Annotated in this window: 107 protein-coding genes, 3 rRNA genes, 2 pseudogenes and 3 riboswitches (2 of these 115 only partly in view); of the genes and pseudogenes, 22 read left to right on the top strand and 90 right to left on the bottom strand. The window is 42.3% G+C overall.

Annotated features, from left to right (window positions below):
- From NYE23_RS19025 to NYE23_RS19035, 3 genes are all read right to left on the bottom strand, one after another.
- Nucleotides 1–204, bottom strand: the 5' portion of a protein-coding gene (locus NYE23_RS19025; protein WP_076258248.1) for a toxic anion resistance protein. The gene continues 963 nt to the left of window position 1, outside the view; 204 of the gene's 1,167 nt are visible here — the first part of the coding sequence; its start codon is at nt 202–204; its stop codon lies off the left edge, out of view.
- Nucleotides 201–857 (bottom strand): 5-bromo-4-chloroindolyl phosphate hydrolysis family protein, encoded by a 657-nt coding sequence (locus tag NYE23_RS19030; protein WP_341079997.1) that lies wholly within the window; start codon nt 855–857, stop codon nt 201–203. Before NYE23_RS19030 ends, NYE23_RS19025 begins: the two co-directional genes overlap by 4 nt.
- A 258-nt stretch (nt 858–1,115) precedes the next feature.
- On the bottom strand, nt 1,116–2,219 hold the full coding sequence (locus tag NYE23_RS19035; protein ID WP_341079999.1) for an SH3 domain-containing protein: 1,104 nt from the start codon (nt 2,217–2,219) through the stop codon (nt 1,116–1,118).
- A 257-nt stretch (nt 2,220–2,476) separates the two neighbouring features.
- On the opposite strand from NYE23_RS19035, the gene NYE23_RS19040 reads away from it, so the two are divergent.
- Nucleotides 2,477–4,390: an alkaline phosphatase family protein gene (locus NYE23_RS19040; RefSeq protein ID WP_341080001.1), complete on the top strand. Its 1,914-nt coding sequence runs from the start codon at nt 2,477–2,479 to the stop codon at nt 4,388–4,390.
- Between the two features lie 78 nt (nt 4,391–4,468).
- On the opposite strand, the gene NYE23_RS19045 is transcribed toward NYE23_RS19040, so the two are convergent.
- The 6 genes from NYE23_RS19045 to NYE23_RS19070 all read right to left on the bottom strand — a co-directional run bounded on the left by NYE23_RS19045 (nt 4,469) and on the right by NYE23_RS19070 (nt 10,315).
- Complete coding sequence (locus tag NYE23_RS19045; protein WP_076258241.1) at nt 4,469–5,932, bottom strand: PAS domain-containing sensor histidine kinase; 1,464 nt, start codon at nt 5,930–5,932, stop codon at nt 4,469–4,471.
- A 109-nt stretch (nt 5,933–6,041) separates the two neighbouring features.
- Nucleotides 6,042–7,421 carry a 23S rRNA (uracil(1939)-C(5))-methyltransferase RlmD gene (rlmD, locus tag NYE23_RS19050; RefSeq protein WP_341080006.1) on the bottom strand — a complete coding sequence of 460 codons (1,380 nt, stop codon included), beginning with the start codon at nt 7,419–7,421 and terminating at the stop codon, nt 6,042–6,044.
- A gap of 301 nt (nt 7,422–7,722) precedes the next feature.
- On the bottom strand, nt 7,723–8,658 hold the full coding sequence (locus tag NYE23_RS19055; protein WP_076258221.1) for a diacylglycerol kinase: 936 nt from the start codon (nt 8,656–8,658) through the stop codon (nt 7,723–7,725).
- 253 nt (nt 8,659–8,911) lie between these two features.
- Nucleotides 8,912–9,529 (bottom strand): TetR/AcrR family transcriptional regulator, encoded by a 618-nt coding sequence (locus NYE23_RS19060; RefSeq protein ID WP_341080008.1) that lies wholly within the window; start codon nt 9,527–9,529, stop codon nt 8,912–8,914.
- A gap of 49 nt (nt 9,530–9,578) precedes the next feature.
- Nucleotides 9,579–9,836, bottom strand: coding sequence for a hypothetical protein (locus NYE23_RS19065; RefSeq protein WP_076258219.1), 258 nt, complete (start codon nt 9,834–9,836; stop codon nt 9,579–9,581).
- A gap of 119 nt (nt 9,837–9,955) precedes the next feature.
- A complete protein-coding gene (locus NYE23_RS19070) occupies nt 9,956–10,315 on the bottom strand; it encodes a hypothetical protein (protein ID WP_076258218.1) in 360 nt (119 codons plus the stop codon).
- Nucleotides 10,316–10,678: 363 nt separating this feature from the next.
- Here NYE23_RS19070 and plsY point away from each other — a divergent pair, with 363 nt between their 5' ends.
- From plsY to NYE23_RS19085, 3 genes are all read left to right on the top strand, one after another.
- The gene (gene plsY / locus NYE23_RS19075; protein WP_341080010.1) at nt 10,679–11,305 is read left to right on the top strand and encodes a glycerol-3-phosphate 1-O-acyltransferase PlsY; all 627 of its coding nucleotides are present in this window, start codon (nt 10,679–10,681) and stop codon (nt 11,303–11,305) included.
- A 102-nt stretch (nt 11,306–11,407) separates the two neighbouring features.
- Nucleotides 11,408–12,067 (top strand): DUF421 domain-containing protein, encoded by a 660-nt coding sequence (locus NYE23_RS19080; RefSeq protein WP_076258214.1) that lies wholly within the window; start codon nt 11,408–11,410, stop codon nt 12,065–12,067.
- A 106-nt stretch (nt 12,068–12,173) separates the two neighbouring features.
- The gene (locus NYE23_RS19085) at nt 12,174–13,199 is read left to right on the top strand and encodes an STAS domain-containing protein (RefSeq protein ID WP_076258211.1); all 1,026 of its coding nucleotides are present in this window, start codon (nt 12,174–12,176) and stop codon (nt 13,197–13,199) included.
- 201 nt (nt 13,200–13,400) lie between these two features.
- On the opposite strand, the gene NYE23_RS19090 is transcribed toward NYE23_RS19085, so the two are convergent.
- Nucleotides 13,401–14,165, bottom strand: a complete 765-nt coding sequence (locus tag NYE23_RS19090) for a metallophosphoesterase family protein (protein ID WP_076258210.1) — start codon at nt 14,163–14,165, stop codon at nt 13,401–13,403.
- A gap of 165 nt (nt 14,166–14,330) precedes the next feature.
- Here NYE23_RS19090 and NYE23_RS19095 point away from each other — a divergent pair, with 165 nt between their 5' ends.
- Complete coding sequence (locus NYE23_RS19095) at nt 14,331–15,263, top strand: manganese-dependent inorganic pyrophosphatase (protein ID WP_341080012.1); 933 nt, start codon at nt 14,331–14,333, stop codon at nt 15,261–15,263.
- A 32-nt stretch (nt 15,264–15,295) separates the two neighbouring features.
- On the opposite strand, the gene NYE23_RS19100 is transcribed toward NYE23_RS19095, so the two are convergent.
- The 5 genes from NYE23_RS19100 to gatC form a co-directional block, all read right to left on the bottom strand.
- Nucleotides 15,296–16,363, bottom strand: coding sequence for an NAD(P)H-dependent flavin oxidoreductase (locus NYE23_RS19100; RefSeq protein WP_341080013.1), 1,068 nt, complete (start codon nt 16,361–16,363; stop codon nt 15,296–15,298).
- Nucleotides 16,364–16,382: 19 nt separating this feature from the next.
- Nucleotides 16,383–16,943: a thioredoxin family protein gene (locus NYE23_RS19105; protein ID WP_341080015.1), complete on the bottom strand. Its 561-nt coding sequence runs from the start codon at nt 16,941–16,943 to the stop codon at nt 16,383–16,385.
- Between the two features lie 163 nt (nt 16,944–17,106).
- Nucleotides 17,107–18,534, bottom strand: a complete 1,428-nt coding sequence (gatB, locus tag NYE23_RS19110) for an Asp-tRNA(Asn)/Glu-tRNA(Gln) amidotransferase subunit GatB (RefSeq protein WP_335449895.1) — start codon at nt 18,532–18,534, stop codon at nt 17,107–17,109.
- Between the two features lie 12 nt (nt 18,535–18,546).
- Nucleotides 18,547–20,004, bottom strand: a complete 1,458-nt coding sequence (gatA, locus tag NYE23_RS19115; protein ID WP_341080815.1) for an Asp-tRNA(Asn)/Glu-tRNA(Gln) amidotransferase subunit GatA — start codon at nt 20,002–20,004, stop codon at nt 18,547–18,549.
- A 13-nt stretch (nt 20,005–20,017) separates the two neighbouring features.
- Nucleotides 20,018–20,308, bottom strand: a complete 291-nt coding sequence (gatC, locus tag NYE23_RS19120; protein ID WP_222499803.1) for an Asp-tRNA(Asn)/Glu-tRNA(Gln) amidotransferase subunit GatC — start codon at nt 20,306–20,308, stop codon at nt 20,018–20,020.
- A 224-nt stretch (nt 20,309–20,532) separates the two neighbouring features.
- Here gatC and NYE23_RS19125 point away from each other — a divergent pair, with 224 nt between their 5' ends.
- The gene (locus NYE23_RS19125) at nt 20,533–20,889 is read left to right on the top strand and encodes a cupin (protein WP_335449897.1); all 357 of its coding nucleotides are present in this window, start codon (nt 20,533–20,535) and stop codon (nt 20,887–20,889) included.
- Nucleotides 20,890–21,047: 158 nt separating this feature from the next.
- Here the strand turns inward: NYE23_RS19125 and NYE23_RS19130 are convergent, their stop codons facing one another.
- Both NYE23_RS19130 and aceA read right to left on the bottom strand, forming a co-directional pair.
- Nucleotides 21,048–21,482 carry a YueI family protein gene (locus tag NYE23_RS19130; protein ID WP_341080024.1) on the bottom strand — a complete coding sequence of 145 codons (435 nt, stop codon included), beginning with the start codon at nt 21,480–21,482 and terminating at the stop codon, nt 21,048–21,050.
- A 206-nt stretch (nt 21,483–21,688) separates the two neighbouring features.
- Nucleotides 21,689–22,978: an isocitrate lyase gene (aceA, locus tag NYE23_RS19135; RefSeq protein WP_335449900.1), complete on the bottom strand. Its 1,290-nt coding sequence runs from the start codon at nt 22,976–22,978 to the stop codon at nt 21,689–21,691.
- 309 nt (nt 22,979–23,287) lie between these two features.
- Here aceA and NYE23_RS19140 point away from each other — a divergent pair, with 309 nt between their 5' ends.
- Nucleotides 23,288–24,127: an STAS domain-containing protein gene (locus tag NYE23_RS19140; protein ID WP_341080027.1), complete on the top strand. Its 840-nt coding sequence runs from the start codon at nt 23,288–23,290 to the stop codon at nt 24,125–24,127.
- 432 nt (nt 24,128–24,559) lie between these two features.
- Entirely contained in the window at nt 24,560–26,029 is a 1,470-nt protein-coding gene (putP, locus tag NYE23_RS19145; protein WP_341080030.1) for a sodium/proline symporter PutP, read from the top strand.
- Nucleotides 26,030–26,142: 113 nt separating this feature from the next.
- Here the strand turns inward: putP and NYE23_RS19150 are convergent, their stop codons facing one another.
- The 9 genes from NYE23_RS19150 to NYE23_RS19190 all read right to left on the bottom strand — a co-directional run bounded on the left by NYE23_RS19150 (nt 26,143) and on the right by NYE23_RS19190 (nt 38,819).
- A complete protein-coding gene (locus NYE23_RS19150) occupies nt 26,143–26,694 on the bottom strand; it encodes a cysteine hydrolase family protein (protein WP_335449906.1) in 552 nt (183 codons plus the stop codon).
- Between the two features lie 115 nt (nt 26,695–26,809).
- Nucleotides 26,810–28,357 carry an L-glutamate gamma-semialdehyde dehydrogenase gene (pruA, locus tag NYE23_RS19155; protein WP_341080032.1) on the bottom strand — a complete coding sequence of 516 codons (1,548 nt, stop codon included), beginning with the start codon at nt 28,355–28,357 and terminating at the stop codon, nt 26,810–26,812.
- Nucleotides 28,358–29,189: 832 nt separating this feature from the next.
- On the bottom strand, nt 29,190–30,359 hold the full coding sequence (locus NYE23_RS19160; protein WP_341080034.1) for a CamS family sex pheromone protein: 1,170 nt from the start codon (nt 30,357–30,359) through the stop codon (nt 29,190–29,192).
- Between the two features lie 15 nt (nt 30,360–30,374).
- Nucleotides 30,375–32,381: an NAD-dependent DNA ligase LigA gene (gene ligA / locus NYE23_RS19165; protein WP_341080036.1), complete on the bottom strand. Its 2,007-nt coding sequence runs from the start codon at nt 32,379–32,381 to the stop codon at nt 30,375–30,377.
- Between the two features lie 41 nt (nt 32,382–32,422).
- Nucleotides 32,423–34,654 (bottom strand): DNA helicase PcrA, encoded by a 2,232-nt coding sequence (gene pcrA, locus NYE23_RS19170; protein ID WP_341080038.1) that lies wholly within the window; start codon nt 34,652–34,654, stop codon nt 32,423–32,425.
- A gap of 77 nt (nt 34,655–34,731) precedes the next feature.
- A complete protein-coding gene (locus NYE23_RS19175; protein WP_341080039.1) occupies nt 34,732–35,418 on the bottom strand; it encodes a heptaprenylglyceryl phosphate synthase in 687 nt (228 codons plus the stop codon).
- 160 nt (nt 35,419–35,578) lie between these two features.
- Nucleotides 35,579–35,887, bottom strand: coding sequence for a YerC/YecD family TrpR-related protein (locus NYE23_RS19180; protein ID WP_035333268.1), 309 nt, complete (start codon nt 35,885–35,887; stop codon nt 35,579–35,581).
- Between the two features lie 40 nt (nt 35,888–35,927).
- On the bottom strand, nt 35,928–36,983 hold the full coding sequence (locus tag NYE23_RS19185; protein WP_341080041.1) for a DUF3048 domain-containing protein: 1,056 nt from the start codon (nt 36,981–36,983) through the stop codon (nt 35,928–35,930).
- Between the two features lie 93 nt (nt 36,984–37,076).
- Nucleotides 37,077–38,819: an adenine deaminase C-terminal domain-containing protein gene (locus tag NYE23_RS19190; RefSeq protein WP_341080043.1), complete on the bottom strand. Its 1,743-nt coding sequence runs from the start codon at nt 38,817–38,819 to the stop codon at nt 37,077–37,079.
- A gap of 194 nt (nt 38,820–39,013) precedes the next feature.
- Between NYE23_RS19190 and NYE23_RS19195 the strand changes: the two genes are divergently transcribed.
- Both NYE23_RS19195 and NYE23_RS19200 read left to right on the top strand, forming a co-directional pair.
- Nucleotides 39,014–39,298: a YgaP family membrane protein gene (locus tag NYE23_RS19195; RefSeq protein WP_341080044.1), complete on the top strand. Its 285-nt coding sequence runs from the start codon at nt 39,014–39,016 to the stop codon at nt 39,296–39,298.
- A gap of 59 nt (nt 39,299–39,357) precedes the next feature.
- Nucleotides 39,358–39,471 carry an EYxxD motif small membrane protein gene (locus NYE23_RS19200; protein ID WP_323805933.1) on the top strand — a complete coding sequence of 38 codons (114 nt, stop codon included), beginning with the start codon at nt 39,358–39,360 and terminating at the stop codon, nt 39,469–39,471.
- Here NYE23_RS19200 and purD read toward each other — a convergent pair.
- From purD to NYE23_RS19415, 42 genes are all read right to left on the bottom strand, one after another.
- Nucleotides 39,449–40,717 carry a phosphoribosylamine--glycine ligase gene (gene purD / locus NYE23_RS19205; protein ID WP_341080046.1) on the bottom strand — a complete coding sequence of 423 codons (1,269 nt, stop codon included), beginning with the start codon at nt 40,715–40,717 and terminating at the stop codon, nt 39,449–39,451. The two genes, NYE23_RS19200 and purD, sit on opposite strands and share 23 nt — an antisense overlap.
- Before the next feature lie 347 nt (nt 40,718–41,064).
- A complete protein-coding gene (gene purH / locus NYE23_RS19210) occupies nt 41,065–42,600 on the bottom strand; it encodes a bifunctional phosphoribosylaminoimidazolecarboxamide formyltransferase/IMP cyclohydrolase (protein ID WP_341080048.1) in 1,536 nt (511 codons plus the stop codon).
- A gap of 30 nt (nt 42,601–42,630) precedes the next feature.
- A complete protein-coding gene (purN, locus tag NYE23_RS19215; RefSeq protein WP_335449929.1) occupies nt 42,631–43,212 on the bottom strand; it encodes a phosphoribosylglycinamide formyltransferase in 582 nt (193 codons plus the stop codon).
- Between the two features lie 13 nt (nt 43,213–43,225).
- Nucleotides 43,226–44,251, bottom strand: a complete 1,026-nt coding sequence (purM, locus tag NYE23_RS19220) for a phosphoribosylformylglycinamidine cyclo-ligase (protein WP_335449931.1) — start codon at nt 44,249–44,251, stop codon at nt 43,226–43,228.
- Nucleotides 44,252–44,400: 149 nt separating this feature from the next.
- Nucleotides 44,401–45,798: an amidophosphoribosyltransferase gene (gene purF, locus NYE23_RS19225; RefSeq protein ID WP_341080051.1), complete on the bottom strand. Its 1,398-nt coding sequence runs from the start codon at nt 45,796–45,798 to the stop codon at nt 44,401–44,403.
- Complete coding sequence (gene purL / locus NYE23_RS19230; RefSeq protein ID WP_341080053.1) at nt 45,783–47,999, bottom strand: phosphoribosylformylglycinamidine synthase subunit PurL; 2,217 nt, start codon at nt 47,997–47,999, stop codon at nt 45,783–45,785. The genes purF and purL overlap by 16 nt, the downstream gene beginning before the upstream one ends.
- Complete coding sequence (purQ, locus tag NYE23_RS19235) at nt 47,983–48,669, bottom strand: phosphoribosylformylglycinamidine synthase subunit PurQ (RefSeq protein ID WP_341080055.1); 687 nt, start codon at nt 48,667–48,669, stop codon at nt 47,983–47,985. The genes purL and purQ overlap by 17 nt, the downstream gene beginning before the upstream one ends.
- Nucleotides 48,666–48,920: a phosphoribosylformylglycinamidine synthase subunit PurS gene (purS, locus tag NYE23_RS19240; RefSeq protein WP_009336741.1), complete on the bottom strand. Its 255-nt coding sequence runs from the start codon at nt 48,918–48,920 to the stop codon at nt 48,666–48,668. Before purS ends, purQ begins: the two co-directional genes overlap by 4 nt.
- Nucleotides 48,908–49,633, bottom strand: a complete 726-nt coding sequence (gene purC / locus NYE23_RS19245; protein WP_341080057.1) for a phosphoribosylaminoimidazolesuccinocarboxamide synthase — start codon at nt 49,631–49,633, stop codon at nt 48,908–48,910. The genes purS and purC overlap by 13 nt, the downstream gene beginning before the upstream one ends.
- 105 nt (nt 49,634–49,738) lie before the next feature.
- Nucleotides 49,739–51,031, bottom strand: coding sequence for an adenylosuccinate lyase (gene purB, locus NYE23_RS19250; RefSeq protein WP_341080059.1), 1,293 nt, complete (start codon nt 51,029–51,031; stop codon nt 49,739–49,741).
- A 3-nt stretch (nt 51,032–51,034) separates the two neighbouring features.
- Nucleotides 51,035–52,189 (bottom strand): 5-(carboxyamino)imidazole ribonucleotide synthase, encoded by a 1,155-nt coding sequence (gene purK / locus NYE23_RS19255; protein WP_445662625.1) that lies wholly within the window; start codon nt 52,187–52,189, stop codon nt 51,035–51,037.
- Entirely contained in the window at nt 52,176–52,664 is a 489-nt protein-coding gene (gene purE, locus NYE23_RS19260; RefSeq protein ID WP_341080063.1) for a 5-(carboxyamino)imidazole ribonucleotide mutase, read from the bottom strand. Before purE ends, purK begins: the two co-directional genes overlap by 14 nt.
- A 138-nt stretch (nt 52,665–52,802) precedes the next feature.
- Nucleotides 52,803–52,904: riboswitch (purine riboswitch) on the bottom strand.
- 88 nt (nt 52,905–52,992) lie between these two features.
- Nucleotides 52,993–53,199, bottom strand: coding sequence for an NETI motif-containing protein (locus tag NYE23_RS19265; RefSeq protein WP_341080064.1), 207 nt, complete (start codon nt 53,197–53,199; stop codon nt 52,993–52,995).
- Nucleotides 53,196–53,738: a DUF2179 domain-containing protein gene (locus NYE23_RS19270; protein WP_035333237.1), complete on the bottom strand. Its 543-nt coding sequence runs from the start codon at nt 53,736–53,738 to the stop codon at nt 53,196–53,198. The genes NYE23_RS19265 and NYE23_RS19270 overlap by 4 nt, the downstream gene beginning before the upstream one ends.
- A 465-nt stretch (nt 53,739–54,203) precedes the next feature.
- A 5S ribosomal RNA gene (gene rrf, locus NYE23_RS19275) occupies nt 54,204–54,320 on the bottom strand.
- Nucleotides 54,321–54,398: 78 nt separating this feature from the next.
- Nucleotides 54,399–57,334 (bottom strand): 23S ribosomal RNA (locus tag NYE23_RS19280).
- A 301-nt stretch (nt 57,335–57,635) separates the two neighbouring features.
- Nucleotides 57,636–59,186: ribosomal RNA gene (locus tag NYE23_RS19285) — 16S ribosomal RNA — on the bottom strand.
- The 16S, 23S and 5S rRNA genes sit together here, the layout of an rRNA operon.
- A 318-nt stretch (nt 59,187–59,504) precedes the next feature.
- Complete coding sequence (gene ptsG / locus NYE23_RS19290; RefSeq protein ID WP_341080066.1) at nt 59,505–61,565, bottom strand: glucose-specific PTS transporter subunit IIBC; 2,061 nt, start codon at nt 61,563–61,565, stop codon at nt 59,505–59,507.
- Nucleotides 61,566–61,781: 216 nt separating this feature from the next.
- Nucleotides 61,782–62,624, bottom strand: coding sequence for a glucose PTS transporter transcription antiterminator GlcT (glcT, locus tag NYE23_RS19295; protein WP_341080068.1), 843 nt, complete (start codon nt 62,622–62,624; stop codon nt 61,782–61,784).
- Between the two features lie 426 nt (nt 62,625–63,050).
- The gene (locus tag NYE23_RS19300) at nt 63,051–64,379 is read right to left on the bottom strand and encodes an NCS2 family permease (RefSeq protein WP_341080071.1); all 1,329 of its coding nucleotides are present in this window, start codon (nt 64,377–64,379) and stop codon (nt 63,051–63,053) included.
- A 126-nt stretch (nt 64,380–64,505) separates the two neighbouring features.
- A riboswitch (purine riboswitch) is annotated at nt 64,506–64,607 on the bottom strand.
- Between the two features lie 85 nt (nt 64,608–64,692).
- Entirely contained in the window at nt 64,693–66,213 is a 1,521-nt protein-coding gene (gene guaA, locus NYE23_RS19305) for a glutamine-hydrolyzing GMP synthase (RefSeq protein ID WP_341080816.1), read from the bottom strand.
- Between the two features lie 217 nt (nt 66,214–66,430).
- Nucleotides 66,431–66,532: riboswitch (purine riboswitch) on the bottom strand.
- A 70-nt stretch (nt 66,533–66,602) separates the two neighbouring features.
- Nucleotides 66,603–68,807: a DUF4129 domain-containing transglutaminase family protein gene (locus NYE23_RS19310; RefSeq protein WP_341080073.1), complete on the bottom strand. Its 2,205-nt coding sequence runs from the start codon at nt 68,805–68,807 to the stop codon at nt 66,603–66,605.
- A complete protein-coding gene (locus NYE23_RS19315) occupies nt 68,807–70,021 on the bottom strand; it encodes a DUF58 domain-containing protein (protein ID WP_341080076.1) in 1,215 nt (404 codons plus the stop codon). The genes NYE23_RS19310 and NYE23_RS19315 overlap by 1 nt, the downstream gene beginning before the upstream one ends.
- Before the next feature lies 1 nt (nt 70,022).
- Nucleotides 70,023–70,979: an AAA family ATPase gene (locus NYE23_RS19320; protein ID WP_341080079.1), complete on the bottom strand. Its 957-nt coding sequence runs from the start codon at nt 70,977–70,979 to the stop codon at nt 70,023–70,025.
- A gap of 183 nt (nt 70,980–71,162) precedes the next feature.
- The gene (locus tag NYE23_RS19325; RefSeq protein WP_335687765.1) at nt 71,163–72,620 is read right to left on the bottom strand and encodes an esterase/lipase family protein; all 1,458 of its coding nucleotides are present in this window, start codon (nt 72,618–72,620) and stop codon (nt 71,163–71,165) included.
- 159 nt (nt 72,621–72,779) lie between these two features.
- Nucleotides 72,780–74,474 (bottom strand): transglutaminase-like domain-containing protein, encoded by a 1,695-nt coding sequence (locus tag NYE23_RS19330; RefSeq protein WP_341080087.1) that lies wholly within the window; start codon nt 74,472–74,474, stop codon nt 72,780–72,782.
- A 323-nt stretch (nt 74,475–74,797) separates the two neighbouring features.
- Nucleotides 74,798–75,169: a hypothetical protein gene (locus NYE23_RS19335; protein WP_335687769.1), complete on the bottom strand. Its 372-nt coding sequence runs from the start codon at nt 75,167–75,169 to the stop codon at nt 74,798–74,800.
- A 129-nt stretch (nt 75,170–75,298) separates the two neighbouring features.
- A complete protein-coding gene (locus NYE23_RS19340; RefSeq protein WP_341080818.1) occupies nt 75,299–75,850 on the bottom strand; it encodes a DUF5381 family protein in 552 nt (183 codons plus the stop codon).
- Nucleotides 75,851–75,908: 58 nt separating this feature from the next.
- Nucleotides 75,909–76,466: a DUF5381 family protein gene (locus tag NYE23_RS19345; protein ID WP_197212881.1), complete on the bottom strand. Its 558-nt coding sequence runs from the start codon at nt 76,464–76,466 to the stop codon at nt 75,909–75,911.
- 15 nt (nt 76,467–76,481) lie between these two features.
- A complete protein-coding gene (locus NYE23_RS19350) occupies nt 76,482–77,276 on the bottom strand; it encodes a hypothetical protein (protein ID WP_197212884.1) in 795 nt (264 codons plus the stop codon).
- 9 nt (nt 77,277–77,285) lie between these two features.
- Nucleotides 77,286–78,536 (bottom strand): hypothetical protein, encoded by a 1,251-nt coding sequence (locus tag NYE23_RS19355; protein WP_341080091.1) that lies wholly within the window; start codon nt 78,534–78,536, stop codon nt 77,286–77,288.
- A gap of 211 nt (nt 78,537–78,747) precedes the next feature.
- Complete coding sequence (locus tag NYE23_RS19360; protein WP_048010869.1) at nt 78,748–79,050, bottom strand: WXG100 family type VII secretion target; 303 nt, start codon at nt 79,048–79,050, stop codon at nt 78,748–78,750.
- A 168-nt stretch (nt 79,051–79,218) separates the two neighbouring features.
- Nucleotides 79,219–79,698 carry a type VII secretion protein EssA gene (gene essA / locus NYE23_RS19365; protein WP_197212888.1) on the bottom strand — a complete coding sequence of 160 codons (480 nt, stop codon included), beginning with the start codon at nt 79,696–79,698 and terminating at the stop codon, nt 79,219–79,221.
- The gene (esaA, locus tag NYE23_RS19370; RefSeq protein WP_341080094.1) at nt 79,688–82,522 is read right to left on the bottom strand and encodes a type VII secretion protein EsaA; all 2,835 of its coding nucleotides are present in this window, start codon (nt 82,520–82,522) and stop codon (nt 79,688–79,690) included. The genes essA and esaA overlap by 11 nt, the downstream gene beginning before the upstream one ends.
- Entirely contained in the window at nt 82,519–86,991 is a 4,473-nt protein-coding gene (essC, locus tag NYE23_RS19375) for a type VII secretion protein EssC (RefSeq protein ID WP_341080096.1), read from the bottom strand. Before essC ends, esaA begins: the two co-directional genes overlap by 4 nt.
- A gap of 20 nt (nt 86,992–87,011) precedes the next feature.
- Nucleotides 87,012–88,355: a type VII secretion protein EssB gene (gene essB, locus NYE23_RS19380; RefSeq protein ID WP_341080098.1), complete on the bottom strand. Its 1,344-nt coding sequence runs from the start codon at nt 88,353–88,355 to the stop codon at nt 87,012–87,014.
- Between the two features lie 14 nt (nt 88,356–88,369).
- Nucleotides 88,370–88,609, bottom strand: a complete 240-nt coding sequence (locus NYE23_RS19385) for an EsaB/YukD family protein (protein ID WP_341080101.1) — start codon at nt 88,607–88,609, stop codon at nt 88,370–88,372.
- Nucleotides 88,610–88,688: 79 nt separating this feature from the next.
- Nucleotides 88,689–88,982 (bottom strand): WXG100 family type VII secretion target, encoded by a 294-nt coding sequence (locus tag NYE23_RS19390; RefSeq protein ID WP_009336200.1) that lies wholly within the window; start codon nt 88,980–88,982, stop codon nt 88,689–88,691.
- A gap of 489 nt (nt 88,983–89,471) precedes the next feature.
- Nucleotides 89,472–90,470 (bottom strand): ABC transporter substrate-binding protein, encoded by a 999-nt coding sequence (locus NYE23_RS19395; protein WP_335687781.1) that lies wholly within the window; start codon nt 90,468–90,470, stop codon nt 89,472–89,474.
- Between the two features lie 158 nt (nt 90,471–90,628).
- Complete coding sequence (locus tag NYE23_RS19400) at nt 90,629–91,819, bottom strand: M14 family zinc carboxypeptidase (protein WP_341080107.1); 1,191 nt, start codon at nt 91,817–91,819, stop codon at nt 90,629–90,631.
- A gap of 803 nt (nt 91,820–92,622) precedes the next feature.
- Nucleotides 92,623–92,910 (bottom strand): SMI1/KNR4 family protein, encoded by a 288-nt coding sequence (locus NYE23_RS19410; RefSeq protein ID WP_341080113.1) that lies wholly within the window; start codon nt 92,908–92,910, stop codon nt 92,623–92,625.
- A gap of 101 nt (nt 92,911–93,011) precedes the next feature.
- Nucleotides 93,012–93,710 carry a hypothetical protein gene (locus NYE23_RS19415; RefSeq protein WP_341080114.1) on the bottom strand — a complete coding sequence of 233 codons (699 nt, stop codon included), beginning with the start codon at nt 93,708–93,710 and terminating at the stop codon, nt 93,012–93,014.
- Here NYE23_RS19415 and NYE23_RS19420 point away from each other — a divergent pair.
- The 5 genes from NYE23_RS19420 (at nt 93,709) to NYE23_RS19440 (ending at nt 97,102) form a co-directional block, all read left to right on the top strand.
- Nucleotides 93,709–93,933: a hypothetical protein gene (locus tag NYE23_RS19420; RefSeq protein ID WP_341080115.1), complete on the top strand. Its 225-nt coding sequence runs from the start codon at nt 93,709–93,711 to the stop codon at nt 93,931–93,933. The two genes, NYE23_RS19415 and NYE23_RS19420, sit on opposite strands and share 2 nt — an antisense overlap.
- A gap of 16 nt (nt 93,934–93,949) precedes the next feature.
- Nucleotides 93,950–94,234 carry a YwqI/YxiC family protein gene (locus tag NYE23_RS19425; protein WP_341080116.1) on the top strand — a complete coding sequence of 95 codons (285 nt, stop codon included), beginning with the start codon at nt 93,950–93,952 and terminating at the stop codon, nt 94,232–94,234.
- Between the two features lie 242 nt (nt 94,235–94,476).
- A complete protein-coding gene (locus tag NYE23_RS19430; protein WP_341080117.1) occupies nt 94,477–95,661 on the top strand; it encodes a DUF4317 domain-containing protein in 1,185 nt (394 codons plus the stop codon).
- A gap of 316 nt (nt 95,662–95,977) precedes the next feature.
- Entirely contained in the window at nt 95,978–96,187 is a 210-nt protein-coding gene (locus tag NYE23_RS19435; RefSeq protein ID WP_341080118.1) for a YuzF family protein, read from the top strand.
- 24 nt (nt 96,188–96,211) lie between these two features.
- On the top strand, nt 96,212–97,102 hold the full coding sequence (locus NYE23_RS19440; RefSeq protein ID WP_197212924.1) for a manganese catalase family protein: 891 nt from the start codon (nt 96,212–96,214) through the stop codon (nt 97,100–97,102).
- Nucleotides 97,103–97,426: 324 nt separating this feature from the next.
- Here the strand turns inward: NYE23_RS19440 and NYE23_RS25300 are convergent.
- From NYE23_RS25300 to hemA, 14 genes and pseudogenes are all read right to left on the bottom strand, one after another.
- A pseudogene (locus NYE23_RS25300) lies at nt 97,427–97,576 on the bottom strand (hypothetical protein); the annotation flags it as partial.
- A gap of 118 nt (nt 97,577–97,694) precedes the next feature.
- Complete coding sequence (locus tag NYE23_RS19445; RefSeq protein WP_341080119.1) at nt 97,695–97,871, bottom strand: PAS domain S-box protein; 177 nt, start codon at nt 97,869–97,871, stop codon at nt 97,695–97,697.
- A 114-nt stretch (nt 97,872–97,985) separates the two neighbouring features.
- A complete protein-coding gene (wrbA, locus tag NYE23_RS19450; protein WP_341080120.1) occupies nt 97,986–98,651 on the bottom strand; it encodes an NAD(P)H:quinone oxidoreductase in 666 nt (221 codons plus the stop codon).
- Between the two features lie 46 nt (nt 98,652–98,697).
- Nucleotides 98,698–99,123 (bottom strand): DoxX family protein, encoded by a 426-nt coding sequence (locus NYE23_RS19455; protein WP_341080121.1) that lies wholly within the window; start codon nt 99,121–99,123, stop codon nt 98,698–98,700.
- 30 nt (nt 99,124–99,153) lie between these two features.
- Nucleotides 99,154–99,756, bottom strand: a complete 603-nt coding sequence (locus NYE23_RS19460; protein ID WP_341080123.1) for an alpha/beta hydrolase — start codon at nt 99,754–99,756, stop codon at nt 99,154–99,156.
- Nucleotides 99,753–100,700, bottom strand: a complete 948-nt coding sequence (locus NYE23_RS19465) for a ring-cleaving dioxygenase (RefSeq protein WP_341080130.1) — start codon at nt 100,698–100,700, stop codon at nt 99,753–99,755. Before NYE23_RS19465 ends, NYE23_RS19460 begins: the two co-directional genes overlap by 4 nt.
- A gap of 38 nt (nt 100,701–100,738) precedes the next feature.
- The gene (locus tag NYE23_RS19470) at nt 100,739–101,347 is read right to left on the bottom strand and encodes a flavin reductase family protein (RefSeq protein ID WP_341080136.1); all 609 of its coding nucleotides are present in this window, start codon (nt 101,345–101,347) and stop codon (nt 100,739–100,741) included.
- A 23-nt stretch (nt 101,348–101,370) separates the two neighbouring features.
- Nucleotides 101,371–102,309 carry a ring-cleaving dioxygenase gene (locus tag NYE23_RS19475; protein ID WP_341080137.1) on the bottom strand — a complete coding sequence of 313 codons (939 nt, stop codon included), beginning with the start codon at nt 102,307–102,309 and terminating at the stop codon, nt 101,371–101,373.
- A 115-nt stretch (nt 102,310–102,424) separates the two neighbouring features.
- Nucleotides 102,425–102,823: a DoxX family protein gene (locus NYE23_RS19480; protein WP_341080138.1), complete on the bottom strand. Its 399-nt coding sequence runs from the start codon at nt 102,821–102,823 to the stop codon at nt 102,425–102,427.
- Nucleotides 102,824–102,883: 60 nt separating this feature from the next.
- On the bottom strand, nt 102,884–103,312 hold the full coding sequence (locus NYE23_RS19485) for a MarR family winged helix-turn-helix transcriptional regulator (protein ID WP_341080139.1): 429 nt from the start codon (nt 103,310–103,312) through the stop codon (nt 102,884–102,886).
- Between the two features lie 216 nt (nt 103,313–103,528).
- The gene (locus tag NYE23_RS19490) at nt 103,529–104,083 is read right to left on the bottom strand and encodes an NADPH-dependent FMN reductase (RefSeq protein WP_341080140.1); all 555 of its coding nucleotides are present in this window, start codon (nt 104,081–104,083) and stop codon (nt 103,529–103,531) included.
- 33 nt (nt 104,084–104,116) lie between these two features.
- The gene (locus tag NYE23_RS19495; RefSeq protein WP_341080141.1) at nt 104,117–104,386 is read right to left on the bottom strand and encodes a hypothetical protein; all 270 of its coding nucleotides are present in this window, start codon (nt 104,384–104,386) and stop codon (nt 104,117–104,119) included.
- A 1-nt stretch (nt 104,387) separates the two neighbouring features.
- Nucleotides 104,388–105,095, bottom strand: a complete 708-nt coding sequence (locus NYE23_RS19500) for a pirin family protein (RefSeq protein WP_341080142.1) — start codon at nt 105,093–105,095, stop codon at nt 104,388–104,390.
- 204 nt (nt 105,096–105,299) lie between these two features.
- The gene (gene hemA, locus NYE23_RS19505; protein WP_341080143.1) at nt 105,300–106,583 is read right to left on the bottom strand and encodes a glutamyl-tRNA reductase; all 1,284 of its coding nucleotides are present in this window, start codon (nt 106,581–106,583) and stop codon (nt 105,300–105,302) included.
- Nucleotides 106,584–106,794: 211 nt separating this feature from the next.
- Between hemA and NYE23_RS19510 the strand changes: the two genes are divergently transcribed.
- The 4 genes and pseudogenes from NYE23_RS19510 to NYE23_RS19525 all read left to right on the top strand — a co-directional run bounded on the left by NYE23_RS19510 (nt 106,795) and on the right by NYE23_RS19525 (nt 108,004).
- Nucleotides 106,795–106,980: an Arm DNA-binding domain-containing protein gene (locus tag NYE23_RS19510; RefSeq protein WP_341080144.1), complete on the top strand. Its 186-nt coding sequence runs from the start codon at nt 106,795–106,797 to the stop codon at nt 106,978–106,980.
- Between the two features lie 62 nt (nt 106,981–107,042).
- Nucleotides 107,043–107,138 (top strand): annotated as a pseudogene (locus NYE23_RS19515) (hypothetical protein); the annotation flags it as partial.
- Between the two features lie 114 nt (nt 107,139–107,252).
- On the top strand, nt 107,253–107,672 hold the full coding sequence (locus NYE23_RS19520) for a tyrosine-type recombinase/integrase (protein ID WP_341080145.1): 420 nt from the start codon (nt 107,253–107,255) through the stop codon (nt 107,670–107,672).
- Nucleotides 107,673–107,791: 119 nt separating this feature from the next.
- A complete protein-coding gene (locus NYE23_RS19525; protein WP_341080146.1) occupies nt 107,792–108,004 on the top strand; it encodes a tyrosine-type recombinase/integrase in 213 nt (70 codons plus the stop codon).
- 277 nt (nt 108,005–108,281) lie between these two features.
- Here the strand turns inward: NYE23_RS19525 and NYE23_RS19530 are convergent, their stop codons facing one another.
- The 5 genes from NYE23_RS19530 to NYE23_RS19550 all read right to left on the bottom strand — a co-directional run bounded on the left by NYE23_RS19530 (nt 108,282) and on the right by NYE23_RS19550 (nt 110,862).
- Complete coding sequence (locus NYE23_RS19530; RefSeq protein ID WP_341080147.1) at nt 108,282–108,863, bottom strand: hypothetical protein; 582 nt, start codon at nt 108,861–108,863, stop codon at nt 108,282–108,284.
- The gene (locus tag NYE23_RS19535; protein WP_341080148.1) at nt 108,860–109,681 is read right to left on the bottom strand and encodes an ImmA/IrrE family metallo-endopeptidase; all 822 of its coding nucleotides are present in this window, start codon (nt 109,679–109,681) and stop codon (nt 108,860–108,862) included. The genes NYE23_RS19530 and NYE23_RS19535 overlap by 4 nt, the downstream gene beginning before the upstream one ends.
- Nucleotides 109,682–109,698: 17 nt before the next feature.
- On the bottom strand, nt 109,699–110,037 hold the full coding sequence (locus NYE23_RS19540) for a helix-turn-helix domain-containing protein (RefSeq protein WP_341080149.1): 339 nt from the start codon (nt 110,035–110,037) through the stop codon (nt 109,699–109,701).
- Nucleotides 110,038–110,205: 168 nt separating this feature from the next.
- Nucleotides 110,206–110,628: an endonuclease domain-containing protein gene (locus NYE23_RS19545; protein WP_341080150.1), complete on the bottom strand. Its 423-nt coding sequence runs from the start codon at nt 110,626–110,628 to the stop codon at nt 110,206–110,208.
- Between the two features lie 6 nt (nt 110,629–110,634).
- Entirely contained in the window at nt 110,635–110,862 is a 228-nt protein-coding gene (locus tag NYE23_RS19550; protein WP_341080151.1) for a helix-turn-helix transcriptional regulator, read from the bottom strand.
- Nucleotides 110,863–111,227: 365 nt separating this feature from the next.
- On the opposite strand from NYE23_RS19550, the gene NYE23_RS19555 reads away from it, so the two are divergent.
- The 3 genes from NYE23_RS19555 to NYE23_RS19565 are packed head-to-tail and all read left to right on the top strand — an operon-like array spanning nt 111,228 to nt 113,223.
- Nucleotides 111,228–111,416, top strand: coding sequence for a hypothetical protein (locus NYE23_RS19555; RefSeq protein ID WP_341080152.1), 189 nt, complete (start codon nt 111,228–111,230; stop codon nt 111,414–111,416).
- A 32-nt stretch (nt 111,417–111,448) separates the two neighbouring features.
- Nucleotides 111,449–112,567, top strand: coding sequence for an FtsK/SpoIIIE domain-containing protein (locus tag NYE23_RS19560; RefSeq protein ID WP_341080153.1), 1,119 nt, complete (start codon nt 111,449–111,451; stop codon nt 112,565–112,567).
- Nucleotides 112,564–113,223 (top strand): replication-relaxation family protein, encoded by a 660-nt coding sequence (locus NYE23_RS19565; RefSeq protein WP_341080154.1) that lies wholly within the window; start codon nt 112,564–112,566, stop codon nt 113,221–113,223. The genes NYE23_RS19560 and NYE23_RS19565 overlap by 4 nt, the downstream gene beginning before the upstream one ends.
- Before the next feature lie 475 nt (nt 113,224–113,698).
- Here NYE23_RS19565 and NYE23_RS19570 read toward each other — a convergent pair whose 3' ends face one another.
- The 3 genes from NYE23_RS19570 to NYE23_RS19580 form a co-directional block, all read right to left on the bottom strand.
- Nucleotides 113,699–114,034: a hypothetical protein gene (locus NYE23_RS19570; protein ID WP_341080156.1), complete on the bottom strand. Its 336-nt coding sequence runs from the start codon at nt 114,032–114,034 to the stop codon at nt 113,699–113,701.
- 25 nt (nt 114,035–114,059) lie between these two features.
- Nucleotides 114,060–114,479 (bottom strand): hypothetical protein, encoded by a 420-nt coding sequence (locus NYE23_RS19575; RefSeq protein ID WP_341080158.1) that lies wholly within the window; start codon nt 114,477–114,479, stop codon nt 114,060–114,062.
- 111 nt (nt 114,480–114,590) lie between these two features.
- Nucleotides 114,591–115,343 carry the 3' portion of a hypothetical protein gene (locus NYE23_RS19580; protein ID WP_341080159.1) on the bottom strand. It continues 6 nt past the right edge of the window, so only the last 753 of its 759 coding nucleotides appear in the window; its start codon lies off the right edge, out of view — the gene reads right to left on this strand; it ends in the stop codon at nt 114,591–114,593.

Genomic DNA, 115,343 nt, shown 5'->3' on the forward strand with positions numbered 1-115,343 from the left:
CGCCTGGTGATTGGCAGGATCGATTTGCTTTGCAAGCTGATAGGCTTTTTCGCGGTTTTCTTCCGGGATTACATCTATCAGCCTTGTCCGCTTTTCCGATTGCAGCGGCGAGGAAACAGGCTGCTGATTCACCCCGAAAGGATCTGCCAGCAAATCATCCATCAAATCAGTGTTTTTTAACAGGGACGGTTTTTCTTCGGTCATTTTAATCTCCTGCTTTCATCATGAATTCTTGATTCTTTTATCTTCTCAATCGAATTCCTGGCAACATCAATTTCAAGATGAAGCTGATCAATATCTTCCGCGATAACCCGGTGAAGATCTTCCTCCACATGATGGGTAAGGGCATCAAGTGTACGTCTCGTCTCCTGGAGGGACTGATCCAGTTCACGCGATTTTCGCGGCTGGGAGGACAGAAAGACATACTTTTCCGCCAGCTCCACAGCAGAATCCAAATGGGAAAAATAAAACTGCTCCGCCTGATAAAACCGTTTCGGCTCACTTCTGGTCAGTCTGTAAATCCTCCTCGTCACCCTCATGAACTCCATGCGCTGCTTCAGCGTCGGGAAATGCCGAATGGAGAACATCGCTTTATGCAGACGGGTTATTTTGCGGCGTGCCTCATCAAGATTTCGCTTTATATATTGGTATTCCCTTTTCGTCAATCCATGTTTTTTCAAAAAGCGGCGGCGCTGAATCAATCCGCCGGCCCAATAAGTGAGCAATCCTGTTCCAGCTCCATAAACCCCTGACAGAAAAAATGTTTGCCCGAAAGCAAAGTAACTGGCCAGCCAGACACTGACAGACATTGGAACAGCCGTCAGCAGGCGAAAAGCAAATGCTAAAAAGGAATTCATATTTATCGACTCCTACTCATAGTCCTACTTAATTTATACGTAATTGATAAACCTAAAGTTTCATCCACAGACATCTTTCAGCAAAAAAGGCATATATCCTTAAATCTATTAAAACACTTTTAAAAAACTTCTCAAGTTATACGATACAAAATAACACGATTGCCCGCCATAGACCACAAAAGTAATCCTTGCTAAGACCTGAGACGTATATTTTGTAAAAAAAAGCACCTGCGGAAATTTTCCGCAGGTGTTTTATGGCTATTTAACCGCCAATGCACGCTTGCCCATGGCATTGTAGATCTTAATGAACTTCTCTTTTGGCATTTTAACATCTTTTTTAACAGCTTCACTGTCATTAAAATAAACATAATCGGCATCCACACCGGTTACAACAATACAGTGCAGAGGTGTCGGTGCACTGATCGTTTTGCCTGCAGGCGTTTTCCAGGTTCTTTTATTCGGCATTTCATGGCTGATTGTAAACCATGCCAGTACAGGGTTACCCTCTGAAACAGCTTTTTCTATTTCCGAGAAATCCTTCCCGGTCAAATTTACACCGCCAGGACGGTATTGATCAAGCAGCTTTTTCAGCGGCCCCGGATTTATCGTGTGTCCGTTGCCAAAAGGTGTTCCAACAAACCCGACATCAGGGTCCCCCCAGGTTTTAATTGATCCGTCTGCATTTCTTACCAGCTTGGTTGAGTCATATGGCATTTTTTTTGCTAGTGTGGTTTTGCTGACATTCACTCCATAAAACTTCAGTGCCATCGCCAGTGAAGTGACTTCACATCCGCTTGGCAGCTCTGGCCGCTGGGCAATGAGCGGCACATTGATCTTGGACAGGCGGGCGTCACTGACTGTCACATAATCACCGCTTACATAACCCGTGCCGCCATTGTAGGAAATTTTATACCAGCCATTGCTTTCCTTATGTATAACATTCAATTCAGATCCGTTTTTCAAGGACCCTATTTTCCCGTAATTTGTACCTGAACCTTTCCGGACATTTAATGAGGTAGCATCCACCCGGTAAAGTTTTTCATTTGTTTTAACATATTGGCCGCTGACATAGCCTGTTTTGCCATTGTACGTTATTTTGTACCAGCCGTTCGCAAGACGGTCAATAGCCTGAATACTGCTGCCTTGGGCCAGGCTGCCAATCCGGCTGTAATTTGTACCTGGACCGGAACGGACATTCAGACTGGTTGCATCCACTGTGTAAGTATAGGAAGCTGCTTCTGCAACTGCCTCGTTTGAAAAGCTCGGAATTGACGGCGACAAGACTCCTCCTGCTAAAATAGCTGCAGCAACAGTCCCTTTTAATATAGCTCTGTTTCCATATGAACCTTTTAAAATTGCCATACACTTTCCTCCATATTCCTCATTTTTTTCTGTCGAACTTTGCGGACTACTCTAAAAATAAAGATTCGCAAACTTCAAGTCTACCTCTTTGGGACTGGAAAAATTTTATTGATTCTATTGAATCAGTTTGAATTAGCTTATTTAGCGGAGTCAGTATATTTGGCATCTGTATATCTTCCTTTTTGAAAATGTTTATTTATAAAAAATGCAGGGAATAAGCTCTTGTACCAATTTACTTACATCTTGGAGGAAACATAATGAATAAGCACTATTTTTATATAGTTATTTTATTAATAGGATCGATTGTATTTCCTTCCTCAGGATATACAGAGGATTCTAAGAAGGAAAACAAGGTTGTACTGATTTCCTTTGATGGAATGAGAAACGACCTGGCAAAAGAGTTTGTAAAGGACGGCAAGCTTCCTCATATTAAGTCACTTATGGAGAACGGAGTAGCCGCCAAGGATTCCAAGACTGTAACCCCCTCTCTGACCGCACCATCACATGCGGCAATTGCTTCAGGTGCAGTTCCATCGGAAACCGGCATGGTCAGCAATAAATGGCAGGACCCCAACAAGGAATTGGCCAATGGAGAAAGCGCTTTTCATCAGCCGCTTGATAAAAGCCCGCTTTGGGCAGAAGCCAAAAAGAATGGCAAAACAACAGCAACCCTGCTGTTTCCCGGGTCAAACCCTGATGCAGGCGAACAGGCTGATTATGCAGTTTATTATGGTGAAACCTGGGCAGAAAGCTCTCTGGATAAGCTTCAGTTCAAAAAAACAGAGAGCTGGGAGCACACCGAAAACAGCTTTAGCCCTGCAAAAGAAGCTGCAGTGAAGCTGCCATTGAAAAAAGCAAAGAATAAAGAGATCTATATATTAGCTTTAGACACTTCGGATGATGGAAAAACCGGCTATAACCGCTTCATTTTTTCGGAAAACCGTTCGGCAGACTCCGAAGATGTTATCGTCAATGCCAATGAATGGGGGTCAATTCCTGTTGAAGCTGACGGTGAATCTGCAGGGTTCTGGTTTAAGCTGAAAACTGATGCCAGCCTTGAGAAAGCGAGCATTTACCGTACTGCCGTTACGTCAGCCCTCATTGAAGGTCCAGAAGGATTTGAAGAGGAGCTTCTATCGGAATTCGGCTTTTTCCCCGTCCAGGATGATACAAAGGCTTTTGAAAAAAAGTGGATTACTCGGGAAGAGTACGAGGAAATCGGTTCGCGTTTTGTCCGCTGGGCAACTGATGTGTCTCTTTATATTAAAGAAAAATACCAGCCCGATCTGCTGATGTTTTATACACCTCAGATTGATTATGAATCACATCATTTTCTGCTGGCAGATCCGCGGCAGCCCGGGTATTCAGAGAAAAATTCCCAAAGACATTCGAAATACATTGAATGGGCCTACAAGCTTGCAGATGATGTCGTGGGAAAGACGATGGACAGCCTTAGCGAAGAAGACCACCTTCTTGTGGTATCTGATCACGGCATGGAGCCAGTCCACACCATTCTGGCTCCAAACACTCTTCTGAAAGAAGCAGGTCTTTTAATGACAGATAAAAAAGGCAGAGTGGATGAGGAGAACTCCAAAGCAATGGCTGTAGCCAGCGGATCAGCTGCCCAAATTTATCTGAATGAAAACCTCTCCAAAAGAGAAAAGGAAAAGGCTGCAGACCAAGTGGTGAAACTCTTTAGCGAATATAAAATCAAATCCGAATTTAAGACAAAAATCCTAAAGGGCTATTTGGGTGAAGCCGGTGATTTCCTCGCCGAAGGAAAGTTCAGCCAATTTAATCAAACGGCAAAGCATTTTTCCAATTACCTCTTTAGGAAAGAAGAAAAGCCTTATCAGATTGCCTATGATAATAAAAAAGAGAATAAGCACCCTAATCAGGGAGACATATTGCTGCTTGGTGCAAGAGGCTATATGATGGGCAGCAGCTTAACAAGCCCCCAAATGCCGGCAATAGAACTCGGCAGCCATGGCGGCAATCCTGATCGGAAAGAACTTAAGGCTGTATTCTTTGCACAAGGCCCTTCTTTTAAAAATGACAGCCGAATTGGCTCGATTACCGCACTGGATATCGCCCCAACCGTTTATAAACTGCTGGAGATACCGGCTCCTGACTTTTTGGAGGGGAAAGTTCTAAAAGATGCTTTAGAATAAAAACACGGCCTTGCTATGTGCTGCAAGGCCGTGTTTCATTTTAAAAAAACCCACCCCTAAAGAGATGGGCAGAACAAACTATATACAATCCAATTCTACAGTCACCGTAGTTCCTTCACCTATAAAACTATCGATAGTCATCAGCCCTTGATGTTCCTGTATAATCTTGTTGCTGACTGTGAGCCCCAGACCGATTCCTTTATCTTTTGTTGTATAAAAAGGTGTCCCAAGATGCTTAAGCATTTCATCATCAATGCCTGCCCCTTCATCTGCAAAAGCAATCCTTACACGCCCGCTCTCTATTTGCTGCGTGCTGACATATACATTTCCTCCGTTTGGCATAGCTTCAATCGCATTTTTTAAAAAGTTCACAAACACTTGCTTCAGCTGAGGAGGTGAACATAACAGCATAATATCATTCTCACTATGTTTGAGATGAATCTGGACATTATGAAGCAGTGCCTGCGGATGAAGCACCTTAATCGTACTTTCCAGAATAGACATTAAGTTTCCTTTCTCAAACTCGATTGCCTGAGGCTTTGCCAAAGACATGAACTCATTGACAATGATATCAATTCGATCAAGCTCTTCCATAATAATGGAAAGATAATTATCCTGTTTTTCCTGATTAATGCTTGATTGGAGCAGTTTTGAAAAACCTTTTAAAGAAGTCAGCGGGTTCCTGATTTCGTGGGCAACCCCTGCAGCAAGCTGTCCGATAATGGAAAGGCGATCCAAATTCCTCAAAACAGCATCATTATTCACCCTGTCAGTTATATTTCTGCCTACTGCCACAAATAATTCAATTTCACCCCTATCGTTGAAAATAGGGGAAATGCTAGCCTCTACGAAAACGACATCACCATTGGCCGTATTCATTTTTGTCTCAAGGAGCTGAGGCTCTCCTGTTTTAAGCAGGTTTTGAGAGACCTTGTTAAACTTTTCCCTCTCTTCCTCTGAATATATGAAAGTGGTGCAAGACTTCCCCACAAGCTGCAGCGGCGAATATCCCAATACTTTTTCATGAGATGGGGATGCATAAATCACCGTTTGTTCCCTTGTGAAGACCTTGATCATATCTGTCGTATTCTTCGTAATTAAGTCATACAGTTCCCTGGTTTTTCTTAATTCCCTCTCCATACTTTTAAACTCTGTCATATCACGGAATATAGCCAGAACAGCTATGATTTTTCCCTTGGAATTTCTGAAAGGAGAATAGGAAACCGATATATCCAGAATCGAACCATCCTGATGATAGCGCTGTGTGATCACATTGCTGTAAACCTTCCCCAGCTTGACCAGTTTTATAATCTTCTTCACTTCTTCCAGATTCTGAAAATCGGTAAATTTCCTGCCGATAACCTGCGCTTCGGTATAGCCAAAAATCACCGTATACATATGATTGACCCTTATAAAACGGTTTTCCATATCAATGATGGCAACCCCATCTGCCGTACAATTCAGGAACAAATCGAGCAATTCATCAGGATTGGAATATATCGATTCACCATCATTACCAAGGATCGGGAAATCATTGACCATTAACCTCACCCCATTTAATAACTCTATAAACTATATTTTACAGAATTATATGAAAAAAAGCATGAGGATTCTTTAGAGCTCAATAAAAAAAAAGCAGCTTTCCCTCAGGTCAGCTGCCCTCTATCCATTCCAATCCCGCGACTGCTTCACAATGCATAGTCTGCGGGAACATGTCCACAGGCTGCACTTCGATGGTTTTATATCCACCATCCTCCAAAATACGCAGATCCCTTGCCAATGTTCCCGGATTGCAGGATACATAGACAACTTTCTTTGGCTTCATACTTAAGATGGTTTTCAAAAGGGCTTCATCACAGCCCTTTCTCGGCGGGTCAACGACCAGCACATCTGCCATGTTCCCCTTTTTATACCATTCAGGAATTACTTCTTCTGCTTTCCCCACTGCGAATGAAGCATTTGTCATCCGGTTCAGTTCCGCATTCCTCTTCGCATCCTCAATGGCTTCCGGCACGATTTCAACACCGAACACTTCTTTTGCTTTCTGTGCCAGGAAAAGAGAGATGGTGCCAATACCGCAGTACGCATCGATAACTTTTTCTTCACCGCTCAAATCCGCATATTCCAATGCCTTATCATATAAAACCTTCGTTTGCTCCGGATTCACCTGATAAAAGGAGCGTGCTGAAATCGCAAATTTGATATCGCCAATAAAATCATAGATCACTTCTTCGCCCCAAAGGACTCGTGTAACATCTCCCATGATCACATTTGTCTTCCGCGAATTCACGTTATGGACGATGGATTTAACACCTTCGATGCTTGATGCAATCTCTTCCGCAATCTTTTGCTTATGCGGAAGCTCGTTCGTCCTGGTAACAAGAACAATCATCACTTCGCCGGACGCAAGCCCATAGCGCGCCATCACGTGGCGGAGCTCGCCTTTATGCCTGCCTTCATCATAAGCGCGAACACCATAGCGGCCGCAAATTTCCTTTACCTTTTGAACAACCTCATCATTTTTTTCCTGCTGAATGAGACATTCCTTCATATCGATGATCTGGTGGGTGCGCTGCTGGTAAAACCCGCCGATCAGACCGCCCTCCTGCTCTCCAATCGGAACCTGCGCTTTATTTCTGTAGCGCCACGGATCCTTCATGCCGAGAACCGGATGCACCTTGACGCCCTCAAGCTTCCCGATTCTTTCCAGAACATCTCTGACCTGTTTTTCCTTGGCGAGAAGCTGGCCTTCATAGCTCAGGTGCTGCAGCTGACATCCGCCGCATTCCTTATAAATCGGGCAGGGTGCTTCTACCCGGTATGGGCTGCTTTCGTATGTCTCGATCAGGCGCCCAAATCCATATCCCTTATTCACCTTAATCACTTTTACCTTTGCTCTCTCACCGGGAAGCCCATCCGGCACAAAAAGCGGATAACCGTCCACCTTTGCCACTCCTGCCCCTTCATGGGTCAAATCCTCAAATGTAACATCTATATAATCATTTTTCTGCACAGGTAATGTTCTGCTCATCATTTTCTTCCTTTTCAGCTTAATTCCGTGACCTTTTTTGACTAGACAGATTGTATCATAAAACAGGGGTAAATACGAAATGGATATCTTTCGGATTCTGAATCTTTGCATAGCCTGAAGCATGCCTATTAGCAGATTCTAACCCTTTATTTGCATATTTTCCGGTCTATTTGCAAGGTTTCCATATCTATTTGCTCTTTCACTCTTCTATTGGCAGGAATACTTTTCTATTTGCATCGTTCACAACTTCATGTGTTTTCGCAAAATTAAAAGCCCGCCCTGTAATAGAGCGGACTTCCTATTATTCGCGGGAGCTTTCCCAATCGGTGGGACGGTCTTCTTCACGAATCTGGTCAATAGGGACAAATACTTCCAAATGTCTGTACAGGTTTACGAATTCGGCAGGAAGCAGCCCGCCAAATTCACCGTCAAGATTGAGCTGTACTTTCTCTTTGGAGTGCACTTTAATGCGATTTGCCTGCGTGTAGATGACGTTCGGATCCTTTACATGCTCACCCCGGACTGCCATTGTCGCGATCCGGATAAAATCGGCGAGGTTGGTTTTCTTTAAAATCAGCAGGGAAAATAGCCCGTCATTAATACAGGAATCCGGCGCAAGCTTCTCAAACCCGCCGACTGAATTTGTCAGACCGACAAGGAAAAGCATGACCTCACCCTCAAAGATTTTGCCATCAAACTCGATGCTCACTTCAGTTGAACGGATTGAAGGCAGCATTTCAATTCCCTTTAGGTAATAGGCAAGCTGGCCAATCATGGTTTTAAGCTTGCTTGGCACCTCGTAAGTCAGCTCTGTCAGCCTTCCTCCACCGGCAATATTAATAAAATATTTATCATTTATGCGGCCAATATCAACAGGAATGGTATCTCCTTTTACAATGATATCTGCTGCCGCTTCCACATCTCTTGGAATATGGAGAGCACGGGCAAAATCATTGGTTGTGCCCGTTGGGATAATGCCGAGGCGAGGACGGTAATCCTGTTCGGCGAGTCCATTTACAACCTCATTAATCGTACCGTCTCCGCCTGCTGCAACGACCAGGTCGAATCGGCGTTCAACAGCTGTCCGGGCAGCTTTAATCGCATCCCCTTCACCTGTGGTGGCGTGGCATGAGGTTTCATAGCCAGCTCTCTCCAATTTTTGCAAAACCTCTGCTAAATGTCTCTTAAAAATTTCCCGGCCTGAAGTCGGATTATAAATAATTCTTGCTCTTTTCATAGCCCATCATCCTATTATTGAAATATCTAAACTTAATCCTCTTTATTCCATCTTTTTACATCATAGCGAATAGTCCACGGCTTAGCAATTATTCACTGCTATCCGTTTCTATTCTATTCACTTCCTGCTATTTTCACAAGTAGTCAGATGCACAAATGAATTATACCCTCATTAGGCAAAAAAGTATCGTAATTAAGTTATATTTCTTGGCCTGTTGATCTAAAATCATCATTAGCCAGGATAAGGCAGAGCATTATTCCTGTTTCAGGTCCTGCAAAACAAGGCTCTTAACATAGTCAATAATGGTTCTATATGGATATTCATCATTGATTACTCTATGAAGCATGGCCCCGTCCATAAAAGTCCAGAACAATCCCGCTACATGATTTGGGTCTGTAGCGGAACGGAATTCCCCGGCATCCTGTCCTTCCTCCATAATATCTGTTATCAGCTTTAAAAAGAACTTCTTTCCCCGTTCATTGAGGATTCGATTCAGGTTCTCATCTCTTGAGGAATGCAGCGTAAATTCCAGCTGCACAGTTATTCTGTCTTTTCGTTCCTCGCTGAATGGGCTCATATCCCTGTACAAGTCAAACAGGTATTCAAGTTTCTCTTCCGCGGAGGAGAACATGGATATTTTCTCTGCAAGTCTTGCATTAGCTGATTCTGTCTGCTCATTCAACAGCTCCAAATAGATTTCTTCCTTGCTTTTAAAATAATTATAGATGGCTCCCTTGCTTATTCCTGAGTAGGCGACTATATCATCTATGGTTGCTGCCTGAAATCCTTTTTTGGCAAAACAGGCCAAGGCGCCAGACAGGATCTCTTTCTTTTTTTTCCGTTTATATTCCTCTGATACAATAGGCGGCAATTCTGTCCCTCCAAGGCAACTGATTTATTCTCTTTCAGTTATGCATTTATCAGCAGCACTTTCGGCTGATTTCACTGTCTTTCAGAACTTCTTCTATATACAGGCTGGCATGTTCACTCGTGATTTCCGTGCTTTCCTCCGCCAATCCCGCTCTTATCAAGTCTTCTTTCATTTTAGCGAGAAATAAATCTCTGATAGCTGCTGAACGGCACGGCTGCAGCTGCGCTGCCAAATCCCAAATCCATTGCTCAAGATGGACACTCTTGCTCTTTTTTTGCATTTCCTGCGGAACCTGCCTTCTTCCCATATCTCCCACTCCCCAGGTATTGTAATTAAAATAAACTGATCGGTCTTTTTTATTGTAAGTATTTTTATATGAATTTTCAAATTTTTTAATGTAAAAAAACTCCTAACTTCGGTTAAGAGTTACTCCTGATCTATTTGATTTTTCTCCCGGTACATGGTTACTAATCCCCCAATAAGCACAAAGCAGGCGAAGGCAAGAGGGAACCAGCGCTCAAACCAGGAGGCTTTAGGAGGAAGCCCACTCTGTTCCTGAGAAGCTTCTTCGGGGGTTCCGCCTGCAATCTGAGCCATAACAAGATTGGTAAAGGCCTCTTCCCCCGGCATTGCGGGCAAGGAGTACTCCTCCTCTTCCATCGCTTCGAGGTATACTTCCAGACATTGATCACATATATAGAGATGATCTTCATAGAGTTCACGCTCAGGTTCAGAAAGCTCATTTTTCGAATATTTCCGCCATTCCTCTAATGAAAAATGCTCCATGAAAATCATCTCCTTCCAATGTTCCTTACAGGGAGTGCTTTGAAGCACAAATAATATCCTGCAGGGTATTATTTTTATCAAACATATCCTTAAAACTATTCGAATAACATGCTTTCTTTTTGAGTGCCGAAACAATCATAATTTAGAGGAAAGAATAATTCAATACCTTTTTTATAATAATCTCTCACTAAAAAAGTTACAGAATTTTCTATTCCGGATAATGATTAATTCTCCCTTTTCACTAAACCATTATATGGTAAACTGTAAGCAATGACTACATGCAGAGGAGGCTAGTAAAAAAATTTCAAATAAAGGACAACTCTAAATAACAATTGAATATATTGATGAAAAAGGATGAATACGATGACTCTTCTTATTTACCTGGCAGCATACTTGATAGGATCAATTCCTACTGCCTTATTGTTTGGCAAATTTGCCTTTGGAATTGACATTCGTGATCATGGCAGCAATAATCCTGGTGCGACTAATACATTAAGGGTTCTTGGCAAGAAAGCGGCTATTGTGGTTCTGCTGGTGGATGTGAGCAAGGGTGCTGCAGCTGCGGCAATTCCTGTGATTCTGAACGCTGAGGCTGATCCGCTAATAGTCGGGATGGTTGCAGTTGCCGGCCACTGCTTTCCGGTCTTTGCAGGATTCCGCGGAGGAAAAGCCATCGCAACCACCGCAGGTGTATTGCTTTCTGTAAATATTTGGATGTTTTTAATCGCCTATATTTCTTTTATAGCTGTCATTTTCCTAACGAAGTATGTATTTTTTGGCTCTTTATCAGTGGGTGGATCCTTGCTTATCTATTCCTTATTTACTGAAGGCACTGAACATGAACTTATCTTTTCTATTTTCCTATTATTTCTGATTTTCCTGCATCGTTCGAACATTAATAACTTTATTGATAATAAGGAGCCTAAAATCAATGATAAGCGCTTAAAAGATGACCGCATCCCTCCAAGAGATGATAAAAAGCGTGCTTAATTGAAACCCGGACCCTGCATTCGGGTTTTTTTATTATTTTTCACATGAAAGCAGCTCTTTAAGCAAAACCTTTGAATAAAGTGCGTTCGAAGGAGCTTGCATATGTTCTTGATCTTAAAAATAGCGAGTCTTTACTTAATCACAATCATGATTATGAGACTGATGGGGAAATCGACGATTATCCAGATGACTCCTTATGACCTTGTCGCTATCATTATCGTTGGCACAGTGGCGTCTGAGCCTCTCATTAGCACAAAATACGGGCCGACATTAGCAGCATTGGCCATTCTGGTAGGCCTTCACATTCTCTTCTCTTATTTGACTTTAAACCAAATTGGCAACCGATTTTTTCTTGGTGAGCCGACGATGCTGATTAAAAATGGTGAAATCCTGGAAGACAATCTGGAAAAGTCCCATCTTTCCATGTCTCAGCTGCTGTCCATTTTAAGAAGCAAAGGCTACCCGAAGATTGCGGATGTTGATTACGCTATTCTCGAGCCAATCGGTGAAGTGAGCATCATACCGAAAGTGGCCAATACGCCTGTCACAGTTGAGCATTTAAAGATCCCCATTCAGGATGAGGGGCTCCCGATTGCAGTGATTGTGGATGGCAGGATTCAGACCCGTAACCTCGAGTTGCTCGGACAGACCAAGGATTGGCTTTTAGATCAGCTTCGTCAAAACGATTTGAATGAGAAAGAGATTATGTACGCTTATGTGAATGAAAAGTCAAAGAAGTTGAATATAAACAGACGCAGATAATTTTACAAAATAGGTTTATTGACTGAAATTAAGGGTATTTAACATTAGTTACATACCAGAAAAATAAGTTGCTTTACTATACATATCAATATCAGGGGGTAATGGTATGAAAGAAGCAGGCCTTGTGCTTGAAACAAAAATTGATGGCTTTAATTTTAATTGGGACCTGGAAAAAGGTCAGTTTAATTTTGAAGGTGAAGACTCAGTCCTCTTTTGGATAAGTTCAGCCATGAAAAGCTTTTTTGATACAATTGAAGAGATTTCAGGCAAAGAAACCTCCAGTCTTGTACTTGAGACCGCCGGTTTCAGGCAGGGAATGGTTGTTGGAAAGTTTTTTAAAGACATGAATCTGCATATAACTGAAGTGGCCAATATCATCCCCAGAATATACGCGTCTGCCGGCTGGGGGAAATTCATCATTACTAATGTAGATCCCGCTGCCAAAACAGCCAGGGTCAGAACTGTTGACAGCTGGGAATATAAGATTAACAGGGAACAAGGGAAAACTGAGTCCGGAACCTTTCTGCCGGGACATTTTGCAGGGATCTTTTCAGCTGTGTTTGGGAGAAGCATTTGGTATAAAAAGGAATCTGACCAGTTAGCCGGCCACGAATATACAGAGCTGGATTTCTTCCCTTCAAGCGTTACGGTTGAGGAAAATATCCATGATTTAACGAGACGGGAAGAATCAAAAAAAATCAGTGAGCTTGAGAAATTAGTGGAAGTGCGCACGTTAGAACTTAAGCAGCTTGTTAAAGAAATCTCTTCACCGGTTATTCCTGTCCTGGATGGAATTGTTGTTGTCCCTCTTTTGGGAAGATATGATGAATTCCGCTCTGAAGAACTCGTCGATAAAACTCTTCATAGCCTTCCGAAGCACCAGGCAGATTGCCTAATCCTGGACCTGACCGGGTTAAATCAGTCCATCAGTGCCTACACGGTGGAATTCTTAAGCAAATTGGCTGCTGCAGCTAATCTGATCGGCACAGAAACCATTCTGGTCGGCATTTCTCCGGAACTTGGCACTAAAATTACGGAAACCAACTTTAATCTCTCTAAATTTAACTGCTTCACAAACCTGCAGCACGGCATTTATTACGCTCTTTCCAAAAAAGGCAGGAAAATCTTTTAATCATACAAAAAGCTGATTCCGCATTGGACGGAAGTCAGCTTTTTTATGTTTTTTATGATGCATCTGCAAATTATGTGCGGATAACCGGAATTTTTGTGCAGATAAAATTTTTTATGTGCGTTTAGCGTTTTTTGTGTGCGAATAAGTTTTTTTATGTGCGCTTAGGTTTTTTTATGTGCTCTCAGAACCCGGGGATGGCTCCTATTTCTCTGCCTGCACTTTCTTCGGCGCCCCCCTATATTTCGCTTCGCGCAGTTCCAGGACGTATGCCTCAAGATTCGGCATTCCCATGTCTTTGGCAATGCTGATTTCTTTTTCAATATCATATGGAATCCGGACAATCTCAATGGAAAAAGGTGCAGCCTCTTTTGATAAGTATTCCCCATGCAAGATTGCATAGGCAGCCTGAGGGATATCAAGGGAGTTCCCGACGCTTCCTGCATTGAATAGTGTCTTTTGCGGATGAATCGGTTCAACCAGGGCTGCGTGAATATCCCCGTACCCGACAACATCCGGAATCCTGCCTTCCTCTCCGGCAGTAATATTCTCCGTATTCTCGAACATAGCCAGCTTTTCGTCATGTGAATCCCTCATGGGCACCACCCGGTGATAAATGCTTTTGGCTGAAGCATGGTAGAGTCTGATATATTTTCCGCTCATATAAAAATCGTAATGGAACGGAAGCGTGCCTAAATAGGATAAGGCCTCTTCCCCCAGCTGTCTCTGATGCCACTGCCCCTCTTCAAAGTCCAGCGGCTTCTGCATAAAGTCATCCCAATTCCCCAGGAGGACCACTTCACAGGTCTCTTTAATCCGTTCAACGGCTTTAAGAGAATTGGGTCCTTTTCCTATTAAGTCACCCAGGCAAAAAATATTCTCTATTCCGCGTTCGCGGATATTGTCCAGAACAGCCTCCAGAGCTGTGATATTTCCATGAATATCAGATATTACGGCTACTTTTCCCATGTTTGTCTCCTCCTTACTTTTTTTATATTTCTCCAAAACACCCAAGCTTCCTCTAACAATTGAAAAAAACAAAATTTGATTTTTCCCTGGACCGCCATTACATTAGAAATATGGTAAAATAACAGCATGCCAAAACCAACATTACATATAGAAGGAGTAAGAATTATGTCAAAAGTATTTGTCTTCGGACACAAAAACCCTGACACTGACTCAATCTGTTCAGCACTTGCTTATGCAGAATTAAAAAACAAATTAGGCGTTGATGCAGAGCCAATCCGCCTGGGCAAGGTAAATGAGGAAACACAATATGCCCTAGATTATTTTAAGACTGAAGCTCCCATGCTTGTTGAGGCAGTATCCAAGGAAGCCAGCGAAGTAATTCTTGTAGACCACAACGAATTCCAGCAAAGCGCTGATGATATCAGAGATGTGAAAATCCTTGAGGTTATTGACCACCACCGCATTGCGAATTTTGAAACAAGCGATCCGCTTTACTACCGTGCAGAGCCTGTTGGCTGTACAGCAACCATTCTGAACAAAATGTACAAGGAAAACGGAGTGGAAATCAGTAAAGAAACAGCTGGCCTTATGCTTTCTGCCATTATTTCCGATTCCCTGCTGTTCAAATCTCCAACATGCACAGATCAGGACGTTGCAGCAGCACGCGAGCTTGCTGAAATCGCGGGAGTAAACCCTGAAGAATATGGTCTCGAAATGCTGAAAGCAGGAGCAGACTTAAGCAAGAAGAGCGTGAAAGAGCTAATCTCCCTTGACGCAAAGGAATTCCAAATGGGAAGCTATAAAACAGAAATCGCTCAGGTTAATGCTGTGGACCTGAATGACGTACTAAGCCGCCAGGAAGAATTGGAGGCTGTCATTACTGAAAACATTAATAGCAAAGAGCTTGACCTTTTTGTTTTTGTTTTAACTGATATCCTTAACAACGACTCAGTTGCCATTTCTCTTGGCAAAGAAGCTGCTGCAGTTGAAAAAGCTTATGATGTAACACTTAAAAACAACAGTGCCGTATTAAAGGGCGTTGTTTCACGCAAAAAGCAGATCGTACCGCCTCTTACAAACGTATTGGCCGGCAAATAATACAGAAGCAGTGCCGCACTTGGCACTGCTTTTTACTTATCCAATAATGCTTCTGTCCCCTTAACAAGCCTGGTCATCAATTCCTTCACTGTCACCTCTTCAGCCATTCCCACTCCCTGACCGGCCCATAATGACATAAACTCCGGCCGCTCCAGCTTCGCTGCATGCTTCCGGATAGGCGCTGTCATATCATTCTGCAATGGATAAGGCAACAGCTGCACACCTTTCATTTCCTCCATGAATCTGTTGCGAATCCCTCTTGCAGGCTTTCCTGAGAATGCTTTCGTCACAGCTGTCTGATCTTCCCTTGCATTTAATAGAGCATGCTTGTAAAGTGAGTGCGCCCCGCTTTCCCTGCATGTAAGAAAGGCCGTTCCAAGCTGGACTCCTTCTGCCCCAAGGATCATGGCTGCAGCGATACCCCGGGCATCCATGATTCCCCCTGCCGCGGCCACAGGACAGCTTACTGCATCTGCCGCCTGCGGTATGAGAGCCATGGAACCGATCATACCGCTTTCTTCCCTGTGAAATGTTCCGCGGTGCCCCCCAGCTTCAAATCCCTGTACAACAATAATATCTGCGCCCGCTTCTTCCCATTCCACTGCCTCATTGACATTTGTTGCGGTTCCAATAATCATCGTACCCTGTTTCTTTAATTCTGAAATAAAGGCCGAATCAGGTATGCCAAACGTAAAGCTGCAAGCAGGCACACGTTCTCCCATCAAAACATCAAGCTGTTTTTTGTATAAAGCAGCATAATCCTTTTTCGGAAGAGTTGACTTTACCTCCATACCCAGCTCACTGCTGTATCGTTCAAGCACATTCCCCATGCTGCTGATATCATCTGAATTCACTGACACATCAAGATCCGGAACAAAGAGATTGACGCCAAATGGCCGATCTGTCAATTTCCGAATTTGTTTTATATCTTCTCTTATCTCATCCGGACTCATATAGCCTGCACCCATATTTCCAAGTCCGCCGCAATTTGATACCTCACTGATTAATTGCGGCGTTGTCATCCCTCCAGCCATGGGAGCCTGAAAAATAGGGTATTTTATATCCAGCATCGCAGTGATGGAATTACGGTTCCAGCCCATTTAAATCACCCTTCCTCCTTTATTTCCCCGAAACAAGAGCATCTATTACACTATCAGCAACCGTATGCCAAATCTTAGAATCCTCCTGATAGGAGGCAGTTAATCTCCTGTACATGCTCATTTGTTTTTCCTTAAAGTCTTCAGCATCCTGTGCAGGAAGCTTCCCTCTTTCATCATCCACCAATTCCTGAATCTGTTTGGCACGCGGTCCCCAAATAGCTTTTTCGTCCCCTTCTTTATCTATAAAAATATAAATCGGTATCGCTCTGGATGTTCCGTTAGTCAAATACTGGTCCATAAGCTCAAGGTTCTGATCCCTCAAAACAAAACGGACGTCCATGCCGGTTTCCTCAGCTATTTTTAGTAGAATCGGATTATTCAGCATGGCATCACCGCACCAGTCCTCAGTAAGGGCAATTACTTTCATGCCGGTACCCTTAAGGTCTGCCAATCTTGTTTTTTCCTCATCAGATAAAGAGAAACGATTATATATTTTATTCATCTCTTCTTTGTTAACTTGCATCGCTTCTATATAATTCTGCGGACATAGACCCTTCGCAAACCAGTTCATTAATTCCATAAACCCACTCCCTTTTTTCGATTTCTTTAGTGTTTATTCTTTACCATCCGCTTTCATTCCTGCATTTGCTGTAGCACTTTGTAAAACTGAATCTTTTCCTGGGAAATAGACTTTATTTTTGTCGAATACAGGAAAAGCTGATGGATTTCCATCAGCTCACCTTTTATCTTTTCTGTATTTCCTGCTGCAATAATTTGTTAACAAGCGGCGGGTTGGCCTGTCCTTTTGTGGCTTTCATAATTTGGCCGACTAGGAAGCCGATTGCTTTTTGCTTACCATTTTTGAAATCCTCGATGGATTGAGGGTTCGCATCGAGCGTTTCACTGATAATTTTAAGAAGTGCCCCTTCGTCCGAAATTTGGACGAGGCCTTTTTCTTTTACGATTGTTTCCGGATCTCCGCCATTTTCAACCAGCTCTTTGAATACTGTTTTGGCAATTTTAGAAGAGATCGTGCCGTTTTCAATCAGCTTAATCATGCCGGCAAGTCCCTCAGGTGTCAAAGCTATATCGGCCAGCTCTTTTTGTTCAGCATTCAAGTAAGCTGACAATTCACCCATTACCCAGTTGGAAGCCTGTTTCGCGTCTGCTCCTTTATTCACAGCTGCCTCAAAGAAATCAGATGTTTCTTTTGTCACTGTCAGGACAGCTGCATCATAGGCCGGCAGCCCAAGTTCCTCGATATAGCGGTTCTTTCTTTGGTCCGGAAGCTCAGGAATCTCGGCACGGATTCGCTCTTTCCACTCTTCATCGATATGAATATCAAGTAAATCAGGTTCAGGGAAATAACGATAATCATCCGAACCTTCTTTTACCCTCATTAGAATAGTTTTATTGGTGGCTTCATCATAGCGCAATGTTTCCTGCTGAATTGTTCCGCCAGAACTTAGAATCTCTTCCTGCCGCTTCTCCTCGTATTCCAGTCCTTTGCGGACAAAGTTAAACGAGTTCAAGTTCTTAAGCTCTGTCTTTGTGCCAAATTCCTCCTGGCCGACAGGACGAAGAGAAATATTCGCATCACAGCGAAGTGAACCCTCCTCCATTTTACAGTCAGAAACGCCAGTATACTGGATGATGGACTTTAGCTTCTCCAGGTATGCATATGCTTCATTTGGCGTGCGGATATCCGGCTCAGATACAATCTCGATCAGAGGAGTACCCTGGCGGTTATAGTCTACAAGAGAATAACCTTTAGCATGAGACAGCTTGCCTGCATCCTCTTCAAGATGAATCCGCGTAATGCCGATCTTTTTCTTATAGCCGTCGACTTCGATCTCAATCCAGCCATGTTCTCCAATGGGCTTGTCGAATTGCGAAATCTGGTAGGCTTTAGGATTATCCGGGTAAAAATAATTCTTCCGGTCAAATTTTGTAACAGGTGCGATTTCACAGTTCAGCGCCATCGCAGCTTTCATTCCGAATTCAACTGCCTTTTTATTAATGACAGGCAGCACTCCAGGGTAGCCGAGATCGACTACTGTTGTGTTGGAGTTTGGCTCCGCCCCAAAATGGTTTGGGCTTGCTGAGAATATTTTAGAATCTGTTTTTAGCTCAACATGTACTTCAAGTCCGATAACCGTTTCGTATTTCATGAATTTCCCCCCTTACAGTCCCGGTTTTTGCTTATGGAATTCTGTAGCCTGCTCAAATGCATGTGCTACACGGTAAACAGTGCTTTCATCAAAATGCTTTCCGATAATCTGAAGGCCTAGCGGCAATCCATCCGCAAATCCGCAAGGAACGCTGATTCCAGGAACCCCGGCAAGGTTAACTGGAATGGTCAGAATATCATTTGCATACATAGTCAGAGGATCAGACGTATTTTCGCCAATCTTAAAGGCAGGAGTTGGTGCTGTCGGTCCAATAATGACATCATACTTTTCAAAAACATTTTCAAAATCCTGTTTTATCAGCGTGCGCACCTTTTGTGCCTTTTTGTAGTATGCATCATAGTAGCCTGAGCTTAAGGCAAATGTTCCAAGCATAATGCGGCGTTTTACTTCATCCCCGAAGCCTTCTGCACGGGTCTTTTTGTATAAATCCATTAAACTCTCAGGATCTGCTGTTCTATAGCCATAGCGTACGCCATCAAAGCGAGCCAGGTTGGCCGATGCCTCGGAGGAGGACAGCAGATAATACGTTGCCAGTGCATATTTCGAGTGCGGCAGGGAAACTTCTTCCCAAGTTGCCCCCAGTTTTTCCAACACCTTCAGGGCATCCAGCACTGACTGGCGCACATCTTCATCTACACCTTCAGCCAAATATTCTTTTGGTACGGCGATTCTCAACCCTTTAACATCGCCAGTTAAGCTTTCTGCATAGCTTGGAACATCTACATTTGCTGAAGTAGAATCCATTTGGTCAACACCTGAAATAGCCTGAAGCAGATAGGCGTTATCTTCAACTGTGCGGGTAATTGGTCCAATCTGGTCCAAAGATGATGCAAATGCAATCAGTCCGAAACGGGATACTCTTCCATAGGTAGGCTTTAACCCAACAACTCCGCAATAAGAAGCGGGCTGTCTGATTGAGCCGCCTGTATCTGATCCAAGAGAAAATAAAACCTCCCCTGCTGCAACAGAAGCAGCAGAGCCGCCGGAAGACCCGCCGGGAACTCTTTCAAGATTCCAGGGATTTCGGGTTACCTGAAAACCTGAGTTCTCATTGGATGATCCCATTGCAAATTCATCCATATTCAGTTTACCGATTGTAATGGTTTCAGCATTATGTAATTTGGAAGCAGCCGTTGCATCATAAATCGGGTCAAAGTTCTCAAGAATTTTACTCGCACTGGTGGTGCGCAGCCCCTTCGTTACGATGTTATCCTTTACTCCGATCGGCATACCGAACAGGAGGCCTTTCGCTTCGTCCGTGCCGATTTTTTCATCCATTTTTTTTGCTGCTTCACGGGCTCTTTCTTCATCAAGCGTCAAGAAAGCCTGTACTTTGTCCTCTACTTCACCGATTCGCTTGTACGATTCACTGACAAGATCGGTAACCGTGATTTCTTTTTTATGTAAAAGCTGATGAAGCTCAGATACCTTATGGTCAAATAAACTCACCATTTTCCCCTCCCTACTCAATAATAGACGGCACTTTTATATAGCCATCCTGATGTTCCGGCGCATTTTTCAAAACTTCTTCCTGTGGAAGCCCTTTTTTCGCCTTATCTTCTCTCAATACATTTTTCATATCAAGAACATGGGATGTTGGTTCAACATGATCTGTATCAAGCTCATTCAAAAGCTCTGCAAATGAAATCATTTTGTCCAGCTGTTCCGTATACGCAACAGCTTCCTCTTCAGTCATCGCAAGTCGCGCCAAATGTGCAACATGCTTAACCTGATCTATAGAAATTCTCGACATTAATGCCACCTCCAAAATTTGAATACTGTCAATGCACAATTATTATGATCATACCAAACTTTCACGCGTTAAAGCAACACGCGAGAACGGGCTGTTTCAGCAATCTTCTGCTTATTTTACCATGAGTTGAGGGGGAAATGTGTGTTTGCGTCTTTCTTAAGAGGATAAATGAAAAGCGAAACCGAATAAATAGGGATGTGATCAAACTGCGAGGAGGCAAGATTATGGAATTTTTCCGATTTGATTTGGATGTCAGCCGGGAAATCAGTCAATTCAGCAGCCACAACGCCAGCATCAGTCCGATTATCAGGAACAAAACGGCTACAGTTGGGTGTATCCATCTTAAGGATAATAGTGTTTTAGGCATGCATCCGGCAGCATGTCCCCAGCTATTTCTCATCGTTGACGGCGAAGGTTGGGTCAAAGCTGCTGGAGGTGAACAAATTGCAGTCAGAAAAGGCACCGCTGTTTACTGGTCTGAAGGCGAGGAACATGAATCAGGCTCTTACCTTGGCATGACTGCAATTGTGATTGAAGGTCCTGATTTGGACCCTCATCAGTACCTGAAGCCTTTGGAATAGAAAGCGAAACCCTGGCATTGGCCAGGAAGCGTTGAAGTTTGGCCGGTATTTTATTCATTTCGGCCGATAAACTCCGCATTTTGGCCCGTAAATATGTAAAATTGGCCGGTATTACGAAGCCTTCCCCCCAAAAAATAGAGCAGCGCGGCAGACGCTGCTCATTTCCGCTTGAAAAGTTTGGCAAACAGGCCGCCTTTTTTCGCCTTTTTGGCTTCTGCTTTGACCGTTTTCCTCTCCACAAAAATTTCTGGTTTGTCAATCGCATAGTCATAGGCAAGTACCAGCCCGATCTCAGAATTATGTTCTTTGTTTGTGACAATTGTATATTCTACTTTATTGGCCGAAGCCAGTTTGATATATTTTGATAAATAGGAGTAGCTCATATTTCCATTCAGATAAAGATGAGCTTTGCTGTTGGCTTTAAGAGCCTCTTCCACCTGCGGATAGATTCCATCTTGCCTCATCTGCGGCTGCTTCAGGGCAATGACCACCCTCTCCCGAAGCGAGCCAAGAAACTTGCGGCGCTCATCAGGCTTGGTCTGTTTTTGTCCATGAATTCCCTGTTGAAGATAATCATCTATATTTTCAGCCAATTGTACATCCTCCATCCTTAAATGACCTCAATGCTTTCATTGTATTCAGTATTATGCCCTATTTCAAATTTCACCTATATAATATGTATGTTTTTGCAGCAGGTACTGTGCTTGCCTGTTAAGCAAAAAATACCTCCCTTCCTAGGAAGAGAGGTGTAAATTAGGAGAATATTCAAGGTAAAATATCAAGTTACTTGGGGTAAAAATTAAGCTTCCTGCTTTTCAGAGAACTGTTCTTCCTCGGTCGATCCCTTCAAAGCAGTTGTAGAGGAAGTACCTCCAGTAATGACCATGGAAACCTGGTCAAAATAGCCTGTGCCTACTTCACGCTGATGTCTTGTCGCCGTGTAGCCATGTGTTTCGCTGGCAAACTCGGCCTGCTGCAGTTCAGAGTACGCAGCCATTCCGCGGTCTTTATATCCGCGAGCCAGTTCAAACATGCTGTGGTTCAGAGCATGGAATCCTGCTAAAGTAACGAACTGGAACTTGTAGCCCATTTTGCCGAGCTCCACCTGGAATTTTGCAATCGTTTCGTCATCGAGCTTTTTCTTCCAGTTAAATGATGGAGAGCAGTTATAAGCCAACAGCTTACCTGGGAATTTTTCATGAATGGCTTCAGCAAAGCGTCTAGCCTCATTAAGATCAGGTTCAGATGTTTCACACCATACCAGATCTGCATAAGGGGCATACGCCAACCCCCGAGCGATCGCTTGGTCAAGTCCTGCTTTTGTCCGGAAGAATCCTTCAGGAGTGCGTTCCCCTGTAATAAAAGGTGCATCATATGGATCTACATCGCTGGTAATCAAGTCAGCTGCGTTAGCATCAGTCCGTGCGACAATGACAGTCGGCACGCCCATAACATCCGCAGCCAGTCTTGCAGATATTAAATTCTTAACAGCAGTCTGCGTTGGGAGCAATACCTTTCCGCCAAGATGGCCGCATTTCTTCTCAGAAGATAGCTGGTCCTCAAAGTGTACTCCGCCGGCACCCGATTCAATCATGCCTTTCATAAGTTCAAATACATTTAGCTGGCCGCCGAACCCTGCTTCAGCATCTGCTACAATTGGAGCAAACCAGTCAATGGAATGATCCCCTTCCATATGATGAATCTGGTCAGCACGCTGAAGGGCCTGATTAATTCTTTTTACAACACTCGGAACACTGTTGGCCGGATACAAACTTTGGTCCGGATACATATTTCCGGAGAGGTTCGCATCTGCAGCAACCTGCCAGCCGCTTAAGTAGATAGCCTTCAGACCCGCCTTAACCTGCTGAACAGCCTGGTTTCCCGTTAATGCACCCAATGCATTGACGAAATTCTCTTCATTGACAAGCTTCCACAGCTTCTCTGCACCACGGCGTGCTAATGTATGTTCAATATCAATCGACCCTCTTAGCTTGATTACTTCCTCCGCCGAATATGGTCTTTCTACTCCACTCCAGCGTTCATCCATTTCCCAGCTTTCCTGCAGCTGACGCACTCTTTCATCTGCCATTTGATTAAATCCTCCTTTTAATTTAGAAAAATCATCATTTCAGCAAGATCCCGGATGCAAAACACTTCTGTATCATAACAGCACTAAAAAACTTTCTGTTATAATATTAATCTATGTTGTTATAAAACAATTGAATATCTATGTTTTGTATTATATAACAGTTACAAACCAATGGGAACCCCTTAATTAAAAAATTTCAAAATTTACTGAATAACACATCCTGCTTCATTTCAACTTCATCCTTTGTGCTATGATAGAGAGAATTAGTTGCGTTTTTAGTAAATCATTCTGATGGATGAAGGAGAATGTATGGAAGATAAGAATCGCTCTTTATATAATTATCTAGTGGAAAAAGCCCCTGAAATGACAAAGGATTGGAGAGGCTTTCAGGTCGTAAAGGCAGGATGCGACTATTCTGCTGATGCTCCTCCGGAAAGGGCAAGGAAAGTTGAGGAGCAAAACACAAAGTATTTTAGAACTGTGGCAAAATCACTGCTTCAGACAGAAGAAGAAATGAAAGAAACGATAGCCAATTGGACAAAGCAGACGTCTGCTGATCGGGTTAAATCCAGAACATCCCTTGTCGACGTCCAGAGAAACCTTTCCATATTTCGAAAGGTTTATTGGATGCATATAAAACGTTTTGCTGAAAATGCCGACTTGGATATCAGTGCAGAGGATGTTTTTCATTGGCAGGAAATTATTGATTATACGCTGGATTATGTAATGGAAACCTTCACAGAAAACTTTATGGATATATTGCTGAACCGATTAAGCGCACAATCTATATTAATAAAAGAACTAAGCACGCCGGTTATCCCGCTTTCCTCAGAAGTTGGGCTGCTGCCGCTCATTGGGGATATTGATACAGAACGGGCCAAATTTATTATGGAATCTACTCTGCATCAAAGTGTAAAACTGGGGATTACTCATTTAATTATTGATCTATCGGGTGTCATCATGGTCGACACGATGGTTGCACACCAAATCTTCAAGGTTATCAGCTCATTAAAACTTATCGGTATACAGTCAACCTTGCTTGGGATTCGTCCTGAAGTTGCTCAGACAGCCATCCAGCTGGGAATTGACTTTAAGGATATAATCACTGAAAATTCTTTAGAGAAAGTGTTCAGAAAATTAAATCTGTAATTTCCCCGGGACCTATGACAATTAGGTCTTTTTTTATTTATAAACCCTTCAGGTTACCAACTTAATTTTATTAATTTTGATGTATAGTTATGTTGTTATATGAGATATAACAGCAAATTAATGCGAAATAATGTATTTTTATACATTTTCATCTTTATATTTTTTTAGATTTTTTGTCCTTCAATCTTTATTATGTTATGATGATAAACGTCTTTTCAAAGTGGACCTTTCCCCAAGCTATTTTTTTAACAAACACAAAACTGTATGTTACTGTATAAAAGGTGATTCTTCTAGATGGGGATACTAAGAGAAAATGGAGGTGAAAAAATGGATTTCACTATGGCCACATGGCTTTGGCTTCTTATTCCAATGCCTTTATTGATCATACTATCAGGCATTTCATATTTTGCTGAAAGGAGAGAATAAATAAGTATGGATATAAATATACCAACGTTAATTGCCATTATTGTGTACCTGGTCGGCATGCTGCTGATTGGCGTGCTCGCAGCCAGAATGACTAAAGATTTATCTGATTATGTATTAGGCGGCCGAGGGCTGGGACCAGGCGTTGCAGCCTTGAGTGCAGGGGCATCCGATATGAGTGGATGGCTGATGCTCGGCTTACCTGGTGCCGTATATTTAGGCGGTATGGGAGAGATTTGGCTTCCAATCGGATTAGCTGTAGGCGCATATTTAAATTGGCAGTTTGTAGCCAAACCACTGCGTGTTTATACAGAAGTAGCCAACGATTCTATTACGGTACCCGGATATTTTGAAAATCGATTCCACGATACTTCAAAAATATTGCGTGTTGTTTCGGCAATCGTTATTTTAATCTTTTTCACTTTCTATACTTCATCCAGCCTCGTCGGCGGTGCCATCTTGTTAGAGAACTCATTTGGGATGGATTACACACTCGCACTTTGGGTCGGAGCTGCTGTTATTTTGTCATACACATTATTTGGAGGGTTCCTTGCAGCCAGCTGGACAGATTTCATTCAAGGAATTTTAATGTTCCTTGCCATGATTATTATACCCATTGTGGCCATTCAGGAGCTTGGCGGATGGAATGAGGCGATGCAGAAAATCGGATCTATGGATACTTCTTATTTAGATGTCTATTCCGGTGCCACTTTTGTTGGTGTAGCTTCACTATTAGCATGGGGATTAGGTTATTTTGGACAGCCTCATATCCTTGTCCGCTTTATGGGATTAAGATCTACAAATGATGTTCCAAAAGCACGTTTAATCGGTATGACCTGGATGATTATTTCCTTATTCGGAGCTCTGTTTGTAGGCTTTGCAGGTATCGCATATTTTGCAGATTCACCGCTGGCCAATTCCGAAACCGTGTTTATCATGTTTTCACAAGTACTATTTAATCCATGGGTAGCCGGATTCTTATTAGCAGCCATTCTCTCAGCAATCATGAGCACCGTTGACTCTCAATTGCTCGTTTCTTCAAGTGCATTGGCACAGGATTTCTATAAATCTATCTTCAGAAGAAATGCTTCCCAAAAGGAAGAAATGATTGTTGGCAGAATTGCTGTATTGGGCATTGCCATTATCGCTATCTTCTTAGGGTATAACCCCGAAAGCAAGGTATTGGAACTTGTCAGTTATGCCTGGGCCGGATTTGGTGCAGCCTTCGGACCTGTCATCATTCTGAGCCTGTTCTGGAAACGCATGACGCGTAATGGCGCTCTAGCCGGCATTATTGTTGGTGCTGTAACAGTAATTATATGGGCACAGCTTACCGGCGGACTGTTTGATCTGTATGAACTGGCGCCTGGCTTCCTATTTGCAGTTCTGGCGATTATCGTTGTCAGTCTTCTGGATAATGCACCATCAGCAGAAGTTCAGGAGCAGTACGATCAATATAAATCAGTCCTAAAAAAATAATTGCAGAAACCCTCTTCCTATGTGGAGAGGGTTTTTTGTATGTAAGTCGTTTTTTCAATACAGTAATAGCCTTCAGCTTGTATTGTCTGCTTAATAATTAAGCAGGCAATATATTAAATTACTTCTGCTCCAAGCGTCTTTGCAAAATGCCTTAAGGCCCACTCGTGGCCATCCTGGTCAAATGATGCAACAGCATCTTTATGGATCACTATTTTAAACCCTTTATTATAAGCATCGACTGCCGTATGAAGGACACAAATGTCGGTGCATACACCGACGAGGTGTACCTCCTCTATGCTGCGCTCCCTCAGTTTTATCTCCAGGTCGGTTCCTGCGAATGCGGAATATCTGGTTTTATTCATGAAATAAACATTTTCAGCTTCCTTGTTCGTTTCAAAAACCCGCTGCAATGAACCGTAAAGATTTCTTCCTTCCGTGTTTCTGATATTATGGGGCGGGAATAAATTTGTTTCCGGGTGATGGATGTCACCTTTATCATGAACATCTATGGCAAAAACAGTGTAATGCCCGCTTGCGATAAACTCTTGTGTGAGCTCTGAGATTTTCTTTTCCAAGAGCTGTCCAGGCTTGCCGCATGTAAGGGCACCATCTTCAGAAACAAAATCATTTGTGTAATCAATATTGATCAGGGCTTTAATTGGCATCTTGCATCTCTCCAATCTGCAGTTCTTATTTCATCATATACCTCAGCGGGCTGAATTGCCAATTAAAAAAGGAACAGCAACCAAGTTGCTGTTCCCGCCTCCGAATGGAGATCTATTAATACATTTCAGAAGTAGTCTTCGCCTGCATGTGCAGAAGGATGTAGTCAGGACCGCCTGCTTTGGAGTCTGTTCCTGACATGTTGAATCCGCCGAATGGCTGGTATCCAACGATCGCACCTGTACAGCCGCGGTTGAAGTATAGGTTTCCAACATGGAAATCTTCACGCGCCTTTTGGATGTGCTCACGGTTCTGTGTGATCACAGCTCCTGTTAAGCCGTACTCAGTGTTGTTGGCAATTTCAAGCGCATGGTCGAAATCTTTTGCCTTTGTGAAGCCAACGACTGGCCCAAAGATTTCTTCCTGCATTAAGCGCGCGTCTGGTGCAAGGTCAGCGAATACAGTAGGTTTGATAAAGAAGCCCTTGGAATTGTCTCCTTCTCCGCCTGTCATCAGCTTGCCTTCTTCTTTGCCGATTTCAATGTAGCTCATGATCTTGTCAAATGCACCCTGGTCGATGACAGGACCCATGTAATTGCTTTGGTCTTCAGGGTTGCCCTGCGTTAATTCGTTAGTCAGTTCAACCACACGGTTCAGAACCTGATCGTATACATCTTCTACGATCACTGCACGTGAGCATGCCGAGCACTTCTGGCCGGAGAATCCGAACGCAGATGCCACGATTGAAGTAGCCGCTAATTCAAGGTCTGCTTCTTTGTCGACAACGATCGTATCCTTACCGCCCATTTCCGCGATGACGCGCTTCAGCCAGATTTGGCCTTCGTTTAATTTAGATGCGCGCTCGTTGATGCGAAGACCCACATCACGTGAACCTGTGAAGGAGATAAAGCGAGTGTCTTTATGGTCAACCAGGTAGTCGCCCACTTCTGCACCGCTGCCCGGAACAAAGTTTAGAACGCCCTTCGGAAGGCCTGCTTCTTCCATCACTTCAACAAATTTCGCAGCCACAACCGGTGTTGTAGAAGCTGGTTTTAATAGAACTGTGTTTCCTGCCACGATTGCCGCAACAGTTGTGCCGGCCATGATCGCAAGCGGGAAGTTCCAAGGAGAGATGATGATGCCCACTCCCAATGGAATGTAATCATAACGGTTATATTCGTTCGGACGGCTGTTAACAGGAACACCGTCTTTGATTTCTAAGATTTGGCGTGCATAGTACTCAAGAAAGTCAATCGCTTCCGCAGTATCAGCATCTGCCTCGTTCCAAGGCTTTCCTGCTTCTTTTGTTAAGAGAGCAGAGAACTCATGCTTGCGGCGGCGGATAATCGCAGCAGCTTTGAATAAAACATCTGCACGCGTTTCCGTCTTCACTTTTCTCCATGTTTTAAATGCTTCCACAGCAGCCTGCATCGCTTTTTCCGCAAGCTCGCGGTTTGCCTTTGAAACACGGCCAACTACTTCTTCTTTATTAGAAGGATTGATTGATACAATTTTATCTTCAGTAGAAATGCGCTCTCCGCCAATTAAAAGATCATAATCCTGGCCCAAATAGCTTTCTACAGTTTGTAAACCCTTTAAATATGCTTCACGATGTTCTTCTTCTTTAAAATTCGTGAATGGCTCATGCTTATAAGGTTGTACCATTTTTACCGCCTCCTGAGTATACAAATATCAAACGTCAGATACTAGCGTCCCGTCCCAACATTATACATGATGGAACAAGGTCTGCTATTCTCTTAAAACGTTTTCATCCAAAGACTATATTAACACGAAAATAACATTATCTTCAAACATTCTCCGTTGATGTTATATATTAACATCTAAAGGGCGGAGTTGCGGTTTCACTTAGAATGATAAGGAGTTGAGGCTCTATTGGGCAGGGTTGGATAAAACTGTTATATATTATTCTTTAATGCTGTATTGGGCATAATTCCTATTTTCAGCCGGGGACGACCATTTTCTTTGTACCTCTTTCATTTTGGATGCCATGAAGACTTTTATGACGACCAGTTTACTTGAGCTCCTTCCTTTTTGGGCGTCATGAAGGCACTATGACGACCAGTTCCCTTGAGCTTCTTCCCTTTTTGGCGGCATGAAGGCTCTATGGCGACCAGTTCCCTTGAGCTCCTTCCTTTTTGGGCGCCATGAAGGCTCTATGGCGACCAGTTCCCTTGAACTTCTCCCTTATTGGGCGTCATGAAGGCTCTATGACGACCAGTTCCCTTGAGCTTCTTCCTTTTTGGGCGCCATGAAGGCTCTATGGCGACCAGTTCCCTTGAGCTTCTTCCTTTTTGGGCGCCATGAAGGCTCTATGGCGACCAGTTCCCTTGAGCTTCTCTCTATTTCGTCTTCATGAAGGCTCTATGGCAAGGAGTTTTCTTAAACTGCTTTCAATTTTGCCGCCATGCCCGCAACCCTCTATCCTGAGATAAAAAAACCCAGAAGGTGCATCTCATGCACTTCTGGGTACCTGGTTCTAATGATAGATATGGACAAAAGGCTCGCTTTGGTCTGCTTTCCGGACTACAAGCGCTTCCGGGCCGTTGACTGATGAGATATTTACCTGGACTGAGATGTATTCAGGGAAGTGTTTGACAACAAGCCCTGTCACGTATTGCGTAAATCCAATACCTTCTGCTTTTCCATAGAATTGGATTGGGATATCAATATTGATTTCCTGCAACTGATCCTGGGCATAAAAAGCTTTTCCGATAACTCCATTGAAGTTAGGGAAGTATGTTTCCACATCCTGTTTAAAGTTAAGAAACGCCGTTAAATCATCTCGATGATTTTTTTCAGCCGTGCTTGAAGGAAAAAGGACATATTTCTCGCTGATATCTTCCCATCCGCCTAGCTTATTGCTTCCTTTGTCTGCCTTAGCGTATGCAAAGAAGCTTCCCGGTACAACTGAAGTTCTTGATTGCTGTTCAAACAAAGCAATGGTTACCGGCACATCCTTCAGGCCTTTGATTTGCCGTACTCTCTGAAGGACTTCTTCAGCCATCTTTTTGCCTTCCCGTTCAAGAACATCCCGTTTAATTTCGGTTTCAAAAGTCGCGCCATATTGTTCTTTCTGATAATAATGAACAGAGTTCATTGCAAGACCTATCACAACTCCGCCAAGACCCACTTTTCCATCATCGTTTTTCAGCAGATAGTTGTGCTCAAGTATATGTGCCAGGTATATCGGGCTTTTTACATTATTTTTATCAATATCTCCGCCATCTGCAATCATTGGATTTAAGCCGATGTTATCTTCAGCTTTCATTTTGTGTTCCTTTAGCTGCTTTTCAGTAAACTTTCGGTTTAGCCAGGATTGGACAGTTTCCCTTTTTAAAAATTGGCCTTCCTGAAATAAATATTTTTCTGTATCGAATGTGTTTTGAGCAACCCTCATTAGCCCGGTCTCAAATTCATTAATGTCATATTTAGTGCTTATATTATTGACCACAAGACCTCTGGACTCACTTGGTTCAAATGGCAGCAGCGTTCGATAATACTTATCTGAAATTTTATAGTTCGGAATGATTGCCTTATCCTTTTCGTTCTTGTCTTCCTGAACAACTTCCTCCTGCTTATTAAAATTAGGCGCACAGCCTGCAAGCAGAAGGGTTAGGGATAAAGCAAGCATTATGAGTTTTTTCACGGAGCTTACACCCTCTTACTTATTTAATTCTTCAACCAGTCTCTCCTCGTTCCAAACCTCTACACCCAGCTCCTGAGCCTTCGTCAGTTTGGATCCGGCGTCTTCTCCGGCAATCACAACATCTGTTTTCTTGCTGACGCTTCCGGATACTTTTCCGCCAAGCGCCTCTATTTTATCTTTTGCTTCATTTCGGCTCATGATTTCAAGCTTTCCTGTCAGAACTACCGTTTTGCCTGCAAAAAAGCTATCTGAGCTTTCGGCTGAAACTGGCTTTGGCCCATTATAAGCCATGTTGACTCCGGCTGATTTCAGCTCGGCAATCAGTTCATGGGCTTCCTCTTGTTCAAAGAAGGAAACAATGGAGTCCGCCATTTTTTCACCAATTTCATTAATTGCTGTTAAATCCTCCCGGGATGCTTTTTCAAGTGCCTCCATATGGCTAAACTCCTGGGCAAGCGTTTTGGCTGCTTTTGCTCCCACATGACGGATTCCCAAACCAAATAACAATTTTTCAAGAGAATTCCCTTTGGAGTTTTCAATTGCCTGAAGAAGATTGTTTACCGATTTTTCACCCATCCGTTCGAGCTGGATGAGCTGTTCATACGTTAATTTGTAGATATCTGCCACATCTTTAATCAGATTTTCGGCAAATAATTGGCTGATCACTTTTTCACCAAGACCATCAATGTTCATGGCGTTGCGGGAAACAAAATGAATAAGGCCTTCCCTGATTTGGGCAGGGCACTTTGGATTGATGCAGCGCAAAGCCACTTCACCATCAAGACGGACCAGTTCGCTCTCACATTCCGGACAATGTGTCGGCATATTAAAATCCTGCTCCTCACCCGTTCTTCTGTCTGCCAGTACATTCACAACTTCGGGAATAATGTCTCCCGCTTTTTTCACAACCACCTGATCGCCAATCTTAATATCTTTTTCGCGGATCAAATCTTCGTTATGAAGTGAAGCCCTCTGGACAGTCGTCCCGGCAACACGTACAGGCTCCAGAAGCGCAGTTGGCGTAACTACGCCCGTTCGCCCAACGCTTAATTCTATATCCCTTAGTGTGGTAACAACCTCTTCTGCAGGGAATTTATAAGCTATGGCCCAGCGCGGGCTTTTCGCCGTAGCGCCCAGCTGCTCCTGCTCCTCCAGTGAATCGACTTTGATTACAATACCATCAATGTCATAAGACAGATTCGGGCGTTTGTCGGTCCAGCCCTGTACATATTCAATTACTTCCTCAATGCTCTCACATCTTTTGCGTTCTTTATTTGTTTTAAATCCCAGGCTATCCAGAAAATCCAGACCTTCACTGTGAGATTCAATCCCTGTATTCCCAGCATCCGCAATGCCATAGACAAAAATATCGAGATTGCGCTTTGCTGCAAGGCGCGGATCCAGCTGCCTTAAGGAACCTGCTGCGGCATTTCTTGGATTAGCAAACGGCTCCTCCCCATTCTCTTCTTTTGCTTTATTCAATTTCTCAAAAGAACGTCTGGGCATGAAGGCCTCACCGCGGACTTCCATTGTGACGTTCTCTTTCAGCCGGAGAGGAATCGAACGGATTGTCTTTAGATTAGCAGTAATATTTTCGCCAATGGATCCGTCGCCGCGTGTGGCACCGAGAATAAATAAACCATCCTCATAGCGGAGGGAGACAGCCAGCCCATCAATTTTCAATTCACATACATAAGAAACATTTTCTCCGGCACCCTGGCGGACACGGCGGTCAAAGTCTCTTAAATCCTGTTCGTTGAAGGCATTTCCCAAACTGAGCATCTGCGACTGATGCTCCACTTTTTCAAACATATCAAGGATTTCCCCTCCAACCCTCTGTGTGGGAGAATCCTCTGTTTTCAGCCCAGGGAATTGTTCTTCAAGCTCAATAAGGTCTCTCATCAGCCTATCGTATTCAGCATCTGGAACAGAAGGCTGATCAAGAACATAATACTCATAATTATACTGATTCAAAAGGTTGTGCAGATCTTTCACCTTTTTTTCTGCCAATTGAAGGTCCATACATTCAACCCTTTCTATAATCCATTGAAAATACAGCGGGGTTACGCCTTTGTAATCGGTGCAAATTTGGCCAGCAGACGCTTAATGCCAACTGGTTTTGGGAACGCAATATCCAGCTCTGTTCCTTCGCCGGAGCCTTTCACACTGACAACAGTACCTGTTCCCCATTTTCCGTGCTGGGCTTTGTCGCCGACCTTCCAGGCAATATCGTCTCCTCCTGTGTTCGATGCAGATGGACGAATCACTGCTTTCCGCTGAGGCTGTGCTCCTCTTGATGCAGACGGAGAGCCAAATGGTGATGATCCAAATGGAGACGGCTTTTTAGCAGGTTCAAGGCCATCCAGCAAATCAGAAGGTATTTCTTTAATAAATCGGGATGGCGGATTCATATTCGTGCGTCCGAATAAAGTACGCATTTGAGCATTCGTAATGAAAAGCTCCTCTTCTGCCCTGGTAATTCCCACATAAGCAAGGCGCCGCTCCTCTTCCATTTCAGACTCTTCCATTAGAGAACGGCTGTGCGGGAATACACCTTCCTCAAGACCCAGTAAAAAGACAACAGGGAATTCAAGCCCTTTTGCTGAGTGAAGTGTCATAAGAACAACAGATTCGGCTTTTTCGCCATCATCATCCAATTTATCAATGTCAGCTACAAGAGCCAGATCAGTCAAAAATGCGATAAGCGATTTGTCTTCGCTGGCTTCTTCAAAGTTTTTCGTAACAGACAGGAATTCATCAATGTTTTCCAGACGGCTCTGTGCTTCAATGGATTTCTCGGCAATCAGCATATCACGGTAGCCTGATTTCTCCAAAAGCTCTTCCACAAGCTCTGTCACAGATAGGTATTCCTGCATTTGTGTATAGTTTTTAACCAAATCTCTGAATTCAATGGCCCCTTTTGTAATTTTCGGGCTCAAGCCAATCAGATCAATAGACTCAAGTGCTTCAAACATGCTCATTTCATGAAGCTGTGCAAAGTTGGCGATTTTATCAATTGAACCTGAGCCGATTCCGCGCTTTGGCACATTAATTACACGCTGAAGGCTGATATCATCATCCGGATTGGCAATCAGGCGCAGATAAGCAAGGATATCCTTTATTTCTTTGCGGTCGTAGAACTTGATTCCGCCGACAATGGAATATTCTATGTTCGACTTTAACAGTACTTCTTCCATTACACGTGACTGTGCATTAGTGCGGTACAAGATCGCGATATCGGAAGCGCTCCGCTTGCCAGTGCTGATGTATTCCTTGATTTTACCTGCAACAAATTGCGCTTCTCCCTGTTCGCTATCGGCACGATAGTAGAAGATCTTATTGCCTTCTGCGTTTTCGGTCCAGAGGTTTTTCGGCTTTCTGTTCAGGTTCTTGCTTATGACTTCGTTCGCAGCCAGCAAGATCCTTTTTGTTGAACGATAATTTTGTTCAAGCATGATGGTTTGCGCGTTCGGATAATCCTTTTCAAAGGAAAGAATGTTGGCAATGTCCGCACCGCGCCATTTATAAATGGACTGGTCCGAGTCACCGACTACACAAAGATTCTTAAATCGGCTTGCCATTAGCTTTACAAGCATGTACTGCGCTCTATTTGTATCCTGATACTCATCCACATGAATGTATTGGAATTTTCTCTGATAATATTCCAGCACTTCCGGAACTCGCTGGAACAGCTGAATCGTGATCATAATAAGATCATCAAAATCAAGCGCCTGGTTGCGTCTTAATCTCTTTTGGTACTCTGTATATACATCACTGGCAACCTGCTGAATATAATCTCCAGCTGTTTTCGCATACTCTTCAGGAGTAATCAATTCATTTTTTGCCGAGCTGATCGAACCCAGGATAGCACGCGGATCAAATTTTTTGGGATCCAGATTTTTATCCTTTAAGATCGATTTAATAACGGATTGCTGGTCTGTTGAATCCAGAATCGTGAAATTGCGGTTATAGCCAATCCTGTCAATATCTCTTCTTAAAATCCGCACACACATCGAATGGAACGTAGAAATCCAGATATCATCTGCTGCTCCGCCCATCATGTTATGAATACGGTCACGCATTTCACGGGCAGCCTTGTTTGTAAAAGTGATTGCCAGAATATTGTAGGGATTAACACCCTTTTCCACCATTAAGTAAGCAATCCTGTGCGTAAGCACTCTTGTCTTTCCGCTTCCCGCCCCTGCCATGATCAGGAGTGGCCCGTCTGTTGCTTTTACCGCATTTTGCTGCTGCGGGTTCAGTCCGTTCAATAATTTATCTGTTAAAAATTGCATTCCTTCTCTTCACCACCATAGAAACATATGTTCTTATATTCTATTTTATCTTGTTTGCTAATCCTCAGCAACCTGAATTAAGCACGAGCTGCTTCAACTGTGGCCAATGCAGCCTGCAGATCATCATAAATAACATTTCCGACCACAATGACGTCAGCATGCTCAGCCATTTCTTTTGCATGTTCTGCATTGAGGATGCCGCCTCCGTAAAATAATACGGTTTCTTCAAGCGTATTTTTCACCTCTGCGACTACTTCTGCATCTCCGTACTTTCCGCTGTATTCGAGATAGAAGATTGGCAGACGGAACATTTTCTCGGCCATCATCGCATATGCCCTTACCTCATCAAGAGATAAATCTGTGCGAGAATTGGTGACTTGAGCGACTTTACATTCTTCATTCAGAATGCAATAGCCCTGAACAAGGATTTCTTCCCAATTCATAATATCGCCATATTCTTTTACAGCTTCCTGATGAAGGCCTGTAACCCACTTTACATCCCGGCTGTTAAGGACTGTCGGGATAAAATATAGGTCAAAGCCCGGTGTAACTGAATCAATCGCCGAAACCTCCAGCACACAGGGAACCGTGTATCTGCGGATGCGGGCCATTAAATCCAGCACCTTCTCCAATGTGACCCCGTCTGTTCCGCCCACAATAATCGCATCGGTCCCTGACTCGCAAATCATCTCCAGGTCTTCATCTGATATATTTTTATCCGGATCGAGCTTGAATACGTGGCTCCATTCGCGAACATCATACATGCAAAATTGCCTCCATTCTATCATTCCATTTCATCATTATATCATTTAAGATTGGGAATAAAAAATAAAAGCAAGATGTCTCTATTGGGTGGAAAAAATTAATAGAAGACAAAGAAAAAAACCGCGGGAACAGCCCCATCGGTTTAGGCAAAGCGAGTATTTACGCCTTTTCAGCTTCTTCTTCTTTGATTCTTTCCAATGCCATTTCATAGGCATCATTTCCATAGTTGAGGCAGCGTTTTACACGGGAAATGGTTGCAGTGCTGGCACCCGTATCTGTTTCGATTTTATGATAGGTTTTACCTTCACGAAGCATGCGTGCCACTTCCAGGCGCTGCGCCAGGGATTGTATTTCATTCACTGTACATAAGTCGTCAAAGAATCGGTAGCACTCTTCCAGATCTTTTAAAGATAATACGGACTTAAATAACTGATCCAGTTCTTTGCCTCTTAGCTTATCAATTTGCATATATTTGCATACCCCTTTGTTTAAATAGTATTTTCAATCATTATTGTTTAGCTTCCAAGGAAACCGTTTGCTCCAGGCCCGGGTTTGATGGAATGATGTTGATCCATGTTTTCCCCGGCACCAGGCCAGCCTGCTGGCCGTTTAAGACAGGAAGAATTCGTCCGTCAATATTTTCCCACTGCACCTCTGCCACTTTTCCTTTTTGAAGGAGATATCCTTTTCCCCCAGAAGTTAAGTTAATATCACGGCGGCCTGCGCTGTCAACCACTTGATGGTCTGCTTCTGCGATGAAAATGTTGTCGAGTAATACAGGCTCCCCGGATTTGTAGTCAGCTGTAAGCTCGCCATTGGAATATCTTTTGTATTTCTCAAGTCCTGCATCATATTCATAGACCACATTGAATAATTCATTGTCCAGGTAGGAGATCATGGCAGACTCAGCTTTCTCTCCCTGAATTGCCTTTACCTCTTCCTTTGAAAGGAATTCAAGAGATTTCGGTTCATCCTCCATCGCATAATTTTTTTCTTTTGCACCTTTCAGTACATTGTCAAAAGAAATATAGGAATTATGCGGGGCCTGTCTGAAGCTTTCCCTTTTAAACAATGTACCGTCATAATGCATTCCGTTCAGGTTATCAACATACTCCTGATCCAGCAACTCTTTGGCCTCCGGACTGTAGCCGTGGGCAATGTAGAGGCTGTCATAGCCTTTGGCCAGCTCAATATAATAGTCCCTGGAACTTCTGACAGGCCCTATCATCTCAGGCCTCTCACTTTGAAAAATAGCAAGAAAACGAGTCACGTCCCCTTCTGCCAGCATTTCATAGACGACGTCAGCCTGATTAAGCCCTGATTGCGGACGGGCTTTCGGATGATTATTGATCATCACCGCTACAGCTCTTCCATCCACTTCGGTTTCAGACCCGGAGCCTGTGAGCGGATATTGAAATGGAAGTTCTTTTTCAGAGGTGACACCTTTTGTGGCTTCTTCCGCTTTTTCCGTCTCCTGCTTTGCCGGCTCTTCTGCTTTTTCTTTACTGCATCCAGAAACGAGAATCATTGCTGCTGCTGATACAGCTATCCATCCTTTTAACATTTTTCACCCCGTGTGATTTTTGCTTTTGATGTGGATTCTATGTTAGCTCCCTTGAGCAGTTTTAATCTCTATCTATTACATCTCTTTCATATTTTAACGCATTATCGTTGGAAAGAGTACCGTTTTATTCATGACATCATACATTCCCTGCTGGGTAATTCTGATATAAGGCAGATGGGTTGAAGAGAAAAAGAGCAGCGTGTACATTGGATCTTCATGTCTGTAGCCTTGATCACGCAAATAATGCACAAGCTGTTTTTCTTCCTGCATTAATTCCTCCACATTTTTATGGGACATTACACCTTTTAAGCGGAGCTCCATCTCCTGGACAATCCTTCCCCCTTCAGATATGACAATGCCTCCGCCAATTTCTTTCAGCCGGTTAAAAGCATTCAGCATTTCCTGTTTGCTTTTGCCGATTAAGATGATGTCACCGGTATTGGAAAATGAACTTGCCATTCCATCCAGGCTTTGCGAGAAGCCTTTAAGTATGGTATTTATTCGCCATTGGCCATTCCGGTCAACAAGCATGAAGAAACATTCATCATGATCTTTCTCCAGCTCTTCGGATGATACGTCAATCGTGATGGAGTATGGCTTCGTAATAACAGCATTCTCGAGCTTTATCCCGAAAGGCATGGAGAATTGCATATCATCTGCTGTCAGCTCCCAATCAATACCCAGCGGGTCAAAGCCGAATTCTTCCCATTCTACAGGCTTATAGGCATGCAGGTTTTCACCGTCTCTCTTCACCCATTCCCCTTTGGCAATAACAGATATTGGAGTTGGTTCGTTTTCATCTGACAGGAAATTGATATTGGCAACCCTTCCTGTCGCAATGGAGCCATGTAAATAGTCAATTCCATAATGACGTGCCACATTAATGGTTGCCATATTATAAGCATCAATAACTGGCACTCCTTTATCTATGGCAATGCGGATCATATGGTCAATGATTCCCTGCTCATAAAAGGAGGAAAAGGAACCGTCTGTTGTGAAGACCATCCGATCATATTGATCAATGCCGATTTCATGCATTTCCTCCAATAAAACCGGCAGATCCGGACGGATGGAAGAATATCTGAGAGATACGGTATATCCCTGTAAAAGGCGATTATACACATCTTTCCCAGTCATTGACTCATGGTCACAATCAGCACCGAGCAGCATAAGCTTTGCCAGCGTTTTTTCAGATGCCCCCGGAAAGTGGCCTTCAATCTTTTTCCTCATCCGCTTTGTTTCCTGAATCCAATGAAGCATCATATCATCGCCATCCAATAGCTTCGGCCAGCCTGTCAGCTCTCCTCCCTGAAGCACGGCATCATGTTCAAGCCACGATTTAACGTTTCCATGGGAAAAAACAGATTCCTCGTGCTGGATCTCTGTTTGAGCATCAAATCGGCACCACCAATAGGTTGTTGCGGGCATATTTCTCATTTCCTTCAGGAAAGAAAACGCTTTCTTTTTATCCCGCTGTAAAGCCAGCACCATATTGTCATTAATCAGGGTTGTTGTACCAAACTGGGATGCATAGCTCGCCAGGGAATGGGGATTATATAATTGAAATGGATGGGCATGCGGCTCAATATATCCGGGAACGAGCGTAAGTCCAGTACAATCAATGACCTCACACTGATCTGTTTTTTCCGGCAGCTTTTCGCCCGCATATACAATACGGTCGCCATAGATCCATATATTTGCTGTTATCCATTTACGAAGCGCCTGATTCAGATAACGCGCGTTCTTTAGTAATATCGTCGGTGAAAGTTTTCCGTCCAATACGGAAACATGTTCACGCAAGTGCCTGTTTTTCCAACGGTAACGCTGTTCCAGCACCATACTCCCTCCCTTGTTGATATCTATATATAAAGACTCTGTTTTTAGAATGAAGACAATGAGTAAAATGGCTTTACATCAATAAAGAAAGCCCTTTCATTTTCTCTTGTTTTACTATAGTAACATATTTCACTGTTTAACGCATTAAAGAATCAGTAAAAGATTGTAAAAATTTCGTGAAAGTGGTGAGACCTATGCATGTAAAATCAAATATCGGCATTGTAAATGCCTTAATACGCATAACAATCGGATTTACGGTACTGGCCTGGAGCACTTCAAAGCTCGTGAAGAGACCTTGGCGGGATTCTTATCTTGTGATGGCCATGCTGGGAGGAATGAAAGTGGCTGAAGGGATTGTCCGCTTTTGCCCATTGACAGCTCTTTTTGAAAGAGGCCAGGACATGGTTCAGGAAAAGAGAGGTAATAACAATAGTAATGATGAGGCTGTTGAGGAGATTCTGCCTTATAACCCTTCTTAGATACCTAAAAAAATACAGCCCCCTATTAGGGGGCTGTACTATAGAAAGGAGCTGACAATATGTTCTGGGAATACGTAATGGATATGACATTTGTGCTGACAGCCATAATCGGAAGCATTGTAGCACTCCTGTTTGTGTATATCCGGAAGACTAAGAAAGGACGTGCGCGATAGCTTTATCGGCAATGTCTTTGCGGTAGAATACACCTTCGCACTGAAGGTTTTCCAGTTCGGAATATACCTTTTGCTGCGCTTTTTTCAGTGTAGACGCTCTGGCGCCTGCCAGCAGCACGCGGCCTCCATTTGTCACATACTCACCCGAGCTGTTTCGATCAGTGCCGGCATGAAAGACTAAAACATCTTTAAGCGAATGCAGCCCATTCAGAACAGCTCCTTTTTCGTATGCTTCAGGGTAGCCCGTTGAAGCAGCAACCACACCTACAATTGCTTCTTCACTCCACTCGATTTCAGGCTGCTCCCCATTTAGGACTGCCAGCATTACCTCTGCCAGGTCAGAATTCATGCGGGGTAAAATCACCTGTGTTTCAGGATCTCCAAAACGGGCATTAAATTCGATTACCTTCGGGCCTGCTAATGTTTTAATCAAACCCGCATATAAAATCCCGGTAAAACTTCGGCCTTCCTGAACCATTGCTTTTGCTGCCGGCTTCAAAACTTGTTCAACAGCCTCTGCAACTGTTTCATCACCAATATGCGGTACGGGTGAATAAGCCCCCATCCCACCTGTATTCGGTCCCAGATCTCCATCAAAAGCACGCTTGTGATCCTGGGCAATTTCAAGCGGAACTACGGTTTCTCCGTTCACAAAGGCCATTAATGAGAATTCTTCCCCTTCAAGGAATTCTTCAATTACAACTGTTGAAGAAGCCCGGCCAAACTTTTCATTTAATAATAGTTCCTCAATCCCGGACAATGCTTCCTGCATAGTCATGGCCACTATTACGCCTTTTCCTGCTGCAAGCCCATCTGCTTTCAGAACAATGGGAGCACCCTTCGCTTCAATATAGGCTTTCGCTTCTTCATAGTCGCTGAATACTCCATATTCAGCTGTCGGAATAGCATATTCCTTCATAAGCTCTTTGGCAAAGGACTTGCTGCCTTCAATTTCAGCCGCAGCTTTTTTCGGTCCAAATACCTTTAACCCGGCTTCTTCAAATCGGTCTGCAAGCCCATCTAGCAGCGGCACTTCCGGACCGATTACAGTCAAGTCAATTTCATTTTCCTGAGCAAACTGCACAAGTTTCTCCTGGTCGTTTTCCTGGATGGCAGCCAGCTGTGCTGAATCTTCCATTCCCGGATTTCCCGGAGCCGCAAAAACCAGTTCAACTGAAGGGCTTTGATTCATCTTCCAGCAAATTGCATGCTCACGTCCGCCTCTTCCAATAACCAATACCTTCATTACGCCCACCTCCGTAAAATGTCAGCTACCGCTTTTCGTAATGTTCAGCTCCAGCGCCTAAGGGCTCGAGGTCATAAGCCAACCTGTCAAAAAGGTAAAGGGCCACCTTTCCGACAGCTCGTCTTATGCTTGAGGCTCCCAGGATGTCAGTCATGCAGACGTTGCCACAGGACGTGGCGCTCTTAGTCTGCGTTCCTCCTATCGAGGCGCTTCCGCTTTTCGTTTGTCCAGCTCCAGCGCCTAGGGGCTCGAGGTCATAAGCCAATCTGTCAAAAAGGTAAAGAACCACCTTTCCGACAGCTCGTCTTATGCTTGTCGCCCCTGATCGAGGCGCTTCCGCTTTTCGTTTAATGCTTAAAATGCCGTACGCCAGTAAAGACCATGGCAATGCCAAATTCATCGGCTTTTTTGATGGAGTCTTCATCACGGATGGAGCCCCCCGGCTGGATGATGGCTGTGATGCCTGCTTTGGCTGCGACTTCAACGGTATCGTTCATTGGGAAAAAGGCATCCGATGCCATTACGGCTCCGTTTGCTTTTTCTCCTGCCTGTTCAAGCGCAATTTTAGCAGAGCCTACGCGGTTCATCTGCCCGGCACCAACTCCAAGTGTCATGTTTGCATCATTTACGACAATGGCATTGGATTTCACATGCTTCACAACTTTCCAGCCCAGCTTCAATGCTTTCCACTCTTCTTCCGTCGGCTCCCTTTTGGTCGCAACTTTTACTTCGGCATCTTCAAGAGTGAATAGATCATATTCCTGCGTCAGCAAGCCGCCTTCAACAGCGGACAATCTCATCTCAGCTTTCTTTTTGCCTTCAAAAGGAATGGTCAGCAGGCGCAGATTCTTTTTCCCTTTTAAAATTTCAAGCGCTTCATCTGAGAAGGATGGCGCAATAATGATTTCAAGGAAGATCTCATAAAGCTTTTTAGCTGTATCTGCATCCACTTCCCTGTTTAAGGCAATGATTCCTCCGAAAATGGAAACAGGGTCTGCTGCGAAAGCTTTTGAAAAAGCATCAAATACATTTTCTCCGGTCCCCACTCCGCAAGGATTCATATGCTTAACAGCAACTGCTGCAGGCTCTGAGAATTCTTTTACAATTTGGAGGGCTGCATCTGCATCGTTGATATTGTTGTAGGATAATTCCTTGCCGTGCAGCTGTTCAGCGTTCGCAATCGAAAATTCAGAACCAAGCGGCTTGCGGTAAAACGCAGCCTTTTGATGCGGATTCTCCCCGTATCTCAAGGTTTGCTTCAGTTCATACGTAACGGTTAATTTTTCAGGTGTTTCTTCATTTGCCAAATCTGTCATATATTCAGCGATCATCGCATCATAGGCAGCTGTGTGGCGGAATACCTTTGCAGCAAGCTTGCGGCGGGTTTCCTTTTGAACCTCTCCGGTTTCTTTCAGCTGTGAAAGAACTGTTTCATAATCGACAGGATCTACCACAACCGTTACATATTCATGGTTCTTGGCGGAAGCACGCAGCATGGCCGGACCGCCAATATCAATATTCTCTATCGCATCCTCTACTGTCACATCCGGTTTAGCGATGGTTTGCTGGAACGGATACAAATTCACGCACACAACCTGGATAGGCTGGATTCCATGCTCCTCAAGCTGCTGTTTGTGGCCTGGTTCGCCATGCTTAGCCAGCAGTCCGCCATGTATCATCGGATTTAATGTTTTCACACGGCCTTCCAAGATTTCCGGAAAGCCTGTCACATCGCTTACCCCGATAACAGGAATTCCGCTCTCTTCCAGCGCTTTTTTTGTACCGCCTGTTGAGATAATTTCGAAACCCAATTCGCTTAGTTGCCGGGCAAATTCTGTTATGCCATTTTTGTCGGAAACACTGATTAATGCACGTTTCTTCATGTTCGCTCCCCCTGACTGGTTGAATAAACTTTAGCTCTCTACCATTTTAGCACAGAAAAGACTTTGCAAAACCTGCGGATAAAGTTTATGCTCGACTTCATGTATCTTCTTTTGAAGGCTTTCCAGTGTTTCATCCGCAGCTATGGAAACTGGCGCTTGAGCAATTATCGGCCCCGTATCCATGCCTTCATCGACATAATGAACCGTCACACCGCTTACCTTTACTTTGGCGGATAACGCCTGGCCAATTGCATCCTTACCTGGAAAAGCGGGAAGAAGAGAAGGGTGAATATTAATAATTCTGCCTTCAAACTCTTTCAAAAGCGTCGGGCCAATCAGTCTCATATAGCCTGCGAGAATAATATACTCTGCTCCGCTCTCCATCATCCTTTGCAAAATCTCTCTTTCATACTCTGCTTTGCCGGCATAGTCTTTAGCTGAAAAAACAAATTGCGGAACCTGCTCGTTTTGTGCACGCTGGATGCTGTAGGCATCTGGCCGGTCACAGACAAACAAGACGATCTCAGCATGCAAGTCCCCTTTTCTGGCGGCATCAGCAATGGCTTGAAAGTTCGTTCCGCTTCCGGAAGCAAACACTGCTATTTTTTTCATGACTTCCTCCAAGTTACAGAATTTCAATTCCTTCCTGATCCGTTACAGTCCCCATTAGATAGGCATTTTCGCCAATTTCATTAAAATAGGCAATCAGTTCATCAGCCATTTCTTTATCTGCCGCAATCACCATGCCTGTTCCCATATTAAAAATATTGTACATTTCCTTGCGTTCCAGTCCGCCGATCTTCTCCATCACCGTAAATACTGGGGGCACTTCCCAATTGCTTTCAGTAAGCTTGGCGCCAAGACCTTCAGGCAGCATGCGGGGGATATTTTCAATAAATCCGCCGCCTGTAATATGTGCCATGCCCTTCAGCTTGAACTGCTTCATAGCTGACAGAAGCGGTTTTACATATATTTTTGTAGGGCGAAGCAGCTCTTCCCCTAGAGTGCATCCTAATTCTTCTACATGATCTGTTAAGGTCATATTTGCTTTTTCAAAAAACAGCTTTCTGACAAGTGAATAGCCATTGCTGTGAATTCCGCTTGAGGCAAGGCCGATCAGCACATCTCCTGCTTTGATGTCTGCACTATTAATCAGGCTGGATTTTTCACAGGCACCGACCGCAAATCCGGCAAGGTCATATTCTTCCTCACTGTACATGCCAGGCATTTCGGCAGTTTCACCGCCTACAAGTGCACACCCGGCCTGTTCGCAGCCATCTGCAATGCCTTTCACAATCGCTTCAATCCGTTCAGGCGCTGCTTTTCCGCAGGCGATGTAATCCAGGAAATAAAGAGGCTCTGCTCCCTGTACGACAATATCATTTACACACATGGCGACCGCATCAATCCCAATCGTGTCATGCTTATCCATCATAAAAGCAAGCATCAGCTTCGTGCCGACACCATCTGTTCCTGATACTAAAACCGGTTCCTTCAGGTTTAGTTCAGATAGATCGAACATGCCGCCAAATCCGCCCAAACCGCCGAGCACACCCGGACGAATCGTCTTCTGTACGTGCTTTTTCATGCGCGAAACTGCTTCATAGCCAGCTTCAATATCTACTCCGGCCTGTTTATATGCATTTGCCATTCCTTTTCACCTCATGGTTGGAAAAATAAAGGCCTATTTTGTATTTTATCGGCCAACATTGTGCTTTTACCGGTCAAAAATGATGATTTACCGGCCAATTCTTTATATTTACCGGCCAAAAAGAGCAAAATACCGGCCAAGTTTCAAATTTATACCTTTTCATAAGGATGCAAAGTGCTTGGATAAATCTCCGTCGGATACTGGCCTGTAAAGCAAGCCAGGCATTGTCCGTCTTTTCGGCCGATTGCTTTGACCATGCCCTCTGTACTTAAAAAGGTCAGTGTGTCCGCACCAATGATTTCTCTTATTTCCTCAACAGAATGATTGCCTGCAATCAGTTCTTCCTTTGTAGAAGTATCGATTCCATAGAAGCATGGATTTTTAATCGGCGGTGAGCTGATAAGCACATGCACCTCTGTAGCTCCCGCTTCTTTCAGCATGGTGACGATCCGTCTGCTTGTTGTGCCTCGGACGATCGAATCATCGACCATAATGACTCTCTTTCCTTCTACGACTCCTCGTACCGGAGACAGCTTCATTTTTACGCCTTGCTCACGCAGCGACTGAGATGGCTGGATAAAAGTCCGGCCAACATAGCGGTTTTTGATCAGACCCATCTCGTATGGAATGCCTGAAGCTTCTGCATAGCCAATCGCAACAGAGATGCTTGAGTCAGGTACACCTGTAACGACGTCCCCTTCAATTGGAGCCTCAAAAGCGAGCTGCTTCCCAAGATTTTTCCGGGCTGTATGAACGTTGATCCCGTTGATATTACTGTCCGGACGGGAAAAATAAACATATTCCATTGTACACATTGCAATATTAGAAGCCATTGCAAACATTTCAGAACGGAATCCATTGTCGTCAATGATCAGCAGTTCTCCTGGCAGAATATCGCGGATATACTCTGCACCGACAACATCAAAAGCACATGTTTCAGATGCAACCGCATAAGCATCGCCAATTTTGCCAAGTGAGAGCGGCCTCATGCCGTTCGGATCCAGCGCAACCATCAGCTCTGTTTCGGTCATGATCAGAAAAGCATAAGCCCCTTTAATCATGGATAAAGCATTTTTGACACGGTCCTTTAGAGAAGAGAAGCCTGCACGCTTAATTAAGTGTGCCAGCACCTCTGTATCCGAGCTTGTTTGAAAAATACTTCCTTGTCCTTCAAGCTGATGCTTCAAGGCAGTCGCATTCACCAGGTTTCCGTTATGGCAAAGCGCAAGACTTCCGCTTTGTGAGTTGAATAGCAGAGGCTGGACATTTTCATATCCTCCCCCGCCGGCAGTCGCATAGCGCACATGCCCGATTGCCGCCTTCCCTTCCAGCTCCTTCATGGCATCTGCAGTAAAGATTTCTGTCACCAGGCCTTCGCCTTTCATGCCTTTCAGCTTCTTCCCATCTGTAACGACCATTCCGGTACCTTCCTGGCCGCGGTGCTGCAGACTGTGAAGCCCGTAATACGTAATCTGGGAGGCATCCTGATGCCCCCAGATTCCAAAAACACCGCACTCTTCATTTAGTCCTCTTATTTCAGCAAGCATGGAATAGCTCCTTTCCAGGCCTGCTTCAGAACGTCAACCTGTTCGGCAAGCACTAGGCCCTCTTCATTAGACATATAAAGTACAGGTGCTTCGGTTACTTCACCGATTAGTACCGCATCTACTAACCGTTCAAATGCTTCCTGGTTTTCTTTTTTTACAGATAGCAGGAAACGGGATTGTGATTCACTGAATAAAGCTGAAGTCGCATTTCCTGTTACCCGGATGTCCGCTCCCAGACCTTTTGAACCAATCAGGCTTTCCGCAGCAGCTACTGCCAGTCCGCCTTCTGCCACATCGTGCGCAGAGGCAACAAGTCCTGAACGGATGGCTTGTAAAATTTGTTCCTGTGCCTTTTCTTCTTTTTCGAGATCGAGCTCAGGCGCTTTTCCAAAAATCCTGCCGTGTACCATCTTCTGCAGCTCACTGCCTCCAAATTCATCCTTTGTTTCGCCAACCAGATAAATTAAATCCCCAGCTGCTTTAAATGATTGGGTTGTCACATGATCAATGTCATCTACAAGCCCGACCATTCCGATAACAGGCGTTGGATAAATAGCTGTTCCGTTTGTTTCGTTATATAATGAGACGTTTCCGCCGATAACTGGCGTATTTAATGTGCGGCATGCTTCACTGATTCCGTCTGCCGCTTTTTCGATTTGCCAGAAGATTTCAGGCTTCTCCGGGTTTCCGAAGTTCAGATTATCCGTTATTGCCAATGGCTGGCCGCCGGAGCAAATGATATTTCTAGCTGCTTCAGCCACAGCAATTTTCCCGCCTGTTTCAGGATCAAGATACATATAACGGGAATTGCAGTCTGTCGTCATTGCCAATCCTTTGCGGGTGCCGCGGATGCGAATCACTGCTGCATCTGAACCGGGTGCCACTACTGTATTGGTGCGCACCATATAGTCGTACTGGTCATAAACCCATTCCTTGCTGGCGATTGTCGGCTGCTGAAGTAGCTTTACCAATGTTTCTTTATAATCTTCAACCGCAGGAATTTCATTTTCCATCGCCTGGAATTCCCGGAAGTATTCCGGCTCAGTTGATGGCTTATGATAAACCGGCGCATCCTCTGCAAGTGCATCAACCGGCAGCTCTGCTACCACTTCTCCCTGATGAGTCAGGCGGAGCATTTTATCATCAGTTACTTTGCCGATAGAAACGGCTTCCAGTCCATACTTGGAAAACAAATCAACGATTTCCTGCTCGCGTCCTTTTTTCACGACAATCAGCATTCTCTCCTGAGACTCAGAAAGCATCATTTCATATGCAGTCATGCCAGTTTCCCTTTGAGGAACAAGGTCAAGATTCATTTCAATTCCCGATCCTGCCTTGCTGGCCATCTCAGCAGAAGAGCTTGTCAGACCGGCAGCTCCCATATCCTGAATGCCAACAAGTGCATCAGACTGGACCAGTTCAAGACATGCTTCGAGCAGGAGCTTTTCCATGAATGGATCGCCAACCTGGACAGCCGGACGCTTTGATTCTGATTGGTCTGTTAATTCTTCAGATGCAAAAGTAGCTCCATGGATACCGTCACGTCCAGTTTTCGCACCAACATACATGACTGTGTTGCCTACTCCGTGGGCCTGGCCTTTTTTAATATCCTTATGGTCGATTAAGCCGACACACATAGCGTTTACAAGCGGATTTCCTTCATATGAGGAATCAAACTGCACTTCTCCCCCGACTGTTGGAATGCCGATGCAGTTACCGTAGCCTGCAATGCCTGCGACTACTTCTTTAAAAAGGTACCGTACACGAGGAGAATCCAATTCTCCAAAGCGTAAAGAGTTGAGGAGCGCGACCGGTCTTGCGCCCATTGAAAATACATCACGGATAATCCCGCCGACACCTGTTGCTGCCCCCTGGTAAGGCTCGATTGCAGACGGATGGTTATGGCTTTCAATTTTAAAAACAACTGCTTGCCCGTCGCCGATATCAACAATTCCAGCTCCTTCCCCTGGTCCCTGAAGTACTTTCTCTCCTGTTGTCGGGAACTTGCTTAAAACGGGCTTTGAGTTTTTATAGCTGCAATGCTCTGACCACATAACCGAAAACAAACCGATTTCTGTGTAATTTGGCAAACGCCCGATAATCTTTTCAATCATCGCAAATTCGTCATCAGACAAACCCATTTCTTTGTATACCTTCTGTGCCTTTAACTGTTCCGGACTTGGCTCAAGCATTAACGACATATGCTTCCCTCCATTGTTTTACGATTGATTGAAAAAGTTTCAGGCCATCTGCTCCTCCTAAAAGCTCATCTACGGCTCTTTCAGGGTGCGGCATCATGCCGAGTACATTTCCCTTTTCATTGACAATGCCTGCGATGTTTTCCAGGCTGCCATTTGGGTTTGTTTCGTTATAAGTAAAGACAATCTGATTATTTGCCTTTAAAGCCTCTAAAGTTGCTTCGTCACAATAATAGTTACCTTCGCCATGGGCGATTGGGATATTGATTACCTCGCCTTTTTTGTATGAGGAAGAAAACATCGTGTCATTGTTTTCAACCTTCAATTCGACCGTGCGGCAAATGAATTTCAGGCTGTCGTTTCTTCTCATTGCCCCCGGCAGAAGACCGGCTTCAAGCAGGATTTGAAATCCGTTGCAGACACCCAAAATCGGCTTGCCTGCTTCAGCCGCTTTCACTACTTCTTTCATGACATTGCTGAAGCGTGCGACAGCACCCGAACGAAGATAATCTCCGTAAGAGAAACCGCCGGGAAGAAGAATGCCGTCATATTCGTCTAAGCTTTCCGCGTCATGCCAGACATATTCAGCTTCCTCTCCAAGTTCATCCTTTACTGCATGGTACATATCAATGTCACAATTGGACCCTGGAAAAACAATCACAGCGAACTTCACTGAGCAACAGCCTCCTCAATCTCAAAGCGGTAATCTTCAATCACAACATTAGCCAATAAGCGCTCACACATTTCCTTCACAGCTTCTTCAACAGGACGGTCGCTTTTTTCCACTGTCAGTTCCATGTATTTTCCAATGCGCACATCAGACACTTCGCTGTAGTTCATGGAATGCAGAGAGTTTTTTACAACGGTTCCTTGAGGATCTAGAACACTTTCTCTTAATGTGACGAAAACTTTTACTTTGTACATACGGTTTGGCCTCCCAGTCTCGCTAAAATATTTTCATATGCATCTGTTAAATTTCCAAGGTCCCTGCGGAAAACATCTTTATCCAGTTTTTCATTTGTTTCAATATCCCAAAGCCTGCAGGTATCTGGCGAAATCTCATCAGCCAGCAAAATTTGGCCAGATTCATCTTTACCAAACTCCAGCTTGAAATCTACTAGTTTAATGCCCAGGTCTTTGAAAAAGTCTTTTAAAACGGCATTAACTTGTAGTGCTTTTTCTTGTAAAAGGGTAACTTCCTGCTTATCAGCCAGTTGAAGAACTTCAATATGATCTTCTGTCAGCAGCGGATCACCAAGTTCATCATCTTTGTAGTAGAACTCAACAATCGGTCTTGGTAATTCTTTCCCTTCTTCAACTCCCAATCTCTTAGAAAAGCTCCCCGCCGCAACATTGCGGACCACTGTTTCGAGCGGAATGATATCCACTTTTTTCACAAGCTGTTCTGTCTCCGAAAGCTTTTTAATAAAATGAGAATCAATTCCCAGCTCATGAAGCTTTAAAAATAGCAAACTGGTAATTTCATTATTCAGCCGGCCCTTGCCGCTGATGCTTGCCTTTTTCTCGCCATTAAAAGCTGTTGCAGAATCTTTATATTCAATCCAGACGATATTTTCATCGTTTGTCTGATATACCTTTTTGGCTTTGCCTTCGTATAACAATGCTCCTTTTTCCATTGCGGAGAGCCTCCCTTATTGAAATAGCTGGATTTAATTATTAAGAAGATTGGGAATTTTCCTGATAATAAAGAGGTAAAGACTGCTCTTTACCTCTTTATTTTCTTATAAACCCAGACGGTCAAATATAGTATCCACATGCTTGATGTGGTAGTTATAGTCAAAGCAGTCATCTATTTCTGCTTCGGATAGCTTCGATGTAATGGTCTCGTCCTGCTCGATCAGGCTGCGGAACTGCACCTGCTTTTCCCATGCCTCCATGGCCCGCGGCTGGACAGTGTCATATGCCTCTTCACGAGTCATGCCCTTATCAATTAAGGCAAGAAGAACACGCTGAGAGTAAATCAGCCCTAAAGTACGGTCCATATTGCGTTTCATGTTTTCCGGGAAAACTGTTAAGTTCTTTACGATATTCCCAAAGCGGTTCAGCATATAGTTCAGTGCAATTGTAGCGTCAGGCAGGATGATTCTTTCAGCTGATGAGTGGGAAATATCACGCTCATGCCATAATGCCACATTTTCATAAGCAGTCATCATATAGCCGCGGATCACTCTTGCCATCCCCGTCATATTTTCTGAACCAATTGGATTGCGTTTGTGCGGCATAGCTGATGATCCCTTTTGGCCTTTTGCGAAGAACTCTTCCACTTCACGCGTTTCACTTTTTTGCAGGCCGCGAATCTCCGTTGCAAATTTTTCAATTGAAGTGGCTACCAGCGCAAGCGCCCCCATATAATGTGCATGACGGTCACGCTGAAGTGTTTGTGTAGAGATTGGCGCTGGCTGGATGCCCAGCTTTTCACACACATATTTTTCAACGAAAGGATCGATATTTGCATATGTTCCAACGGCACCGGAGATTTTACCGAACTCTACACCAGCCGCTGCTTCTTTAAAGCGTTCCAGATTACGCTTCATTTCTTCATACCATAGCGCGAGCTTCAAACCGAATGTTGTAGGTTCTGCATGAACACCATGCGTGCGGCCCATCATCACTGTATGCTTGTGCTCCTGTGCTTTGTTTTTCAGGATTTCCACAAAGCGTTCAATATCTTTTAGAAGAATATCATTCGCCTGCTTGATTAAGTAAGAAAGCGCCGTGTCAACGACATCTGTGGAAGTAAGCCCGTAATGAACCCATTTGCGCTCTTCGCCAAGTGTTTCAGATACCGCCCGAGTAAAAGCGACAACATCATGCCGTGTTTCCTCTTCGATTTCTTTAATGCGGTCAATATTAAAGGAAGCATTTTCCCGGATTTTCTGAACATCTTCTTTAGGAATATCTCCTAATTCAGCCCAGGCTTCACAGGCAAGTATTTCTACCTCAAGCCAAGCCTGAAAGCGGTTTTCTTCTGTCCAGATAGCTCCCATTTCCGGTCTCGTATAACGTTCAATCATGTTTTATCCTCCGATCTTTTCCTTCACAGGTGTCCAAATGCCGCTTTTTTCTGCTTCTTCAAGTGCCTCTTCGGCAGAGTTCCGCAGAAGCGTGACATGGCCCATCTTGCGTTTATATTTGGCATCCTTTTTTCCGTACAGGTGTATCTTCCAGTCATCCAAGTCAGGTATTTTCTTTATTAAAGACTCCTGGTGCTCTCCTAGTATGTTTACCATAACAGCCGGTTTTAATAGCTCCGTGCTGCCAAGCGGCCAATTGCATACCGCGCGGATGTGCTGTTCAAACTGAGAGGTCTCGCAGGCTTCAATCGAATAATGGCCTGAGTTATGCGGACGGGGCGCAAGCTCGTTAATGTAAATCTGGCCGTCTCTTGTCAGAAACATTTCGACTGCCAGTGTACCGACAAGGTTTAAAGCTTCTGCCAGCTGGTTTGCTGCATTTACTGCCCGTTCCTCAGCATCAGCTGTGATCATGGCCGGCACAATGGTCTGGTGCAGAATGTTTTCTTTATGGACATTTTCCCCGACTGGGAATACCGCTTTTTCACCCGAAATATTCCGGCAGATAATAACCGATATTTCCTTTTCGAAAGCGATCCATTTTTCAAGGACACACTCGCCATTCTCAAGGAGCTGTGCAGCTTTCTTAATATCCTGCCCGCTCTTTATCACAACTTGCCCTTTTCCGTCATATCCGCCTCTGGAAGTCTTTAATACGGCTGGATAGCCAAGCTTTTCTATATTATCATAAATGTCTTTTTCAGTCGTAATGACCGCATATGGCGCTACCTCACAGCCAGCTTTTTGGATGGCTGCTTTTTCCTTTGTCCGGTCCTGGGTAATCTCCAGCACCTCGCTCCCCTGTGGGACGTACGCATTTGCACATAGCCACTCAAGAGCCTCAGCACTGATGTTTTCAAACTCATAAGTGACAACATCACTTACTTTCGCCAGCTCTTTTATAGAATCTAAATGTCCGTATTCGCCAAGGATTTTAATATCCGCAATCTGGCCGCAAGGAGAATCTTCTGCCGGATCCAAAACGGCAATCCTGAAGCCATTTGCCTTAGCTGCCAGGGCCATCATTCTGCCAAGCTGTCCCCCGCCAATAATTCCAATTGTTTGTCCTGGTAAAATGGTTGTATTAGACAAGTTCATCACTGCTTTCCAGTACTTCCTGTTTTGTTTTATCTCTTTTGGACTGAAGACGTTCTGCAATTGTTATATCAAATGCGCCAAGGATTTGTGCTGCCAGCAATCCGGCGTTAGTTGCGCCTGCTTTTCCAATCGCAACAGTTGCAACCGGAATGCCGCCTGGCATCTGAACAATGGACAGCAATGAATCCAGTCCATTTAGAGCCTTTGATTGCACTGGTACTCCAATGACAGGAAGTGTTGTTTTCGCTGCTACCATTCCAGGCAAATGTGCCGCTCCGCCTGCACCCGCAATAATAACCTTAATCCCTCTGTCCCTTGCCTGCTCAGCATATTCAAACATAAGATCTGGAGTCCGATGGGCTGAAACAACCTTCTTTTCAAACGGGATTTCAAGCTCTTTCAGAATTCCGCAAGCGTGCTTCATTGTCTCCCAATCTGACTTGCTTCCCATAATGACTGCTGCTTGTACGCTCATTCCTTCTCCTCCAAATCGTCCAATATAAAAAACCCGCACAGACCCTTCTCTTATATGAGAGAAAGTAATCTGTCCGGGCTAAAAAGAACCGTAAGGAAGACACCTGCAAACGGCAGGGACCATTCCTTCTGCATGCCGGGCATATCAGCTTTCCCTCATAGTCCGGCAATTTACGGTTGCCAGGTAGAAACTTATGGGCCCTATTCCCATTATTATACGAGGGGTTTATTCACGTTTTATTAACTACCACCATATTAACAACATATCTGATATTCTGTCAATTGAAAAATCGAACAATACTAAAAGTCAGACAATTAATGTTCGTGTTTTAACCTTCTGCTCGTTTTGCCTCAAAAACGATCTGCCTTCCAGCCGGTTCATAATCGACTTTGCCGCCTGTCTTAACTTCTTTAAAAATAGGCTTCTCAGTCCTTCTAACAGGTATATATCCAGCCTTTTGTATCCGGGCCAGGCACTGGTCAATCGTTTCGTTTTCCTGGACCTCAAATACCATTTTGTTCTTGCCTTTGCTCATTGAGACAACTTTCCTCTCTTAACTGATTTCACCCAGAAGCCGCCATGAATCGTTTTTGGCTCATAAGCGATGATAAAGGCCTTAGGATCCAGCTCTTTAATCGTCTGATAAAGCTTTAATTCATATTTTCTCGGTGTCAGAATCTGCAGGGCCATCCGATCACCTTCAAGACCATTGGCAGCCCAGTTGGTTACGCCATACCCTTTCTCCCTTAAAGCTTTAGGCAGGTCTCTGTCATATTCTTTAGTAATTACATTTACGGTAATATAGCCAAGAGCCAGCTTCTCTTCAATTTTCATGCCGACAATAACGCCGATTCCATAACCGACTGCATAAGCAATCAGATTTTGTATTTCATTCAGGTTATCCAGAACCAGCCCTAACCCTATGACATAGATAACAACTTCGATGGTGCTTATAAAAGCTGCTAGGTAACGCTGTCCCTTAAGCGTCAGAATCATCCTGATAGTAAAAAATGATACATATACGATATTAATGATCAAAATAATAGCGACCATAATAAAACTGTTTTCCAGCAATGCAAGTCCTCCTTCATAGGGAATTAAGAGGCAAATGAGCGGCCACTCCCCATTAAGTCACTATTGTACAAAAGAAATTGGCTTTTGATAACCTTTTTTCAAAAATTGATTCTTTTGTATAGGTTATCCTTTTTTGAGTGGGATGAAACGGCATATCTGTTTATGGATCATAATGAGGCTATGTGCAGGAGAGAGGTTCAAACGGTTTTATCTAGCAGGTTTTGGATGTTATCCAGCGTGTATTGGGTTTTATCTAACAAGTTTTCATTTTTATCTAACATATCGTGAAGTTTATCTTCCTTTTTGGACACTTTGTCTTTGAAGAGAACAGATTTAACTTTTTAAACAGACCGCAGAATAAGGACTGCAGCATAAATGCATTTTTCAATAAAAAGAAGAGTCCAACTGATTCAGATACCTATCATTCCACACAAAAAAGAGCACCCATCAGGTGCTCTTTCATTTGCCCGGCAGCGTCCTACTCTCACAGGGGGACAGCCCCCAACTACCATCGGCGCTGAGAAGCTTAACTTCCGTGTTCGGTATGGGAACGGGTGTGACCTTCTCGCTATCGCCACCGGACTATTTGGTTGAAGGAACTTCGTTCCCTCAAAACTAGATAATGTATGAAGAAGCATTTGCCGAGTATTCACCAATGACTTGGTTAAGTCCTCGATCGATTAGTATCAGTCAGCTCCACATGTCGCCACGCTTCCACCTCTGACCTATCAACCTGATCATCTTTCAGGGATCTTACTAGCTTGACGCTATGGGAAATCTCATCTCGAGGGGGGCTTCATGCTTAGATGCTTTCAGCACTTATCCCTTCCGCACATAGCTACCCAGCGATGCCTTTGGCAAGACAACTGGTACACCAGCGGTGCGTCCATCCCGGTCCTCTCGTACTAAGGACAGCTCCTCTCAAATTTCCTGCGCCCACGACGGATAGGGACCGAACTGTCTCACGACGTTCTGAACCCAGCTCGCGTACCGCTTTAATGGGCGAACAGCCCAACCCTTGGGACCGACTACAGCCCCAGGATGCGATGAGCCGACATCGAGGTGCCAAACCTCCCCGTCGATGTGGACTCTTGGGGGAGATAAGCCTGTTATCCCCGGGGTAGCTTTTATCCGTTGAGCGATGGCCCTTCCATGCGGAACCACCGGATCACTAAGCCCGACTTTCGTCCCTGCTCGACTTGTAGGTCTCGCAGTCAAGCTCCCTTGTGCCTTTACACTCTGCGAATGATTTCCAACCATTCTGAGGGAACCTTTGGGCGCCTCCGTTACTTTTTAGGAGGCGACCGCCCCAGTCAAACTGCCCACCTGACACTGTCTCCCGCCCCGATCAGGGGCGCGGGTTAGAATTTCAATACAGCCAGGGTAGTATCCCACCGACGCCTCCACCGAAGCTGGCGCTCCGGCTTCTCAGGCTCCTACCTATCCTGTACAAGCTGTACCAAAATTCAATATCAGGCTACAGTAAAGCTCCACGGGGTCTTTCCGTCCTGTCGCGGGTAACCTGCATCTTCACAGGTACTATAATTTCACCGAGTCTCTCGTTGAGACAGTGCCCAGATCGTTACGCCTTTCGTGCGGGTCGGAACTTACCCGACAAGGAATTTCGCTACCTTAGGACCGTTATAGTTACGGCCGCCGTTTACTGGGGCTTCGATTCAAAGCTTCGCTTGCGCTAACCTCTCCTCTTAACCTTCCAGCACCGGGCAGGCGTCAGCCCCTATACTTCGCCTTGCGGCTTCGCAGAGACCTGTGTTTTTGCTAAACAGTCGCCTGGGCCTATTCACTGCGGCTCATCAGGGCTATTCACCCTAATGAGCACCCCTTCTCCCGAAGTTACGGGGTCATTTTGCCGAGTTCCTTAACGAGAGTTCTCTCGCTCACCTTAGGATTCTCTCCTCGCCTACCTGTGTCGGTTTGCGGTACGGGCACCTTTTCCCTCGCTAGAGGCTTTTCTTGGCAGTGTGGAATCAGGAACTTCGGTACTAAATTTCCCTCGCCGTCACAGCTCAGCCTGTGTGGTAACGGGATTTGCCTCGTTACCGGCCTAACTGCTTGGACGCGCTAATCCAGCAGCGCGCTTACCCTATCCTCCTGCGTCCCCCCATTGCTCAAACGGTAAAGAGGTGGTACAGGAATATCAACCTGTTGTCCATCGCCTACGCTTTTCAGCCTCGGCTTAGGTCCCGACTAACCCTGAGCGGACGAGCCTTCCTCAGGAAACCTTAGGCATTCGGTGGATGGGATTCTCACCCATCTTTCGCTACTCATACCGGCATTCTCACTTCTAAGCGCTCCACCAGTCCTTGCGGTCTGGCTTCAACGCCCTTAGAACGCTCTCCTACCACTGACATCGGAAGATGTCAATCCACAGCTTCGGTGATACGTTTAGCCCCGGTACATTTTCGGCGCGGAGTCACTCGACCAGTGAGCTATTACGCACTCTTTAAATGGTGGCTGCTTCTAAGCCAACATCCTGGTTGTCTAAGCAACTCCACATCCTTTTCCACTTAACGTATACTTTGGGACCTTAGCTGGTGGTCTGGGCTGTTTCCCTCTTGACTACGGATCTTATCACTCGCAGTCTGACTCCCATGGATAAGTCTTTGGCATTCGGAGTTTGTCTGAATTCGGTAACCCGATGGGGGCCCCTAGTCCAAACAGTGCTCTACCTCCAAGACTCTTACTACATGAGGCTAGCCCTAAAGCTATTTCGGAGAGAACCAGCTATCTCCAGGTTCGATTGGAATTTCTCCGCTACCCACACCTCATCCCCGCACTTTTCAACGTGCGTGGGTTCGGGCCTCCATCCAGTGTTACCTGGACTTCACCCTGGACATGGGTAGATCACCTGGTTTCGGGTCTACGACCACATACTCATTCGCCCTATTCAGACTCGCTTTCGCTGCGGCTCCGTCTTATCAACTTAACCTCGCATGTAATCGTAACTCGCCGGTTCATTCTACAAAAGGCACGCTATCACCCATTAACGGGCTCTAACTACTTGTAGGCACACGGTTTCAGGATCTCTTTCACTCCCCTTCCGGGGTGCTTTTCACCTTTCCCTCACGGTACTGGTTCACTATCGGTCACTAGGGAGTATTTAGCCTTGGGAGATGGTCCTCCCTGCTTCCGACGGGATTTCTCGTGTCCCGCCGTACTCAGGATCCACTCTGGAGGGAACGAAGTTTCAACTACAGGGCTTTTACCTTCTCTGGCCGGCCTTTCCAGACCTGTTCATTTACCTCGTTCCTTTGTAACTCCGTGTAGAGTGTCCTACAACCCCAGGAGGCAAGCCTCCTGGTTTGGGCTAATCCCGTTTCGCTCGCCGCTACTCAGGGAATCGCGTTTGCTTTCTCTTCCTCCGGGTACTTAGATGTTTCAGTTCCCCGGGTCTGCCTTCCATATCCTATGTATTCAGATAAGGATCCCATCCCATTACGGATAGGGGGTTTCCCCATTCGGAAATCTCCGGATCAAAGCTTACTTACAGCTCCCCGAAGCATATCGGTGTTAGTACCGTCCTTCATCGGCTCCTAGTGCCAAGGCATTCACCGTGCGCCCTTTCTAACTTAACCTACTTCGGCCGCTGATCGACTGCGGATCTCTGCGTCAGCTCTCTCGCTCCGCTCCTCACGTACTAAAGTACGCTCCGGTGCTCACTCGGTCGCTTCCTTGATCTCCTTGCCGCTCATCGTCCTCATGGTTTGTGCTCTTACTTATTTTTAAATAAGAGAAAAAAACTAAGATGGCGATTACTCGGTTATTGCTTCTTCATTAACATTATCTAGTTTTCAAAGAACGAATCTTTCACTGAGAGATTGAACTCTCAAAACTGAACGAACAAAGAACGTCACGTTTCTTGTAAATATTCCTTAGAAAGGAGGTGATCCAGCCGCACCTTCCGATACGGCTACCTTGTTACGACTTCACCCCAATCATCTGTCCCACCTTAGGCGGCTGGCTCCAAAAGGTTACCCCACCGACTTCGGGTGTTACAAACTCTCGTGGTGTGACGGGCGGTGTGTACAAGGCCCGGGAACGTATTCACCGCGGCATGCTGATCCGCGATTACTAGCGATTCCGGCTTCATGCAGGCGAGTTGCAGCCTGCAATCCGAACTGAGAATGGTTTTATGGGATTCGCTTAACCTCGCGGTTTCGCAGCCCTTTGTACCATCCATTGTAGCACGTGTGTAGCCCAGGTCATAAGGGGCATGATGATTTGACGTCATCCCCACCTTCCTCCGGTTTGTCACCGGCAGTCACCTTAGAGTGCCCAACTGAATGCTGGCAACTAAGATCAAGGGTTGCGCTCGTTGCGGGACTTAACCCAACATCTCACGACACGAGCTGACGACAACCATGCACCACCTGTCATCCTGTCCCCCGAAGGGGAACGCCCTATCTCTAGGGTTGTCAGGAGATGTCAAGACCTGGTAAGGTTCTTCGCGTTGCTTCGAATTAAACCACATGCTCCACCGCTTGTGCGGGCCCCCGTCAATTCCTTTGAGTTTCAGCCTTGCGGCCGTACTCCCCAGGCGGAGTGCTTAATGCGTTTGCTGCAGCACTAAAGGGCGGAAACCCTCTAACACTTAGCACTCATCGTTTACGGCGTGGACTACCAGGGTATCTAATCCTGTTTGCTCCCCACGCTTTCGCGCCTCAGCGTCAGTTACAGACCAAAGAGTCGCCTTCGCCACTGGTGTTCCTCCACATCTCTACGCATTTCACCGCTACACGTGGAATTCCACTCTTCTCTTCTGCACTCAAGTTCCCCAGTTTCCAATGACCCTCCCCGGTTGAGCCGGGGGCTTTCACATCAGACTTAAGGAACCGCCTGCGCGCGCTTTACGCCCAATAATTCCGGACAACGCTTGCCACCTACGTATTACCGCGGCTGCTGGCACGTAGTTAGCCGTGGCTTTCTGGTCAGGTACCGTCAAGGTACCGGCAGTTACTCCGGTACTTGTTCTTCCCTGACAACAGAGTTTTACGATCCGAAAACCTTCATCACTCACGCGGCGTTGCTCCGTCAGACTTTCGTCCATTGCGGAAGATTCCCTACTGCTGCCTCCCGTAGGAGTCTGGGCCGTGTCTCAGTCCCAGTGTGGCCGATCACCCTCTCAGGTCGGCTACGCATCGTGGCCTTGGTGAGCCGTTACCTCACCAACTAGCTAATGCGCCGCGGGCCCATCTGTAAGTGATAGCGAGATGCCATCTTTCAGCTTTTCCTCATGTGAGGAAAAGAGTTATCCGGTATTAGCCCCGGTTTCCCGGAGTTATCCCAGTCTTACAGGCAGGTTGCCCACGTGTTACTCACCCGTCCGCCGCTGACTTCAGGGAGCAAGCTCCCATCTGTCCGCTCGACTTGCATGTATTAGGCACGCCGCCAGCGTTCGTCCTGAGCCAGGATCAAACTCTCCATATAAGAGTTGATTAAGCTCGTTTTGTCTTTTCAAAAAAGACTAATGATTAAACGTTGACGTTTTGTTCGTTCAGTTTTCAAAGATCAATCCGCCGCTCAGAAGCGACTTTATTAATATATCATTTCTCAATCACTTCGTCAACAACTTTTTTTAAAATCTTTGAAATGCTGTTAGCGTCTCAAGCGACTGTTTTTCTATAATAACACCTGTTGCCCAGAGGGTCAACAAGTTATTCAAAAAAGCACAAATAATTTTGTTATCCTATCAAATAAAAAGAAACCAGCTGTTTGAACCGCAGCTGGCTTCTTCTATATTATATATTATTGTTTTGAGATGACGATGATATCCTTTTCTTTAAGGTCAACAGCGCCCGGCTTATTAATTTTGATTGCTTCACCCTGTTGAAGGTTTGTAAATACGATCGGCGTAATAATGGAAGTGGCGTTCTCCCCGATATAATCAAGATCCACTTTCAATAGCGGCTGTCCCGCTTCTACACGGTCATTCTCTGCAATTAACGCTTCAAACCCCTGACCCTTCAGGTTAACCGTATCAATACCCACATGGATCAGGATTTCGCGGCCCGAATCTGAAAGGATGCCAATCGCATGCTTTGTTGGGAACATGTTAACAATTTTCCCGTCCACCGGTGATACAACAGTTCCTTCCGCAGGTACAATGGCAAAACCATCCCCCATCATTTTTCCTGAGAATACAGCGTCAGGTACTTCCGTGATCGGTTTGATTTCTCCTTTAATTGGTGAAATGAATAGGTCTTCCTTGTGCTCAGTCTGAAGAGCTTCAGGATTTACTTCTTCAATTTGCTGTTCAACTCCGCCTTCTGGAGCTTTTTCAACTGCGCGCGGTCTTTTGCCGCTCATAATGTCTTTCATTTGGCCTTTGATTGTTTCAGATCTCGGGCCAAAGATAGCCTGAATGTTGTTTCCAACCTCCAGTACTCCAGACGCACCAAGTTTCTTCAAGCGTTCTTTATCTACATTTTTAATATCGTTTACAGATACACGAAGTCGAGTAATACAAGCATCTAGATGAGCGATGTTTTCCTGTCCGCCCATTGCATCAAGGACTTCATATGGAAGATCTCCGCCTTTACCTGAATCAGCAGATTCTTCATCTTCAACTTCTTCACGGCCCGGAGTCATTAAATTGAATTTGCGGATGGCAAATCGGAAGCCAAAGTAATAGATCACAGCAAATACCAATCCAACCGGAATAACAATCCAGGCATTTGTCTGAGGGTTGATTAAACCAAATAAGATATAGTCAATCAAACCGCCTGAGAAAGTCATGCCGATTTTTACATCCAAGAGATGCATGGTCATAAACGAAAGACCTGCAAACACTGCGTGCACAGCAAACAGGATCGGAGCTACGAATAAGAATGAGAATTCAAGCGGCTCTGTAATACCAGTTAAGAAGGAAGTTAACGCCGCAGACGCCATAAGGCCTCCGACTACCACTTTCTTTTCGGGACGTGCTTCATGATAAATCGCTAATGCAGCTGCAGGAAGACCGAACATCATGAACGGGAATTTACCAGTCATGAATGTACCTGCAGTAAGATTTTGGACGTTGTCACTGATTTGCGCCATGAAAATCCGCTGGTCACCGCGTACTGTTTCACCTGCATTTGTTACATACTGTCCAAATTCATACCAGAACGGAGAGTAAAAAATATGATGCAGACCAAAAGGAATCAGCGACCGTTCAATTAAGCCAAATATAAATGCTGATAAAGTCAGGTTCGCATGAACCATGTTTTGTGAGAAGGCATTTAATCCTTCCTGGATTGGAGGCCAAATAACCAGCATCAGCAAACCGAGGACTACTGATGTTGCAGCCGTAATAATGGGAACGAAACGTTTCCCGGCAAAGAATCCTAAGTATGAAGGAAGTTCGATTTCATAGAATTTGTTGTATAATGCAGCAGCGATAATCCCAACTATAATACCGCCGAATACACCAGTCTGCAGAGTTGGAATTCCTAAGATATTCGCATAATTAAGTCCATTTACATCCTCTGCCGTTATTCCGGCAGCCGTACCCATTGTCACGTTCATAATCAAATAACCGATAATGGCAGCAAGCGCAGCTACACCTTCACCGCCTGCCAAACCAACAGCTACACCAACTGCAAATAGCACCGGCAGGTTGGCAAAGACGATATCCCCTGCTTTTTGCATAACCTGGGCAACGATTTCAACCCCGCTGTTATCCAGGAGCGGAGCCAGTTCGAGCAGCGCCGGATTCTGCAGAGCCGCACCAAGAGCAAGCAGGATCCCCGCTGCAGGCAGCAAGGCTACAGGAAGCATCAAGGCTTTTCCGACTTTTTGCAGGACGCCAAATACTTTTTTAAACATATGTTAACCTCCTAAAATTTTTACTCATTAAGCGTTTTCATTTAATAGCGGCAACCATTAAAAAATAAAAAAGGCATGAGGAAAAAAGGATAGAATTCAGGTGCTACAAGGGTATCATACCCTATTTGCCTAGATTCCATTACCTTTCTTCACTCATGCCTGATCGAATCAGTAACACGTAAAGACTTGCCATTTCTGGACAAGATAATATCGCAATTAATTTATTTTCTTTTGCAGTCTTTGCAGATGCATAGTCAGATAAACAGCTTCTGCGTTATAGACTGGTTTTTTTAATGTTTGCTGCATTACTTTAATGAGCTTCCAAGAGAGATTGTAGCATACCGGGTATTCTTCTTTCAAGAGTGAAGTTATTTTTTCCGGTTCTTCAACAACCTCGCCTTTGTTAACCCTTTCAATGGTGAAGCGGATGTGGCGGACAAGCCTCATATAATCAATGCTGCCTTTATCAATTTGAATATCCAGCTGGTCTTCAATCATGTTAACAAGATGGGTCACCAGCTGAGAATGCTGATTCACTTCGGATAAATCACGGTTCATAACCGCACTGTGAACATGGAGGGCAATAAACCCAACCTCTCCTTCAGGCAAATATATACCTGTACGATGCCCTATAAGGTTTACAACTTCCTGGGCTATTTCGAATTCAAATGGGTACAATGTCTTCGTTTCGACCAGAAAAGGATTTCTCATTTCCATCCCTTTCTTCAGGCGTGTTATCGCAAACATTAAGTGATCCGTTAACGCAACGTGGATATGTTCATTAAGCATGGAGTTCGCCCTTTGTTTTATCAATTGGATGGAGGAGATAATTGCTTCAAGCAATTGATTATCCACATAGGGCATGAGCTTCAGATAATTCTCCTGCTCTTTTTCATTTTTAAGCACAAAGAGCTTTTCAACCAAAGCAGAATCGATTGGCTGGCCCGATTTCCGGTTGAAGCCAATCCCTTTTCCAATCAGGACGACTTCCCCTAATGAATCATGGCTGCCAATAAGGACGTTATTATTCAATACTTTTTTTACCTTATACTCACCCATTCTCTTCTCCCCGCTCATTAAACAAATGTACTCTCATGGTATAAAAGCCTGTCCGGGAAGTCAACGGTTAAGAAAAGCGCAAGGCGCCCGCTTATCGGCGACAAGCATAAGACGGTCCCTGTAAGAAGGTGCTCCTTCCTTCTGGAAGGGAACGGCTTAGACCCGAGAGTCCCTAGGAGCCGAAACTAGATAAACCGAAATGCGGAGGCGACTGCTCAGGGACGACTAGCATAAGCCAATCCCTGCAAGAAGGTGTTCTTTCCTTCTGGAAGGGATTGGCTTATGTCTCGAGTCCCTAGGAGCCGAAACTAGACAAGCTTATGACCTCGAGCCGATGGCGCCTGGAGCTAGACAGTTATCGACGTTAAAGTTTTACTATCACTTTATAAAAAGAGACCCGCATCCCAGCGGGCCCCACATATCCTATTACTTCAGGAAAATGAAATACATAACGAATATGACAAACAGCACATACATAATTGGATGGATCTCTTTGATTCTTCCTTTTACAATCATGGTAATTGGATAGAAGATAAACCCGATTGCGATTCCAGTTGCGATACTGTAAGTCAATGGCATTGCAATAATTGTCAGGAATGCCGGAACAGCAATTTCAAACTTTGTCCAGTCAATGTTGCCTAATGATGCAACCATCAATACACCGACAATGATCAGTGCCGGAGCCGTCACCGCAGAAGTAATGACTTCTAAAAGCGGGAAGAAGAATAATGATAACAGGAAGAACCCTGCTGTGACAATCGACGCAAATCCTGTTCTCGCACCTGCCGCAACCCCTGAGGAGGACTCAATAAAGGAAGTTGTTGTGGATGTTCCGAATATCGCACCAACGACAGTTGCTGTTGAGTCCGCCAAAAGCGCTTTTCCTGCGCGAGGCAACTTATTTTCCTTCATAAGGCCTGCCTGATTGGCAACACCCACCAAAGTTCCCGCTGTATCAAAGAAGTCAACGAACAGGAATGTCAGGACAACGACCAGCATGCTGGTTGAGAAGAATGAAGGGTCGCTGTATGCCCCAAATGCCGCCCCGAAAGTTGGAGCCACACTTGGCACTGAATCAACAACCTTTCCTGGAACATCGATCAGACCGGCAATCATCCCAACAATCGTCGTGATCACCATTCCAATAAAAATTCCGCCATTAATACCTTTTGTCATCAGAATAACCGTGATGATAATTCCGAAAATGGCCAGAAGCACATTTCCATCAGAAAAATCGCCTAAACCTACAAGTACTGCATCATTATTAACAATTAGCCCTGCACTTTGAGCACCGACAAATGTTATAAACAATCCGATTCCGGCACTTACTGCATATTTTAATTCAGCAGGAATCGAGTTAATGATTTTTTCACGCAAACCTGATAGGGATAAAAGAATAAAAATAATCCCTGAAATAAGAACCCCGCCTAATGCATGCTGCCAAGGAATCCCCATCGTTAAAACAACTGTATAAGCAAAAAATGCATTTAATCCCATACCCGGAGCAAGTGCAATCGGATATCTGGCCAGCACACCCATCAATAGGGATCCAATTGCCGCAGCCACTGCTGTTGCCACAAATACTGCCCCATAGTCCATTCTCATGGCATCCGGCAAATCCGGTATATCCATTAACGATAAAGTAATCGGATTAACGACTAAAATATAAGCCATTGCTAAAAACGTTGTGAGTCCGCCGATGAATTCACGGCGATAATTAGTACCAAGTTCTTCAAACTGGAAGTACTTCTTCATTTCTTTTCCCCCTATTGGCTATCTTTATTTTCGCAATAAAAAAAACTCCGGTATTGAGTACCGGAGCATTGACAACTGGCTCGTGCTTGCCATAGGGAAAAACAAAGAGAATAAAGGCAAAAACATCCCTATTTGCACTTACCTCGTAGTCAAGCTATTTACGGCAGCTCGGTAGAAACTTTTGGGCCATATCCCCAAGATTATACGACGTAAAACGACATATTTAATTCTTTTTTATCATAGCACCTCAAAAAGTCCTAGTCAATAGAAAAAGCGAACATTTTCATGTCCGCTTTTTATTAATGTTCGTATTTTATTCCCACTCAATTGTTGCAGGCGGCTTGCTTGTAATATCGTAAACCACTCTGTTGACATGCGATACTTCATTAACGATTCTAGTTGAAATAATCTCCAGTACATCCCATGGAATACGTGCCCAGTCAGAAGTCATACCATCTATGGAAGTAACCGCACGGATTCCAATAGTATAATCATAAGTCCGGGCATCTCCCATTACACCGACACTGCGGATATCAGGCAGAACCGTGAAATATTGCCAAATGTCGCGATCAAGCCCTGCCTTAAGGATTTCCTCACGCAATATAGCATCAGACTCGCGCACAATTTCAAGCTTATCTTCTGAGATTTCCCCCAGTACCCGGATCCCTAATCCCGGGCCAGGGAATGGCTGTCTCCACACGATTTCATCCGGAATGCCAAGCTCTGTTCCCAATGCACGCACTTCATCTTTAAACAGAGTGTTAAGCGGCTCAATCAGCTTAAATTGCATATCTTCAGGAAGCCCGCCTACATTGTGATGAGATTTAATCGTCTGGGCAGTAGCTGTTCCACTTTCAATAATATCGGTATAAAGTGTTCCTTGTGCAAGGAAATCAATGCCTTCAAGCTTAGCAGCTTCATCATCGAATACATAGATGAATTCATTGCCAATGATTTTACGCTTTTGTTCAGGATCGCTCACACCTTTAAGCTTATTCATAAAGCGTTCCTGGGCATCCACTTTAATTACATTCATATTAAAGCCATCAGCAAATGTCTTCATGACGCCTTCTGCTTCATCTTTTCTCAGCAGGCCGTGATCCACGAAAATACATGTCAGCTGGTCGCCGATTGCTTTATGGATAAGGACGGCAACAACAGATGAGTCAACCCCGCCGCTCAATGCGCAAAGCACCTTTTTATCTCCAACTTCCTGGCGGATCTTTTCCATTTCAATTTCAATGAAGTTCTCCATTGACCAATCACCGGTACAGCCGCAAACACCGAACACAAAGTTTTTCAGCATATCATTTCCATGAACGGAGTGGCGCACTTCTGGGTGGAATTGAACAGCGTATAAACCGCGCTCTTCATTGCTCATAGCCGCAATCGGGCATGATGGATTGGTACCATCCACTGTGAAACCAGCCGGAGCCTCTACAACAAGATCGCCATGGCTCATCCAGACTGTCTGTTCCCGAGGAAGATCTGTAAACAATTTGGACTCGTTTTCAATCTTCATGATCGCCTTTCCGTATTCACGGTGCTTGGCAGGTTCTACTTTTCCGTCAAAGTGCATGGTCATCAGCTGCATGCCATAGCAGATTCCAAAAATCGGCAAGCCCAGTTCAAAAATTTCTTCATCACAGCGGAAGGCATTTTCGCCATAGACACTGTTAGGACCTCCGGAGAAAATAATTCCTTTCGGATTCATTTCCTTGATTTCTGCAGCTGTAATCGTATGCGGATGCAGCTCGCTGTATACACCAAACTCACGAATTCTGCGTGTGATTAACTGATTGTACTGGCTTCCAAAGTCCAGCACTACTATCATTTCCTGATTTTGAAGTTCTGTTTTCCCCGTCACACTGTTCACCTCATTAAATTTGTTATATTGCCTTTAGTCTTCTCTCCTGCAGATAAAATATCTAGTAAAAATATAATTTCTCAAGCATTTCATATATATCAGCGGGAAGCTGGACAATAAAAAAACCGGGACTCTTTCTCCACAAAAAAAAGTGAAGGCAGAATTCCGGTTCTCACGTATAGCAAAAAACTTCTTCTGCCTTCATAGTCAGATCATTTACGGCGATCCGGTAGAGACTTTCGAACCATATTATCGAGGATATATGAAGGTGCATGATTTAATTGTGTAAAACGGCAAAACCCGAACAATATGCCGCTGTCTTATTTGCCTATTGTAACAACAGCCACAAATCCCGGTCAAGCTATTGTCCTTTTAATTAAATTTTCCCACAATTCCTTCGTATCATTCCAGCTTCCTTCTTTCATGACTCCCCTGTAGACAAGCTCTTCGTAGCGGGCTGTCAGCCTGCTCATTTCCCTTGTTGAGAAAAAACTGTCAACATACTTGGCATAATCCCTTAAGGTTTGTCCGCTGTTCCGTTTTAACCCGTATCGGTCCAATTCTTTTAAAAGAATCAGGTAAGCCTTGGAGAAGTGCTCATCATTCCTTGTTCTTTTAAATCTCCAGATGAAATAATGAGGAAGCCATTTACCCCGTTTCTGGAAAAGCACGATAACAAGCAAAGCAGCTGCCAAAACGGCTGCTCCGATTACTTTCCAATGTTCTTTAAAGAAAGACTCTATATTGCCCCAAAGCTTTTCTAAAGTAAAAGGCGATTCTTTCGATGATGTTACTTCAGGCTTGTCCGGCTTGACAGGAGTCTCAGTCTCTTTTGGCTTTTCCGCTTCCGGCTCGCTCGTATTTTGGCCGGCAGTGTCAAAGTTGAACTGCACGTTATTATTAAAGCCTTGAGTTGGTTCAAATGGAACCCACCCAATTTCAGGAAAATAAATTTCCACCCATGAATGGGCATTGTTATTTGTTATTTCAAATAAACGGAGACCAGACCCGAGCGACTGTTTGAATTCTCCTTCCGTATAGCCCTTCACCCATCTTGCCGGCAATCCGATCGACCTCGCCATAACCACCATGGAGGAAGAGAAGTTGTCGCAATACCCCTGCTTGGTATCAAATAAAAATTGGTCAACATAATCCTCATTCTCATCCGGAACAGCTACGTCTGTCTGGCTGTAGGTATATTCTCCCCTTCGGAAATACCTCTCAAGCTCCCTGGCTTTTTCAAACCAATCCGGCTTATCCTGAGTGATTTCCTGCGCCAGGTCCCTGATCCTTTCAGGTAATTCTTCAGGCAGCTGTGTATATCGGGACAAAAATTCCTCAGGAAGTGATTCCGCTTTTGCTCCCGATGCCTTCATGGCAGTCACACTGTATTCAGGCACCGCAAAACCCAATTTGTAATCTTCCAATGCCATTGGCCGTCCGCTATCCAATGTACGAATCTTTTCTGTGGCTGTTTCCAGCTCATAGGTAATGAAAGGCGAGGCTTTAATACTTTTTAACCCTAATGGATACACCACGTGAGGGTAATTCATAAAAGTATAAACGGAGCTTACTTCTTCACTGGTTTCAATTGCATCGCTATCGATGAACGATGTAACCGGGATTTCTTCTCCCATTCCAAACGGAAGGTATTCCCCTTCAGGCTGGAAGGTTACCCATCCCTTGCCTGTATACGTATCCTTCGTTTCCACCTTCCAGTAATGACGGGACTCCACTTCCGCCTTGAAAACCACAGCGTTATCTCCTATAAAAGGGCCACCAAGGCGGGAATCGTCTTCACCATAGCCGATTTTCTGAATACCCGGGCCATCACTGCCGCTGTTTTGCCCATAGGATTTAATAAACGGAACAGGATCGGGCCAAATCGGTTCTGCCTTAGGGGCAGCAAATCCCAAGCCGGTGCTTAGCGCGATCAGGGCAGTCAGCGGAATCATCCATTTGCGCGACAGGGAGGCTTCTTTTTTCATCCCTTCCTGCTCCAGAAGACGATTAAACGTTAAGATGCCCATAACCGCAAAGCCCGCAATAACCGTCCTGACAATCGCCGCGTCTGCCGTGTAAGGCGTAAAGGTGTCAAGGACCGTTATATAAATGAGTGTCATGAAAAAGAAAATGAAAATCTGCCTGCGATTAATCAGCCAGTACTGAATCAGATAGGTCATCAGCCACAGCAGTATGAAAAAAAGCAGGCTTCTGAAAAGATTGGTTATGGCGGGCCAGTCTCTCTCAGCCAGCAAGCCAAAGTTATGCCACATATCCGATGCAAACGCGGCTATCCATGAAAACTGAAAAAAGGAGCCTTCAAAATACAAATAATGCAGCTCATATAAAATATAAAGCACCTTAATAGCACTGCTCATTACTGGACTTACGCCAAAGAAAGCCAGCAGGAGTGACAATACAAGGAACACAAGGAAAACGATAATATTCGATGTATCTGTCAGCTCTTCAACCGGGCGCAGCCATTCCCATAATAAGAAAAAGCCAAGAACATATAGAAGAAAGGTGGCAAAATCCTTTTGAACCCTCTGATAGCCCATCACTTGCCCACCCCCGAAAACACATCTGCAAAATGTCCGTTATGAACCAAAACGACCCGGATTCCCCTGGCATTCGCAGAGGCTTTAAGCGCCAGTTCGTCACCGGAAGGAGATTCATGTTCATTTTTGATTAAAAATATCGTCAAGACCCCATTTTTGGATGTAAAAAATCCGGCTTTCTCTATAAGTGCTTTTGTTAATTGTGCTGTAACAATCATCAGCTGACTGTTCTGCTGCAGAAGAAAATGCTCAGCTTCAAGAACCCGGTCCACGGATGCTGCCGAAGCATCTTTTATTTTTGCCAAATGATGAAACAGCTGGAGCTGGTGTGCTTCTCCGCCTCTGATCGGAAAAGCTGTCCGGGCTGCTGCAGAGGTCAAAAACCCAACCTGTGCTCCTTTACGGAGAATCGCCCTCACAATGGAAGCAGTAAACGAAACAATGGCCTCGAATCGGCTATCCGGTGCGCAGTCCATCAGAATGTAGACATCGTGAGACTGCCTTTGTTCAAATTCCTTGGTCATAATATCATTTCGCTTTGCGGTAGCTTTCCAGTTAATCCAGGAAAATCTGTCTCCCGGCTGATACTCCCTGATGCCGATTGCCATGGAAGTATCCCTTTGCACCCGCTCTTTTGAAGCAGTCATTCCCTGATCATAATGATGGGCCATAGGCTTATAGATCATTTCTTCATACGCCGGGTAGACAATCATCCTGCTCTCAGCAGTAGCTTGTCTTTCTTTTTCTATTAAACCGAGCAGATCACCCGTTTTAAAACGGACAGAGGCAAAAAAATGCTCTCCCCTCGGCAGACTGTTAATCTTGTATTGTATGGACATTTCCTTCTGAAATCCCGGAAATAAGAATCTCTTTGCCTCGTTTGACTTCCTGGCATGCAGGAGCTGTTCACTCATTTCATCCTCAATGACTAGGTACAATAAAGGAAAAGCAGATTCCCTGCTTATCTTCAAAGTAATCACAGCCTGCTCACCCGCATTGTATTCTGTTTTCGGCAGGATCCGCGCCACTTTAACGCTGTTTAATGAATAAAACGACAGACCAAGGGCGTATAAAGCAAACGGCACAAAGCTGTAAAACAAAAACCAGCTGACAAAGCCGCCCTGGAACATGGCATACGAAAAGGTGAACAAAATAAGCAGAAATAGCAAAATCAGCTTCCAGACACCTTTCAGTGTATTTAACAGCTGTTTCATTTTACTTCACTAGCCTTTGTACAGGGACAGACACCCTGGCAATGACCCGTCCCACCACTTCTTCAGCGGTAATGCCTTCAAATTTCGCTTCTGACCTTAAGATAATTCTGTGGACAAAAACAGCTGGCACCAAATACTGAATGTCATCCGGAAGAACATAATCGCGTCCATACATGAATGCATAAGCCTGGGCTGCTTTCATTAAAGCAATCGAACCGCGCGGACTGGCCCCTAAATACACACTGCTGTGGTTACGGGTTCCATTGGCAATTTCCACTATATAGCGTTTAATCGTTTGATCCACATGCACTTCTTTAATTTCTGTCTGCAGTGAACGCAATTCAGCCAGGTCCATTACCGTTTCCAGATCTTCTATCGGCGGAATGCGCTGCGCCCGGTTCAAGACCTCCATCTCATCCGCTATATCCGGATAGCCCATTTTCATTTTTAAAAGGAATCTGTCCAGCTGCGCTTCCGGAAGCGGATAGGTTCCCTCATACTCGATGGGATTTTGCGTTGCCATAACGAAGAAGGGTCTTTCAAGACGATGCGTCACTCCGTCGATGGTCACACTGCTTTCTTCCATTCCTTCAAGAAGAGCGGATTGCGTCTTGGGAGAGGTCCTGTTGATTTCGTCTGCTAAAATAATATTGCCCATAATGGGACCAGGCCTGAACTGAAACTCCATTTCCTTCGGATTATAGATGGATACACCTGTTACATCAGAAGGCAGCAAATCAGGCGTGAATTGGATGCGTTTAAATGCAGCTCCGACTGACTTAGCCAGCGCACGTACCATCATCGTTTTCCCGACACCCGGAACATCCTCGAGCAAAACATGTCCTTCCGCTAAAAGCGCCACTAGGCTTAACTCTGCGACATCCCGTTTGCCGATCATGACTTTTTCAATATTTCCTAATACCCTCTCAATTGCAGGGTGCATCTGATTTCGATCCATGTGAAATCTCTCCCCTTTATCTATATCTATAATTCCACTAATTTACAATTCCCCAGATTTAATTCTAACCTATTATATATTCGCTGTCGCGCTGGAAACTCCTGTGTTTTTCTTGGGATGGTTCTATCTTCTCAATGGTTATAAAACATAAATAAAGGCTGCTTCTCAGCAGCCAGATACCAGTTAGTTATGTCGTTTTCCATTCTGATCTATATAAAAAGATTCGATTAGTGTTCTTTCATAGGGCTTTCCATTCTCGGTAAGACCCTTTATTTCCGTTGTCACATTGTATACGCCTTCCTGTGAAAAATCGCTATCGGTCATGAGGCCAGGCTTTTCTCCTTTAGCTTCTTGCTGCAGCTTTTTCCCTGAAGAATCAAACCCGAAGCGGATCCATTTTGATTTAAAGGCTTTATGACTTTTCGCAGCCTTGCCCTGAATTTTATCATTTAACGGGCTGTTTAGTGTAACGGTGTATAGATACGATGCATTTGCCGGAGCCTTTAACAGCCAGCTTCCTGCTTCAGGATACTCAATTTCAAACTGGTGAATCCACGCTCCTTTGAAAAAATCGGATTCTTCTTTATACGCTTTTACCGTTTTATATTCTTTTCCGTCCGGACTGATTAATTTTAAAGCAGACAAATTCTTTTCACTTAAAAAAGAAACGGTTATGGAGTTCACATTATCCTCAACAGAAAACTGCTCACTAATTGCACTGGCAGCTTTCCCGCCTTTTACAATCGAATGGACGCGTGGCTTGCCGGCAGCGGCTTCTGAGCTTGAAGCTGAGAGAACTGCAGCAGGCTGAGTAATAGTGGTATAGGGCCTGAACACCTGGAATGTATAGGATCCTTCCCGAATGGTTGTATGATTCCAGCCGCCTTCCTGAACAATGGAAGCTCCAGGCAGCCGGGAATTAACAGCTGTCACAACACCATCATTTTTTCCGTACGTGCTCAGGTATAAACCTCCCCAGTAGGAAGCACTGCCAAGTGAACCCCATTTGGTGCCGCCAAGTGTATAATAACGATTTTTTCCAGCATTCTGATGGGAATCTGTAAGGCTTCGAAAGTATTGCATATTGCCTGTCTGAAGGGATTCGGTTGCTTCATTATTATTTCCGAGAAGAGCTGCAAGCCACCAGGCGGCGCTGCTGTGTGCAAGATCTGCAAGCTGGGTGCCATGATGAGGAGAGGATAGAGAGATGACGTTTGATACATATAGGTGGGCATTGTAATGCACAAGGGCTGTCTGAATGTCCACACCGCCTTTGCTATAGCCAATGACCACTAGCTTTTTTCCGCCAAAATGATGGTACATTTCCTGAAGCTTTTCAGCCAGAATGGCACCATTCGTCCACATATCCCGGTCATGATGAAGATCAATGAAGGCTGTTTCATATCCATTTGCCAAGGCCACTTCATACATATCATTTCCTTCATGCCAGACAGCTGACGAATTATTATAGCCGTGCACAAACACAAGAGGCGATTTGGAAGGGTCAATGCTTGAAGGTGTTTCTCCGGCATACCAGTAACCCGGAGTGCCGCTGTCATCACCGCCAAAACCGCCAGCCTTCACCATACCAGGGAAAATCAGCATCATACAAAAGATCACTCCTGCCAATTGTTTTATCAAGCTATTCCCTCCTAAACGGAGATCCGGACGGAAGCCCAGTCAATTTGATTTTATAATTTTCAGAATATTTATTGAAGGGTATTTCGGATTAATTAGCATTCATTAGGCAATAAAAAGATGAAAAAAGCCACAGGAACAAGCCCCATGACTTTTTGCAGTTTAGTATGATACACCTGTTCGGCTATGTGTTTTTTCAAACTCCGCTTGTTTCGGATCAAAGTATTTTTCATTGAAAGCTGCCACGAATTTATCATCCTTAATGTAGCCCGCTCCCCATGTTGGATCCATCGTGAGCCAGCTTCCATCCACTTTCACTTCAACCCATGCATGCTTCTGCGGCCAGAATCCGCCGAAAGCAGTTCCTTCAATAAAGCGGGCTTCCATGTTGCTGGCCCGAAGCAGAGCAATGGCCAGATAAGAATAATCCTGGCAGACGCCCGTTTTGGAATCAAGTGTCTTGAGCGCACTATCATCCCAGCTGAAGTCATCTGTTTCGAGCTTATTCACATCATATGAAACGCTCTTCGCGACATAATCATAGACAGCTTTCGCTTTATCCCTTTCACTGCTTATGCCTTCTGTCAGCTCTTGCGCCAATTCAGTAATTTGCGGCGCATCTGACTGAACGCCTCTTGAAGGAAGCAGATCCCGTTTATCCTCACCTGTGGATTCCACCTCAAATTTGGCAAATCCATAAAAGCGGAAATAATCACTATTCTCTTCCTTTATCTCCGGCACACTTAGTGTGACTTCATATGTCCCAGGACCAAACCTTAAATAAAAAGAATCATCGAACGTGAAGTCTTCTACAGGGATAACGTCCAGTGCTTCGTCTTCACCTTTTTTAGTGGTAATGTAAATATGATCTGTTTCAGGACCGAATTCTGCCTGCGGATCAATTTTTCCTTTTACAGAAAAGACACCTTCAGACTTCTCACCGCCATACTGAGGGTATTCAAGCGCCACTCCCCGCTCCTCATATGTTTTAGAAAATTCAATTGGGCTCATCGTCCTATCAGACTCGTTGTCTATTAAAATGGTTGTCGCTGTCTGATAGTAATTTTCCCTCTCTTTGTCAGGAACCAGCACCTCAAGCTTGTGCAGGCCTTTTCCGTAAAATAACGGCACATCATAAGCGAACTTGCCATCTTTAAGCGTAATGACATGCTTCCACATTTCCGATTCCTTATTCAGCTTTAGCATGATTGTATCGCTGTCTGTCAGACTTCCTGCTTCCCCTTTTAAATTGAATACTTCATTGCCTTTTATATAGCTTGACTCGATATCCAGGTCCAGATCTGCCTCCTGGCCAAACGGAGTGAACGTCACATCCCGCTCTGTATCCGGATTCACATTGTATACCGTGAAAGAGGCAAAATCATAATAATAATTCTCACTATCTGTGCTTGGGAGCTGAACCGTTACCTTATACTCGCCTTCCCCATTAAATAAACGGATGTTCTGCTTGAACTTCCCTTCTTTGATGGGTGCGTAGTATTCAAGATCGTTCCCTGCCGGTCCATCCTCTGTGGAACGAACCTTGATCCAGGCATAGTCTGATTTGAGATCAGAGTACTTCTCAACCTCTCCCTGCACAGCCACCTTGCCATTTGCCGCAAACTCCTTATACTCCGGGTTTTTCAGAGCTGCCCCGACTTCCTCGCTGTAAGAAGTCAGCTCAAGGGGTTCAAGCTCAAGTCCCTTATTTTTCTCTTTAACCAGTTTTTCATATTTGTCTTCTTCCTTTTTCTCCGCTTTGGCTTCTGAACTGCTTTCAGAGCTGCTGCAGGCTGAGAGGAAGAGGAAGCTGGTTAATAATACGATTAATATGGTGACGGGGCTTTTCTTTGGCATGGGTTCCTCCTTTTAGTTTCATTAATTGTAAATTTACATACGCATGTTATCCCTTAAAGTTTCAGAGACTCTGACCCTTGGCCTTTACACCATTAATTATGGATAATAATAAAATGAGCGCTTCCCACATTAGAGCCAAAACCAGGAGAACTGGGCCTCCTTCTTCACTCCAGCTCGATTTGTTTATATAGAGAAATAAGATGGCTAAAAACAACACCAAATTACTTTTCCAAAAAAATAAAAAACCTCTGTTAAATCGGAATTTCTTTTGCTTCCCTTTTGCAGTCAAAATCTCTCCCCCTCTCCCGGTTATTAACGATGTATTAATTAAAAACAGCCATCAGACTGAAGCCTGTAAAGATAAGAAAGAGAAAGAAAAATATAGATGCCAATTTATTAAGAATAATAGGAAGCCTATTTAACATATGCTGAATATGGTAATTCACACCTGAAGTGATAATAGCAATATATTTAAAACAATAGTCAAGGAAAGTCCTAGGCTGTTCATACACATTTACTTCATAGAGGGTAATAACTAGTTTTTGAACAAAAATAGAGAAAAAGGCAAAAACAGCATTTGCTGTAATCATTAGAGCAATATAAGAGCTTGGAATTGGAATATCTATCCCAGTCAGCATTAAAGAAATTAATGTCCATATTAGAAATACTGCAGTAAAGGCGATTAAATTTTTCATATTATTCTCCTTCCGATAGGGAGAGACGGCTGATCTCAAAACAAAAGCTCTTTATAGGGGTGACCCTTAAAGAGCTGCTCTTCACAGTTCCAATATTCAAAGTTAAAATCAAAAATACTCAGATAAGCTTTACTCAATCCTGTGTTCCTGCCTGACATAGTTATCTTCTTCTCTTAACTTATCGAGGTCGATTTTCCGATCCCATACTTTCCTGGCATTGTCATTCATATAAGGAAAAATGTATTGATCTACAATCACCTGAAAATCACCATCATCCAAGAGATTATAGGTGCGAATCTTTATTTTTTGACCATCTAAGGTTTCAATAACAATATCGTTTATAAGGTTTAAAGGATTTCTGACTAAATTGATATTACGAATATTACTTATAGGTACCGTATTCTTTTTAGCATTAACGGTTCCCTTTTCACCCGGAACTATTTTAAACAAAACCTTTCCTGGCATGAATCCAGGCAGGCTCCAAATAGTCAAATGAAGATAGAAGGGAGTGAAAACAATTCCTCCACCAAGATAGAGAAATGAATATTTTGAATTAAACTTCAACCCATGAATGATTAAGAAGATACATGCAAGCAAAAATCCAACTGTAGCCAAAAATATCCATACATACATGAACTTAGAACCTTTTATGATTACAGTGTCACCTTTATTCTGAATCATTGACAAACTATACTCATCCCTTGGACCCGGCAGAGAAAGAGAGATTCACACATAGACGTTATTCAGCCTTTGGTTCTTGCCTCTCATAATTAGCCTGCTGCCGAAGATTCTCCAGGTTTATTTTTCGATCCCAAACTTTTTTTGCATTTTCAGTCATATGAGGATATATATATTGGTCAACTATTATCTGATAGCGAAAATCACCAATCAGGTTATACGTGCGAATTTTAAACTTTTTATCATTGAAGGTTTCAATAACAATATCATTAATTAAATTTAATGGATTCCTTACAAGATCAATGTTTCGAATATCCTTAATTGGAACTGTGCCTTTTTTTGATTTAATCACACCTTTTTCTCCGGGGATAATGGACAGCAAGGTTTTACCCGGGATTAGGCCTGGTAAATTCCAAAGGGTGATATAGAGATAAAAAGGAGTGAAAATTATTCCACCGCCAAGATAGAATAAAGAATATTTAGAGTCAAACTTCAATCCGTGAACAATTAGAAAGATACAGGCTATTAAAAAACCTGCAGTAGCAAGAGACACCAAAACATACATGATGTTTGAACCCTTCACGATAATTTCATTATTTTTCTTCTGAACAAGTGACAAGCACTGCCCCCTCCTTTACATCGAGAGAATTTGATCTTTTGAAAACAGGTTCTTAATCGCTAGTTCATTTGCCTTCTGGATATTTAGATCAAGGTTCTGGTCTCTTGTTATATACCAAAATCCATCTTTTCCAGGGATAACAAAATGAATGTCTATGAGATCAGGATTATTATTGGAGTCATATTTCAAACTCAGCAGACTATCCATTTTTCCGCTTCTCTTAGAAATATCCGCAATAAACTCATTAGCATTATGGCTCTGCAATCTATTACTCCATTTAGATATAAGAGATTCTTGGGCAGAAACAGACTGACTTACATCATTTAAAAATTCCTCAAAATCATCATTTTTCAATTTAAATAAAACTTCGCTTTCCTTAAACAGCGTTTTGAAATCGAAAAATTCACTTATAATTGGAAAAATCTCTTCTTCATTAAGCTTTGTAATCGAATGTACCTGGTGATCATGCAGTAATCTATGAGAATATATTTCGTCATCTTTAACATGAAACGAGATACTTTGTTCTCCTTCAAGATCTAAGTTGAATTTGGAGGCTTTAACTGTTTTTTCTGCAGAACTTAATATTTGAATAAAAGGAGTAAATTCTTCTTTTAACTTATATTGCTTATTAACTTCTATTGCCATATTTTTAGCCAGCAAAGAACGAGACGCAAACTCAAGCATTAATTTTAATTCAGAATCCTCCAATGCTGGAAAATACGTTTCCTTTAAAGAAATCCCTTGCTCATACAAACCTTCACTATAAAAGGAAAATATCAATTCTTCTATGCTTAACTGAATCGTTTTCATATTGCCTCCTTAAAAAAATGATAATTTTTTGCCGAGGAACCCTTTTGCACCGTCTATTAAAGAGTCAGCTGTATCCTTCGCCTTTGAAAGCCCTTTTCCAATATCCTTTACCTTTCCAATTGGATCAGCGATCGTTTCTTTAATCTGTTTATTGACCATGTCAATTCCTTTGTTAGCTGCATCTAATGCCTTACCAGCTTTCTCAAAACCACCCTTAAATAGCTCAACACCATGGTGAATAGGCTCTTTTAACAGGATAGCACCTTTTTCAGCAATTCCAGCAGTTAATTTAGCAGCCTGCTCTCCGACAAGGCCGCCTACGAAAGAACCTGCGGCAGCTCCCAAAACTGTACCGACTGGGCCAACAACACTTCCTAAAGCACCGCCAACTACCGCACCTGCAATTGCACCGCCAGAAATTGCTACAGTATTGTTAACCGCATTTCCAACCGCCTTTGCATTTTCACGCTTTAGTACATCTGGGTTATTTCCATACTTAGCGTAATTCTCGGAGATTTTCAGCCCCATTCCGCCTGCTTCCATTATTCCTGTTAATGCAACTGTGCTGACAACATTTGCTTTTGCAAATTTTGCTCCTGTTTTAACAAAGGATTTAAACTTTGCTGAATCTGCTGCACCAACCTCCAGAGCACCATATAATGCCTTAGAACTATTGGTAAAATTCACAACATCGTCCGGAAGATATTTAGAAATTCTTTTATGAACCAAATCTGCAAGTGGCGCATTTCTATACTTACTTCTTAAATAAAATGGGTTTAGAAATGCCCTTGCCATTGTTCCAATCTTTTTACTTTCGTCAATTTTATCTGTTACCATCTCAAGTGCCGCCATATGTTTATACGAGAAAACACCATCAGCATTCTTTATAAACTGGGTAAACCCCAGCCCATAAAAAGCAAGCTGTTTTGTCATAAGTGCGCCAAGAGCTGTTACAGCACCATATTTCTCATACAACTTATACAACCTACCCACAAGGTTATCAGCATCAGAAAATTTATTTGCCACCATGCGCAGGTCTATTTCCATTTCACTAAGCTGCCCGGTAAGCTGGTTGCCGGTGCCCCATGGATCCCCTACATGATAGAAGCAATGCCTGTATTCCGCCGGAGCGCTGTTAATCAAATCTGCAAGCTCCATATGGAGATTTCTGTATTCATCTTCAATTCTGGATAAACGAGTAACCATGTCATTTGCCAGGTCTTCCAGGCGATCCGGATTTACAGAGATTTCATTTCCCACTTCAATACCTCTCTTCTTTTAAAAATTTATGCTAATTTGGTTTAAATTAGATTTATAATCTGATAGCCCACTATTAAGACTTGTATTGGCAATATAAAAAGGTCTCCGCACCCTGGTGCATAATCGCCATCATATCTTTTATTCTTGTCATAAGAACCTTTTTTCTTCTCTTCATTATTAGACATAAAAACCCATCCATTCTTTATATTCTTCAATCCGCTTTAAGTCTGGCCAATCTCTCTAATTCTCTTTGTCTTTCAATTTCTTCTCTGACTCTGTCAACTTCATTCGCAGCGCTTTCCAATTCTCGGCTGATGTTATAGAGGTTATCCGAGTGCCTTTGAAAGAGGACGCCTGCTTCTTCCAATGCCGAATCAAATTTGTCCCTGGCTTTCCCTTTCCATTCGTCTGCATGGTTTTGGACACTTTGCTTTAGTTTGAATTCCTCTGTTTTAATATCATCTGAAGCTGTCTGAAATACCCTTGCCAGTGCTCTTACATGTGATGAGTTCATTTTGACACCTCATTTTTAAAAATTTTTTATTTAGAGTCTCGTTATTTCTTACATCCCTAATTCTTTATTCTATTTTTAGAGGGCAGTTATTTGAGAGGAGTTTGCTGAAGAATTTGGTTGCAGTAATTATGTACATGTCTCCAAACCGGAGACATGTACGGGAATTATTTAATTGTCAGCCTGCTTCGCCATCCTCGGAATAAGGAATCCCATAATTACACCTATGGCAATGACAAGCAGAATAATATAAAGAATCATTAATTTGTTATCCTGTTCAGCGGTTGATTGATCCTCCGCTTTGAAAAAGCTTTCCTGTTTCGAATCGGAAAATAGCTGAAGCTGGTCTGCTTTTGCGGTGATGGTATTAGTAGTGGTTTCACCGCCGTCGAAAAGCTTCTCCTTCACTTCCTTCAAAGGATTCAGGTTCTTTTTTGTAAAAGTAAGATCCTTTTGTTCTTCGGGGATCTCTTTCTTATTTTCATAAAGCGATTTTTCATGCAAGTAATCGGTATTCTCTTTGAATTCCTTTTTTTCATAGGTATTCGGCGTTACGTTATTAAAGTCAGGGGTCGCCCCGGCGGATTGGCCAGCCAGCAGCCAAAGTGCCGGGAGCAGAACTATTACTTTAAGGAATCTATTAAGCTTCATATGCCTGGTCCTCATCCCTCTTTGTGCGCAGGTCCTTTATAGACCGGACTGCAAATGGAATGATGGCAAGGAAGGCAATAATGCCAAGCAGTATGAGGATAGCTGGAATAAACAGGGTTTGTGAGTCATACTGAATGGACATATATACCTTGGACATTGGATCTTCATAGTTAATATTCGGTGCTGTAAGAGCTAGGAACGGACTGATGAAGAAGGCGATGAGCCCAACGCTCAGTATCCATCCTGCCAGATTGCCGATCTTGAACCCTGCCAGCACAATGGCTGAGGCTGCCGTTAGCAGCAATATGGTGAAAATCGTCCACTCAATCGCGCGATCCTGTTCCATTGAGTAAATATTAAGGCCAAATATGCTGATTATGAGACCAACAATAAGATTCAGCAGCACAAACATGGAAGCATGGACAAGCATCGGCGCATTTTTGAAATAATGGCTGAAGTATCCAATCATTAAGCTGCTGAGCAGAACAATAGCCAATACGACAACCGGCGGCAGCTTGCTTTCCTCTTTCTTGGCAGCTGTTTCTCCGCTGATTTGAAGCGGGCTGGATAATTGCTCGTATACCGGACCATTCTTTTGGCCATTCACATAGGTGTTTCCAAGAAGATTGTAAATATCATCCCGGAACATCTGAGTTGTCTCTACGTTCGAGCCCCACTTTGAATTCAGTGTATCCGCATCCTGCTGGACACTTTGCACCTTTTGCTCCAGCTCGCTTGTATAGGATACGATATTGCTTTGATTTTCTCCGATGGATCCAACAAGATCATTAATCATCAGCATTCTTTGGCTGATTCCCTCTTGTTTGACCATAACAGAAGTTCCGTCAATGCTATCCACAGGAACTGGAGTATTCGTTGATGATGTTTGAATTTGCTCCCTAACCGAATTTGCATTTTCCTGCAGAGCGGACAAATCTGTCTCGATGGCTGCTTGCTGTTCTTCAATATTCTTATTGTATTCTGTGAAGAATGCCGTAAACTGGTTTTCGAATTCTGTTAGCTGATTCTGAGATGATAACAACGCTGTGTTTAGGTCATCCTTAGCTTTTTGTTCTTCCTCATTTACAGCTACAATAGTGTTTAATTTCTGTACAAGCTCTTCCACTTTTTCAGGGTTTTGACTGTATGAATTTTTTATTAAATCTTCATATTGAATGAGTGAGGCATAATACTCCATCATTTTTACAGGTTTAGTATTAGAAATTTCATTATTAAAAGCAGCCAAGTTAAACCCAAGCTCTATGATTCGCTGTTCTTTCTCCTCTATAAGGTTAATCATAGAAGAGAAACTCATTGAAGCCCCAAGTTGATCTAAGAGGTTATTCTTTTCTTCCTCTAAACTTTTGTAAGCTGCATCCAGGCTGGTAAGGTCTTCAATTAATTTGGCATTTGCGGCTTGAAGTTCCTCAACTACTTTTTGCAGCGGGTTTTCTCCTGAATCCTTCGCTGCCAGTTTTTGCTCAACTGCTATTAAGCGTTGTGATAAAACTGGTAAGACAGTCAAAGCAGAAACAACTTGTTCCGGCTTGGTACCTTCTATAGTCTCTAAAGATGATTTCAAACTCGCAATCTCTTCTTCAACACTTAAAATCTCATTTCTTTCCTCTTCCATACCAGGTAAAGATGGAGCCTCTAAGCTGGCTGCTGTAATGGAATTTGGTTTGGCTCCACCGTTATTCTTGTTAGATGCCGCTCCTGTCCCTGCACCTGGACTCCCCGGTTGTTGTCCGTTTGATAGCTCTCCTTTTAACAAACCGATAGTTTCAGCTGCTTTATTGAAGGAAGCTGCTTCTTGTTCTTGAAAATATGTTTTTAAGGAATTCATTTGCCGGCTTACCTGATCGTTCCGGATAGCCGATAAATCACCAAAAGTTTCACTATTCTCTTCCAGCTGCTTCTCCACACTCGCAATTCCACTATCCAAGTCCTGCTTTCCCTCAGTCAAGTCACCACTAAGAGCACCCATATAAGCTGGCATCTTTTGTCCCGCAACAGCTTGAATATCGACTACATTTTCATCCTGCATTTTTTGAAGGATACTTTGCTGATTATCCTGGTATTCTTTGTACTGATCTACAAACTGTACAAACGAGCCAAGGTTCTCTTCAAATTGGCTGAGGTTATTTTCACCCTCGGCAGTACTTTCCGCAGTAGTCTTCACTGTCGACTGAATACTCTCCAGCATATTGCGCTGCTGTTCAATTTCCGCTGCCAGGTTCTTTGAGCTTGGCTTATAAAAAGCAAGCATGGCATTCTGGAAGTCTATTTCTTTTTGTAAAATAGTATCGAATTGGGATTTCACGTTTTCAAGGTCCTGTGATACATAGGTCCAGTACAAGGTTGAAATCTTTCCATTCACACGGTTGGTGGCAGTCTGGATTTCACGCAGAACCTTTTCCCGGTTCAGTGAGTTCAGCTGGTTCTGTACCGTATATTCAAAATTTGCTTTTTCAGGCTGCTGGCTTTCATAGGACATGATGTTCTTTGAAAAGTTGGAAGGAATATAAACGACTGCGTCATACTTGGTATTTCTCAAGCCATTCTCTGCAGCACTTCTGCCGATGACGGTCCACTCATACTGTGAGCCGTCTTCGAGAATCGATGTAATTTCCTCTCCAAAATCAAGTGACTTCTCTTCCTTGTCAGCGCCTGTATCTTCATTAACAACAGCTATGGTTCTTGTGGCATTCTCCCTGACCAGCAGAGGATTATCGCCAATGGAGCCAAAAAAGATGGCTGGCGCGGCGATAATCAGAAGCATCACCAAAACCATTTTCACGATGTATTTTGTTTTGGCTGTCATGCTAAGACCTTCCTTTCAGTGGCACATAAAGGAATTTGAATTTTTAATTCCTTTCCGTTTATAACGTAATAACCGTATCCCGGCTGAATCTCTGCCTCTTTCCGGTCGTATGGAAGAGTAAAGAGCGTCTGCTCCGATTTTTTCATCAGAACGACCGCCTGGCGGATCTGTTTGATTTCTGCCGTTAAGGAATCGTATCCTTTCGTCAGTTCATTATTGCTGCCTGTCACGATGACACTAAAGCCAAGATGGCTTCCATTTTTCATCAGCCTCGCCATTCTTTCCTGCAGGCTGTTATCCAATGTCTGTGCAAAACGGGAGTATCCATCCACAGCCAGCACAATCGGCGAAAACTCTATATCTGTATTGCCATGCTGGATTGCATTAAGATATTCTTTTTCCCTTAGGGATAACTGTTCTTCCGCATTTGCTGCCCAATCGCTGATCTGATCCTTTGTCTCGATATAGACTGACTTTTCCTCACTGGCATAGGATGATAATCCTCTGTCAAAGGAATCGAAAATACCGACAGATTCAGCACCTTGAGCCAGCATTTGATTGATCATGAGCTTAAGAACATTTGTCTTTCCTTTTTGGGCCTGCCCAAGAATAATGCAATGCTTCGTTTTATTGAAGTTTGCATACACAGGTTTGACGGATTCTTCATCAAGGCCAATTGGTACAAGTCCTGGCTGAGTCTCTCCTGCAGTGTAACGGGTAAAGTTAATCGTATTAAGCTCTGCCGGAAGCATCGGCACCTCTTCAGGCTGCCTGCAGTCCTTGTATTTCTCCTTCAGTTCCTGGATATCAGCCCGGATCGATTCCATGATCTCGAAATCGTCCTTACCCTCTGCCGGGAGGAATACCTGTGAAAAATATGCCTCTTCCATTTTAATAATGGCTCTTCCCGGTATAGGCTCAGGTGCGAACGGAACTCTTCCCAGAACGGAGTAAGCCTCGCTGCTGTCCATCAGATAATGGACGACTTTTGTTTTGAGGTTATTCATGAGTGACTGCCGGATTGAATTGATCCGTGTTGCAGCGAAAATCATATATATTCCGAGTGACTGTCCATCCCTGGCAATCTGGTTAATTTGCGTTTCAAGCTCCTGCATTTCCTCTTTTACTAAATCGAAGTTATCAAATGTGATATAGACGAGCGGCAGTTTTTCATTGCTCATCGAATTGTACATCTTAATTCCGCTAACTTCCTGCTGCTGGAATAATAGCTTCCTGCGGGCAATTTCATCCTTGATCAGATTCATGAACTTTTCAATTTTCCGTTCTTCATCCATCAGGAAGAAATCGGCCGTATGCGGCAGCTGCCTTAGCGGAAGAAGGGAACCATTTCCAAAATCAAAAATATAATAATGTGCTTCTTCAGGAGACCGCTTTTCGGCAATGCTGAGAAGCAATGTCATAATAGTATGGGATTTTCCATAACCGGATGAGCCGAATACCCCAACATTTCCATCCTCTATGATTTGATAGCTTAATGGATACTGATTCTGCTTCTCAGGCTCATCCACCATTCCTAAATGAATTTCATTATTCTCCGCAGCGCGATAAAGCTTCCTGCTTAAGCGCCCTTCAAGAGGAGGAAGCCACGGACTTCTAAGTTTCTTAATGCCCATTGAGGACTGTGCTGCTTCAATTTCTTCCACAACTGCTTCAATTTCTGTTTTTCCGCCTTTTTTCTTCCCTTGGCGTGAATTTACATCCGATAATGGAACAAGCCCCAGGTCGGTTACAATGGCAATTTCATCCTCTGTCTCAGAGGAGTCCTCCAAATAAGGGGCCCCGCTCCATGCAGATTGGAACAGTTCATAGACTTCATTATTGCCGACTTGCAGATAGCCGCGTCCGGTTACGGTAATAGCAGCGGCATCGCCGTTTTTAATGATCTCCCGGCTGTCATCTGTATCCTGAACTTTTAAAGCCACCCGGAAACGGGCATTGCTCCAGATCTGTTCGTCAATGACACCGCCCGGCTTTTGGGTTGCCAGAATTAAATGAACTCCCAGGCTTCGGCCGATTCGCGCTGCACTGACAAGCTCTCTGATGAATTCCGGTTCTTCACTCTTAAGCTCCGCAAACTCATCGGAAATCAAAAACAGATGGGGAAGTGGCTCCTTTGCCATGCTGTTTTTATAAAGGTCAGTATAATCGTTGATATGATTTACCTGATATTGATCAAAAAGCCTTTGCCGCCTTTTTAATTCGCTTTTGATGGAGGCAAGCGCTCTTGAACTGAAGTTCTTGCTGCCTTCAATATTCGTAATCGTACCCAGAAGGTGCGGCATGTTCTTAAACGGCTGGGCCATGCCTCCCCCTTTGTAGTCAATCAGCAGGAAAGCGACCTCATGGGGATGGAAGTGAACAGCAAGCGAAAGAATATAAGTCTGCAGAAATTCACTCTTACCCGATCCCGTTGTCCCAGCCAGCAAACCGTGCGGGCCATGCGCCTTTTCATGAAGGTTCAAAAGCGACAGGTCTTCCTTTCCTTTTAAACCGATTGGAACTGCCAGAGATTTGGAAGACTCTTTCGTAAGCCAGTTCTCTTTGATCGGAAGTTTCCCTACTTCTTTTACCTTCATCATTTCCAGGAAGGAAACACTATTTGGAATGGAATTGGTCATTCCAACCTGATGATCAAGCGTTCTTAACAGACGGGAAAATTCCTCATTTCCCTTCTTCTGATGAGCATCAAGCTTAAATGGGATGCTCACTGCCTTTTTGTCCTGAATCAGAATGTCCCCTTCTTCCTGATTGACATATCTGACAAGGGTTTGAATATTATCATGCAGGCTTTCCTTTGAGTCTGCTGCAAAGATCACGGAGATTCCCATATTAGAGTGGTCTCCCTCTAAGTATTCCAAAATCACATGATCTGCAATCAGCTGATGATTAGCTATGATGAACACGAGATGAGGCGAATACACCTGCTTCTCTTTATTTTCATCCAAATCCCTTTCACGCAGGATTTCATAAAGGGAAGATAGCAGCTGATCCCTCGTTTGTTCGTTATAAATCAGCCCTTTTGCATGTGCATGCGGCATCTGGAAATGCGGAAGCCATTTGAGCCATTCCCATTTTTTATATTCTTTTTCATTAAAAATAAATACGAACCGCACATCATGGTAGCTGTGGAAAAAGGCCAGCTGCCCAATGATCTGGTGTATCTCGCTTTTAACAACCTGCTCTTTTCCGATCAGCCCGATTGGCCCCTTGGCCAGGTCAGCCACCACAGGCACATTTCTAACTTCTTTATACACTTTTTCCATTTGCTGTGACTGTTCAAGCAGATCATCGATTTCACGGTTTGACATATCCCCTGAGCTTACCTTAACCTCATAGCTCGCAGGCACATTTCCGGTACCCAGTCTGAATTGAAGGAAGTCAAAGCTCTGCAGAGGCCGCTCCCAAATCCGGTCGGATATATGGCCCGTAAAATATTTCATTTTCTCAAAAGACGGAAAGTGGAATTCCAGAACATGCTTCTGCTGGTCAGACAATGCCTGCAGCTCTTTTCGCTTCTCTTCCAAATAGGCTGTATAGACCCGATGCCTGCGCTCTTTCCGCTTTTTTTGATTGCTTTTATCCTTAAAGTACTGGACTGTTGATGTCACTAAAGTGGTCATGAACATGACCATTGAAATGATAATAAAAATTCCTCTTGGCTGAATTAAAGCCACGATGCCCATCACAACCAGCATAATCAGCGGCGGCATGATAATCAGCCATAATCCTCTGCCTGAATCATCCGGCTCCTGCGATGGGAAGGACAGGGAGACCTTCTCATCCGGCATTTCATAGATCATTCTTGGCGTTCTCCGGTAGAGCGGGTATTTCTTTGCCATCTCTGATTGCGGCCTGATGGTAATAGGGAGCTTTGATTCATAGCCTTCAAAGCTATCAATCTGGAAAAGATCCTCTTCTATTATTCGAATAGACATGAATGGGAAGAAAAGCACATCCCCCATTTCAAGGAAGGTCCTCTCTTCAACTCTTTTTCCGTTTATATAAAGCTGTCCTGAACCCGGCTCTGCCATCCAGCCCTTATTTGTTTTTATCAGGTCAAAAGAATGACTGGCATCCATTAAAATGCCGTGCTTTTTATAAATGGATGCTTCCGGGTTATCAGAGGAAATTTCTATTTCCCTTTGATAGCCGGAATAGTAGGTCTGGCTTTTAATAGCTTCAGAGGTTCCTATTATCGTCAGGGTTTTCCCTTCATCATTTATCTGAAAGAGTTCTCCATCGTTCAGCTTTCCCAGAACCAACCCATTCTGCTTAACTTCATAGAAGCTTTCGTGCTTTTCTATTGATACAATTCCTTTTGTAAATGGAAATTCCCTTATTGTCACCAGCTGTTCCAGCTCAGGACCAATAGTGATCCTGCCGCTTTTTTCAATTGGCATAGACAGCTGCTGGCAGTAATCGCTGTAAAACAACCATAACTGTTCCATCTCTCCACCTCCTGTCTATCTTAATTAGGTTTTGTCTTTGCTGCCTCTTCCTTCTTCTCGGCAGGCTTTTCAGCAGATGTTTCAGCTGCCTTTGCATCTGCAGGCTTTTGCTCTTCAGCAGCTTTTTGTTCAGGCTCCTGTTTTACAGCCTGTTCATTATCTCCGCTGCTGCTTTGCTCCTCCTGAAGACGCTGCTCCTCTTCCTCCTGAGCTTTCTGTTCCTCTAAATACTCATCAATCTCTGCTTGAATTTCGTCGATTTTCTGCTGTTTTTCATCGGATTCTAGGCTACCATCCGCTTTGACAACTTCACGGTATTTAAGCAGTGCGAACAGAATTAAGTCCCGATCCTCAAGATCCCGCGAGATATCCAGAGCCTCCTTGGCATCTCCCCTCCCAATGTGGATCCAGTAATGATAGTAAAGGGGATCCGTCTGAAGGGTGATCGTATTTTGGACATTCTCTTTCTGGTCTTCTGTCAATGCTTCATTTATTATGTAGGACTGTGCCAGTTCATACTGTACGACTTTTGGCATCTGATCAATATCATAATTGGATAACTCGGAAACGACTTCACTATACTGACTTTTCAGGAAGTGCTCCTGGCTATTAATAAAAGCTGCCTGTTTTGGCTGAGTAAAGATAAGGGAATATAGACTGAAAGCAACGAATGGCACTAAAGCAATCAGCAGACCCCATGCCGAATACCTTGTTGCTTTCCACTTTTTCTGCGGAACCTTCGCATATTCTTTGTCTTTTTTTTCAAGCATTTCTATATTAGTCCTGATGACCTCTGACAATTCACTTTCATCCTTGGCCTTAATGACTCTTGCCGCTGCAGGCGACAGTTCAATGGTTTCATGAAGTTTGAGGTAATCCTGGAAGGAGCGATTTCCATCTACAGCAGCTGCGATGGTCGCTTTCAATTCCATCCAGAGTTTTTCCTGATTGGTTTCATAAGGCGGAAGGCTTTCACTCACACCATAATGAAGCAAATGCGGTGACAGGCTTTCATCCGCCACAATGTTTTCAGGACAAATAACGAGATGCAGCCTGGAATACGGATGACTTTTCACAAGTTTTAGAAGCTGCGAAGAAAAAATCCATCTGCTTCTCTGGTCTTTCTTTTTTAATTTGGAAAAGGTTAAGTAATTTGAGGGAATTTGCAGGACGAGGCGCAGTTCATCCTCTGTTAAATGGATATCCCTTTTTATAGCTGATTCCATTGCCTGGAGCAATTCCAATTCCTCAGCAGCATCAGCTTTAATTTTTTCTCTTTGAAAAAGAATGGTAAGGGATTGATGATCTGTTTCGACAACCGCTTCAAGCTGCTCTTCAAGGTAGGTTTGACTCTTTTCTGACATTTTTAAATGCTCCTTTATAAAATTTCGAAACGGTCCCCAGTGGTAATCCCCTTTTCTGCCAGCTTATCGTTTCCTGACAGAATCATTTGCTTGTTGGGAATTCTGACCCAATATCCTTCCCGGGGCGGCTGAGAAATAGACTTAGCTTGCCAAACAATATCAACTACTTTTTTAACAGAATGATAGTTAGATAGACGGAGATCAAAAGGTTCAACTTCATAATGTTTTAGGTCAATTGTTAATTCTATGTACATATTCAACACCTCATAAAAAAAGAGCGCTTTTCATCTAGTGAATGCAGCGCTCCTTCTCCACTTATTGATTCAGATCAAATTAACCGCGGATTTGGCCAGCGATCTGGTTATCAGCATCTTCAAGAGCTCTTGCAGTATTATTAAGCTGAACAGAAATATCCTCTAATAATTGCTGCATTTGAACAAATGAAGGTCTTAAAGATTGGTATTGTTCAGCAAACGCTCTGCTTGCTTCCCCTTCCCATGCACCTTCCAGTTCACGAATCATATTATCCAAACGGACAATCTGATCCCCAACCTGGCTGCTTTCTCCATTATAACGGTTAGACATGCCTACTAATTCTGCTGGTGTAACGCGAATAACTCCTGACATTCAAATCTCTCCTTTTCAATAGGTTACTATTATTGTAAAAATACACAATCGAAAGGTCAATTACTTACTTGCAAAAAATAACAAAACAGTTATTTATACCCACTAATACCCACTTTAAAGACACTTAAACATTAAATGGTATTTTTTTCATAAACTTTTTCTATTTATTGTTATTCATCAAATCTATAAATACAATTTTTATACCTATTTATTACTATCATGACAGTCAAAACTCGTCAAATCGCTTATGCATCCGTGTCGAATTATGTCTGTGGTTTTATTCCTATTAATCCACAAACCCCCAATTGTATTTAGTAGGTAAAACTACCCTGTCATTTAGATTTAAATTAAACTTTAATGTACCCTTTTTTTTCCTAAAATCAGCCTTTCAGTTTATGTGGTACTTTTGAATCATTTTCCAAGATAAATTTCGGGGTTCATTAAGCAAAAAAAGATACAGCTGAATCGCTGTATCTTTTGGCAGCCTATTTATTCCCCAACCACCTTAGCATCCTTCAGCATTTCCTCTGTCAGAGTAATCCCCTGCTCCTCTGCTGCTTTTTTGTTAATCACCAGCTCAAGGCTTTCCGGGTAGCCGACAGGAATCTCACTCGGCTTTTTGCCTTCAAGGATTTCAACAGCCATTTGGCCTGTGGAGTATCCCAAATCATGATATTCAAAACCGTAGGAGGCAAAGCCGCCCCGTTTAACCGAATCACTTTCCCCAACAAAAGCTGGAATGTCTTTTTCATTGGCGACGTTCAGCACAGATTCAAGGGCAGAAACCACAGTATTGTCCTTAGGGATGTAAAACACATCAGCACGCCCCACTAAGGATTCAGCAGCCTGCTTCACCTCGGAGCTTGTTGAGATAGTCGTTTCAACCGCTTCCAGGCCCGCCGCCTCGATAGCTTCTTTTGCATGCTTAACATTTACTACTGAGTTTGGTTCCCCGTCATTGTATATGATGCCGACCTTCTTAGCATCAGGTACAAATGTTTTGATAGAGTCAATTGTATTTTTGATGGCATCCGGATGTGTATCAGATGTACCCGTGGCATTCCCGCCCGGCTTTTCCATGCTTTCCACAAGCTCAGCTCCAACAGGATCGGTGATGGCTGTAAACAGGATCGGAATATCCTTTGTGGATTGCACAACCGATTGGGCACTGGCGGTAGCGATGGTGAGGATCAAATCATTCTTGTCCGCGACCAGGTTCTGGGCGATGGACATATTATTGTTCATATCCCCCTGGGCGTTCTGGAAGTCAATTTTAAGATTTTTTCCTTCTTCATAGCCCGCATCTTTCAGTGCGGCAATAAACCCTTCTCTCGCAGAATCCAGTGATGGATGCTCGACAATTTGCGTGATGCCGATTTTAACCGTTTTCTTTTCAGAAGCTTCCCCGCTGGTTTCCTCATTTCCTGAACCGCAGGCAGCAAGCATCAGCAAGGCACTGCTTGCCAGGATGGCCAACATCTTTTTCATTAAAAATTACCCCCGATATTTTTATAATTTTTATAATATTTTGATATTAACATGTTTAATATGCTAGTAACAATAGCTAATCCACTTTTTGTCTGATAAATTGAAATCAATGAAAAAAACAAGGCTGGCTCCATTTGGAACCAGCCTCTGCTGCTCTATTATCGAATTGACACCCTATTAGGGATTTCATTATATTCTTCCGGATTCAAATCATAAACACTGCCATCCGCAACACCATTAATGATTCCCATAACACCAGTTTCTACAGTCTTAACCAGCTGGCCTTTCATCTTTTGGCCATAGTTCTGTGTCTGCCCTTTTACCTCAAACAGGACTACCCCGCTTCCGTTCAAGGCAAAGGAACCCAATGCAGTTCCAGGCAAGTCTAAATCCTGGTCATATAAAGAAATATTGGTGAACACTGAATTGCCTTTTTCCTGAAGTGCATCATATAGTGCCACATTTAACTGCCGGGAGAAATCAAAGCGGTAATTCTCCGCATATTGATTATATTTTGATCCCTCTGGTGAATTTGGATCCGGAATAAAATCTGCTGAGATGGACATTGTAACGTCTTCATCCGTTCCTTCGATCTTATAGAAATTTTGGTGATGAAGGTCTAAAAAGACTTCTACATTCCCAAACTCCTCTTGCAGACCTTTATATACATCCCGGACGGTTTGGGATTCAGGCGTAATATACCAGCCTGGAGTGCTTGAATTGCCCGGGAAGTCCTCAGCTTTCGGAACATAGTTCAAGTCAGGGTTAAAGTCACGGTTTACATCAAAGCCTGGAGCTGCTGCATAGTCATCCCCCTGCAGGGTGCGTGTGTAATAATTCCAGGTTGGCAGTGCATTATGTAATTGAGGGAACTGCTCCTGAACTTCTTCCCAGGTCATCACATTACCACGCCTGTCCAATTCGGAACCATCTGCATTCATCATTGGAATCGCTACAATCGTCAGTTCTTCCCTAATCCTTTTCGCATCTGCTGATTGACTTGAACCTAAATATTGGAGAATATTCAGCAGTGCGACAGTACCGGTTTTTTCATTCCCATGAATTTCACTCTGTACCAGGACTACTTTATCCCCATGGCCCACTCTTGCTGTAAAGATATCTCTTCCCTGATTTGTTTTACCTGCAGACTCAACCTGAACCAGGCCATTCGATGACTTTTCAAGCTGGCTCAGCTTTTTCTTCAATTCTTCATAATCTACAAAGCCGCTAATAGATATATTTTCCTCTGTCACAGGCTTTGCTCCCTCAGCAAAACTAACTTGAGGTACGAGTATTGATGCTGCCAATGCTGCTGAACTAAGTACTTTCCATAATGATTTTTTCTTCATTTTTTAGCCTCCCCTGTTTTTTTAATTCGATATCCGAATTATTTCTATCATGCCTTTTAAGCAAGAGGATGTAAATCTGCTAAAAGAATTAATATTCTGAATAATAAATATCCTACATTATCCTTATTTGATAAGACTTTCATCATATACAAACGGGCACATACATTCATTCTTCATCACATTATGAATCTGATTCATCTTCGTTTTTCTTGCCCGATTGGAAAAGATCAGCATCAAAAAAGGGAAGCATTTCTTAAAGAGCTCCCCCTGATAGCTATTAATAAGGATATCCAAATCCTGGTCCACAGCAAGGCTGCGGGTAATAATAAGGCGGCGGTGGCGGATACCCATAATATGGACGCGGGTAAAATAAGGCCGTGCCCAATAAACCTCCTGCTAACCCGCCTAAAAAAGGCAGACCAAAGAATCCAAAAAACCGCTGATCCTGCGGCTGAATAGGGCCTCTGTAAGGGTACATTCATTTATACCTCCATTTCCTCTGTATATGCCTACATTATTGTATATGCGTGGAAATGGGTTTGGCTTGGGCAAATTCACTACATTTGGAGAGGGAATGTTGGGGACATATTAAACGAAAAACCTTGAAAGGCATAGCCAATCAAGGTCAATTATTTTTTTATACCAATTAAGCCTAATCCTCAATTAATTCTATAAAATATTCATTATTATTGAGAAACTTTTTAAAAAAATCCTCTAACGATTCAGCTATTTGAGTATCGAAATAAAATATTGGATTATTAGCTAATTGTAAATCTATTGAAATATAAACACCCTCGTTTACTTCAAAAAAAAATAAGTTTATCTTCATCATCAAAAAGTTCATCTAAATCTGGATCAAATTCAAAAACACCTTCTCTTAATCTAATATCTGCTACAGCCCCTGGTCCCAATATTCTATTAATTGAATTAGCACTTAGACCTTCAATAAAACCATAACCAACTTCTAAATATAACTGTTTTAAATCACTTGGAAGGCTGATGCCCATTCTTTGTTCAGCTTTTAATATATCATCATTAGGTACCTTATAAAGTTTATTTTCTAGTTCATTTATAAATTCAAAATCAGCCATATGCTATTTTACCTCCTTGGAAATAGTTTACCCGATGGAGCTCCCTTTCCATGTATCCCTGCTTAGTGTTCATTAGGATATTTTGCGGGATGAATATTCCACTACTCATGAGGGCCGCCAAAATTGTTCTCTATGATATGATGGGCATCATACGGTTGACCAATACTCCGAGCAACCTCTCCATTCTTATCAAGCACTTCTTCTGTATATCTTGGCCACTTTTGATTGGTTTTTTCTTCCCATTCTGCAATCAATTTATCTTTCAAGCTCGATGTAAATTTGCTTCTATGCTTAGCTGTCTCTTTTGGTGTCAATTTTTCATAGTTTTTGTTTCTCAAGTCTTCTTTTATTAGATGAATCTGCTCTTTATTAACCTTTCGTCCAGTTTTAGCCTCTATATCCCTCAAATAAGCTTTTGCTAAATCCTTATTAAGTTCACCCGTACTCTTACCAGCCTTCTTCCCCGGCAAGACCACATTACCCTTTTCCTCTTTCAATATCCTGACAAGCGCATCAAAGTCGGCCTTTTTGATGCTTTTCCGTATGACCTTGGTACCTTGTTTTCGGACAACAGCCGCGAGCGACAGGTATTCGAGTATTTCAAGCGGGGTTCCGTCAGATATGGAGTCCAATTCCCGCACTCCTCCCACTCGGTCTTCTGGAATGGAGTCGACGAATTCGCAGGATTTTCCTTTTTCTCCATAGAATTCTCTGACAATCCGGCCGTCCTCGTATAGATGAAACTTTCCGCCCTGATTTTCGCTGCCAATGCCATACTCATCTATAACATCGACAGTCATGATCTCCCGGCCGCTCAAGCAGGGAAAACTGGCAGATGAATTTGAGGATATCCGGTTTGAACAAATGCTTACGAGTTACACTGACATTGAGTCAAATCAGTTTCATGATGTGTTTTCAGCCATAAGCCGGAAGCTGCAGCAGATCCAGCAGGAAATCGATTATATCAAACAAACAATCGCTTCCCCGGAAGCACAGCTTGCAGCAGAGAGGTGGAAGAAATAATGAGGAGGTACTGAGAATGGATACTGAGATTAAGCTAAGGATAAGCGATATAGAACTGGCACTTTCTAAACTTCAATCCTCCGCTAACGGGCTTCAGCCAACCCTTCTATCCACTATTGGGGAGAATAATGTCCTTGATTTCATCAATAAGCTGAACGCTTTAAATAGGCAGCTTCAACAGGGGACAGAAGCCTATAAATCTATATTGCTCAAAAATGAAGAAACAACGCGGCTATCCGTACAATTCTTAGATGAATCGGATCGGCTGCTTTCCAGGGGTATACATGCGGTTAAAAAATAATCCCCTTAGCAAACAACCCTTTTTCACAGGCTTCCGACAAGTTTTGGCCAGCTTATGGGAAGCCTCTTTTTATACCTTCAATGCTGGCAGAATACCAGGATTTCGCAGTCACCTCCCCTCTTTCAAGTTTCCATTAATAAACCACTTATAAAAAACGAAAATAAATAATAATTTATAGAGCTGATGTATTTTGTTATTCTAGTAAATATGCATATTGGGCAGCTTAGGAGTGGATTTTAACCGTGAACAAAAAAGACATTGCACAGATTCGGAAACAATTTAAATTAAACAATGACTTACTAAAGATCTCAGATATATTTAACGTCTACATTATGAAGGAATCAAGCGAGATATATCATTATGAAAGCCAGCCTTTTGAAATGCTGGATCAGGATCAGCAGGAGCTGTTTATGGACAACTTCAAAAAGATGCTTGGCGGCCAATTGGATGAAAAGCTCTTTGAGTTAAAGTTTCAGAGAGATGCGGAAAACAGCAGTCAGCTCATCCTTCATCAAGGATTGTTGACTAATGATGCTGAAGGATGGACGGAACAAATGCTTCAAATTGTCGGCAAAATGCTGGGAATTCGGCAATATGAAAAGGATATTGTCGTTACGTTCATTCGCGGAGAGTATCTTAAGCCCATGAAGCGCCGCAATCCAGAGGCCGAGGAAAGTGAACGGGATGCTGTTTATTCTCATCCCTTTATTCTCTGCAGCATCAATAACACGCAGGAACCGAAGAAAGAACTGCTTTTTGACTATGTCGAAAGGGAATTTAAATATCATTTTACCGTTGATCCGATTATCAATCTCAAGGCTCCCATTTCAGGGTTCCTATTCCCTTGCTTCACTGATCACGCGGCTGATGTCAATCATGTCCTGTATTCAGCGGGCAAGGTCCATGAGCCTGACCACCAGTTCATTGAGGACGTTTTAAACGGGGAAGAAACAATGACGGCGCAGGATGATAAAATCGTTTTTGAAGAAATTATTAAAGACGTAACAGGAGATCAGCTTAGCACCTCAACACTTTCCAGCGTATATGAAGAGATAAACCGGATGATCGTGGAAAACGAAGAGGATGAACCGCCTAAGCTGGATTACAAAGACGTAGAACATGTCTTAAAGGTGAGCGGTATCGAAGACATTGATTCTGAAAAGGTCCAATCCGCTTATCAAAAGATCATTGATGATGACAAATATGAAATAAAGGCAAGCAGCGTCCTGCCTAAGTATAATTCAAAATCAATCAAAATCAGCACAAAGGCAGCCAACATATCCATCTGCCCGCAGGATTTGAGATATGTAAAACAAGTCCATTTTGACGGCAAGCGTTACCTGATGATCGAAGTGGAAGAAGATACCGTGATTGAAGGCTTCACGATGATTCCGGAAGCTTTTGGCGGGGGTCAGGATAAAGAATAAAGGGGCAGAGAAAGTGTCCTGGTTCTCTTGCTTTCTTCCGAAAGAAGCAAAGAATAATAAAATGATGGTTTGTCTATCTTTCCTATAAAAGAGGAATTCCGAATCAGGAATTCCTTTTTTGTTGACGTTTGCTAAAAGTGTTGTATATTACGGTTTCATCGAATAATAACATTTTTTATAAAAACACCATTTTTCGTATTGCCAACAAGTGCTTCTTCTGTATTAAACAGGAATAGTCATACAGTTGTTTGTCAGTCTTTTTTTATTTCGAGAAACATATACTCAATAAGAATGACTTTAAAATAGGAGGATTTAAATGGCAAACAACAACATGTTAAGCTTCTATGACCCCTATGTTTATCAGACATTAACAACAATTGTTGGTAATATAGTTACCGTTCAAACCATGAGGGGAAGCGTTCGTGGCTCCTTGAAAAATGTTTTTCCAGATCACATTGTTGTAGAATCTAACGGAACTCCCTTTTTTATTCGTACCCAGCAGATTATTTGGATTTTTCCTGGTTAACAAAAAAGAATTGGAGGGGAGATAATGTTTAAAAGAATAAATAAATTGGCAATTGAACTTCCTATACCCGCTCACGGCGATATGAATGCTGCAGCAGCAGTACAAGAGCTCCTGGGTGGCAAGTTTGGGGAGATGTCAACCTTAAATAATTATATGTTTCAGTCTTTTAACTTCAGAAATAAGAAAAAGCTAAAGCCATTCTATGAGTTAGTGGCAAGCATTACAGCGGAAGAATTTGGTCATGTAGAACTCGTTTCTAATACAATTAATTTGTTATCGGTAGGTAATACATTCCCAGGGGATCCGGATATTACTCCACTTCAAAATGGGAAGGATGCAAGAAACACCCACCATTTTATTTCTACAGCTCAAACCTCTATACCAGGTGATTCAATGGGAAGACCGTGGACTGGTGATAATGTTTTTAATAGTGGTAATCTGGTTTTAGATTTAACACATAACTTTTTTCTAGAGGTTGGTGCACGTACACATAAGATGAGAGTGTATGAGATGACTGATAACCCCGTTGCAAGAACTATGATTGGGTATTTACTTGTACGTGGAGGAACACATATCCTCGCCTATGCGAAAGCAATCGAAATTGCTACAGGGGTAGATTTGACAAAAATGCTTCCAGTTCCAAATCTCGATAACTCAAAATTTGATTATTCCAGACCATTCATAGAAAAAGGCCTAAGCAATGTGCTATACACATGGAGTGAAACAGAATACAGGGATATCGGAATGATTTGGAAAGGAACAAATCCGGAAAATGGGCAACCGCTTGAAGTGAAAATTGGTACTCCTGAAGGCGGACCAATTCCAGATTTAGAAGAATTACCCGAAGAGTTTGCTCCTGGTATTACTAGGGACGATTATGAAATAATCAAAAAACGTCTTATGGAAAATTTATAATGGATATTTTGCAGGAACATAAAATTTGAATATGTTTAACGAACGGCAATAACAGCCACTGATTGCTATTTTCACAAAAAGACCAAATTCTGAAGTTGAGAATCTGGTTTTTTTGAGTTTTTACAGTTACTCCCTTCTAAAACTCGCACTCTTGACGATCATGTTACAAAAAATGTGTATCTCCATGTAACCCAAGAAATGAAGAAAGAAGCCTCTCAAAAGTTCGCTGAACTCATGAAAAGCCTCTATTAATTTACCTCCATGTTAGCATTTCACTCTCATCTTACTCTAAAACCCACTTATATCAAGGGTTCGAGAGCGTTATTACATCCTGCCGCCCATATCAGGCATTGCAGGGCCAGCATTTTCTTCCGGCTTATCAGCAACTACTGCTTCAGCAGCTAAGAACATAACGGCAACAGATCCAGCGTTTTGAAGAGCTGAACGAGTTACTTTAGTTGGGTTAACGGTACCAGCTGGGGTCAGGAACCAACATTATGAAATAAAGGCAAGCAGCGTCCTGCCTAAATATAATTCAAAATCAATCAAAGTCAGCACAAGGCAGCCAACATATCCATCTGCCCGCAGGATCTCAGTTATGTAAGACAAGTCCATTTTGATGCCAACCAAGTATTTCAGTAAATGTTGGATTAGCATGAATAATGGACCCATCTTGTCCTAAGATAAAGATAGCATCAATGGTATTTTCCCAAACAAGTTCAAAAGCCTCATAACCAATATTTGAAATTTCCTTCATATAATTATTCATTCTATTCCCACGTTTCCTATCATCCTTGTATTTATTATTTTATTAATCGCTCATTAACCATTGAAGTCATGAAAGAAGAGCGACCAAATTGCTTTGATACGCTCTTTTATAATCTTATTGATTTGCTTTTTTAACCCACTCTGCAACTGTAACAGTACGTTTTGCTTGATGTTTAACTGCCGCTTCTACATCTTCAATCATTTTTCCGTCTTGACCAACAGTTACACTTGTTCCATAAGGGTTACCACCCGCACCAAATGTTACAGGGTCGGTATATCCTGGAGCTGCCACAATTGCTCCCCAATGATACATTGTTGTATATAGTGATAATATTGTTGCTTCTTGTCCACCATGTGGATTCTGAGCAGAAGTCATCGCACTTACTACTTTATTAACTAACTTTCCGTTAAACCATAACCCACCTGTTGTATCTAGGAATTGTTTCATTTGAGATGGCATATTACCAAAACGAGTTGGAACACTGAAGATAATAGCATCTGCCCATTCCAGATCATCTAATTTCACTTCTGGAACATCTTTTGTCTTTTCAACTGTTGCCTTCCAAATAGGGTTTCCTTCTATAGCTGATTGCGGGGCTAGTTCTGGCACTTTTAAAACTCTTACTTCAGCACCGGCTTCTTTTGCCCCCTCTTCAGCCCATCTAGATAATTGATAGTTTGTTCCACCCATACTGTAATAAATAACTGCTAATTTTACATTTGACATTTTTTGTTCCTCCTTATTATTTAATTTTCCAAAAATTTTGGATAGAAAGCCCATAATATTCACCTCCTATTATTTCTTTCCTTAAATATTTGCATACATCCTAAGCTACTCGTTTTAGCCCATGTGATTCCTCTCGAAAAATCAACCGACTAACTGATAATACCTTGCTTCCATTGATTGCAAGATAAACAGCAATTGCTAAAAATGCAAAATCTAATTCATATCCTGCCATTTGACCATTCCCTAATAATCCAACTGAAAGTTTTACTTTTATTGTCGCTCCAATCATTAAAAGAGCAATCAATACGGAAACAAGCCTTGTGGCCAATCCAATGATTAGTGCGATTCCACCTAACATTTCAAACAATGCTACACCGTATGCCATAAAACCTGGTAAGCCAATACTTTCAAACCAACCGACAATATTTTCAATTCCGCCTTGGAACTTTACTAACCCATGTATAAAAAATATCGTCCCTAGTGTAATTCGTAATATAAGTGCTCCAATTTCATTTTTTAATAACACTTTCTTTTCCCCCGTAATACTTATTTTGGATTATAACTTTCGGTACCATTGCGTGGCAGCTTCTACTTCTTCTATTGTTAATTGATGACCTCTATTTTCCCAATGAAGTTCCACCTTTGCGTTGGCGCTTTCCAATAGTGTTTTTAACTCCACAGATTCCATCGGTGAACAGATAGGATCATTTGTTCCTGCCGCAATAAATACAGATTTACCTGTTAAATCTGGTAGTTCAATACCTTTTCTAGGTACCATTGGATGATGAAGAATAGCACCTCTTAAAGCATCTTGATAATGGAATAATAGACTTGCTGCAATATTTGCTCCATTGGAGTAACCAACAGCGATTATATTATCTCGATCAAATTCATATTTTACTGCTGCTTCGTCAAGAAACTCGTTTAATTCTTGTGTTCGGAATATTAAATCCTCTTCATCAAAGACTCCTTCAGCCAATCTTCTAAAAAATCTTGGCATTCCATTTTCTAGTACGTTTCCACGAACACTTAATACAGAAGCTTCATCATCGATTCTTCCTGCTAAAGGCAATAAATCTAATTCATTCCCTCCAGTTCCATGAAGCAGTAGCAAGGTTGGCTTTGTTAAATCTTTCCCCTTATTAAAAATGTGTTTCATGATTGATCTCCCTCCAGAACACGAGCTTCTACATTCGGTAAACTTGTTTCTAATTCTTCTCTTTTTGACTCTAACCAAGAAGGTAACATTAGTTTTTCACCAAGGTCGTTGATTGGCTCATCAACTGTAAATCCTGGTGGATCTGTTGCGATTTCAAAGAGGATTCCCCCTTCTTCATGGAAATAAATTGCTTTGAAATAATTTCGATCCCGAACTTCTGTTGGATAAAGACCCTTATCTATCAGTAGCAACCGCCATCTTAGAAGTTCCTCATCATCCTTTGCTCTCCAAGCAATATGATGAACGGTTCCAGCACCCATTAACCCTCGTACAGAAGGGGTTAACTTTATATCAATTGTGTTTCCTAGTAGTGCTTCCGATGTAAATCTTAGAAATCCTTCTTCATCTCCAACACATTCGAGTCCCAACACATTTTCAAGAACTTCAGCCGTTTTATTTGGTTGAGCTGAAATTAAAGTTGCTCCAGCAAATCCTTTTATTGCATTCTCTGATTGAATCTCCCCAAAGGTCCAGTGATTAACTGGTCCATCTCCTCTCTCTATCAATTCTAATTGGAGACCATCTGGATCATTTAATGTCAGATACCTTTCTCCAAACCGCACAGATGAGCTATATTCTATTCCAAATCGATCCAATCTATTTTTCCAAAATTCCATCGACCCCATTGGAATCATGTAACTAGTTGTACCAACCTGTCCCATACCAATACGCCCCTTTAGTTGTTTAGCCCAAGGGAAAAATGTAATAACTGTTCCTGGTTGACCTGTATAGTTCCCAAAATAAAGATGATATACTTCAGTGCGATCAAAATTGATGGTTTTTTTTACAAGCCTTAACCCTAGTACCCCTGCATAAAAATCAATATTTCTTTGGGCATCATTTACCATCGCCGTTATATGATGAATACCTGCCGTTTTTTGCAATATAATCCTCTCCATTTCCAAACTGGATGAATGTTAGATTATTTGGGTCTTTCTATGGAAAACATCTCACCAATTTTGGCATAGTTCGTCCCTGCTAACCGACTAACAGCTGCGAGTCCCTTCGGATCGATTCTTCCGTTTTCGTAAATATTACTTTCAATGTGAAATTGAACCACTTTCGCTATGATAAAATCACACCCTGGAGAATCAACACCACCCAATTCTAAAGATTGTTCCAATACACACTCCATTCGAATTTTGGCTTCTTTTACACCTGGCACTGATACCTTTACACTTTCAACAGGAGTTAATTTTGCTATTTCAATTTCACTCTCATCAGGTGGAAGACTTGCAGCAGTTAGATTCACTTTTTCAACATTTTGATCATCAACAATATGAACAACGAATTCTTTTGATTCGGTGATATTTCTGGCTGTATCCTTCTGTTTCCCCATTGATCGTTGTATCGATAAGGAAATCATTGGAGGATGGGAGGATACGATATTAAAGTAACTAAAAGGGGCACCGTTTAAGATGCCATCCTTTGATTTCGTTGTAACAAAAGCAATCGGTCTAGGAATTATACTTCCTATTAAAAACTTATAGTTTTCTCTTTCGGTATTTTGATTTGGATCAATCGAAAGCAAAGAAATCATTCCTTTATATAAAATTAGTCCAACTCTCTAACTTTAAAAGGTAGCAATTGTCGTTCAATTTGCCCTCTATATTGTTCATACTGATCTGGTAACATTAATTTTTCTCCCATTGTCTCTTGTGATTCATCATGTGCAAAACCTGGAGGGTCCGTTGCAATTTCAAAAAGAATTTCCCCATGTTCTCTAAAGTAAATCGCATTAAAATAATTTCTATCTTGAACTGGTGTCACACCATATCCATTCTCGGCCACATACTTTTGCCAATCTAATTGATCTTGATCATCAATCGCTCTCCAAGCAATGTGATGCACTGTTCCCACACCCATCTGCCCTCTACCCATAGGAGTGGATTTTAGGTCAATGATATTTCCGATTTCAGCTGTTGAACGGAAACGAATAAAGTCCCCTTCTTTTGCAATCAATTCAAGTCCCATTACCTTTTCTAACAATTCTGCTGTTTTGTTTGGCTGAGTAGATAATAATGTTGCACCCCCGAAGCCTTTAATAGCTACTTCCGGGTCTACCCCTCCAAATGTCCAAGTATTACGATCTCCTACTTCTCGTTCAACAATTTCCAAATGAAGTCCATGTGGATCATCAAATTCCAAATACTCTTCACCGAAACGTTCTATTTTAGTGAAAGGAATATTAAACTTTTCTAATCTTTGTTCCCAGAAGGCCATAGCACCTTTAGGCACAACATAAGAAGTTACCCCTACTTGCCCATCTCCAATTTTTCCTTGATAGGCATTTGCCCAAGGAAAGAAAGTGATGATTGTTCCTGGTTTTCCACCTTCATCGCCAAAATACAAATGATACGTACCTGGATCGTCAAAATTTACTGTTTGTTTTACTAAACGCAAACCCAAAACTCCAGCATAAAAATCTACATTTTCCTGCGGATGACCTACAATAGCTGTAATATGGTGAATACCCATTGTCTTTTTACTCATTTTTAACACTCCTTTTTCGTATAAAATTCGTTTGTTGAAAACTTAATAACTTATTTTGACCCTATTTTTTCAAAAAAATCAATCCTAAATTAGAGATTCTTTAATTCGAGATAAATTAGAATAAAAAAGCATCGAACGCATATTGACCAGGACCGATTAACGCTACACCTATGGCAACTGTTAGTAATGTAAGGTTATATTCATATCCATTTGCCGTTGCCCATAATCCATTTGGAGCATGCACTTTAATAATAGCCATTGCCATTGTTCCCGCGATAAAAATGGCTGCAAGTGGAGTAGAGAGCCCTAATGTAAATAAGATACCCCCAAGCAGTTCAGCTAAGCCTGCAAAAAGAGCCAAGGCTACTCCAGGTTTCATCCCGATTGATTCAAACCATCCTCCAGTGCCTTTTAGTCCATAACCACCGAACCATCCAAACAATTTTTGAGCACCGTGACCAATAAATAAAACTCCAATAACTATACGAATTATTAATAAACCAAAATCCATCATTACTATCTTCTCCTTTAAAAATATTTTATCTCGAATTCGAGATATTTATCAAAAAAAATATTAATTCTCAACCCTTTTTCTTACTTTCTTCAATAGTTGAACTAAGTTTTTTGCTTCATTACTATTTAATGCATCAAAAGTAAATTCCACAAACGCCTCATGTTCCGGCATAATTTTGTTCATTACATCCATTCCATCATCTGTCAACGTGACATGTATAACTCTGCGGTCGTCAGGACATGCATTTCTCTGTAACAGAGCTTTCTGTTCCAATTTATCTATCACATACGTCATAGATCCACTTGAAATAAGGACACTATTAGCCAGCTGCTGTATCGTTTGTTTCCCTTTATGGAATAACACCTCCAGAACCGAAAATTCCGTAATGGTTAAATTGTTTTTAGCCATATCTTCCCTTATTTGGTCTTGGATAGCCTTAGAAGTTTGCATTAGAATCATAAAAGGTTGGTTTGTGCATATATTCTCCATATTACCACCTCTCTAAAATATCTTTAATTAATATATCTTGAACCTGAGATAATAATAATGCTTAATATCATTTATGTCAATAACTTTTGGTAAGTATAATTTATTTATTTGAAGCAAAATAGGTTAATCTAATACAAATTAACATAATAAGCCGATAATACACAGACGATGAAGTTCAGTATATTATCGGCTTCCCCAAAAGATAGAAATAAAAAATTAGGCTTGATGTTTTCTAATTAGATCCACAAATGCATCTACAAATGTTTGTAGGAACTGAACTGTTCTTTCATCTTTAATTTTGCCTTTTTCATCTAACAAACCTACTACATTACCAATATAAGCTTCAGGCTGTTGGACTAATGGCATATTTAAGAATACAAGGGATTGACGCAAATGGTGGTTTGCACCAAATCCACTCAAATTTCCTGGAGATTGGCTGATGATAGCAGAAGGCTTACCATTCCATACACTTGCTCCATATGGACGAGATCCTACGTCTAAGGCATTCTTCAATACAGCTGGCACGGAACGGTTATATTCAGGAGTTACAAATAAAACAGCGTCAATTTCTTTCATTTTATTACGGAATGAAATATATTCTTCAGGAACATTGTTCTCATCATCAAAATCCTGGTTATATAAAGCCAATTTACCAATTTCCACAAATTCCGCTTCATATCCTTCAGGGAATAAGGCTGCAACATTTGAGGCAATTTTTCTAGAAAAAGATTCTTTTCGAAGACTACCTAACAAGATACCGATCTTTGTCATTTTTAACTTTCCCTCTCTTTTTCGTAATTTTTCCTATACTGGATACACAGTTTTATGGTCTGCAGTAATAATCATTTGATTCTCGTTGTTAAATTCGATATTTGCGTCCGATGAATAATACCAAGTCTTTTGATTTTTCTCCACGTCAAAAAGATTTAATTCCTCTTTAAACTTGATAATCTTTATTGCCTCATCTTCTGTAATTTCTATAGAAATCACCCATTTATCTCCTATTGACTGAATATTATATTCATTCGTTTGATAAAATAGGCGGCTTCCAACTGAATGACGAATCAATAACATGCTACACGCCTCCTAAATCGATCAATAAAAAGAAGGTTTCTTCCATAGAGTTTATAGTGAGTTTATTAAGGTCTGTAATTCTTGCACTATCTCTTTTTCCAACCACAACATCACTATTTAAAACAAGCTCTCCTTCAATCACAAAGACATAAATCTTCCTTCCTTGTTCTTGGTTAAAAAGAAGCTCTTTACCAGGTTCCAATTTGGATAAGTACAATGTAGCATCACTATTTATTTTTGCTGCCCCATTAATAGGCCTTGATGAAACAATTGGTAACAGCCTATTCTTCATTGAATCTGTATCATATGAAATATCCTCATAGGAAGGGGGTAATTGTTTTTGGTTAGACTTAAACCAAAGCTGTAAAAAACTCGATTCTTCTTCCGTAGAAGGGTTCATCTCAGAATGAAGTAAACCTGTTCCTGCAGTCATACGTTGGACATTTCCAAACTGTAAAATCCCACTGTTTCCTAAACTATCTTCATGCTTAAGTTGGCCACGCAATACAATCGAAACAATTTCTGCCTCTCTGTGCGGATGTATACCAAATCCTTTGCCTGCTTGAACAGTATCATCATTAAAAACACGAAGCGGACCAAAATGGATATTAGATTCATCATAGTATTCTCCAAAAGAAAAACTAAGATTGCTTTCTAACCAATCATTTTTAACGGAATAACGTGATGTTGCCGGATATTTTTGAATCATATATCTCACCTTCATAAATCTCGAGTTAAGAATAAATATATATTTTAGTGCTTATTTTGTCAATTTTCAGGGCAGCAATTAACATCGTAATTTAATTATTTCTGTATCTCTTTTTAGTAGATGTTACTCTGGGGGTTCCATTTTCCATACATTATTATTTCCCCTTTATAAGTAAATTAATCTTCACCTTAGCAGTGGTAGAAATCAAAGGGAGTTGTGTTCGCCACAGTTTTTTTGTACAGGTAAATCAATATTAAATACTTGCCTAATTACATTTAACTCCTTATCTAAACTATCTGAACCCGCTATTTTTTTAATGTAGGATAAAGGTTCTCTCAACATTTGATTTCCAATACTATCTATGTGCTTAGTAATTACTTTCTTATCGTGGTCGGATAAATTCGGAAGCTTTCGATAAATGCTATCAATCGCCTCTTTTTTGATAGTTGAGACTTTATAATTCATCGCAGTCATAACAGGTACCACATCTAATAAATTAACCCAATTATTAAATTCATCCATCTCACCTTCTATTAGTGACATGATTTTTTTTGCTGCCTTTTTTCGTTCCAATAAATTAGTACTCATAATGTCATTGAGATTATCTATATTGTATAAGGTAATTTGATCTCTTTCCTTTATTGTAGGATCTATACTTCTAGGTACCGAAAGATCTAGAAATAATAAAGATTTACTACTATGAATCATATCCTTTGTAATAATAAATCTCCCTGCCGATGCAGCACTGATGATGATATCTGATTCGCTGATTTTTATTTGTAGATCTTCAATTGGCACAACCTCGGCTAAATATCTTTTAGCTACCGCCTTTGCTTTATCAAGTGCTCTACTCATTAATGTTATTTTGTTCGCACCATTACTCTTGATATTTTTCAAGAGAAGCTCCGCCATTTCACCAGCACCTATAACAAGAATTGAAAGATCATGAATTGGTTTAGATAGATTCTTTAATAGTTCTACTGCTACATATCCAATTGAAACTGCCCTAGTTCCAATATCCGTTTCTGTATGGGCTCTCTTACCAAGAGTAACCGCTTTTTTAAAAGAATGATTAAAGACACTCCCAGTCGTCTTTTCCTGCTGAGCCAGTAGAAAGCTAGTTCGAACTTGTCCTAAAATTTGCGTTTCACCGAGTATCTTAGAAGTCAAACCACATGTAACTTTGAATAAATGTTTGATGGCTAGTTCCTGAATATAGAAAAACAAATATGGTAAAAATTCGTTTTTATCCATTTGAAACCATTCAGAAAGGAATTCCAAAAGTTGAATTTTGCCCTCCTCGAGCTCATCCATCACCGCATAAATCTCAGTACGATTACACGTAGACAAAATCACATTTTCCACTATTTTATTTTTATTTTGCAAGGCTTTCATTGCTTCACCGAGTTCGGAACTACGAAAAGAAAACTTTTCTCTAATTTCGACAGGTGCTGTCTTATGGCTAAGACCGACAACAACTATATACATGTATACATTCTCCTTATTTAAACTTGACGTTATCTTTATGGAGAAACCAATATATCTCAAATTAATTTATCTCGAAACTAGGGTAATGGTAATACTTAATTGTTTTAGTGTCAAGGAATGAGCTATATTTCTAGAATTAATGATATGAATTTTTAAGAAGACTCTTGGAAATAATGTTTTTTTAGCCCCATAATAATTTTAGGAAGCGAGGATGCTTATGAAAGGACATTTTTACAGAAGAGGATGTAAGTGCAAAAAGAAAAAATGCACTTGTGGTTCCAAATGGGCTTTCACTGTTGATATTGGATTAGATCCAGTTACCGGTAATCGAAAGCAAAAAGTTAAAAGCGGCTTTAATACGAAGCAGGAAGCCGAAGAAGCGGCTGCCCCACATTAATTCACGAATTAAATCAAGGAACATACTTAGAGGAAACAGACAAAACGTTTAGTGACTTTGCAATTGAGTGGCTTCCCCTCTACAGTGATTCAAAAGTTGTAAAGCCTGGAACGATTCGTGTACGCCTCCATGAGATCGGTAAGTTGTTGCCCTACTTTGCCAAATTAAAGTTGAGAGATATTACCAGAAAGACATATCAGGATGCTCTTAACGATTTAAAGGATCAGGGTTATTCTGATAGTACCAGAGATGGGATACATCGAACGGGGAGGATGATTTTTCGAAAAGCTTTGGAACTAGAGCTAATCAAGAAGGACCCGACTGAATTCGCTTATGTGAAAAAGGATAGGAAAACGATAGAGCAGTTAGAAGAAGAAGTTCCTAAGTATCTTGAAAAAGAAGAGCTTGCCTTGCTTTTAGAAACAGCTAAAACCAATGGCCTAGAGCATGATTACTTAATTTTTATGATTTTAGCCTATACAGGAATTAGGGTTGGGGAATTAGTGGCTCTTAAGTGGAAGGATGTAGATTTTAAAAATCACACAATTAGCATTACTAAAACATATTACAATCCTAATAATAATGCTCAAGAATACCAGCTAGTCACACCAAAGACAAGAAAATCGAAACGGAAAATTATTGTAGATGAAGAAGTGATTCATCAATTGGCCGTTCCATTTTGGCAAAAATAAAATCATTGTTATAGTAGGCATCTCCATGTCGCTCAATGGCTTTCTCTTGCACTTTTTTATGTTATGGCTATCCAATTGTGATTAAAACCGTTCAAAACAGAATGGCAAGGCTACTCAGAATGTCAGGACTAAATCCTGATTTAAAACCTCATTCCTTACGCCATACCCATACCTCTCTTCTTGCGGAGGCTGGAGTCTCACTCGAACAAATCATGGAACGTCTTGGCCATACGGATGATCAAATAACCAAAAATGTATATCTCCACATAACACAAGAAATGAAAAAAGAAGCTTCCCAAAAGTTCAGCGAACTCATGAGAAGCCTCCGTTAATATCCTCAATGTTAGCAAAATGTTAGCAAAATGTTAGCAAACCACTCTCACCTTACCAACAAACCCAGTCATATCAAGGGTTGTAGGCACTTATTACATCATGCCGCCCATTCATTTGGACATATAATAGGAAGAAACAAGGTAAAAATCCCCCCTATAATATCAAGGTTTTGACTGTTTTCTACAAATAATTTTAAACTTTATCGAAATAACACGAGGACAAACAGGAGGACAAAAATAAAAAAACCCTCTCAAATGAGAAAGGGTTTTATTAGTGTTAGAATTTAGAGCTAAACATAAACTTATCTTCCATTTCAGGAACAGCATCTTCGAAAGAATTAAATCGTCTAGGAAAGAAACCGCCTTTTTCTTTCATCTCAAGAAAGAGAGTATTGCAATTGCTAATATCTAAAAAACCGTATTGAGCATAAGCAAAATAAAGTATAGCTAATGTCCCAGCAGTCTGGACACCATAATCAGTTGCTCTCTTTTTTGGACCATTATCATCTGTGAAGAGCACACAATTGTTATAGTGCGCATAGACCAAAGATGCCGCTTCTCCATCTCCTAATTTCGCTTTTGGTGAAGGTACTTCTTGAAACTTCTTTGAGAGCATATGATAATCTCTTAAAGCTTGTCTTCCTTTTAGTGTATCAACTTTCAACCATCCTTCATCAATTGCTTTTGTTATGTCTGGTTCAATATCGGGTTTAACTACAGCTTCTTTCTTAACCGATAATGTAATTATCGGTATCCCCTTTAAAGTTTTTTTTATTAAATGAAATGATTCTGTTTTTGAAAAATTGGATAAAACAGTATTGTCGATAACTGCTGCACCGCTAATAAATTTCTCAATCATAAGTCATCCCACCCCACTTCTTCGGGATAACTATCATCAGCAAATTTAACTAAATAATCAAGATTTAACTGTAGTTCTTCTTCAAGTGGTTTAATATAGTAATCTATTAAAACAGACCGACTTATATTTGCCTTATGATAAACATTTATTAATAACCTAAAATACGACTCAGAGATATATGAGTCATCAGGGGTACTAAAAGCTGAAGGATCAAGTCCTTCCTCTAGACAGAACTTTTTTAACCCTAATTTCCCTCGGCTACTTTGTTTTTTATATTTTTCAAAATCTTCATTTGGAATTTTCCCTAATACATAAAGTCTTAATGCCATTGCTATAAAGGTCACTCGGTATTTGATACTGAGTAAAATGATCTCTCTCTTACCTATAAACTTAAATTCTTCACATTCATTAATAATGTCTTCCTCTGGCATTAAAAAGTGAGCTGCGAACATATCTGCAAGTATCTCTTTTTTGTCCCTTTTATAATAATGCTCAGGTAAACATACATCAAAAAGTTCAGTTTCATCAAAGAGTACATGAGACAATTCATGAATTGCAGTAAAATTCTGTTGGCCCAAAACTCTTTTTTTGTGAACTAAAACAAGTTTATTTGCATCTTTCTTTATGTACATTCCAGTTGCTGAAGTTCTACCTAAATCTAATGTAATTACAAAACAACCTTCTGCTTCTAAAAAATCAAAAACGGGCACATTTACAGGCCCGCTCCTAAGACCATATTTATTTCTTGTTTTAATAGCCCTACTCTTAGCTAATCTATATAAATCATTATTTTTATACATATTTGAAAGGATGTCCAAGAGAAAACCACCTACTATCAGTCAATACTGTTTAGATACTTTAATTCATCAATTTTGTTAATGAAATCAATCCCAAATTGAAATGCTTTTTCAATATCAACATCTTTATTACCATTGATTCTAAATCTAGTCTCTAAATTAGTATCATCGATGGTTGGTTCCATTCCAAGTAAAATAATTGGAGAAATATTTAAAGCCTCGGCAAGTGCTTCTAATTGATCTTCATTTACTTCTTCTTGCCCACTTTCAAGTTTTATTAGTTCAGGCAGGGGCAGATCACTGATTTTTGATAATTCATTTAAGGATAATCCATTCTTTTCTCTTTCATTAATTAGTTCATCCCATACATTAAACATAGTTAACCACCCCTATCCTTTTTATTATTTCAACCTTAACTCATTAAATTCTTTATTGTTTATTTGTCAAAATTTCCGAGAAAACATTATAGTATATTATTTACCATCATTTCAACTTTATTATACATTTTTTTGGTCGTATTTAACAATATTTATTGAAAAATGTTTTTATGTGTTCATTTTAAGTTTTTCATTTTCGATTTTGGCCAATACACCTTTCAAATCTTTTGTGATCCTACTCCCCGAAAACCTAAATACTCTCCATCCGTTAGCCCGAAGATAAGCGTTCTTACGTCTATCCCGAGCTTTTTGTTGTGGGTTAGAGTGATAAGCCTTACCGTCACATTCAATTGCAATGCGGTAAGCTGGCAGTGCTATGTCGATACGATATCTACCACAAGGCACCTGAGTTCTTATATATTCTCCTTTGAATTTCAAAGCATCATATAGCCTTCTTTCAATCGGCGACTCACATTTTAACCGTTCATGATCAACAAAGACCCCCGGCGCGCCCTTAGTTCTTTTCTTATCCATAAGATAGAAAACTACAGCTGCTGCCACAATTCCAAAAAAGAAAACATATTCGAACATTGATCTTTACATGCTCCAGAAATCATCATAATCCACATTCTTGCCCGTTAATTCCCTCAAAGCCTTAATGATCTTCTTAGCATTCTTCATAGATGGCTCGAATGCATCTCCCTGGCAGATCCTGCTGATCGTCGCCTTATTAACTTTACTTTTCTCAACCAACTGCTGCTGCGTTATCTCGTTTTTATCTAAAAACCTTCCAAACTTGCTTCTGGGCTTCCCAAGTCCGAACATATTTCTCGACCTCCATATAATTTATATCTTCAGCTTGGTCAAAAATTACTTTTTCTAAACTTTACGAAAAAGAGAAACTTGGACAACCAGTGCAGCATAGGCTTTATCAAGGTAGCTACCAAAGTAGTAAATAGAAATTAACCATGGTTTCAACCAAAGTATTTACCAAAGTATCACTATCAAAGTAATATCGTCAGAATTGACGAAAACTCAACAAATAAAAATCTGTTTAAAGGGAGCGAGTGAACGGAGTGAATGGAAAGCGACCTAATGCCCATTCCAGAAAATTTTATACATGACTTTTGAACATTTTTGTAAAAAAAGTTAGACGTTTTCGTTCAACCTAAAATAAAGGAGGACTTCTTATGTTATTTTCACCAATGATTATCTTGGCAGGTGGTGCCACTATCGCCCTGGCTGTATTAGACAGGACATTAAGTGACCTTGGCTTTCATGGGCTTAATACAGCTTTAAAGATCATCATTCCATTGGCCGGCTTTGCAGCTGGAATCTATTTTATCGAAACTAATTCATTAATCCGGTGGATTTTATGAGCATGTGGGAGAAATTAAAGGTCCGCAGAAAGATGGTTAAAGCCTTCAAGTCTGGCCAGTTATATTTAGGCGATTTAGAACGTCCCATTTTCCCTAAGATTCATGGGGTTGTAATTGGGAAAACCACAACTGTAACCTTCACCCTACCCAATGGGTTAGACCCTAAGTTATTAAAGAAAAACTTCTATGTATTTCAACAAGAATTCGGGAAGAAAGCACAACTAGATGGAAAGATAAAAAAATTCACCCTAATAATTAATGATAAGTCCCAAAAAGAGATCCTCACCTACAATTTCGAACACTTGAAAGAAATCATCCAAAAAGAAAACTATACCCTTCCTATAATTTGTGGCCAGGACAGAAACAAAAAACTTCATATATATGATGCAAAAAACAATCCAAACCTTTTAATATTCGGTCAGCCTGGCAGTGGAAAGAGCTCAATATTACATGTTATTCTGTCCACATTGATTCAATACTTCCCTCCAGAAGAACTGCAGCTGGTATTAGCCGACTTTAAAATGAGTGAATTCGGAGTTTATGAAGGTGTAGAGCATGTAAGAGGCGTTTGCTACACTACCAAGGATTTAAAACCCCAGCTGGCCTATTTGGCGAACGAACTTACACTCAGAGGGCAATTGTTAAAGAAATATCGAGTCCGGCATATGAGCAAGGTTCCTAAGAATGAAAGACGACCTGCAATTGTATTCGCCCTGGATGAGTTTGTCATGATCCGGGATAAGGAGATCATGGCCGAGATCCTTCAAATTGCTTCCTTGGGTAGAGCGTATGCCATTTACGTAATTCTTTCTATGCAGCGTCCTTCCCATAAGATTCTTGATTCTGATATTCGAGGTGTGATATCCGTTCGGATGGGGTTCCGAACTGTTGATTTAAGGAATGCCTTAATGGGGGAAACACCAGGCAGTGAAAAAATAAACAAAGATTCCCCGGGAACCTTCCTGTTGAATTTGGATGAATTAAGAGAACTGCAGGCGCCATATTTAAACGAGGATGAAGTCGAAAAGATATTGGAACCCTACAAGTCCATTAGAGGTGGAAATGCTAAAGAAACCCCTTCTATGCACTTTGAAAAGGAGTTAGAAACAACGGAAATCCAAGAGAATATTTTCGGGGTTTTAGACGAATGAAAAAGCGCGATCTTGCAATTATGAATGACTTGAATCGTTTCCGCTGCATGACAAGGGATGACATTATAGAATTACACTTCAAAGGACTTAAACAGCCTGTGACATGCTGTAATACGGTTCTGAAGAGGTTGCGAAGGGATGGGTATATAGAGGTTAGTAAAGAACGGCATCCTTATATATACTTCCCGTCTCCAGCCGGCATTAAAAAGGACTCCACCAAGATACCTCATTTCCTTAAGATCGTTGAGTTTTACAGACAGACAAATATGTACCACTGCCCAAAGACCTTCATTGTAGAACCTAAGTATGGTAAAGGTTATATGGAGCCAGATGCCTTTATGATCTGGAAGGGTGGGCCATTCTTTGTCGAGATTCAGCGATCTGTCTATTCCGAAAAGGTTATGAATGAGAAGGTACAACGATATGAATCGTATTTCATAAGCAACGAATGGCAGCAGGAACCCTGGCAACCCAATAATAAAAAAGTTTTCCCTGCTGTCATCATGATTACAGATACCAGGTATAAAATTGAAAGTTCAAATGTAAAGTTCATTCAGGTGAATAACATTAAGCAGCTGATTGATGCTGATCAACCTCTGAAGCCTATGAACCATGAAATTGCTTGTTCAGGATTAAAGTTATTATTAAATAATTAAATGTTGCAGGAGGACACTCCTGCTTTTTATTTTTGAAAATAGGCAAGAAACCTGCGTGTCTTTAATACAATATTAATGCAACAAAAAAAGGCCACCTGCGTAAGGAGGTGCCCAAACAATGAATGCAATAGAAATAACAAGACTCTGCTTTGAAATCTTCTTTGGAACTGCCACAATGATTTTTTCATTTGTTGCGCTGTTTTCTAAAAAAGATTGAGAAAAGCATTTTTAAGGCCCGGCCAGGGGTCTTTTTTTTGCTTTGGAATGTGCCAATTACCATGCCATTAGGTATGCCTATTATCATTCCTTGTCTAAGCTGAAAATAGTTATACCATGCGCTTCATTGCATCGTTAAATGACGTCTGCAATGTCGTTTACAATGTCGTTTGATACAGTGTATGACAAGAAGAAAAAAGTAATACAAAATAATTTAATAAAATTTGTTTTAGAAAAAGTTAAAATAATGGTATTAAATTTAATTCCACTGCCTATTTGCTTTAGCCTTATTTTTCTTTGATACTTTTTTAACAATACTATGTAAATCATCTATTGTATCTTTACTTTGTATAATAGCCGTAATATCGTTTGGGATATACTTTTTACCCCCTTCTAATCTATGCCCTTCCTCATTTAGCTTTGTTGCTACTTTAGCGACATTGCCAACCAGCGCATATTCTTTAATAATTAGTTTTTCAATGGTATCAGCTTCATAGTTTTCTACCAGATCAATGAACGACTTTAAGTCTTCAATTTCTTTCTCTTTTTTGGAAATTTCTTGTCTGGCTCTTTCTAAATTCAAAAATGCTTGCATTTGAAGCCCTCCTGAGTTTAAACGATTATCTTAATAATTTTTGTCCCAGATTATTCTTAAGGTAATCGATTAATGTGTCAAAATAGTCATCTTCCTTGAACTTAAAGATGACACTCTCTTCCGGCATCCTTATTTCTATTTTTATAGCATCAGTGTATAAATTACAGATTATTTCTGCTTTCTTCTCAAATTCTTCAGAGAGTGCAGTCAGTTGATCACTGTAGGATTCCATTTTTGCATGATCAATCTCCCCAACTTCTTTTCCTCTGATTAGGTCGTTAACCTTCTCAGCTATAACATCAATTTCTTCTGTGTTATCTTTCAAAACTTTCACAGCATATTTTTTCATCGTTGCAGTTTCAAATTCTTTTTCGGTTAGAAAAAGGCCATAATTGGTCAAAACTAGATCAATAACGTCAAATTTTTCACTTAAACTTTTTCTCATACCTTAATTCCCCCTATCTAAATATTTACATTTCGACAAAGGGAACAATTTTTCCTTTTCATTTTTGAAATGCAAAAAGCACTCCCGAAGGAATGCTTCAGCGACTAACAGTTATTTATAAAGCTCCGTTAAAACCTCTTTCGATGGCAATTGAGCCATAAATTCAGTTAAATCAGCACGATCATTAATATATTTAATGTCCCCATCTGGTCCTTTGATTAAAATATGATAAATACACTTATTTGAGCAGCCTTCTGGTTCAACTCTGCTGATAATCGATTGAACCTTAATTATGTGCCCTAAAAATGTATTTAAAGGAGATCCCATAGGCATAACAGATTCTGGTGAATAAAAACTATCTCTTTTCTCGTATAAATCCTTTGATGGCGGAATCATATCAATATGAATTGGATATTCATCATTTAATTCAGGTGACATAATAAATCCTCTACTTGCATTGAATTGATACATTCCAAGCGATCCATCTTTATTAAAACCCACAATTTGAATAAAGATAGAATTAAGGCTCATTAAGCCTTCAACTAAATTCAAGTCCTGGAGTGTTTTATAACTTACTCTGCAACCTTCCATGAAAAGGTCTTTACAATCGTCTAGATAAAATTGAGGGGCTACTTCTTTCTTCAAATCCATAAAAACTCCGTCGCCAATATCACCCCATCCAAATGCGGAAAAAATAACGTAATCGGTTAATTTTCTCGCCTTGTCTGATGTATAGAATCTTCCAGTTTCCTTTGATTCCAGCATCTTACCAGTTTCTTGATCAATCTCATATTCAATTCGTTTAGTTAAAGTATCCGTGGCCACAATAGCGAATTCATTGTTAAATAAAAAGTTTTGAATTAG

Source organism: Cytobacillus sp. FSL H8-0458 (genome assembly GCF_038002165.1).
In the GTDB taxonomy this organism is placed as follows: domain Bacteria; phylum Bacillota; class Bacilli; order Bacillales; family Cytobacillaceae; genus Cytobacillus.

Excerpts from the sequence above, each read along its gene's own strand:
- NYE23_RS19030 (WP_341079997.1), bottom strand. The coding sequence starts at position 857 with ATGAATTCCTTTTTAGCATTTGCTTTTCGCCTGCTGACGGCTGTTCCA.
- NYE23_RS19035 (WP_341079999.1), bottom strand. The coding sequence starts at position 2,219 with ATGGCAATTTTAAAAGGTTCATATGGAAACAGAGCTATATTAAAAGGG.
- NYE23_RS19040 (WP_341080001.1), top strand. The coding sequence starts at position 2,477 with ATGAATAAGCACTATTTTTATATAGTTATTTTATTAATAGGATCGATT.
- NYE23_RS19045 (WP_076258241.1), bottom strand. The coding sequence starts at position 5,932 with ATGGTCAATGATTTCCCGATCCTTGGTAATGATGGTGAATCGATATAT.
- rlmD (WP_341080006.1), bottom strand. The coding sequence starts at position 7,421 with ATGAGCAGAACATTACCTGTGCAGAAAAATGATTATATAGATGTTACA.
- NYE23_RS19055 (WP_076258221.1), bottom strand. The coding sequence starts at position 8,658 with ATGAAAAGAGCAAGAATTATTTATAATCCGACTTCAGGCCGGGAAATT.
- NYE23_RS19065 (WP_076258219.1), bottom strand. The coding sequence starts at position 9,836 with ATGGGAAGAAGGCAGGTTCCGCAGGAAATGCAAAAAAAGAGCAAGAGT.
- NYE23_RS19070 (WP_076258218.1), bottom strand. The coding sequence starts at position 10,315 with ATGGAGCATTTTTCATTAGAGGAATGGCGGAAATATTCGAAAAATGAG.
- plsY (WP_341080010.1), top strand. The coding sequence starts at position 10,679 with ATGACTCTTCTTATTTACCTGGCAGCATACTTGATAGGATCAATTCCT.
- NYE23_RS19080 (WP_076258214.1), top strand. The coding sequence starts at position 11,408 with ATGTTCTTGATCTTAAAAATAGCGAGTCTTTACTTAATCACAATCATG.
- NYE23_RS19085 (WP_076258211.1), top strand. The coding sequence starts at position 12,174 with ATGAAAGAAGCAGGCCTTGTGCTTGAAACAAAAATTGATGGCTTTAAT.
- NYE23_RS19090 (WP_076258210.1), bottom strand. The coding sequence starts at position 14,165 with ATGGGAAAAGTAGCCGTAATATCTGATATTCATGGAAATATCACAGCT.
- NYE23_RS19095 (WP_341080012.1), top strand. The coding sequence starts at position 14,331 with ATGTCAAAAGTATTTGTCTTCGGACACAAAAACCCTGACACTGACTCA.
- NYE23_RS19100 (WP_341080013.1), bottom strand. The coding sequence starts at position 16,363 with ATGGGCTGGAACCGTAATTCCATCACTGCGATGCTGGATATAAAATAC.
- NYE23_RS19105 (WP_341080015.1), bottom strand. The coding sequence starts at position 16,943 with ATGGAATTAATGAACTGGTTTGCGAAGGGTCTATGTCCGCAGAATTAT.
- gatB (WP_335449895.1), bottom strand. The coding sequence starts at position 18,534 with ATGAAATACGAAACGGTTATCGGACTTGAAGTACATGTTGAGCTAAAA.
- gatC (WP_222499803.1), bottom strand. The coding sequence starts at position 20,308 with ATGTCGAGAATTTCTATAGATCAGGTTAAGCATGTTGCACATTTGGCG.
- NYE23_RS19125 (WP_335449897.1), top strand. The coding sequence starts at position 20,533 with ATGGAATTTTTCCGATTTGATTTGGATGTCAGCCGGGAAATCAGTCAA.
- aceA (WP_335449900.1), bottom strand. The coding sequence starts at position 22,978 with ATGGCAGATGAAAGAGTGCGTCAGCTGCAGGAAAGCTGGGAAATGGAT.
- NYE23_RS19140 (WP_341080027.1), top strand. The coding sequence starts at position 23,288 with ATGGAAGATAAGAATCGCTCTTTATATAATTATCTAGTGGAAAAAGCC.
- putP (WP_341080030.1), top strand. The coding sequence starts at position 24,560 with ATGGATATAAATATACCAACGTTAATTGCCATTATTGTGTACCTGGTC.
- NYE23_RS19150 (WP_335449906.1), bottom strand. The coding sequence starts at position 26,694 with ATGCCAATTAAAGCCCTGATCAATATTGATTACACAAATGATTTTGTT.
- pruA (WP_341080032.1), bottom strand. The coding sequence starts at position 28,357 with ATGGTACAACCTTATAAGCATGAGCCATTCACGAATTTTAAAGAAGAA.
- ligA (WP_341080036.1), bottom strand. The coding sequence starts at position 32,381 with ATGGACCTTCAATTGGCAGAAAAAAAGGTGAAAGATCTGCACAACCTT.
- pcrA (WP_341080038.1), bottom strand. The coding sequence starts at position 34,654 with ATGCAATTTTTAACAGATAAATTATTGAACGGACTGAACCCGCAGCAG.
- NYE23_RS19175 (WP_341080039.1), bottom strand. The coding sequence starts at position 35,418 with ATGTATGATGTTCGCGAATGGAGCCACGTATTCAAGCTCGATCCGGAT.
- NYE23_RS19180 (WP_035333268.1), bottom strand. The coding sequence starts at position 35,887 with ATGCAAATTGATAAGCTAAGAGGCAAAGAACTGGATCAGTTATTTAAG.
- NYE23_RS19185 (WP_341080041.1), bottom strand. The coding sequence starts at position 36,983 with ATGTTAAAAGGATGGATAGCTGTATCAGCAGCAGCAATGATTCTCGTT.
- NYE23_RS19195 (WP_341080044.1), top strand. The coding sequence starts at position 39,014 with ATGCATGTAAAATCAAATATCGGCATTGTAAATGCCTTAATACGCATA.
- NYE23_RS19200 (WP_323805933.1), top strand. The coding sequence starts at position 39,358 with ATGTTCTGGGAATACGTAATGGATATGACATTTGTGCTGACAGCCATA.
- purD (WP_341080046.1), bottom strand. The coding sequence starts at position 40,717 with ATGAAGGTATTGGTTATTGGAAGAGGCGGACGTGAGCATGCAATTTGC.
- purH (WP_341080048.1), bottom strand. The coding sequence starts at position 42,600 with ATGAAGAAACGTGCATTAATCAGTGTTTCCGACAAAAATGGCATAACA.
- purN (WP_335449929.1), bottom strand. The coding sequence starts at position 43,212 with ATGAAAAAAATAGCAGTGTTTGCTTCCGGAAGCGGAACGAACTTTCAA.
- purM (WP_335449931.1), bottom strand. The coding sequence starts at position 44,251 with ATGGCAAATGCATATAAACAGGCCGGAGTAGATATTGAAGCTGGCTAT.
- purF (WP_341080051.1), bottom strand. The coding sequence starts at position 45,798 with ATGCTTGCTGAAATAAGAGGACTAAATGAAGAGTGCGGTGTTTTTGGA.
- purL (WP_341080053.1), bottom strand. The coding sequence starts at position 47,999 with ATGTCGTTAATGCTTGAGCCAAGTCCGGAACAGTTAAAGGCACAGAAG.
- purS (WP_009336741.1), bottom strand. The coding sequence starts at position 48,920 with ATGTACAAAGTAAAAGTTTTCGTCACATTAAGAGAAAGTGTTCTAGAT.
- purC (WP_341080057.1), bottom strand. The coding sequence starts at position 49,633 with ATGGAAAAAGGAGCATTGTTATACGAAGGCAAAGCCAAAAAGGTATAT.
- purB (WP_341080059.1), bottom strand. The coding sequence starts at position 51,031 with ATGATTGAACGTTATACGAGACCGGAAATGGGAGCTATCTGGACAGAA.
- purK (WP_445662625.1), bottom strand. The coding sequence starts at position 52,189 with ATGAACTTGTCTAATACAACCATTTTACCAGGACAAACAATTGGAATT.
- purE (WP_341080063.1), bottom strand. The coding sequence starts at position 52,664 with ATGAGCGTACAAGCAGCAGTCATTATGGGAAGCAAGTCAGATTGGGAG.
- NYE23_RS19265 (WP_341080064.1), bottom strand. The coding sequence starts at position 53,199 with ATGAGCAAAGGCAAGAACAAAATGGTATTTGAGGTCCAGGAAAACGAA.
- ptsG (WP_341080066.1), bottom strand. The coding sequence starts at position 61,565 with ATGTTTAAAAAAGTATTTGGCGTCCTGCAAAAAGTCGGAAAAGCCTTG.
- glcT (WP_341080068.1), bottom strand. The coding sequence starts at position 62,624 with ATGGGTGAGTATAAGGTAAAAAAAGTATTGAATAATAACGTCCTTATT.
- NYE23_RS19300 (WP_341080071.1), bottom strand. The coding sequence starts at position 64,379 with ATGAAGAAGTACTTCCAGTTTGAAGAACTTGGTACTAATTATCGCCGT.
- guaA (WP_341080816.1), bottom strand. The coding sequence starts at position 66,213 with ATGATAGTAGTGCTGGACTTTGGAAGCCAGTACAATCAGTTAATCACA.
- NYE23_RS19310 (WP_341080073.1), bottom strand. The coding sequence starts at position 68,807 with ATGGGCTATCAGAGGGTTCAAAAGGATTTTGCCACCTTTCTTCTATAT.
- NYE23_RS19315 (WP_341080076.1), bottom strand. The coding sequence starts at position 70,021 with ATGAAACAGCTGTTAAATACACTGAAAGGTGTCTGGAAGCTGATTTTG.
- NYE23_RS19320 (WP_341080079.1), bottom strand. The coding sequence starts at position 70,979 with ATGGATCGAAATCAGATGCACCCTGCAATTGAGAGGGTATTAGGAAAT.
- NYE23_RS19330 (WP_341080087.1), bottom strand. The coding sequence starts at position 74,474 with ATGCCAAAGAAAAGCCCCGTCACCATATTAATCGTATTATTAACCAGC.
- NYE23_RS19335 (WP_335687769.1), bottom strand. The coding sequence starts at position 75,169 with ATGAAAAATTTAATCGCCTTTACTGCAGTATTTCTAATATGGACATTA.
- NYE23_RS19340 (WP_341080818.1), bottom strand. The coding sequence starts at position 75,850 with ATGATTCAGAATAAAGGTGACACTGTAATCATAAAAGGTTCTAAGTTC.
- NYE23_RS19350 (WP_197212884.1), bottom strand. The coding sequence starts at position 77,276 with ATGAAAACGATTCAGTTAAGCATAGAAGAATTGATATTTTCCTTTTAT.
- NYE23_RS19360 (WP_048010869.1), bottom strand. The coding sequence starts at position 79,050 with ATGAACTCATCACATGTAAGAGCACTGGCAAGGGTATTTCAGACAGCT.
- essA (WP_197212888.1), bottom strand. The coding sequence starts at position 79,698 with ATGAAGCTTAATAGATTCCTTAAAGTAATAGTTCTGCTCCCGGCACTT.
- esaA (WP_341080094.1), bottom strand. The coding sequence starts at position 82,522 with ATGACAGCCAAAACAAAATACATCGTGAAAATGGTTTTGGTGATGCTT.
- essC (WP_341080096.1), bottom strand. The coding sequence starts at position 86,991 with ATGGAACAGTTATGGTTGTTTTACAGCGATTACTGCCAGCAGCTGTCT.
- essB (WP_341080098.1), bottom strand. The coding sequence starts at position 88,355 with ATGTCAGAAAAGAGTCAAACCTACCTTGAAGAGCAGCTTGAAGCGGTT.
- NYE23_RS19385 (WP_341080101.1), bottom strand. The coding sequence starts at position 88,609 with ATGTACATAGAATTAACAATTGACCTAAAACATTATGAAGTTGAACCT.
- NYE23_RS19390 (WP_009336200.1), bottom strand. The coding sequence starts at position 88,982 with ATGTCAGGAGTTATTCGCGTTACACCAGCAGAATTAGTAGGCATGTCT.
- NYE23_RS19395 (WP_335687781.1), bottom strand. The coding sequence starts at position 90,470 with ATGAAAAAGATGTTGGCCATCCTGGCAAGCAGTGCCTTGCTGATGCTT.
- NYE23_RS19400 (WP_341080107.1), bottom strand. The coding sequence starts at position 91,819 with ATGAAGAAAAAATCATTATGGAAAGTACTTAGTTCAGCAGCATTGGCA.
- NYE23_RS19410 (WP_341080113.1), bottom strand. The coding sequence starts at position 92,910 with ATGGCTGATTTTGAATTTATAAATGAACTAGAAAATAAACTTTATAAG.
- NYE23_RS19420 (WP_341080115.1), top strand. The coding sequence starts at position 93,709 with ATGATCTCCCGGCCGCTCAAGCAGGGAAAACTGGCAGATGAATTTGAG.
- NYE23_RS19415 (WP_341080114.1), bottom strand. The coding sequence starts at position 93,710 with ATGACTGTCGATGTTATAGATGAGTATGGCATTGGCAGCGAAAATCAG.
- NYE23_RS19425 (WP_341080116.1), top strand. The coding sequence starts at position 93,950 with ATGGATACTGAGATTAAGCTAAGGATAAGCGATATAGAACTGGCACTT.
- NYE23_RS19435 (WP_341080118.1), top strand. The coding sequence starts at position 95,978 with ATGGCAAACAACAACATGTTAAGCTTCTATGACCCCTATGTTTATCAG.
- NYE23_RS19440 (WP_197212924.1), top strand. The coding sequence starts at position 96,212 with ATGTTTAAAAGAATAAATAAATTGGCAATTGAACTTCCTATACCCGCT.
- NYE23_RS19445 (WP_341080119.1), bottom strand. The coding sequence starts at position 97,871 with ATGAATAATTATATGAAGGAAATTTCAAATATTGGTTATGAGGCTTTT.
- wrbA (WP_341080120.1), bottom strand. The coding sequence starts at position 98,651 with ATGGGCTTTCTATCCAAAATTTTTGGAAAATTAAATAATAAGGAGGAA.
- NYE23_RS19460 (WP_341080123.1), bottom strand. The coding sequence starts at position 99,756 with ATGAAACACATTTTTAATAAGGGGAAAGATTTAACAAAGCCAACCTTG.
- NYE23_RS19475 (WP_341080137.1), bottom strand. The coding sequence starts at position 102,309 with ATGAGTAAAAAGACAATGGGTATTCACCATATTACAGCTATTGTAGGT.
- NYE23_RS19480 (WP_341080138.1), bottom strand. The coding sequence starts at position 102,823 with ATGATGGATTTTGGTTTATTAATAATTCGTATAGTTATTGGAGTTTTA.
- NYE23_RS19485 (WP_341080139.1), bottom strand. The coding sequence starts at position 103,312 with ATGGAGAATATATGCACAAACCAACCTTTTATGATTCTAATGCAAACT.
- NYE23_RS19490 (WP_341080140.1), bottom strand. The coding sequence starts at position 104,083 with ATGACAAAGATCGGTATCTTGTTAGGTAGTCTTCGAAAAGAATCTTTT.
- NYE23_RS19495 (WP_341080141.1), bottom strand. The coding sequence starts at position 104,386 with ATGTTATTGATTCGTCATTCAGTTGGAAGCCGCCTATTTTATCAAACG.
- NYE23_RS19500 (WP_341080142.1), bottom strand. The coding sequence starts at position 105,095 with ATGATTCAAAAATATCCGGCAACATCACGTTATTCCGTTAAAAATGAT.
- hemA (WP_341080143.1), bottom strand. The coding sequence starts at position 106,583 with ATGTATATAGTTGTTGTCGGTCTTAGCCATAAGACAGCACCTGTCGAA.
- NYE23_RS19510 (WP_341080144.1), top strand. The coding sequence starts at position 106,795 with ATGCTTATGAAAGGACATTTTTACAGAAGAGGATGTAAGTGCAAAAAG.
- NYE23_RS19520 (WP_341080145.1), top strand. The coding sequence starts at position 107,253 with ATGATTTTTCGAAAAGCTTTGGAACTAGAGCTAATCAAGAAGGACCCG.
- NYE23_RS19525 (WP_341080146.1), top strand. The coding sequence starts at position 107,792 with ATGTCAGGACTAAATCCTGATTTAAAACCTCATTCCTTACGCCATACC.
- NYE23_RS19530 (WP_341080147.1), bottom strand. The coding sequence starts at position 108,863 with ATGATTGAGAAATTTATTAGCGGTGCAGCAGTTATCGACAATACTGTT.
- NYE23_RS19540 (WP_341080149.1), bottom strand. The coding sequence starts at position 110,037 with ATGTTTAATGTATGGGATGAACTAATTAATGAAAGAGAAAAGAATGGA.
- NYE23_RS19545 (WP_341080150.1), bottom strand. The coding sequence starts at position 110,628 with ATGTTCGAATATGTTTTCTTTTTTGGAATTGTGGCAGCAGCTGTAGTT.
- NYE23_RS19550 (WP_341080151.1), bottom strand. The coding sequence starts at position 110,862 with ATGTTCGGACTTGGGAAGCCCAGAAGCAAGTTTGGAAGGTTTTTAGAT.
- NYE23_RS19555 (WP_341080152.1), top strand. The coding sequence starts at position 111,228 with ATGTTATTTTCACCAATGATTATCTTGGCAGGTGGTGCCACTATCGCC.
- NYE23_RS19560 (WP_341080153.1), top strand. The coding sequence starts at position 111,449 with ATGGTTAAAGCCTTCAAGTCTGGCCAGTTATATTTAGGCGATTTAGAA.
- NYE23_RS19565 (WP_341080154.1), top strand. The coding sequence starts at position 112,564 with ATGAAAAAGCGCGATCTTGCAATTATGAATGACTTGAATCGTTTCCGC.
- NYE23_RS19570 (WP_341080156.1), bottom strand. The coding sequence starts at position 114,034 with ATGCAAGCATTTTTGAATTTAGAAAGAGCCAGACAAGAAATTTCCAAA.
- NYE23_RS19575 (WP_341080158.1), bottom strand. The coding sequence starts at position 114,479 with ATGAGAAAAAGTTTAAGTGAAAAATTTGACGTTATTGATCTAGTTTTG.